108 protein-coding genes (1 of these 108 running past the window's edge) are annotated in these 114,198 nt (G+C 64.2%); 58 read left to right on the top strand and 50 right to left on the bottom strand.

The genetic code is table 11. The features are described from left to right. Positions 1-98 precede the first annotated feature (98 nt). The 4 genes from MB901379_RS20450 to pstS all read right to left on the bottom strand — a co-directional run bounded on the left by MB901379_RS20450 (position 99) and on the right by pstS (position 5,658). Positions 99-914, bottom strand: coding sequence for a hypothetical protein (locus tag MB901379_RS20450; protein WP_197717835.1), 816 nt, complete (start codon positions 912-914; stop codon positions 99-101). After that, positions 892-1,920 (bottom strand): type IV toxin-antitoxin system AbiEi family antitoxin, encoded by a 1,029-nt coding sequence (locus MB901379_RS20445; RefSeq protein ID WP_158018270.1) that lies wholly within the window; start codon positions 1,918-1,920, stop codon positions 892-894. The genes MB901379_RS20450 and MB901379_RS20445 overlap by 23 nt, the downstream gene beginning before the upstream one ends. 395 nt (positions 1,921-2,315) lie before the next feature. Then, on the bottom strand, positions 2,316-4,280 hold the full coding sequence (locus MB901379_RS20440; RefSeq protein WP_158018269.1) for a PE domain-containing protein: 1,965 nt from the start codon (positions 4,278-4,280) through the stop codon (positions 2,316-2,318). A 265-nt stretch (positions 4,281-4,545) separates the two neighbouring features. Beyond that, positions 4,546-5,658 (bottom strand): phosphate ABC transporter substrate-binding protein PstS, encoded by a 1,113-nt coding sequence (gene pstS / locus MB901379_RS20435; RefSeq protein ID WP_158018268.1) that lies wholly within the window; start codon positions 5,656-5,658, stop codon positions 4,546-4,548. Between the two features lie 649 nt (positions 5,659-6,307). On the opposite strand from pstS, the gene MB901379_RS20430 reads away from it, so the two are divergent. Next, the gene (locus MB901379_RS20430; RefSeq protein ID WP_232021919.1) at positions 6,308-6,613 is read left to right on the top strand and encodes a DUF732 domain-containing protein; all 306 of its coding nucleotides are present in this window, start codon (positions 6,308-6,310) and stop codon (positions 6,611-6,613) included. Positions 6,614-6,648: 35 nt separating this feature from the next. On the opposite strand, the gene MB901379_RS20425 is transcribed toward MB901379_RS20430, so the two are convergent. The 4 genes from MB901379_RS20425 to MB901379_RS20410 are packed head-to-tail and all read right to left on the bottom strand — an operon-like array spanning position 6,649 to position 10,948. After that, positions 6,649-7,935 (bottom strand): amidohydrolase family protein, encoded by a 1,287-nt coding sequence (locus MB901379_RS20425; RefSeq protein ID WP_174237051.1) that lies wholly within the window; start codon positions 7,933-7,935, stop codon positions 6,649-6,651. Between the two features lie 11 nt (positions 7,936-7,946). After that, entirely contained in the window at positions 7,947-9,161 is a 1,215-nt protein-coding gene (locus MB901379_RS20420; protein ID WP_158018266.1) for an amidohydrolase family protein, read from the bottom strand. 3 nt (positions 9,162-9,164) lie between these two features. Beyond that, positions 9,165-9,968: an acetoacetate decarboxylase family protein gene (locus MB901379_RS20415; RefSeq protein ID WP_158018265.1), complete on the bottom strand. Its 804-nt coding sequence runs from the start codon at positions 9,966-9,968 to the stop codon at positions 9,165-9,167. Continuing rightward, positions 9,965-10,948 carry an SDR family NAD(P)-dependent oxidoreductase gene (locus MB901379_RS20410; RefSeq protein WP_158018264.1) on the bottom strand — a complete coding sequence of 328 codons (984 nt, stop codon included), beginning with the start codon at positions 10,946-10,948 and terminating at the stop codon, positions 9,965-9,967. The genes MB901379_RS20415 and MB901379_RS20410 overlap by 4 nt, the downstream gene beginning before the upstream one ends. A 340-nt stretch (positions 10,949-11,288) precedes the next feature. Here MB901379_RS20410 and MB901379_RS20405 point away from each other — a divergent pair, with 340 nt between their 5' ends. Next, a complete protein-coding gene (locus MB901379_RS20405) occupies positions 11,289-11,525 on the top strand; it encodes a hypothetical protein (protein ID WP_158018263.1) in 237 nt (78 codons plus the stop codon). A gap of 465 nt (positions 11,526-11,990) precedes the next feature. After that, positions 11,991-13,037, top strand: a complete 1,047-nt coding sequence (gene fni, locus MB901379_RS20400) for a type 2 isopentenyl-diphosphate Delta-isomerase (RefSeq protein WP_158018262.1) — start codon at positions 11,991-11,993, stop codon at positions 13,035-13,037. A gap of 7 nt (positions 13,038-13,044) precedes the next feature. Here the strand turns inward: fni and MB901379_RS20395 are convergent, their stop codons facing one another. Continuing rightward, entirely contained in the window at positions 13,045-13,632 is a 588-nt protein-coding gene (locus MB901379_RS20395; RefSeq protein ID WP_158018261.1) for a MarR family winged helix-turn-helix transcriptional regulator, read from the bottom strand. A 35-nt stretch (positions 13,633-13,667) separates the two neighbouring features. Next, a complete protein-coding gene (locus MB901379_RS24850; RefSeq protein ID WP_232021918.1) occupies positions 13,668-13,844 on the bottom strand; it encodes a hypothetical protein in 177 nt (58 codons plus the stop codon). Positions 13,845-14,021: 177 nt separating this feature from the next. Between MB901379_RS24850 and MB901379_RS20390 the strand changes: the two genes are divergently transcribed. Next, entirely contained in the window at positions 14,022-14,783 is a 762-nt protein-coding gene (locus MB901379_RS20390; protein ID WP_158019343.1) for a maleate cis-trans isomerase family protein, read from the top strand. Positions 14,784-14,831: 48 nt separating this feature from the next. On the opposite strand, the gene MB901379_RS24845 is transcribed toward MB901379_RS20390, so the two are convergent. Then, a complete protein-coding gene (locus tag MB901379_RS24845; RefSeq protein ID WP_232021917.1) occupies positions 14,832-15,863 on the bottom strand; it encodes a GH12 family glycosyl hydrolase domain-containing protein in 1,032 nt (343 codons plus the stop codon). Positions 15,864-16,123: 260 nt separating this feature from the next. Between MB901379_RS24845 and MB901379_RS20380 the strand changes: the two genes are divergently transcribed. The 4 genes from MB901379_RS20380 to MB901379_RS20365 all read left to right on the top strand — a co-directional run bounded on the left by MB901379_RS20380 (position 16,124) and on the right by MB901379_RS20365 (position 20,412). Beyond that, on the top strand, positions 16,124-16,927 hold the full coding sequence (locus MB901379_RS20380; RefSeq protein ID WP_408632309.1) for a M15 family metallopeptidase: 804 nt from the start codon (positions 16,124-16,126) through the stop codon (positions 16,925-16,927). Positions 16,928-17,026: 99 nt separating this feature from the next. Next, complete coding sequence (locus MB901379_RS20375) at positions 17,027-17,191, top strand: hypothetical protein (RefSeq protein ID WP_158018259.1); 165 nt, start codon at positions 17,027-17,029, stop codon at positions 17,189-17,191. Positions 17,192-17,363: 172 nt separating this feature from the next. Then, on the top strand, positions 17,364-19,448 hold the full coding sequence (locus MB901379_RS20370; RefSeq protein ID WP_158018258.1) for a hypothetical protein: 2,085 nt from the start codon (positions 17,364-17,366) through the stop codon (positions 19,446-19,448). Between the two features lie 151 nt (positions 19,449-19,599). After that, positions 19,600-20,412 carry a methyltransferase domain-containing protein gene (locus MB901379_RS20365; protein WP_158018257.1) on the top strand — a complete coding sequence of 271 codons (813 nt, stop codon included), beginning with the start codon at positions 19,600-19,602 and terminating at the stop codon, positions 20,410-20,412. A gap of 13 nt (positions 20,413-20,425) precedes the next feature. Here the strand turns inward: MB901379_RS20365 and MB901379_RS20360 are convergent, their stop codons facing one another. Continuing rightward, on the bottom strand, positions 20,426-21,967 hold the full coding sequence (locus MB901379_RS20360; RefSeq protein WP_158018256.1) for an amidase: 1,542 nt from the start codon (positions 21,965-21,967) through the stop codon (positions 20,426-20,428). A gap of 153 nt (positions 21,968-22,120) precedes the next feature. On the opposite strand from MB901379_RS20360, the gene MB901379_RS20355 reads away from it, so the two are divergent. The 4 genes from MB901379_RS20355 to MB901379_RS20340 are packed head-to-tail and all read left to right on the top strand — an operon-like array spanning position 22,121 to position 26,099. Continuing rightward, a complete protein-coding gene (locus tag MB901379_RS20355; protein ID WP_158018255.1) occupies positions 22,121-23,695 on the top strand; it encodes a methylmalonyl-CoA mutase family protein in 1,575 nt (524 codons plus the stop codon). Next, the gene (locus MB901379_RS20350) at positions 23,696-24,133 is read left to right on the top strand and encodes a cobalamin B12-binding domain-containing protein (protein WP_158018254.1); all 438 of its coding nucleotides are present in this window, start codon (positions 23,696-23,698) and stop codon (positions 24,131-24,133) included. Next, positions 24,118-25,074 carry a TIGR03564 family F420-dependent LLM class oxidoreductase gene (locus MB901379_RS20345; protein WP_158018253.1) on the top strand — a complete coding sequence of 319 codons (957 nt, stop codon included), beginning with the start codon at positions 24,118-24,120 and terminating at the stop codon, positions 25,072-25,074. Before MB901379_RS20350 ends, MB901379_RS20345 begins: the two co-directional genes overlap by 16 nt. Beyond that, positions 25,071-26,099 (top strand): CaiB/BaiF CoA transferase family protein, encoded by a 1,029-nt coding sequence (locus MB901379_RS20340; RefSeq protein ID WP_158018252.1) that lies wholly within the window; start codon positions 25,071-25,073, stop codon positions 26,097-26,099. The genes MB901379_RS20345 and MB901379_RS20340 overlap by 4 nt, the downstream gene beginning before the upstream one ends. A gap of 122 nt (positions 26,100-26,221) precedes the next feature. On the opposite strand, the gene MB901379_RS20335 is transcribed toward MB901379_RS20340, so the two are convergent. Then, positions 26,222-26,503, bottom strand: coding sequence for a 2Fe-2S iron-sulfur cluster-binding protein (locus tag MB901379_RS20335; RefSeq protein WP_158018251.1), 282 nt, complete (start codon positions 26,501-26,503; stop codon positions 26,222-26,224). A 140-nt stretch (positions 26,504-26,643) separates the two neighbouring features. On the opposite strand from MB901379_RS20335, the gene MB901379_RS20330 reads away from it, so the two are divergent. The 4 genes from MB901379_RS20330 to MB901379_RS20315 are packed head-to-tail and all read left to right on the top strand — an operon-like array spanning position 26,644 to position 30,783. After that, positions 26,644-28,047 carry a class I adenylate-forming enzyme family protein gene (locus tag MB901379_RS20330; protein WP_158018250.1) on the top strand — a complete coding sequence of 468 codons (1,404 nt, stop codon included), beginning with the start codon at positions 26,644-26,646 and terminating at the stop codon, positions 28,045-28,047. Beyond that, positions 28,025-28,930 (top strand): acyl-CoA dehydrogenase family protein, encoded by a 906-nt coding sequence (locus MB901379_RS20325; protein ID WP_158018249.1) that lies wholly within the window; start codon positions 28,025-28,027, stop codon positions 28,928-28,930. Before MB901379_RS20330 ends, MB901379_RS20325 begins: the two co-directional genes overlap by 23 nt. After that, positions 28,917-30,014 carry an acyl-CoA dehydrogenase family protein gene (locus tag MB901379_RS20320; protein ID WP_158018248.1) on the top strand — a complete coding sequence of 366 codons (1,098 nt, stop codon included), beginning with the start codon at positions 28,917-28,919 and terminating at the stop codon, positions 30,012-30,014. Before MB901379_RS20325 ends, MB901379_RS20320 begins: the two co-directional genes overlap by 14 nt. A 1-nt stretch (position 30,015) precedes the next feature. Then, positions 30,016-30,783, top strand: a complete 768-nt coding sequence (locus tag MB901379_RS20315) for an enoyl-CoA hydratase/isomerase family protein (protein WP_158018247.1) — start codon at positions 30,016-30,018, stop codon at positions 30,781-30,783. 9 nt (positions 30,784-30,792) lie between these two features. Here MB901379_RS20315 and MB901379_RS20310 read toward each other — a convergent pair whose 3' ends face one another. Then, the gene (locus tag MB901379_RS20310) at positions 30,793-31,647 is read right to left on the bottom strand and encodes a proline iminopeptidase-family hydrolase (protein ID WP_174237121.1); all 855 of its coding nucleotides are present in this window, start codon (positions 31,645-31,647) and stop codon (positions 30,793-30,795) included. 135 nt (positions 31,648-31,782) lie between these two features. Between MB901379_RS20310 and MB901379_RS20305 the strand changes: the two genes are divergently transcribed. The 5 genes from MB901379_RS20305 (at position 31,783) to MB901379_RS20285 (ending at position 37,974) form a co-directional block, all read left to right on the top strand. Further along, positions 31,783-32,934 carry a thiolase family protein gene (locus MB901379_RS20305; protein WP_158018246.1) on the top strand — a complete coding sequence of 384 codons (1,152 nt, stop codon included), beginning with the start codon at positions 31,783-31,785 and terminating at the stop codon, positions 32,932-32,934. A 7-nt stretch (positions 32,935-32,941) separates the two neighbouring features. After that, positions 32,942-33,832 carry an ArgK/MeaB family GTPase gene (locus tag MB901379_RS20300; RefSeq protein WP_158018245.1) on the top strand — a complete coding sequence of 297 codons (891 nt, stop codon included), beginning with the start codon at positions 32,942-32,944 and terminating at the stop codon, positions 33,830-33,832. Between the two features lie 154 nt (positions 33,833-33,986). After that, positions 33,987-35,510, top strand: coding sequence for an MFS transporter (locus MB901379_RS20295; protein ID WP_408632308.1), 1,524 nt, complete (start codon positions 33,987-33,989; stop codon positions 35,508-35,510). 76 nt (positions 35,511-35,586) lie between these two features. After that, positions 35,587-36,585 (top strand): thiamine pyrophosphate-dependent enzyme, encoded by a 999-nt coding sequence (locus MB901379_RS20290; protein WP_158018244.1) that lies wholly within the window; start codon positions 35,587-35,589, stop codon positions 36,583-36,585. Positions 36,586-36,753: 168 nt separating this feature from the next. Next, positions 36,754-37,974, top strand: a complete 1,221-nt coding sequence (locus MB901379_RS20285; RefSeq protein ID WP_158018243.1) for a sensor histidine kinase — start codon at positions 36,754-36,756, stop codon at positions 37,972-37,974. Positions 37,975-38,011: 37 nt separating this feature from the next. On the opposite strand, the gene MB901379_RS20280 is transcribed toward MB901379_RS20285, so the two are convergent. Then, entirely contained in the window at positions 38,012-38,656 is a 645-nt protein-coding gene (locus tag MB901379_RS20280; protein WP_158018242.1) for a response regulator, read from the bottom strand. Positions 38,657-38,864: 208 nt separating this feature from the next. Here MB901379_RS20280 and MB901379_RS20275 point away from each other — a divergent pair, with 208 nt between their 5' ends. Then, positions 38,865-40,085 (top strand): sensor histidine kinase, encoded by a 1,221-nt coding sequence (locus MB901379_RS20275; RefSeq protein ID WP_197717834.1) that lies wholly within the window; start codon positions 38,865-38,867, stop codon positions 40,083-40,085. Between the two features lie 7 nt (positions 40,086-40,092). Here MB901379_RS20275 and MB901379_RS20270 read toward each other — a convergent pair whose 3' ends face one another. After that, positions 40,093-41,718 (bottom strand): FAD-dependent oxidoreductase, encoded by a 1,626-nt coding sequence (locus MB901379_RS20270; protein WP_158018240.1) that lies wholly within the window; start codon positions 41,716-41,718, stop codon positions 40,093-40,095. A gap of 13 nt (positions 41,719-41,731) precedes the next feature. After that, positions 41,732-42,409 carry an IclR family transcriptional regulator gene (locus MB901379_RS20265; RefSeq protein WP_158018239.1) on the bottom strand — a complete coding sequence of 226 codons (678 nt, stop codon included), beginning with the start codon at positions 42,407-42,409 and terminating at the stop codon, positions 41,732-41,734. Between the two features lie 125 nt (positions 42,410-42,534). On the opposite strand from MB901379_RS20265, the gene MB901379_RS20260 reads away from it, so the two are divergent. From MB901379_RS20260 to MB901379_RS20225, 8 genes are read left to right on the top strand one after another with little or no spacing between them, the layout of a single operon-like run. Then, positions 42,535-43,407: an alpha/beta fold hydrolase gene (locus tag MB901379_RS20260; protein ID WP_158018238.1), complete on the top strand. Its 873-nt coding sequence runs from the start codon at positions 42,535-42,537 to the stop codon at positions 43,405-43,407. After that, positions 43,407-45,110: a bifunctional 3-(3-hydroxy-phenyl)propionate/3-hydroxycinnamic acid hydroxylase gene (locus MB901379_RS20255; protein WP_158018237.1), complete on the top strand. Its 1,704-nt coding sequence runs from the start codon at positions 43,407-43,409 to the stop codon at positions 45,108-45,110. The genes MB901379_RS20260 and MB901379_RS20255 overlap by 1 nt, the downstream gene beginning before the upstream one ends. Beyond that, positions 45,058-45,978, top strand: coding sequence for a 3-carboxyethylcatechol 2,3-dioxygenase (locus MB901379_RS20250; RefSeq protein ID WP_232021916.1), 921 nt, complete (start codon positions 45,058-45,060; stop codon positions 45,976-45,978). The genes MB901379_RS20255 and MB901379_RS20250 overlap by 53 nt, the downstream gene beginning before the upstream one ends. Further along, positions 45,975-47,747 (top strand): FAD-binding protein, encoded by a 1,773-nt coding sequence (locus MB901379_RS20245; protein WP_158018235.1) that lies wholly within the window; start codon positions 45,975-45,977, stop codon positions 47,745-47,747. Before MB901379_RS20250 ends, MB901379_RS20245 begins: the two co-directional genes overlap by 4 nt. Before the next feature lie 2 nt (positions 47,748-47,749). Further along, complete coding sequence (locus MB901379_RS20240; protein WP_158018234.1) at positions 47,750-49,051, top strand: LLM class flavin-dependent oxidoreductase; 1,302 nt, start codon at positions 47,750-47,752, stop codon at positions 49,049-49,051. Positions 49,052-49,089: 38 nt separating this feature from the next. Beyond that, positions 49,090-49,911: a coniferyl-alcohol dehydrogenase gene (locus MB901379_RS20235; RefSeq protein WP_158018233.1), complete on the top strand. Its 822-nt coding sequence runs from the start codon at positions 49,090-49,092 to the stop codon at positions 49,909-49,911. Continuing rightward, positions 49,904-50,893, top strand: coding sequence for a cyclase family protein (locus MB901379_RS20230; RefSeq protein WP_158018232.1), 990 nt, complete (start codon positions 49,904-49,906; stop codon positions 50,891-50,893). Before MB901379_RS20235 ends, MB901379_RS20230 begins: the two co-directional genes overlap by 8 nt. 11 nt (positions 50,894-50,904) lie before the next feature. Continuing rightward, positions 50,905-51,723 (top strand): alpha/beta fold hydrolase, encoded by an 819-nt coding sequence (locus MB901379_RS20225; protein ID WP_158018231.1) that lies wholly within the window; start codon positions 50,905-50,907, stop codon positions 51,721-51,723. A gap of 30 nt (positions 51,724-51,753) precedes the next feature. On the opposite strand, the gene MB901379_RS20220 is transcribed toward MB901379_RS20225, so the two are convergent. Further along, positions 51,754-53,409, bottom strand: coding sequence for a multicopper oxidase family protein (locus tag MB901379_RS20220; protein WP_158018230.1), 1,656 nt, complete (start codon positions 53,407-53,409; stop codon positions 51,754-51,756). Positions 53,410-53,530: 121 nt separating this feature from the next. Between MB901379_RS20220 and lpqS the strand changes: the two genes are divergently transcribed. The 4 genes from lpqS (at position 53,531) to MB901379_RS20200 (ending at position 57,607) form a co-directional block, all read left to right on the top strand. Next, a complete protein-coding gene (gene lpqS, locus MB901379_RS20215; protein ID WP_269462770.1) occupies positions 53,531-53,938 on the top strand; it encodes a putative copper homeostasis (lipo)protein LpqS in 408 nt (135 codons plus the stop codon). Between the two features lie 189 nt (positions 53,939-54,127). Next, positions 54,128-55,279, top strand: a complete 1,152-nt coding sequence (locus tag MB901379_RS20210; RefSeq protein ID WP_232022155.1) for a PLP-dependent cysteine synthase family protein — start codon at positions 54,128-54,130, stop codon at positions 55,277-55,279. After that, a complete protein-coding gene (locus MB901379_RS20205) occupies positions 55,279-56,556 on the top strand; it encodes an MDR family MFS transporter (protein WP_158018228.1) in 1,278 nt (425 codons plus the stop codon). Before MB901379_RS20210 ends, MB901379_RS20205 begins: the two co-directional genes overlap by 1 nt. A 157-nt stretch (positions 56,557-56,713) precedes the next feature. After that, positions 56,714-57,607 (top strand): PPE family protein, encoded by an 894-nt coding sequence (locus MB901379_RS20200; protein ID WP_158018227.1) that lies wholly within the window; start codon positions 56,714-56,716, stop codon positions 57,605-57,607. An 8-nt stretch (positions 57,608-57,615) separates the two neighbouring features. Here MB901379_RS20200 and MB901379_RS20195 read toward each other — a convergent pair whose 3' ends face one another. From MB901379_RS20195 to MB901379_RS20185, 3 genes are all read right to left on the bottom strand, one after another. After that, positions 57,616-58,338 carry an SDR family NAD(P)-dependent oxidoreductase gene (locus MB901379_RS20195; protein WP_158018226.1) on the bottom strand — a complete coding sequence of 241 codons (723 nt, stop codon included), beginning with the start codon at positions 58,336-58,338 and terminating at the stop codon, positions 57,616-57,618. A 14-nt stretch (positions 58,339-58,352) separates the two neighbouring features. Further along, positions 58,353-59,123, bottom strand: coding sequence for an SDR family oxidoreductase (locus tag MB901379_RS20190; RefSeq protein WP_158018225.1), 771 nt, complete (start codon positions 59,121-59,123; stop codon positions 58,353-58,355). 98 nt (positions 59,124-59,221) lie between these two features. Continuing rightward, positions 59,222-62,014, bottom strand: coding sequence for an ATP-binding protein (locus MB901379_RS20185; protein ID WP_408632307.1), 2,793 nt, complete (start codon positions 62,012-62,014; stop codon positions 59,222-59,224). A 180-nt stretch (positions 62,015-62,194) separates the two neighbouring features. On the opposite strand from MB901379_RS20185, the gene MB901379_RS20180 reads away from it, so the two are divergent. From MB901379_RS20180 to MB901379_RS20135, 10 genes are all read left to right on the top strand, one after another. Beyond that, the gene (locus tag MB901379_RS20180; RefSeq protein ID WP_158018224.1) at positions 62,195-62,998 is read left to right on the top strand and encodes an SDR family NAD(P)-dependent oxidoreductase; all 804 of its coding nucleotides are present in this window, start codon (positions 62,195-62,197) and stop codon (positions 62,996-62,998) included. A 189-nt stretch (positions 62,999-63,187) separates the two neighbouring features. Then, a complete protein-coding gene (locus MB901379_RS20175) occupies positions 63,188-63,850 on the top strand; it encodes a TetR/AcrR family transcriptional regulator (RefSeq protein WP_158018223.1) in 663 nt (220 codons plus the stop codon). A 13-nt stretch (positions 63,851-63,863) separates the two neighbouring features. Next, positions 63,864-64,058: a ferredoxin gene (locus MB901379_RS20170; protein WP_158018222.1), complete on the top strand. Its 195-nt coding sequence runs from the start codon at positions 63,864-63,866 to the stop codon at positions 64,056-64,058. Beyond that, positions 64,055-65,317, top strand: a complete 1,263-nt coding sequence (locus MB901379_RS20165) for a cytochrome P450 (RefSeq protein ID WP_158018221.1) — start codon at positions 64,055-64,057, stop codon at positions 65,315-65,317. Before MB901379_RS20170 ends, MB901379_RS20165 begins: the two co-directional genes overlap by 4 nt. A 149-nt stretch (positions 65,318-65,466) precedes the next feature. After that, positions 65,467-66,528, top strand: a complete 1,062-nt coding sequence (locus MB901379_RS20160; RefSeq protein ID WP_174237119.1) for an amidohydrolase family protein — start codon at positions 65,467-65,469, stop codon at positions 66,526-66,528. A 9-nt stretch (positions 66,529-66,537) separates the two neighbouring features. Beyond that, positions 66,538-67,773: a M24 family metallopeptidase gene (locus MB901379_RS20155; protein ID WP_158018219.1), complete on the top strand. Its 1,236-nt coding sequence runs from the start codon at positions 66,538-66,540 to the stop codon at positions 67,771-67,773. Then, the gene (locus MB901379_RS20150; protein WP_158018218.1) at positions 67,763-68,890 is read left to right on the top strand and encodes a M24 family metallopeptidase; all 1,128 of its coding nucleotides are present in this window, start codon (positions 67,763-67,765) and stop codon (positions 68,888-68,890) included. Before MB901379_RS20155 ends, MB901379_RS20150 begins: the two co-directional genes overlap by 11 nt. A 2-nt stretch (positions 68,891-68,892) precedes the next feature. Next, positions 68,893-69,879, top strand: a complete 987-nt coding sequence (locus MB901379_RS20145) for an enoyl-CoA hydratase/isomerase family protein (protein ID WP_158018217.1) — start codon at positions 68,893-68,895, stop codon at positions 69,877-69,879. Continuing rightward, positions 69,879-72,311, top strand: coding sequence for a CaiB/BaiF CoA-transferase family protein (locus MB901379_RS20140; RefSeq protein ID WP_232021915.1), 2,433 nt, complete (start codon positions 69,879-69,881; stop codon positions 72,309-72,311). Before MB901379_RS20145 ends, MB901379_RS20140 begins: the two co-directional genes overlap by 1 nt. A gap of 6 nt (positions 72,312-72,317) precedes the next feature. Further along, a complete protein-coding gene (locus tag MB901379_RS20135; RefSeq protein WP_158018216.1) occupies positions 72,318-73,124 on the top strand; it encodes an SDR family NAD(P)-dependent oxidoreductase in 807 nt (268 codons plus the stop codon). On the opposite strand, the gene MB901379_RS20130 is transcribed toward MB901379_RS20135, so the two are convergent. The 4 genes from MB901379_RS20130 to MB901379_RS20115 all read right to left on the bottom strand — a co-directional run bounded on the left by MB901379_RS20130 (position 73,121) and on the right by MB901379_RS20115 (position 76,888). Beyond that, positions 73,121-73,951 (bottom strand): SDR family NAD(P)-dependent oxidoreductase, encoded by an 831-nt coding sequence (locus MB901379_RS20130; protein WP_158018215.1) that lies wholly within the window; start codon positions 73,949-73,951, stop codon positions 73,121-73,123. The genes MB901379_RS20135 and MB901379_RS20130 overlap by 4 nt on opposite strands. 11 nt (positions 73,952-73,962) lie before the next feature. Continuing rightward, positions 73,963-74,802 carry a mycofactocin-coupled SDR family oxidoreductase gene (locus MB901379_RS20125; RefSeq protein WP_158018214.1) on the bottom strand — a complete coding sequence of 280 codons (840 nt, stop codon included), beginning with the start codon at positions 74,800-74,802 and terminating at the stop codon, positions 73,963-73,965. A gap of 23 nt (positions 74,803-74,825) precedes the next feature. After that, entirely contained in the window at positions 74,826-76,025 is a 1,200-nt protein-coding gene (locus MB901379_RS20120) for a cytochrome P450 (protein ID WP_158018213.1), read from the bottom strand. Between the two features lie 209 nt (positions 76,026-76,234). Then, positions 76,235-76,888, bottom strand: a complete 654-nt coding sequence (locus MB901379_RS20115) for a TetR/AcrR family transcriptional regulator (RefSeq protein WP_158018212.1) — start codon at positions 76,886-76,888, stop codon at positions 76,235-76,237. Positions 76,889-77,077: 189 nt separating this feature from the next. Here MB901379_RS20115 and MB901379_RS20110 point away from each other — a divergent pair, with 189 nt between their 5' ends. Then, the gene (locus MB901379_RS20110; protein WP_158018211.1) at positions 77,078-78,265 is read left to right on the top strand and encodes an acyl-CoA dehydrogenase family protein; all 1,188 of its coding nucleotides are present in this window, start codon (positions 77,078-77,080) and stop codon (positions 78,263-78,265) included. Positions 78,266-78,414: 149 nt separating this feature from the next. Here the strand turns inward: MB901379_RS20110 and MB901379_RS20105 are convergent, their stop codons facing one another. Genes MB901379_RS20105 through MB901379_RS20075 form a run of 7 tightly spaced genes read right to left on the bottom strand, consistent with a single transcriptional unit; the run spans position 78,415 to position 84,126 of the window. After that, positions 78,415-79,233, bottom strand: a complete 819-nt coding sequence (locus tag MB901379_RS20105; RefSeq protein WP_158018210.1) for an acyl-CoA dehydrogenase family protein — start codon at positions 79,231-79,233, stop codon at positions 78,415-78,417. Continuing rightward, entirely contained in the window at positions 79,233-80,342 is a 1,110-nt protein-coding gene (locus tag MB901379_RS20100; protein ID WP_158019336.1) for an acyl-CoA dehydrogenase family protein, read from the bottom strand. Before MB901379_RS20100 ends, MB901379_RS20105 begins: the two co-directional genes overlap by 1 nt. A gap of 2 nt (positions 80,343-80,344) precedes the next feature. Continuing rightward, positions 80,345-80,764 (bottom strand): nuclear transport factor 2 family protein, encoded by a 420-nt coding sequence (locus tag MB901379_RS20095; RefSeq protein ID WP_158018209.1) that lies wholly within the window; start codon positions 80,762-80,764, stop codon positions 80,345-80,347. Further along, positions 80,748-81,968: a metal-dependent hydrolase family protein gene (locus MB901379_RS20090; RefSeq protein ID WP_158018208.1), complete on the bottom strand. Its 1,221-nt coding sequence runs from the start codon at positions 81,966-81,968 to the stop codon at positions 80,748-80,750. The genes MB901379_RS20095 and MB901379_RS20090 overlap by 17 nt, the downstream gene beginning before the upstream one ends. A 3-nt stretch (positions 81,969-81,971) precedes the next feature. Further along, complete coding sequence (locus MB901379_RS20085) at positions 81,972-82,307, bottom strand: hypothetical protein (protein ID WP_158018207.1); 336 nt, start codon at positions 82,305-82,307, stop codon at positions 81,972-81,974. Further along, positions 82,291-83,571, bottom strand: coding sequence for an aromatic ring-hydroxylating oxygenase subunit alpha (locus tag MB901379_RS20080; RefSeq protein ID WP_158018206.1), 1,281 nt, complete (start codon positions 83,569-83,571; stop codon positions 82,291-82,293). Before MB901379_RS20080 ends, MB901379_RS20085 begins: the two co-directional genes overlap by 17 nt. 27 nt (positions 83,572-83,598) lie before the next feature. Then, positions 83,599-84,126 carry a carboxymuconolactone decarboxylase family protein gene (locus MB901379_RS20075; RefSeq protein WP_158018205.1) on the bottom strand — a complete coding sequence of 176 codons (528 nt, stop codon included), beginning with the start codon at positions 84,124-84,126 and terminating at the stop codon, positions 83,599-83,601. A 483-nt stretch (positions 84,127-84,609) separates the two neighbouring features. Here MB901379_RS20075 and MB901379_RS20070 point away from each other — a divergent pair, with 483 nt between their 5' ends. The 7 genes from MB901379_RS20070 to MB901379_RS20040 all read left to right on the top strand — a co-directional run bounded on the left by MB901379_RS20070 (position 84,610) and on the right by MB901379_RS20040 (position 91,122). Then, positions 84,610-85,908: an amidohydrolase family protein gene (locus MB901379_RS20070; protein WP_158018204.1), complete on the top strand. Its 1,299-nt coding sequence runs from the start codon at positions 84,610-84,612 to the stop codon at positions 85,906-85,908. A gap of 108 nt (positions 85,909-86,016) precedes the next feature. Further along, positions 86,017-87,183 carry an acyl-CoA dehydrogenase family protein gene (locus MB901379_RS20065; RefSeq protein ID WP_158018203.1) on the top strand — a complete coding sequence of 389 codons (1,167 nt, stop codon included), beginning with the start codon at positions 86,017-86,019 and terminating at the stop codon, positions 87,181-87,183. Between the two features lie 27 nt (positions 87,184-87,210). Then, the gene (locus tag MB901379_RS20060; protein WP_158018202.1) at positions 87,211-88,359 is read left to right on the top strand and encodes a thiolase family protein; all 1,149 of its coding nucleotides are present in this window, start codon (positions 87,211-87,213) and stop codon (positions 88,357-88,359) included. A gap of 92 nt (positions 88,360-88,451) precedes the next feature. Further along, positions 88,452-89,069 carry a TetR/AcrR family transcriptional regulator gene (locus MB901379_RS20055; RefSeq protein ID WP_158018201.1) on the top strand — a complete coding sequence of 206 codons (618 nt, stop codon included), beginning with the start codon at positions 88,452-88,454 and terminating at the stop codon, positions 89,067-89,069. Beyond that, positions 89,066-89,569 carry a hypothetical protein gene (locus MB901379_RS20050; protein ID WP_158018200.1) on the top strand — a complete coding sequence of 168 codons (504 nt, stop codon included), beginning with the start codon at positions 89,066-89,068 and terminating at the stop codon, positions 89,567-89,569. The genes MB901379_RS20055 and MB901379_RS20050 overlap by 4 nt, the downstream gene beginning before the upstream one ends. Before the next feature lie 96 nt (positions 89,570-89,665). Beyond that, positions 89,666-90,937 (top strand): cytochrome P450, encoded by a 1,272-nt coding sequence (locus tag MB901379_RS20045; protein WP_158018199.1) that lies wholly within the window; start codon positions 89,666-89,668, stop codon positions 90,935-90,937. Then, on the top strand, positions 90,934-91,122 hold the full coding sequence (locus MB901379_RS20040; RefSeq protein WP_158018198.1) for a ferredoxin: 189 nt from the start codon (positions 90,934-90,936) through the stop codon (positions 91,120-91,122). Before MB901379_RS20045 ends, MB901379_RS20040 begins: the two co-directional genes overlap by 4 nt. Before the next feature lie 5 nt (positions 91,123-91,127). Here the strand turns inward: MB901379_RS20040 and MB901379_RS20035 are convergent, their stop codons facing one another. The 6 genes from MB901379_RS20035 to MB901379_RS20010 all read right to left on the bottom strand — a co-directional run bounded on the left by MB901379_RS20035 (position 91,128) and on the right by MB901379_RS20010 (position 97,033). After that, positions 91,128-91,319, bottom strand: coding sequence for a ferredoxin (locus tag MB901379_RS20035; protein WP_158018197.1), 192 nt, complete (start codon positions 91,317-91,319; stop codon positions 91,128-91,130). Positions 91,320-91,328: 9 nt separating this feature from the next. Next, positions 91,329-92,531, bottom strand: coding sequence for a cytochrome P450 (locus MB901379_RS20030; RefSeq protein WP_158018196.1), 1,203 nt, complete (start codon positions 92,529-92,531; stop codon positions 91,329-91,331). Between the two features lie 135 nt (positions 92,532-92,666). Next, entirely contained in the window at positions 92,667-93,563 is an 897-nt protein-coding gene (locus tag MB901379_RS20025; protein ID WP_158018195.1) for an alpha/beta hydrolase, read from the bottom strand. Positions 93,564-93,590: 27 nt separating this feature from the next. Continuing rightward, positions 93,591-95,246 (bottom strand): thiolase C-terminal domain-containing protein, encoded by a 1,656-nt coding sequence (locus tag MB901379_RS20020; RefSeq protein ID WP_158018194.1) that lies wholly within the window; start codon positions 95,244-95,246, stop codon positions 93,591-93,593. Positions 95,247-95,429: 183 nt separating this feature from the next. After that, positions 95,430-95,726, bottom strand: coding sequence for a ferredoxin (locus MB901379_RS20015; RefSeq protein ID WP_158018193.1), 297 nt, complete (start codon positions 95,724-95,726; stop codon positions 95,430-95,432). Further along, positions 95,723-97,033, bottom strand: coding sequence for an NADH-ubiquinone oxidoreductase-F iron-sulfur binding region domain-containing protein (locus MB901379_RS20010; protein WP_158018192.1), 1,311 nt, complete (start codon positions 97,031-97,033; stop codon positions 95,723-95,725). Before MB901379_RS20010 ends, MB901379_RS20015 begins: the two co-directional genes overlap by 4 nt. Positions 97,034-97,084: 51 nt before the next feature. On the opposite strand from MB901379_RS20010, the gene MB901379_RS20005 reads away from it, so the two are divergent. Continuing rightward, positions 97,085-97,558 (top strand): hypothetical protein, encoded by a 474-nt coding sequence (locus tag MB901379_RS20005; RefSeq protein WP_158018191.1) that lies wholly within the window; start codon positions 97,085-97,087, stop codon positions 97,556-97,558. 14 nt (positions 97,559-97,572) lie between these two features. Here MB901379_RS20005 and MB901379_RS20000 read toward each other — a convergent pair whose 3' ends face one another. The 6 genes from MB901379_RS20000 to MB901379_RS19975 form a co-directional block, all read right to left on the bottom strand. Next, the gene (locus MB901379_RS20000; protein ID WP_158018190.1) at positions 97,573-98,439 is read right to left on the bottom strand and encodes an alpha/beta fold hydrolase; all 867 of its coding nucleotides are present in this window, start codon (positions 98,437-98,439) and stop codon (positions 97,573-97,575) included. A gap of 17 nt (positions 98,440-98,456) precedes the next feature. Continuing rightward, positions 98,457-98,855 carry a Rieske (2Fe-2S) protein gene (locus tag MB901379_RS19995; RefSeq protein WP_158018189.1) on the bottom strand — a complete coding sequence of 133 codons (399 nt, stop codon included), beginning with the start codon at positions 98,853-98,855 and terminating at the stop codon, positions 98,457-98,459. A 2-nt stretch (positions 98,856-98,857) separates the two neighbouring features. Further along, positions 98,858-100,003 carry an amidohydrolase family protein gene (locus MB901379_RS19990; RefSeq protein WP_158018188.1) on the bottom strand — a complete coding sequence of 382 codons (1,146 nt, stop codon included), beginning with the start codon at positions 100,001-100,003 and terminating at the stop codon, positions 98,858-98,860. A gap of 33 nt (positions 100,004-100,036) precedes the next feature. After that, on the bottom strand, positions 100,037-101,137 hold the full coding sequence (locus MB901379_RS19985) for an amidohydrolase family protein (RefSeq protein ID WP_158018187.1): 1,101 nt from the start codon (positions 101,135-101,137) through the stop codon (positions 100,037-100,039). A gap of 282 nt (positions 101,138-101,419) precedes the next feature. Next, a complete protein-coding gene (locus tag MB901379_RS19980) occupies positions 101,420-101,878 on the bottom strand; it encodes a DUF4189 domain-containing protein (protein ID WP_197717833.1) in 459 nt (152 codons plus the stop codon). Between the two features lie 233 nt (positions 101,879-102,111). Then, positions 102,112-103,665 (bottom strand): phospholipase C, encoded by a 1,554-nt coding sequence (locus tag MB901379_RS19975; RefSeq protein WP_197717904.1) that lies wholly within the window; start codon positions 103,663-103,665, stop codon positions 102,112-102,114. 258 nt (positions 103,666-103,923) lie between these two features. Here MB901379_RS19975 and MB901379_RS19970 point away from each other — a divergent pair, with 258 nt between their 5' ends. Next, positions 103,924-104,568: a nitroreductase family protein gene (locus MB901379_RS19970; RefSeq protein ID WP_232021914.1), complete on the top strand. Its 645-nt coding sequence runs from the start codon at positions 103,924-103,926 to the stop codon at positions 104,566-104,568. Here the strand turns inward: MB901379_RS19970 and MB901379_RS19965 are convergent. Genes MB901379_RS19965 through MB901379_RS19955 form a run of 3 tightly spaced genes read right to left on the bottom strand, consistent with a single transcriptional unit; the run spans position 104,557 to position 107,178 of the window. Continuing rightward, complete coding sequence (locus MB901379_RS19965) at positions 104,557-105,564, bottom strand: NAD-dependent epimerase/dehydratase family protein (protein WP_158018186.1); 1,008 nt, start codon at positions 105,562-105,564, stop codon at positions 104,557-104,559. The two genes, MB901379_RS19970 and MB901379_RS19965, sit on opposite strands and share 12 nt — an antisense overlap. 6 nt (positions 105,565-105,570) lie before the next feature. Then, positions 105,571-106,674, bottom strand: coding sequence for an NAD-dependent epimerase/dehydratase family protein (locus MB901379_RS19960; protein ID WP_158018185.1), 1,104 nt, complete (start codon positions 106,672-106,674; stop codon positions 105,571-105,573). 3 nt (positions 106,675-106,677) lie between these two features. After that, complete coding sequence (locus tag MB901379_RS19955; RefSeq protein ID WP_158018184.1) at positions 106,678-107,178, bottom strand: nuclear transport factor 2 family protein; 501 nt, start codon at positions 107,176-107,178, stop codon at positions 106,678-106,680. Positions 107,179-107,288: 110 nt separating this feature from the next. On the opposite strand from MB901379_RS19955, the gene MB901379_RS19950 reads away from it, so the two are divergent. Together MB901379_RS19950 and MB901379_RS19945 are read left to right on the top strand one after the other, a co-directional pair. After that, the gene (locus MB901379_RS19950) at positions 107,289-108,299 is read left to right on the top strand and encodes an acyl-CoA dehydrogenase family protein (RefSeq protein WP_158018183.1); all 1,011 of its coding nucleotides are present in this window, start codon (positions 107,289-107,291) and stop codon (positions 108,297-108,299) included. Then, a complete protein-coding gene (locus tag MB901379_RS19945) occupies positions 108,283-109,458 on the top strand; it encodes an acyl-CoA dehydrogenase family protein (protein WP_158018182.1) in 1,176 nt (391 codons plus the stop codon). Before MB901379_RS19950 ends, MB901379_RS19945 begins: the two co-directional genes overlap by 17 nt. Positions 109,459-109,504: 46 nt before the next feature. On the opposite strand, the gene MB901379_RS19940 is transcribed toward MB901379_RS19945, so the two are convergent. The 3 genes from MB901379_RS19940 to MB901379_RS19930 all read right to left on the bottom strand — a co-directional run bounded on the left by MB901379_RS19940 (position 109,505) and on the right by MB901379_RS19930 (position 111,853). Beyond that, entirely contained in the window at positions 109,505-110,869 is a 1,365-nt protein-coding gene (locus MB901379_RS19940) for a cytochrome P450 (protein ID WP_158018181.1), read from the bottom strand. A gap of 13 nt (positions 110,870-110,882) precedes the next feature. Next, positions 110,883-111,083: a ferredoxin gene (locus MB901379_RS19935; RefSeq protein WP_158018180.1), complete on the bottom strand. Its 201-nt coding sequence runs from the start codon at positions 111,081-111,083 to the stop codon at positions 110,883-110,885. Between the two features lie 68 nt (positions 111,084-111,151). Continuing rightward, complete coding sequence (locus MB901379_RS19930; RefSeq protein WP_158018179.1) at positions 111,152-111,853, bottom strand: SDR family NAD(P)-dependent oxidoreductase; 702 nt, start codon at positions 111,851-111,853, stop codon at positions 111,152-111,154. A gap of 303 nt (positions 111,854-112,156) precedes the next feature. Here MB901379_RS19930 and MB901379_RS19925 point away from each other — a divergent pair, with 303 nt between their 5' ends. Both MB901379_RS19925 and MB901379_RS19920 read left to right on the top strand, forming a co-directional pair. Then, a complete protein-coding gene (locus MB901379_RS19925) occupies positions 112,157-113,707 on the top strand; it encodes an aldehyde dehydrogenase family protein (RefSeq protein WP_232021913.1) in 1,551 nt (516 codons plus the stop codon). Beyond that, positions 113,704-114,198, top strand: partial view of a CaiB/BaiF CoA transferase family protein gene (locus MB901379_RS19920; protein ID WP_158018178.1) — the 5' portion only. Its footprint extends 711 nt past the window's final position; the window shows 495 of its 1,206 coding nt (coding positions 1-495); its start codon is at positions 113,704-113,706; its stop codon lies beyond the right edge, outside the window. The genes MB901379_RS19925 and MB901379_RS19920 overlap by 4 nt, the downstream gene beginning before the upstream one ends.

Genomic DNA, 114,198 nt, shown 5'->3' with positions numbered 1-114,198 from the left:
GCGGTGACGAAATGCAGCGGTAAGGAACCCTGCCTAACCTAACCAATTATGTATGACGCACCGTTTGAGAACGTACATTGGGTGATTGCGGTTCGCAATCAGGAGACTGGCGTGAGCTGGTCGAGTAGCGCCTCTACCAGCGGACGCCGCGTGGCAGCCGTGGCGGGCCAGCCCAGTTGGCCGACAGCGAAGTGCTCGGCCAGCAGGTCGTGGTCGGCCTGTGTCACGCGCGTCGCCAGCACCGCGGCCTCCGGCGTGCTGACACTGGCGCGCATGTCGTGGCCGAGCAGCGCGGCAGCGGCGGTGCGCAGGTCGAAATCATGGCGGTGCAGGGCCCACTGGTGTGGTTCGGCGTAAAGCCGGTCGAGGTCGCCGGCGTACCAGTGCACCGCCAAGGCCAGATCCGGACCGTCTCTGTAGTCGTGGTCCGCGGAGCGGTCCAGCCATGCGTGCAGTTTGAGTACCGCATAATTCGGTGGTTGGGGGATGCGGACTTTCAGTCCGCCAGGGAGCGAGAGAACATCGGCACGCAGGTAGGCGTCGGTGAACCCGTGGACGTTCATGGACTCGTTGCCCGGGGGATGGCGGGTTGTTCCGGTGGGCGACTCCACCTCTCCGAACGGAATGATGTCGACTGCACGGTCGGCGATCACGAATCGGTGCCCGGCGCTACCCACGGAGGGGAAGGTGGCACGAATTCTCTCGAAGTGGTCCCAACTCTTCAGGGCCACTGCTATGTCGGTGTCGTTGGTGGCCCGCGGTGGCACATCGCGGCAGTAGCGCCAGTGCAGTAGATCGCGGCACTGTGCGCCGACAAGCATCAGTTGTTCGGCCGGTACGACGTGGGCAAGTGCCGCGACGACCGATGTCACCCAGGCCAGCAGAGGCGGGTCATAGTCGGGTGAGTCGCTCATCGTGCCTTCTCAAGTGGTGGGCAACTTCGAGCTGGCGCGGTTCGTGCGAGGCCAGCAGGTCGGCATAGATCAGGGCCGCGGGAGCCAATCCGGGTCGCTGGTCAGGTAGGTGGCGCCAGAACAGTTTTCGGAGCACGATGTGGCCGTGCGGGTCGCGGTGCCAGCGGTTGTGAATAAGCAGGTCGGCGGGCGGCCCGGCGTCTGCGGTGTCGACGTAGAGCACCAGTGATTCGGGATTGCGGATGTCGTCGGGCACGGCCTGTTCTCCGCTGACCGCCACCTCGAGTCCCGCGGGCACAGACCAAGAGCGGATGTCACCGCTCGCGACAAGGAGTCTGTTGGCCCGACCCAGCCCCCCCGGATAGGCAGCCGCCCACAGGTCCAGCAGCTCATCGGCGCGCACCAGGCGGCGGCGGGAGCCGAGGTTTTCGAGAAAGCCTGTAGTGCGCAACGTATCCATCGTCTCCTTGGCCATACCGACCGAGACGCCGGCGCTCTCGGCGATGTCACGCAGCGGCGCGTCGACCAGTTGTGGTGCGTCAAGCAGTACGCAGACAACCTGCGCGCGCTTGGGGGTGAACGGGTTACGCGGTCCATCGCTGTGTAGTCCGTCGCCGAGGGTGTCCGGTTGCGCGGATACGGCTGACCGTCGGCCGCGCACATCGATGAGCAGCCCACCCTGGTGGCGCAAATAGGCGTTCCCGGCCTCATCGATGTACCAAAGTCCGCTGGCCCGCAGCGTTTCAGCGCTCGACGGGTGTAGTCGCGGGCCCACCAGAAGGAGCGGCGAGCCGCCACCGGAGGTATCCGAGGCCTGCAGTGCTGCCGTTGCCGACAGGTGAGGAAGGTAGAGGGCAGTGATCGTGAGGGGGTGACCGTCGATCTCCAGGTCAAGCGGTTCGGGATAATCGGAATTCAATGCCGATAGGCGGCCGAGCACCCGCACACCGTATTCGGTGAGGTGACGCTCAACGGCCTCAGCGAGATCGGCCCCGATCTGGTCCACGTGTTCAGTATAACTGCGTGTTCAGTTTTATTGAACGCGGCGGTTTATTGAACATACAGTTCCACGGAGGAACCAGTGTGACAGCTGACCCTGCCCGATGTGTCACGGCGATGTCACAAGAGCTGCACCCCAACCGATAGTCCGACACACTGAAAGCCCAGGTCAGAGGAGTGAGGCATAGTTCGGCGACCTGGGGAAACATGTCCGCCTGCGAACTGAAAAGCGGAAGGTCGACGGTTCGATCCCGTCCCTGGCCACTCTCTTTGACGCCGACACGGTGACGACGGCGCGGCGATTTGACTGGTCGGATTTGTCCGGTTGCGGTCCGTTCGCGTCGAGTCGCGACGTCGCGGACTCAATACTTGACGACAGCCGTGATGACGGCGGGGCCGGCCCTAGGGCAGGAACGGGTTGAACACCGGTGGGATGATTTGGTTACCGGTCACACCGGTGAGCCGGACCCAGATCTGAGCGGGGATGTTTACCGCCTGGTAGATGCCGGCACCCAGCCATGAGACCGGTACCTGCAAGAAGCTGGGCACCGCGTCGACGATGTTGCTTACCTGCTCGTACACCACGTAGGGAATCGAGGCGACGACCGAGCGCGACACCAGGCTCAGGTTGGTTGCGATATCGGGATAGCCTTGGGCGGCAATATTGGCGCTGAGCACACTGAACAGGTTGGCGCCGGGATCAACATAGGTGCTGTCGAAGACGGGAGCCGTCAGGGGCGCGCCCTCCATATACGGCAGCGGCGGAATGCTGAATTGATCCATAATTGTTGGCGTCACACTGACAATCTGCCACGAGTTATTGATATACCCGTCGCGCATGTCATTGTAGGCCTGATCGAACATGAGGAATGTCGATGTCTCTCGCGGTGATTGGAAGCCGTGTCCGCGACCGAATTCGTCCGGACCTATTTCGCCGTGGTCGGTGACCACGAGCGTGGAGAATTCCTCACCGTGTATTGCTTCCCAGTTGTACACCGCCTCCAATATGCCGCCACCGCCCGCGGTTTGGGAACCGAGGTTATAGTCCATGTTCCGAATCGCCATCTCGTACTGCGGCGAATCGCCGCCGTACATGTGCGCATTTTCATCCACTCCAATAAAGTACGAGAAAATGAAATTGCCTTTGTTTGGATCGGCGGCCATAATCGCGGCCTGAGTCTTTTCTCCCACCAGGTTCTGCGTCAATATCCAGTTCGTGTCGCCCGCAACCTGCGGGACGAATTCGATGTTGTCGGCGGGGTTGGAGCCGGCGCCGGCAATGTCGGTGATGGGGCGCCAATTAGCGATGACGGTGGTTTCGACTTGGGTGTCGTAGGTGTTCTCGAGGAAGTTGTACACGGTTGGCCAGGTGTCATACGTCCAGGGAGTGAACACGTTGTTGCTCACACCGGCCGTCTCGCCCCACACACCGGTCTGCATGGTCGTCCACGAGGGGTTGGAGATGGTCGTATGCCCGACGATGGTCGACGCGGAGGTGATGCTTTGTCCCATGAACGCGTGGAAATTCGGGGTCCCGGTGGGGTCTGCCAGGATCTTGCTCAGATTCGTGCCGTCCGTGCCGATCAACAAGAAATTGGCGTTCGGTGTAGCCATGAGCAGGGCGAGTGCCTCTTGCTGAGACAGGTACAGCATGTTCGAGTGACCACCGGTGGCGCCGAAAGCGCCCGGGCTGCCAAGCCACGAAAGTGCCCGGCCGCCCAACCCGCCGGGCCCGCTGAGGATGGTTCCGGTGCCCACCCCTCCCACGCCGCCGTCCCCGCCATTGCCCAGCAACACCCCGCCCGTGCCGCCGGTCCCGCCGTGCCCGCCTCCGATCCCGCCGGCGCCACCGACTCCACCGGTACCAATCAACCCGGCAGCGCCGCCGGGCCCGCCCATCTGACCCGGCGCACCCGATCCGCCCGCGCCGCCGTTGCCCCACAGAATCCCGCCGGCGCCACCGGCTTGCCCAGTGCCGGGCGCGCCGTCGGTCCCGTTGCCGATCAACGGACGCCCCAACAACAAGTTCGCGGGCGCATTGATCGCAGCCAGCACGTCGTCGGCGAGGACCTGCAGAGAGTTGGCATTGGCCGCCTCCGCGGCCGCATACGTCCTGCTGGCGTTGCTCAATACCTGCACAAACTGCTCATGGAAGGCCGCCGCGTGTTTACCGAGCATCTGGTATTCCTCGGCATGGGCGGAGAACAGCGACGCGATCGCGGTCGATACCTCGTCGGCGGCAGCCGCTAGTAGCCTGCTGGTCGGGGCCAAAGCCGCTAGCCTCGCCGCTTCGATCGAAGAGCCGATACCCGCGGCCTCCGTCGCAACTGTGGCTAACACGTCCGGCGTGGCGACCAGGTACGACATCCTGTTTTCCAATCCGGCCAACCTCTTGGCCATCGGAAGGCGGTGAAATCAAAATATTTCCACGTGCCAACTCTCGTGAGGCCCGGGTGAAGTTATGAATACGACATGAATCACCGACGCGGCTGACACCGCAACGCACACCATGGCGTCGAGGCGATGCAGGCTCCGTCAATCGCGCCGGTCAACGTTTCATCGCGCCGGTACCAGGATCGGTCCACATCGCCGTCCCGGGGGCGCTAAGGCGGCGGATCTCAAAGCAAGCGGATCACGAGATGGCGTTGACGGCGGTGGACAGTCGCGACCTGAACGCGTCCGGAATGGGGATATACCCGTGATCCGCCAAGCCGTCCTGGCCTGCCCCGATGGTGCTCTGCAGGAAGGCCTTCACGGCCGCACCGACCTGGGGGTCGGGATAGTTCGAGCACACAATCTCGTAGGTCGCCAGCACGATCGGGTAGGAGCCGGGCTGGTTCGGCCGGTAGAACGAGATCGTGTCGAGAACGAGGTCGTTGCCTTGGTTGATGATCCCCGCTGAGGCAATCGTCGTGCCCACCGATGCTGCGCTTACCGCTACCGGGTCCGGACCCGCCGACGTGATGATCTTGGCCATGTCCAACTGTTGTGCCTGGGCGAACGACCATTCGTTGTAGGTGATCGCCCCCTCGGTGCGCTTGACGGCCGCGGCGGTGCCGTCGTTGCCCACGGCGCCCTCGCCAACACCGCCGTTGAACGTTTTTCCTGCGCCCTTGCCCCATGCGCCGTCACCGGCGGTATCCAGATATTGCTGAAAGTTGTCCGAGGTCCCGGACAAGTCGCTGCGGAATACCACCCGAATCGGTTTCGCGGGCAAAGAAATCCCCGAATTCAATGCCTGGATCGCAGGGTCATTCCAAGTCGTTATGGCGCCGTTGAAGATCTTGGCGGTCGCCGGACCGTCGAGCGTCAACGAGGGCACATCGGGGACGTTGTAGGTGATCGTGATGGGGCCGAACACCACCGGCAGGTTCCACGCCGGTGAGCCGCAGCGTTGCTGAGCGGCCGCGTATTCCCTGGGGGTCAACGGCGAATCCGAACCACCGAAATCGGTCTTGTTCGCCGTAAAGTCGCTGATCCCGGCACCCGATCCGTTGGCCGTGTAGTTCAGCAGCTGACCCGAACACGCCCGCTCGAACGCACTGACGAACCGGGCCATCGCGTTGGCCTGCGCGGTCGACCCGCTGGCCTGCAGCGTGTTCTTGCCGCCGCAGCTCACATTCGCCGACGGCGCGCCCGTCGATGCGCCTGGTGCACTTGCTTTCTTGTCGCTGCCGCAGCCGGACAGCGTGAGCGCAATGCACGCCAGAACATAGGGAAAGGCACTAAATCGGTTGGGTATCAATTCGTTTCCCTGTGGATTAGTTCCTCTGATCGAGACCGAACCGTCAGCGCTAGTCGGGCAGCCCGCGCCGGGCAAGACGGCCTAGTCGAGATCCGTGATCGGTAGGGTGCAACACTACTGCAACTTCGATGCGCCGAACTTTAACGGACGGCGACATCGCGGCGGCTCCACGGCGAACCGGAGTCGGGAAGCGGCCATGACGCCGAGAAGTCGATCACCGCGATCGCAGCGTATCGCCGATAAGGATATATCGTTGCTCTTCAGGTCATTTGGTGCGTCGTCCCGGGTCGCAACCGGGCGCGTCGTGATGAATGACGCCGAATCGACCAGCACACGAAGTCACTTCCCAACGGGGTCACGGCTTCGGGTCGGTCTCGGGGGCCAGGTTGCTTCGGAGTCGTCGCTGCCATGTTGGACTCCATCACTTTTCGCGAAATGTCGCTAAATGGAAGTTGACCGGCACATGAACAAATCGTGTATGACGATCCATCGACCAGGGGGAGTGGTTGTCGATGCCTGTCGCCCTTGGAACTTCGCGATAAACCGCACAGTCTTGGCGGCATACTTGATACGTGGCGCCCGCGGCTAGGTGGCGTCCGTTACGACCTAAACAATTCAGGGAGCGCGGTAAATGTTCGCTCGCTCGATCGTGGCGATAGCGGTCGCGGGGATTGGTTTGCTGGCACCATTCCCGATTGCTCATGCCGACACTATCGATGACAAATTTTTGGCAGAGCTGAGTTCCGAGGGCATCACCGACCATATTTCTTCCGGACATGCGATTCAGGCCGGTCACACCGTCTGCGTGAAACTCGACAACGGCCTGACGCCCGGAGAAGTCGTGAGCGATGTGCTGCTCAGCAGCAACATGCCCGCCTTTCACTCCGGGTTTTTCGTCGGCGCGAGCATCGATGCGTACTGTCCGCGGCACAAGGCCGAAATTCCCAGGGGCTAGGCAGCTGCGGCGCTCAAGGAGGTTTCGCCCACACCTCAGTTTTGCACCAGGTCGGGCAATGGCTCGGCACCCGTGAGCCAATGGCGCCCAGCCAGCCGGGCCGCCTCCCACTTGGGAACACTGACCGCATCGTCTTGGCCCAGATCAGCCGGGGTAGGGCCGATGCGCTCGCCCAGTGCAGCCAGCGCGACCAGATCGAAGTTGTACACCTCGGCGGCCGCCAAACCCAGGATCTGCCGGGTCTCCTCGGTGGGAATGTCCCAAAACGAGCGTCGCAGCCAGTCGCGAGTGTGCGGCCAGGTCCCCTCCGGATGGGGAAAGTCGTTGCCCCACAACATGTTGGATACACCGATCTCGTAGCGTCGCGCCAGCTCCCGGCGCTCGGTGGTGGTCGCCCCGATAAAGCAGTTGCGATCAAAGTAGGCCGACGGCGGCATCGTTAGATCGCCCTCCATCCGCCGGCTCATCTTCTTGGCCGAGTGCTCACGCAGGTACCTGGTGTCCATTAGCCACAGCAGGTCGTTGGCCCAAAACGCTCCGCACTCGGTGGCGCCCCAGCGCAGCCGCGGGAAGCGCTCGAACACCCCCGACCACAAGGCGAACCACAGGGGCCGGACTCCCCACCAACGCACCTCGGTGACATAGATGCCCAGGTGCTCGCCGTACTCCTCCGACGGTGCGGCCCCGACGTGGGTGTGCACCGGCATCTGGAGGTCCTGGCACGCCGCCCAGACCCGGTCGTAGCGACGGTCGTGGTAGGGCGGGTAGCCGGCCCAAAGCGCCGGGATCATGATCCCGCCGCGCAGCCCGGACTCCGCCGCCCGGGCGATTTCGGCCACCGCCGCATCGATGTCGGCCAGTATCGGCACCACCGCCACCCCGGCTCGACGCTCCGGGCTGTGGCTGCACAGCTCGGCCAACCAGCGGTTATGGGCCCGCGCCCCGGCCATGGCGCGCCGCGGGTCGAGCGCACCCGACTGGGCCAGGCCGGCCCCGAATGGCGCCCCGGCGACCCCGGATACCGCATCGGCGTCGGGGAAGATGACCTCGCCGACCACCCCGTCGCTGTCGAGCTCCTTGTCCCGCAAGCCCACATCCCAGCCTCCGGCGATGCCATCACCATGCTCGGAGAACCACTGCTCGGCAAACTGCTCGTCGATGAACCCGCCGACCTGCGACGCCGCCGCCTTCTCGGCCAGGTAGACCTCGAAGTCCTCCCGGTACTCCGGGTCGACGTACTCGCGATACTGCTCGGTCGGCAGCTCCGCGTGGCAGTCCGCAGAGATGATCACATAATGGGCCAGGGGGGCTTGGGAATGCATGGGAGGTCCTTTCACCAAGCTCGGATGGGGTCGGGCTCGAATGCGGTGCTGCTCGCGTCGGCCGGCACGACCGGCAGCGGCTCGGCAACCTCGGCTACGGTCGGGCCGATCCGATCGGCTAGCGGCGCGAGCGCCCGCAGGCCGAACCCATAGACCGCGGCCGCATTCCCGCCCACCATGGCCGCCACCTCGTCGGCGGGCACATCGCTGAAGGTGTGGCGCAACGCCTCCCGGGTGTAGGGGGTCGTCCCCTCCAAGTGCGGGTAGTCGGCTCCCCACATGATTCGGTCGATGCCGATTCGATGGCGCTGCGCACACTCGACCGGGCGCAGAAAGCTGGCGCCCACATAACACTGGCGAGCCCAATACTGACTGGGCTTTAGCGGCAGCGAGCCGGCAGTGGACCCAGCGAAGCGGGCGATCGCCGAGTTCGGTCGCCCGTAGCGGGCCGTGGCCACGTCGAGCGACTCGAGGGTCGCCGGTATCCACCCGCTGCCTTGCTCGGTGAAGACCAGGGTGAGGTCCGGATGCCGATTGAGTGTGCCGTTCAAGATCAGGTGCCACAGCGCCCGGTGCGCAAACCAGTGCGTCTCGTACACCCACACGGCAAACGAGCTATCCCACCCGTCGGTTGGGCTCGGTCCGGCGTTGCCGCCGTGGTGGTTGACCACCACGCCCGCCTCTTCGCAGGCCACCCACAGCGGCTCCCAGTGTTCGGCGTAGAGCGCGGGGATGCCGGTACCCGGCGCGACCCCGGGCAGCAGCACCCCGCCGCGCAACCTCAGCTTGGCGATCTGCGCCACTTCGGCGACGGCCTGGTCCAGGTCCCCCAGCAGGATCTGACCCACCCCGGCCCGCCGCTCGGGTGACAACGAGCAAAAATCGGCCAGCCAACGATTGTGCGCTCGCAGGCCGGCCCAGCGCAGCTCGAACTCCCCGGCGGTCTGCGGCGGGGGAGCGGCCAGGCTCCCCTGGGGAAAAAACGGCGGCACCGTGTTGGGGAACAGGACTTCCCCGGCGATACCGTCGGAATCCAGCTCGGCATTGCGCCGATCGCTATTCCAGTTGCGCTCGGCCTCGGGCTCGCTAAGGTCGCCGAACGGGTTCACGAACGTCTTTGCCCAGCCGTCGAACTCCCCTCGGTATCGCGGATCGAGGTATTCGCGGTAGTCCAGCAGATCGGCGCCGGCATGGCAGTCGGCCGAGATGACGGTGTACCTGTCCATGCGCTATACCCGAGCCGGCTCGGTGTCCGAGGCCGCAGCTAAAGCCGGATCGTCGTAGCGCTGGTGCACGTAGGGCAGTAGCCACTCCTGGGGCACTCGCGCGGCGATCCGGCCCACCTGGATGGTGCGTCGACGGCACCAGGTGATCGAGCTGATCTCGCGAATCACGATGTCGGCCACCGGGTCAAAGGGTGACTCGCCCAGCTCGAAAGTGCCGTCGATGTTCTCCAGCAGCTCGTAGTGGCGATGGTATTCGCCGTACACCAGGTGGGGGTCGGTTAGGCCGCTGCCGTCGGGGGCGCGCAGGAACTTGAAATAGAACTCGGCGTTCACCTGGTCGGGCGGCAACTCCACCGGGTCGATGACCCTGCCCTCGACGCTCATGAGCTGATAGCCCATCCGGTCCACGGTTGCGCTGACGCTCCCGCCGTCGCGTGCCACTTCGATGTGGGCCAGCTTCTTGGGCTCGCCGAAGGTTTCGCGCCCACCCGTGACCGATTGCTCGGTGGATTGCGGCATGAAGAGCGGATAGTCGCCCTGGCGTTCGCCGTGCTGGGCGGTCACCGAAAACACCGCCGATCCAAACGGCGGCCTGCCGGCTATCCGAACCCGCTGAAGCTGCACCCGTACCAGTGGTTCGTCAGCGGGCTGTAGCGGCTTGGGCAGCACCGCGGCGACGATGTCCGGATCGGTGAGGTAGGCGACGGTCACCGCTTCGGTGGCGATGGGCGCCTTGGTGGCGTCGATCTCATGGTCGACTTGCTCCTCGGGCGGCCGTGGACCATAGCGAACTACGTTGGTACTCAACGCTTTCCTCCTTCGGTTTCCGGCTCCCTCGCGGTGCTCCGGCCGAGGACATCCACCAGGTAGTCGGGGTCGCTGCGAGCGCGAATCGATGCGGCCTTGCGGGTCACGACCTCCTCGGCCGGTGAGGGCGGACCCATCATCCAGAAGCGGTCCGCCTGAATTCCCGCCACGACCTGGTCGGCGACCGTCTCCAGCGGGGTGAACTCGACGCGCCCACCGGCGGCCTCGAAACGACTCAGGACCGCGGCCAGCGTCTGCTCGGGTGTGCGACGTTCCTGGGTCGCGGCGTAGCGCTCGGGCCGATGCCGCCACGACTCCCAGATGCCGGTGTTCAAGAAGCCGCTGGGAAAAAGAACATGCGCGCGCACCCGCGTACCCGTCATCTCCAGGTGGGTGTAGAGACTCTCGGTCAGGCAGAGCACCGCGGCCTTGGTCATTGGGTAGACCGCCATCGCCGGCCCGCCCGTGGCCCCCCGGGCAATCGGTGCGAATCCGCCGTTGCCCGAGCAGGTGTTGACCACGTGTCCTTCGCCCTGTTTGAGCAGGATGGGCACGAATGCCTTGATTCCGTGGACGACGCCCAACACGTTGACGTCGATCCCCCAGCGCCAGTCGGCAAGGTCGTGTTCCCACATGTATCCCTCGGACACCCCGCCCGTGCCGGCGTTGTTGCAAACCACGTGCACCGCACCGAATCGGTGGAGCACCTCTTTGGCCAGCGACTCGACCGAGGAATAGTCCGTCACGTCGGTAACCACGCCGGCGACCTCGATGCCCTCGCCGGCGAGTGCCCGGGTCGCTTGCTGAAGTGGTGCGGCGAGGACATCGGCCAGCACCACCGCCATGCCCTCTTGGCCGAACCGCCGGCCCATGGCCAGGCCGATGCCGCCGGCGCCACCGGTGACGACCGCGGCCTTGCCTCGAAGGTCATACGCCTTGTTCCTAAGGTCGGATGTTTTGTTTCCAAGGTCGGACGCCATATTTTTAAGGTCGGACGCCTTGTTCCTAAGGTCGGACATTGTGGCAATCGTCACACGGTTGCGCAGGCCCTCTCAAGAGGTTGCACTCTTCGATTAACGCAGCTACTCGCGCCGCCGAACCGGCGAAAGGTCGGGTGGGCGCCCAGCGCGCTGCCCCGCCGCCTTCATAGCGTTCTCCAATGTACAAAGACCGAGAACGCTGCGGGTATGGGTTTTCGATGTGTGTTTGCAGTTCGCTTGAGAGGCCGTCTGCCCAAAAATACTGTGGCAATCAGCTCCCCGTTCACGGGGAACGATCGGCTGTGCGATTGGCAAAATATGGATCCGAGGTGCGGGTGCGATGAAGATTGAAACCAAACACGGATGCCGCCGAGTGATCAAAAAGGCATCGGCCAGTGCCGCTATCGCTGTCGGCTGCGTCTTGTGGGCGGCGGCACCGGCCAGCGCCGAACCGAACCCGGTCATCGAGGAGCCGAACCCGTTCGGCGGCTTCAGCTGCAACTGCGGCGAACTAGCGCCCGAGGGTCCCGCGGTGCACGAAGATCTACTTCGGGGAATGCGCAACGGTCTGGCCTGACCGCCGGGACTGCCGGTGCTGACCCGGCATTCTTGACGGCCCCATGAGATTCGATAAGGCTTCGCGACCGCCGCGCACCCGGCGCCGTTGGGTTGAGTAGGCGGTGCGGAACTTGATTGGCGGTGGCCAGCGGCTTTGTCCAGCCGCTGGCCACCTTCGGATTCGGTCGCTGCAATGAGCCTCACCGCCCGTTTGGATGGCAAAATCGACATGTGGCGCCATCTCGAATGGTGATCGGCCTTAACGCATTGCTTACCAGCGGAAACTTCAGTTACTTAACAAGATCATGCGTGTAGCGTAGTGTGCCTAGCAACGTTGGCAATCCCGCAAAGGACTCGTGTTGTCAGGAAACCGAAATTGGTCTCCACGCTGCGCGCTCGCTAAGAGCAATAAGGACGTCACCGCTAGTACTGGGTTCGGCCCAATTGCGGCGACAAGGATCCTGACGACGACGGTTGATGCCTAGTGACAAACGATCCGGCCGAGTTGTCGATTCGCAAGCGCCGCCACATCGATGTCTGTTTGACCGGCGACGTTGACTACGTAGGAGTAACCACCGGGTTGGAGCGATACCGGCTGCCGCTCAACGCGCTGACCCAAACCAGCCTGGCTGACATCGACTTGTCGACGGAATTCTTTGGTGCGCGCCTGCAGGCGCCGATTCTGATCGGTGCGATGACGGGCGGCGCCGAGCTGTCGGCAACGATCAACCGCAATCTGGCGGAAGCGGCCCAGCGGCTCGGTATCGGGATGATGCTTGGCTCGCAGCGGATCATGCTCGACGGCGCTCGAGGTGAGCAGGCCGCGGCAACGTTCGCCGTTCGTGACGTCGCACCCGACGTGTTGTTGATCGGCAACATAGGGATCGCCCAGTTGACTAAGGCCGCCGCACCCGACATCGCCAAAGCATTGGACCGCACCGGCGCAAATGTCCTTGCGGTGCACACCAACTCCTTGCAGGAGGCGATGCAGCACAACGGCGACACCGACTTTTCCGGGTCGTTGAACAGGCTGCAAGAGGCCGCTGATGTGCTGGATTATCCATTGCTACTCAAAGAGGTTGGCCACGGAATCGGCGCGGCAGCGGTCGCGCAACTGCGTCAGTGGCCCGGCGGGCCGCCGGTGGCGGGCATCGACGTGGCCGGTGCGGGGGGCACGTCGTGGTCGAAGGTCGAGCAGTTGGTCCGCTACGGAGAGCTGCGCTACCCGGATCTGGCCAACTGGGGCATACCGACGGCCCAGGCGATTCTCGAGGTGCGCCATGAGCTGCCGACTATCCCGCTGGTCGGCTCTGGAGGTATCCGCACGGGAATGGACGCGGCCAAGGCGCTCGCCATGGGCGCCGACGTGGTCGCGATGGCTCGCCCGCTGCTGGGGCTCGCGATCGACTCCGTCGCCGCCGTCGAGGACTGGCTGCAGCGATTCATCGAGGAGCTGCGCATCTGCCTGCACTGCTGCGGCGCGCCAGACCTGCCGGCGTTGCGCGCGGTCGGCGTGTCCCCGCTCTCGTAACCCAGCGCTAGCCGGTGGTTTTGGCTTTGCCCGCCGGCCTTCGCCGGCGACCGGCGGTGGCCGGCGCTGCATTCTCGGTGGGTGCCGACGCGTCTTCGGGCGGCGCATACAGTTCGTTCTCGAACGTCGACATCGCGGTGATCATCGCGACGAACACCCGGTGAGCGACCAGCAGATCCCGATCGGATATGTCAGCCATGGCCGACTGGATGTGTTGACCCAGCGGCAGGAAGAACTCGTGAGCCAAATCCAGTGTGCTGTTCTCAAAGCAAAGCAGCGACTTTCGGCGATCCGCTGGATCCGGCTCGCGCCGAATGTGTCCGGCCTCGATCATTCGATCGGCGAAATACGTGATCGCCGCCGCGGAGACGTCTAGGCGCTGACTTAGTTGCGCCGGCGTCAACGGTTGGCCCGCGGACTCGGCGATCATGATGTGCAGCAATGCCTGAAAATCCCCGTGGGTCAGATCGTGTTGACGCGCGTAGTGACGGCCCACCCGGTCGGAATGGCCGGTGATCTCCCTCAGATCGGCTGACAATAGCCGTTCCAACTCGGCTCGACTCGGCGGTCGATCAGCGGCGCCGCGCTTCGTCACGTACCTGCATCCTTGTTGGCGATAAGGCGCCTAGCTTATCGCTGTAGCCCGTTGGCTTGATCATTGACGCGTCCATGCACCGTGTATTCGTCGGGACCGCGCCGGCCAGGGCGCCGGCCGCTGGAGTCTGCCAACGCCTTCACCTGCATGAAGGTTGGTGTCAGCGGCGCCCACGCCACCGGCGCGCCGGCGCACGCCCTCGGGTCAATCATGGCGGGCCCGGTTTCGGGGAATTCACCGCAGGCTGGCTCGGATCTGAGTAGATTTGTGCCGGTCGACGCGAGTCGGCTCAGCGTTCGGCTGCGCTCGCCGGTGTCGCGTCGTGCACCAACTGGCTGAAGCCCGCTGCGCGAAGGATTCGGCTAGGACTGTTTCTCAAAGGAGAAATGATGTCGAGCTATCGAGTCGGCCTACTCGTGCCCAGTTCGAACACAACAATGGAATCCGAGGTGCCCGCTGTGCTGCGGGCCAACGGTGCGGCCACCGGCGATCAATTCACCTTCCACGCCAATCGCATGCGAATGAAAAAGGTTGATCCGCAACAACTTGCTGCGATGAATGCCGATGCGGAACGGGCAACGGCCGAGTTGGCCGATGCTGGGGTGGATGTGATGGCCTACGCCTGCTTGGTGGCCGTCATGGCGCAGGGAACGAACGCTCACCACGAAATCGAAGAACGCCTGACCAAGATGGCGTCTCAAGCCGGCGACGCCGTTGCGGTCATCTCCAGCGCCGGTGCCCTCGTCGAAGGCCTCCACCAGCTCGGCGCCAAGAAGATCGCGATGGTAGCCCCCTACATGAAGCCGCTCACGGCACAGGTGGTCGACTACCTCGAAGCCGAAGGTATCGAGGTGAAGGATGCGATCAGCCTCGAGGTGGACGACAACCGCGCGGTGGGTCGCCTCGATCCGAGGCGCCTACCAGACATCGCCCGAGGCCTCGACACGCGAGGTGTCGACACCGTCGTGCTGTCGGCCTGCGTTCAAATGCCCTCGCTGGCGGCTATCCCCGCGGCTGAGGCGGCGCTGGATCTACCGGTGATTTCGGCGGCCACCGCGACGTCGTGGAAGATATTGCAATCCCTGGGTATACCGCGGGTCGCAGCTGAGGCGGGGGCGCTGTTCAGCGAGGCCATCCCTGGTCACGGTTGACCGCGGCGCATCCCGCTCGGATCGCGGACCGTAGCGGCCGGTGGCCTCTCAGTGGGTCACGTTGGCGGAGAAGGAGTTAACCGCCAGGCCCACGCCGCCGCGCCAAGGCTCGAATCCCGCTTGGATGCTGGTGAGGTACCACGCGTCGGTAATCAAGCCCTTCGTGCGCACATCGTTGGTGAAATCCAGCACGCTGAAATCCCACGAGTCCATTGGCGTCGGCGCAACGTATGAGATGACCTTGTTGGCACCATTATTGCCCTGCCACACGTCCCAGTCGCGCCCGCTGATCGTCGCGCTACCGGTCTTGGAGCCGACCGGCTGGATGGGGCCCTGGCGGTTGAACCAGATCATGATTTCCATCTGGTTCACGCCGTCCTTCTTCGGAGTGGGATCGAGCCAGATGTCATAGGCGGCGTCATAGGTGCCATCGGTGTAGCCGTAGCTGATGCTGCTGTTGGCGGCGCGGATCTGATTCAACTGGGTGGGCAGGCTGCTGCCCGGCGAGCAATTGTTGTCGTGGCAGCCAAGATAGATCGACGGATACGACAGTGGCGCGCCATCGGTAGCGACGGAGCCGTCCTGCTTGGCGATCGAAAACCCGCTGCCGGCGACGTCGATGCACTGGGCGGCGTTGCTGCCCCAACGGTTGTTCTGCACAACGTAGCTACCCGCCACGGTGGTGGTGCCAAACTGGTCGCAGATCTGGGTGCCGCTCGAGGCAGTCACCGTGGCTGCGGGCGTTGCGGATTCGCCTTGTGGCACCGACCCATCGGAACAGGGTTCCCCGTTGATCACACAATTGACCGGCGCCGTGTACGCGCCCGTCAGTGCGGCTTGGAAGCCAACGCTGATCGAACCGCCCGGTGCGACGGTGTGGTTGTAGTCCTCCGGCGTCAACACGTAATGCTTTCCGGATTGATCAAGCTCGCCGCCCCACACAGTCGTGACCGACTCGTCCGCGGGCAGATCGAATTCGACCGTCCAGTCGGTCAATTGCGTCGCAGCCGAATTGGTGATCTTGTAGTTGGCGACGAACCCCGTGTTCCATAGCGATGTTACGGTCCATGTCGCGTTCACCGCGGCCGCGTGAGCAACCGGAGGGTAGCTGATGCCCAGGACCGCGACGAATACCGTTGCGATGGCGCTCGCTGGGCGCCGGCGTCGGAGGTAACAATCAGGTCCAGACACCGGCCCAACGCTATAACCCAACCGAGACGATGCATAATGCTGAACTTGCAAATGCCGCTGTATCTTCGCCTAACCGAAACCGCGGCGAAATCTCAATCGTCGCCAACCTCCTCGCGCTGATGTTGGGCGGCCGTCGTAGGCTGGCATTGGTGACAACTCCTGCAGTGCAACGCCGCATCGGTCCGGTGCGCAGACTCGGCGTCGGTGCAGTAGTCATTGCGTGCGCCGCGAGTTGTAGCTATTCCGGTGGGGATCCGACGTCGTCGGCTTCGGACGGCTCGGTTGCCGCGGCCAGTTCGGCGATCCGCCCGGTTGCCACCACCAGTGCACCGGACGACAGCGTGCCGCCGCTGAGCGCCGCGGCCAGCTCGGCCGGATTCGTCGACGTTCGTAGTGTGGTTCGCGACGCCGTGATCGACCTGCGCTACGCGACGACCAACAACTTCACGGGCACGGTGCTGTATCCGTCCGGTGCGCGCTGTCTGGTGCACGAATCACTGGCGGCGGGGCTGTCGGCGGCGGCCGCGGCGTTACGCCCGCAGGGCCAGCTGCTGGTCTTCTGGGACTGTTACCGGCCGCACGATGTACAGATCAGGCTGTTTCAAGTGGTCTCGAACCCGGCATGGGTGGCGCGTCCGGGACAATATTCCCGTAGCCATGAATCGGGGCGATCGGTCGATCTGACATTTGCCGGCGTGCAGCAGCGGTGTCCACCGCAGCGGCAACTGGGCGGATTGTGTCTGGCCGACATGGGCACCGATTTCGACGACTTCTCGGCGCGGGCCACAGCATTCGCCACCCAGGGCGTCAGTGCCGACGCGCAGGCCAACCGTGCCCATCTGCGGGCGGCGATGAACGCCGGCGGGTTGACCGTGTATTCCGGTGAGTGGTGGCATTTCGATGGCCCAGGCGCCGATGTCGACCGTCCGATTCTCAACGTGCCCGTCAACTGACCCGGGCCCGTCTTCCGATGTGATTTGTCGGGACACGATCGAGTCCCGTCGTGGTGCGAGTCATTGGTCGGATCATTGGCTGCGGCTACCAACGAAGGTATGTTGTTTGCCAACAGCTTTGCTCATCGATGGCGCGTATCCGGCACCTACCTGTTCGGCCCCGGTGGGCGCGCTCATCACCTCCCGGAGGCCACGATGACGTCACTCGGCAGCCCAGGCGCAATCGCGTTGAGCGACAACGAGCCGGCGTTTCAGAGCGGCTGACCGATGTCGCGGGCCGCGCAGCGATACCGCTGCCGCACCGATGTCAGCGATTCCAGTTGCGATCCGATGTGCTCCGAGTCGCCGGGCGTCGGTTTGCTCGATGTTGGTGACGACGCCCCGTCCGAGGGGTCGTTGAGCGCGCGCGGTCCTACGCCGAGATAGCGGAGCGCACATGGCAAGCACCACGTCGGATATGCAATCGACCCATCCCGGCTCGACCGGTCCGACATCGGCGGCGACGTGGTTGGCGTTGAGCGGACGCCCAATCGATGACGCACTGCTTGAATGGCCCCCCGATTTGTTTGCTCTTACCGATGTGATCTTGGGCCACACGCAGGTGTATCGGTTCGTCTTCTCCCCGCCCGGCGATGTGACATGGCCGCCCGGTCGCGTCGCCAATTGGGCTGAGGCCGTTGCGCAGGCCGGCCGGGATTGGAGCAGCTGGGTCGGCAGCCGTGGACGGGCAGTTCCCGATTTGGTGGCCCAAGAGTGGGCCGCGTTTCGAGAGCACGCCCAGATGCCGCTCGAGCATCTGGCGGAGGGCCGCAGCTGGCGAATGTGCGAGGCGCTTTTGACCCTTCATGCGATCGCGGACGAAGCGTGCGCGGGCTTGGGTGTTCCCCTCGGTCGATCTAACGAAACGGGGTTTGTGTATCGCGCGCGTGGTCGTGAACTGTTGGCCAGAACCGGATCGCTTGCGCGCATCCACCCGCACCTCGTGCGGGTACTACCGAAGGTCCGTACGTCGCCCAAGGGGACTTCGCTGGGCTCGTTTTCGCGCTACGCCTGCGTGCATCGCCCCGGGGCGGAGGTCCGGTGGTCCAAGATCCCGGCCCGGCACCGGGGTACCAATTTTCAGGCCGACTACGCCAACGTGCTGCTGCTGCCCTGGCCGCTTCGGGTGCGTGAGTCGGACTTTCACCCCGTCGAAGGCTCGGTGTGCCGGCTGGCCACAGAGCCGTTCGGCTACTTCGAGTTCGCACCGGCCGAACGGCTCGACTTGGACCTGGTGGACCGCACGGTGATGGCGGCCCGAGACGAGGTCGGCGGGATTGATGTGGTGGTCTTCCCGGAGAGCGCCGTCGACGAGGGCGATATCGACGATCTCGAGGCCGTGTTGGATCACCACGGGGTGACCATGCTCATGACCGGTGTGCGCCAGCCGATGCCGCAATCGGGTCGACTGCCGGGCAACTGGGTGCACATCGGCGTGAGCCCGGAACTTGAAAAGCGTTCCGTGGCAACTGGTTCGAATCGCCAGAGGTGGTTTCACGTCCGCCAGAACAAACACCATCGATGGTCACTCAACGAATCACAGATCTTCCAGTACCACCTGGGCGGTGCCCTCCACCCGCACATCCTTTGGTGGGAGGCGATGGACGTCGCTCGGCGCACGGTGCAATTCGTGGAACTCGGCGAAGAACTGACCCTGGTCTGCTTGGTTTGTGAAGATCTTGCCCAACGCGACGATGTCGCTGACGTCGTTCGGTCGGTAGGCCCGACGCTGGTCTTCACCCCCTTGCTGGACGGACCGCAGCTGACATCGCGTTGGGCGGCCAGGTATGCCAGTGTGTTGGCCGACGACCCCGGCTCGGCGGTTGCGACGTTGTCTGCTTACGGCATGGTGCAGCGCTGCCGGCCCGCCGGGCAGCCGTCCTCCTCGGTGGTCGGCTTGTGGAAGGACCCCGTCCGGGGGATCCGGGAGGTCCCGCTGGAGGCGGGTGCCCACGGGGTCGTACTGACCATCTGCGGGGACCGCGCGCTGCGTCGTACTGCCGATAGCCGTCCACCCATCGGCGACTCGATTCATTACTTCGACGTCGCCGTACACCAAATCCACGCGGCACCCACATCTTTGGAATCACGGTCGTGGCAGCCCGACGCGCCCCTGCCGCCCGCGCTGGACATCGAGGACCTCACCATCCTCACCGGCTGGGCCCAAGCGGTCGCGGAAGCGCTGGCCTGCGCGCCGGATCAGGTCCTCGTGTTGCTGGCAGAGGCTCGCCCGGACCGAGGTTGGCGCGCCGCGCTGAAGATCGCCGAGCCCTCCGCACACCTCGGCGAGGCGGTCAAGATCATGGACGATGTGGTGCGGAAAAGCATTGCGCCACCGGTCGCACCCACACTCGAGGCGGTGATCGCCGCGATGGCCAAAGACAGTCCAGGCGAAACCATCCTCGCCAGGCTGGTTCGCGGAGTGCTGCGATCAACGCTCGAACAGCGGCGTGCTCGGCAAACCCGAGAATCCGACCGCTGACCCCAGGTCGTGGTGTCGTCGGCTCTCGTATCTGCGGTGTTTGCCACGGACCAATCGGTGTCTCATAATGCGAGACAGAAATATCACTATCTGAACCGATCGGTTAGTGTGGGTTGCACCCGACCACGTTGACCGGCAAGGAGTCGTACTCGTGAACCACCAGCCCCGGGCCGTCTACACCCACGGCCACCACGAATCGGTGCTGCGCTCGCACAGTTGGCGCAGCGCGCAGAATTCCGCGGCCTATCTGTTGGGGCACCTACGTCCAGGCATCGCCGTACTTGACGTCGGTTGTGGACCCGGAACAATCACCGCCGACATCGCCGAGCGAATCGCTCCCGGTCAGGTTACGGCCATCGAACTGAAGCAGGAGATCCTGGACGTGGCTCGTACTGCGGCCAAAGCGCGGAACCTGGCCAACATCACTTTCGTGACGTCCGACGTGAACGCGTTGGACTTCCCCGACGACACCTTCGACGTCGTGCATGCGCATCAGGTGCTGCAGCACGTCGCAGATCCCGTCGGGGCGCTGCGGGAAATGAAGCGGGTCTGTGCACCCGGGGGCATCGTCGCGGCCCGAGACGCCGACTATGCGGGCTTCATCTGGTACCCGCAGCTGCCGGGCTTGGACCGATGGCTGCAGCTCTATCGCCAGGCGGCCCGGCGCAACGGCGGCGAACCGGATGCGGGTCGCCGCCTGCTGTCCTGGGCGCAACGTGCGGGGTTCGATGACATCAGCCCCACCGGGTCCATCTGGTGTTTTGCCACGCCCGAGGATCGCAATTGGTGGGGTCAGACTTGGGCGGAACGCGTCCTTCGGTCGGACCTGGCCCGCCCCTTGGTGGACTCGGGACTTGCCACACCGGTGGAGCTGCAAGACATTTCCGCGACATGGCGGTCCTGGGCGCACGCCCCCGAGGGCTGGATGGCCATTCCGCACGGTGAAATCCTGTGTCGAGTTTAGGGCTGGCCTCGGATCAACTAGTCGGCATCACCGGAGCGCTAGGGAACCCGCCGCAGAGGGATTCGAATGCGTCCGCCAGCTTCAATACTGTTGCGTCGTGGAATCGCTTGCCCATGATCATCATTCCGGCGGGCAGGCCGTCGACAAGGCCGGCCGGAACGGAGATTGCGGGATGCCCGGTGACGTCCATGGGGGAGGTGTTGATGGCCTTGCCGTGCGCATGGGCCAGTAGTGCAAAATCCTGCGGCCCGCCTGTCGGGAGGGCCTCGGCGGTGCCGGGCACGGTCGGCATCACCAGGACGTCGTATTGGTCAAGCGCGTCGTCATAGGCGGCACGCGCGTGCGGCAATAGATTTCGCGCCTTGGCATAAGAGGCGCCGCCGAGGGTTGTCAGGCCGTAGCGGCCACACAGCGCGGTCGCCTTGACGGTGCTGGCGAGTTCGTCGGCATTGATCAGCCGCTGGCGTGCGAAGTGCGCCATGAGTTCGGGATCGTAACTGCCGTCCGCGCCGAGCCCGTACCCGTTGCCGTCGAGCATCTGATACGCGGCGCCGTCAGTAATCACCACGGTAAAGATGTGAAACGCTTTCCGGTGCCAGGGGACGCTGATCTCGCCTACGGTGCAACCTATTTCGCTGAACCGGTGCGCAGCTGATCGGACCAACTCGTCAACGTTCGGGTTGGATTCCTGCTGGCCGAATCCTTCGGTCAGGATGCCCACCCGAAGGCCTTCCACCGCGCCCGTCAGTTCCGCCCGGTAGTTCACGGCGGGCACTTCACCGGGCTGCCGCGGATCCTCGCCGTCGGGTCCGGCGATCACGCTGAGCATGAGCGCGGCATCGGCGACAGTGCGTGTCATGGGGCCGAGGTGATCGATCGTTCGCTCGATCGGGAATGCTCCGGTGTAGGGGACCAACCCGTACGTCGGTTTGAATCCGACGATGCCACACAGCGATGCCGGAATCCGAACCGAGCCGCCCTGGTCGCCACCGAGCGCCAGCTCGACCTCTCCGGCGGCGAGCAGCGCGGCGCTACCGCTGGATGACCCGCCCGCTTCCCGCATCGGATCCCACGGGTTGCGCACCGGGCCCGAAGCTGATGTGAAGCTGGAACCGGAGCAGCACAGATCCTCGCAGACGCTCTTGCCCGAAACGATGGCTCCCGCGTCGAGCAGCCGCCGGACGACCGTCGCATCCCGGCTGGGGATGAGACCCTCCATCGCCCGCGATCCGTTCATCATTGGGACGCCGGCAACGGCGATGTTGTCTTTGATGGCCACCGTCCTGCCCGATAGCGGTCCCTGGGCCCCGGTGCTGATGTCGGTGCTGACGTACCATGCGCCGAGGGGGTTGTCGCCGCGTTCCAGGAATCGGTAGTCGCGTGGGGATACCGGTGGCCGCGCGAGGTCGTCGTAGAGCTCGTCGACCACGTCGTAGGACGCCAACATGGCCAGGACGGCGCCCAGGTAGTCCCGTTCGGAGCCGCCGTCGAAGTGAAAGCCGAAGTGTCGCGCCGCGGCATCGATGTCAGCCGCCGATGGTCTCCTAACGGCCATGTCGACCTCCTCAGCGTGTTTGGCCCTCGCGCTGAGCAGCATAGAGCCCGTCGGCCGGCGCCGGCCGCTGACACGACGATCGCGATCAGGCATTTGGCCTGGTCAGCCGTATGGTATTGGCATTCTCTTTTTTTGCAAGTACGTTATTCATCGATGGATAATGTGCAAACCCCATCCGGCATACCGCTCGAGCCGATGTACGGTCCGCAGGATGGTCGGCCGGACCTTCCGCCGCCGGGCGATTTCCCTTTCACCCGGGGTAACTTCGCCTCCGGGTACCGCGGCAAGCTGTGGACGTTTCGGCAATACTCCGGCTTTGGTACCGCCGAGGAATCCAATCGCCGCTACCGCTACCTGCTCGATCAGGGCGGGACAGGACTGTCGGTGGCGCTCGATCTGCCCACTCAGTGCGGTTACGACTCCGACGATGCGGACTTCGGTGAGGAGGTCGGGCGGGTGGGTGTCGCGGTCGACACCCTGGCTGACGCCGAGATTCTGTTCGACGCCATCCCGCTGGACAAGATCAGCACGAGCATGACCATCAATGGGACCGCGGCAATCCTGCTGGCGTTCTATGTGGCCGCCGCCGAGAAAAAGGGCATCCCGCGGGCAAAACTCACCGGGACGATTCAAAACGACATACTCAAGGAGTACGCCTCGCGTGGGACCTGGATCTGGCCGCCGGAGCCCTCGCTGCGACTCATCGCCGACACCATCGAGTTTTGCGCGGCCGAGGTCCCGAAATTCAACGCGATCTCGGTGGCGGGGGCGCATTTTCGTGATGCCGGGGCCACCGCCGTTCAAGAGATGGCGTTCACCTTGGCTGACGGCGTTACCTACTGCGATACCGTGGTAGCACGTGGCCGAATGTCCATTGACGCGTTCGCGCCGCAGATCTCGTTCTTCTTCTATACCCATGGCGACTTCTTCGAAGAGATCGCCAAATACCGTGCGGGACGGCGTCGTTGGGCGACCATCGTACGTGAACGCTACGGGGCGAAGACGGACAAGGCATCGATGTTCCGCTTTGGCTGCGTGTGTGGCGGCGCGTCGCTGTATGCACCACAGGCGCACAACAACGTCGTCCGCGTCGCCTATGAGGCCATGGCGGCGGTGTTGGGTGGCGTGCAGTCGATGTTCACCGCGGCTTGGGATGAGCCCTTTGCGCTACCGACCGAGGAATCCACCACCCTGGCACTGCGTACCCAGCAGATCCTCGCCTACGAAACCGGCGTGGCCAACGTCGCCGACCCGCTCGGCGGTTCCTATTTTGTCGAGGCGCTCACCGACGCCACCGAAGCCCGCATCATCGAGATCATGTCCGACCTCGAGCGCCACGGCGGCATGGTCAACGCCATCGAGGACGGGTACCTGCAGGGCCTCATCGCCGACGAAGCCTTTCGGATCCACCGGGACGTCGAGGCGGGCACCCGGCCGGTTGTCGGGGTCAACCGGTTCGTTTCGGCGGAGCCTGAGCCAGACGTCGTCACCTATGAGCTCGACGCCGAGGGCCGCGATCTTCAGCTCAAGCGGCTGGCCAAGGTCAAGGCCGAAAGAGACGGCAGCGCAGTGCAATCCAGCCTAGCCTCGTTGTCGCGGGGTGCCGACGGCGGCGATAACTTGATGCACCGGCTGATCGACTGCGCCAACGCCTACTGCACGGTCGGTGAGATGGTCTCGGCGCTCAAGGCGGTATGGGGCGAATTCCAGCAACCGGTGGTGTTCTAGATGGCCGCGCGGATTCTGGTCGCCAAACCCGGTCTGGACGGACACGACCGCGGCGCCAAGATCGTCGCCCGCACCCTGCGTGACGCCGGTTTCGAGGTCATCTACACCGGCATCCGGCAACGCATCGAAGACATCGCGTCAATCGCTGTCCAAGAGGACGTGGCCGTCGTGGGCCTGAGCATCCTGTCCGGTGCCCATCTGGCGCTCACCGCACGCACCATCGAAGCGCTGCGCGCCGCCGATGCCGAAGACATTGCCGTCGTTGTCGGCGGGACGATTCCACATGCCGATGTGCCCAAACTGATGTCCGCCGGTGCGGCGGCGGTATTCCCTACCGGGACACCGCTGGACACACTCGTGCGTGACATCTGTGCGCTGATTGGCACGCCGCAACCTGCCCCGCAACCGGGCTCGGAGGAATCGTGCGTATCGGAGTAATGGTCGGACCCGAGCGCGGGGACTCGGCGCGCAAGGTCTCCCGGATGTTGGCCGATATCGACTGGGCCGAGAGTGCCGGCCTGGACAGTGCCTGGATTCCGCAGATTCCCAACGATTTTGACGCGCTGTTGGCGGTCGCCCTCATGGGGATGCGCACCCATCGGATCGAACTAGGGACAGCGGTTGTTCCGTTACAGGCGCAGCATCCCATCGCGTTGGCCCGCCAAGCACTATCGGTGCACGCGGCAACGGGTGGTCGCCTGGTACTCGGTGTCGGGCCGTCGCATCACTGGATCATCGATGACATGCTCGGGATTGCCTACCGGCGACCAGCGGCCTACACCCGCGACTACCTCGAGGTGCTGGCCGCTGCGTTTGCCAACCCCGGCCCGGTTGATGTGCAGAACGCGACATTTCGGGTGCACAACCCGTTGGACCTGGGACCGGTGGCACCCTTGCCGGTGCTGATCGCAGCACTCGGGCCGGTAATGCTGACCATTGCGGGCGAGCGGGCCGACGGTACCGTGCTGTGGATGGCCGACGAACGCGCGGTGGCCGAACATGTCCGGCCGCGGATCATCAAGGCCGCCGACAACGCCGGACGCCCCGCTCCGCGCATCGTTGCCGGAATTCCCGTATGCCTGTGCGCGGCAGGCGAGGTCGACGCTGCACGAGAGCGCGCCAACCGCATTTTGGGTGAAGCCGAGGTTTCACCGAACTACCAGCGGCTGCTCGGATATGGGGACGCCAATGACGTCGGCGACATCTGCGCGGCCGGCGACGAGGACGCAATCTTGGCTCGATTCCGGCGATTCGCGGATGCCGGCGTCACGGATTTGTCGGTGCGGCTACTGCCGATCGGTGACGACCGGGAGGAGCTGGTGGCCTCCAAACGCCGCACCCGCGAGCTGATCGCCGAGCTGGCAACGGAGTTACGGTGAAGCCCACCGGCCCGTTGGCGGGAATACGCATCCTCGAGGTCGGAACGATGTTGGCCGGTCCGTACGCCGCCATGCTGTTGGCCGATTTCGGCGCCGACGTCGTCAAGATCGAACCTCCTGGGGGCGAGATCTCGCGCGCGGTCGGCGACAGCTACTTCGCCAGCCTCAACCGCAACAAGTCGAGCATCTGTCTTGATCTGAATTCTGAAGCGGGACAGCGCCGATTGGGTGAGTTGGCGGCCGAGTCACACGCGCTGCTGGTGAATCTGAAACCCTCGGCAATCCGCCGGTTGGGGTTGACCTATGAGGCGCTGCGGCGGTGGAACGAACGGATCGTTTGCGTGGCGATTACCGGCTTCGGATTGTGCGGCGGTGATGATCCGGCGTTCGACTACGTGATTCAGGCGGCCAGCGGTACCGCGGCGCTCACCGGCGAACCGGACGGTCCGCCCATCTTGCCGGGCTACTCGTCAGCCGACAATTCCACCGGAATGTGTGCGGCGCTGGGACTGCTAGCGGCCATCATCTCGGGTCGTGGCGGACAGGTGGATGTGCCCCTGTTCGACGTCATGCTCTCGCAGCTGAACTACCACGCGGCCGCCTACCTGAACGACGGTGCCGAGCCGCAGCGCCGACCGCACGGCGCGCACTCGTACTACGTCCCGGCCCAGCTATTCCCCACTGCCGAAGGTTATCTGGCGTTATTCGTCACCCACGACGGATTCTGGAAGTCTTTTGCCGACGAGGCCGGCATCAATGGCTTCGTGACCATGGCCGAGCGGGCATCCCGGCGCGATGAGGTGATCGCCACGGTGACGTCAGTGTTGGCAGCCGACACCGCAACCGGGTGGGAGCGCCGACTACGTCCGCTGGGGGTGCCGGCGGCGGCCGTTCGTACCTTGTCGCAGGCGTTGAGGGAAAATCCCGAATCGATCATTCGTGCAGGTGATTTCCGTCTGGTCGGTAACCCGGTCCAGCTGTCGGGCTATCGGCCGCAGTACCGCCCGGCGCCACAGCTCCGGTAGGGCTGTCGGACGGTCGACTCTCCCGGTGTGCCAGGTGTTGTACTGCTGCTCGCGGTCGGGCGAACTGGGTCGACTCTCGACATGAATGATGCCGCTGGCCACGGTCGATGGCTCCCGGCCGGCTACTCGTAGCGCACAGTGATCGACGGAGTGTCCGGAATGCCCTGGCAGGTCAGAATGTACCCGTCGGCCACCTCGCTGTCGTCGAGCGCGTCATTGATCCGCATGGTCGCGCCGCCCTCGGTGAGCCGGGCCATGCAGGTGCCGCAGTTGCCGGCCTCGCAGTTGAACGGTGGGTCCAGACCGGCCCTTCGCGCGCACTCCAAAAGGGTCTCGCCGGGGACCAGCGGTACGGACACCATCTTGCGGTCGAGGTGGATCGTCACCATGCCTGGTTGCGCCATGACCGCCTTCTTGCGTTGCTCCGGGATCAAACCGGACTAACCGGGAACGATAGTCACTTGCGTTCTTCAGAATAGAGAATATTATTCTCCCCAAACGATAGTACCTTCTCAAGGTGGTCTGGAGTGTCGGAAGGACGAGAGTGACCGAGCCGGCCGCGCTCGCGTTCGAGGATCGGCGATATAGCCTGCCCGACCTGGACGCATCGGCCGGTGCTCTGGCCGCAGCTCTGCGCAAAGCGGGTGTCATCGCCGGCGAACGGGTTGCGCTCATGGCGTCCAACCGGCCGGAGTTCGTCGCCGCATTGCTCGGGATCTGGCGGCTTGGAGCGACCGCGCTCCTGATCAGTCCCGCCTGGAAGCGTGACGAGGTCGACCACGCCCTCGCGCTGACCGAGCCGGCCCATGCCATGGGCGACCAGCCGGTGCTTGCCGACCTGATGCCGATGCTGCACCTCGACGAACCGATCACCGCCGGTGCATCGGTGGTTGGACCGTCGGCGTCGGAGGGCGACGCGGTGCTGGTGTTCAGTTCCGGAACCACGGGGCTGCCAAAGGCGGTCCGGCACACCCATGCATCGCTGGCCGCCTCCGTTCGCCATTGGCGGGACGCGTTGCAGCTCACCGCACGCGACCGCATCCAGATCGCGACACCGCCTTCGCACATCCTCGGCCTGCTCAACATCCTGACCGCGTTGCGGACCGGCGCTTGGCTGCGCCTGCATCGGCGCTTCGACGTGGACCGGATGTTGCAGCACATCGAAACCGACCGCATCACAGTCGAAATGGCGGTGGCTCCCATTGCGCTGGCAATCGCCGCGCATCCGCGGCTGGAGTCCTACGACTTGTCGTCACTGCGGTTCATCATGTGGGGTGCCACGCCGATCAGCGCGAGCGTCGCCGAGACGGTGACGACGCGTACCGGCGTCGGATGGGTGCCCGCCTACGGCACCACGGAGCTGCCGGTGATCGCGTGCAGTCCACTCGATGATGCGCGGCTAGACACTGTCGGGCGCGCGGTACCGGGAGTGCAACTGCGGGTCGTCTCGCTGGACACGGGTCAGCCCGTGGATTCGGGCGCGGCGGGTGAGATTCAGGCGCGGTCGGCTTCCCTGATGGCGGGCTATTTGCCGGCAGCAGCGACCGCCGAGGTCCGGTGCGGCGGCTGGTATCGGACCGGTGACGTCGGCTGGCTGGACGACGACGGCTGGCTGCGAATTACCGACCGACTCAAAGAGATGATCAAGGTGCGCGGATTCCAAGTCGCGCCCGCTGAAATCGAGAAGGTCTTGCATGGCCATCCTGCGGTTAGGGATTGCGGGGTATTCGGCGTCCCCGACGGTCCCGACGGCGAGGCCGTTGTCGCCGCGGTCGCCACCCAGGCACCGGTCGACGCCGCCGAACTCATCGCCCGGGTGGAGGCCAAGCTCGCGTCCTACAAGCGACTAAAGCGAGTGGTGTTCGTAGCCGAGATCCCTCGTCTGCCCTCTGGCAAGGTGTTGCGCCGGGTGCTCAAGGAGCATTATGGACGTACGTTTGACAGCTGAGCAGCAGCAGCTGCGTGACGCCGCAGCGAAAATGGCGGATGAGCTTGGTCCCGGATCGGTGCAAGACCTGGCCGACAAGAATCGACGTGCGCTTCTGGACAGACAGATTGACCTGGCGGGCTGGCGTTCGCTGCGCTCCGATGGAGCGTCCGGCGTTGAGGTCGCGGTCGTCGCCGAGGAATTCGGGCGCCGGCTGGTGGACGCCGCGTTTCTTGGCCCGGTGCTGGCCGACGACCTAGCCCGCCACCTCGACGTCGACGTGCCCGGCGTAACCATCGGCGTCGGCGCTCATGCCTTCGATACCCGCGGATATCGGCGTGCACTACTGCTCGCCGGTTCTCGTGTCGTGGCCGCCGATCTGGATTCCGGCACTACCGCAGCGGATTTGACCAGACTCGCGGCCGAGATCGTCGGATCACCGGTGGTTCTCGGCGAGATCGCCGCCGATGCCGCCCAACGATGGCACGCGCTGGCGCAGGTCGCCACGGCGGCGGACTTGGTAGGCGGTGCGCGCGGCGTGCACGCCGTCGCATGCGACTACGCAAAGCTTCGGGAACAATACGGCAAACCGATCGGTTCCTATCAGGCTGTTGCCCACCTACTGGCGGAAAGTCTCGCCCTGATCGAAGGTTCGGTCAGTGTGTTGCGGCATGCCGCATGGGCGGTGGACGAACTCACGCCGGGTGAAGCCGTGCACGCGGCCCGCGTCGCGAAAGTGTATTGCGCGCGTGCAACTCGAACCGTGTGCGAGACCGCGGTACAGGTACATGGTGGCATTGGTAACACCTGGGACTGCCTGGTGCACGTGTACCTGCGTCGCGCGCTGACATCGACCGAGCTGTGGCCGGCGAGCTTGAAGGAGGTCGGTCTTGGATTTTCGTGATTCACCACAGGAGGCCGCTTTCCGGGACCGCTTAAGAAGCTGGCTTTCGCTGCACACCAAGGAGTATCACGGTTCCGGTGACGAATACTGGGCGCGGCAGGCCGATTGGCATCGAGCCCTCTACCAAGCAGGATTCTTCGGGCTGTCCTGGCCGCGTGAATATGGTGGCTTGGAACTATCCCCGGTCTACGACGTGATCGTCGACGAAGAGTTGGCGCGTGCGGGTGCTCCGCCGAGACCTAGCGTGGGTTACCTGGTCTTCGGGATCGGCCGGCACGGCAGCGACGCACTGCGACAACGCTTTCTGCCGGGCATCATCGACGGCACCGAGCGCTGGTGCCAAGGATTCAGCGAGCCCGGCGCCGGCTCGGATCTGGCATCGTTGACCACCACCGCCACCAGAGCGGGCGACAACAGCGACAACTACGTGGTCCACGGGCACAAGATCTGGACCAGCTACTCGGATGTGGCTGACTGGTGTCTGCTGCTGGCCAGAACCGAGCACGGCGCAAACCGTCATCGCGGCCTCTCGGCATTCGTTGTAGCGATGAAACAGCCTGGTGTACAGCAACACCCGTTGCGAATGATGAGCGGAGTCAGCAATGAGTTCGGGCAGGTCTTCTTCGACGGCGCAATAGTCCCGGCGGACCGGATGGTTGGTGAGCCCGGCGATGGCTGGGCGGTCGCGATGACCGTAGTCGGGCACGAGCGGGAACCTTCTACGCTGGGCTATGCGGCCCGCTACAACAAGTTGGTCGCAGATCTTTTGGCGCGCAACGATGGACCGGTAGGTGATGAGCTCGCCTGGGCGGCCGTCCAGGCGGAGATGCTGACGCACCACGTTCGGCGACGGCTGTCCGAACAGCTCGACGGCGTATCACACGGACCGGAAGGATCGCTGGACAAGCTGTTGATGACCTGGGTGGAACAGTCCGTCGGGCACGCTGCGTTGGGCATTGGTGGTACCCGTGATCCGGACCTCTTCGGCGCGTATCTATACAGCCGCGCGCAAAGCGTGATGGGCGGCACCTCGCAGATACAGAAGAACATCATCGCTTCGCGAATCTTGGGACTGGGGGTCTGACATGTATGACATGCCAACCGAAATCGACGTCCGTGCGGAAGGGGCGTTGCGGATTATCACGTTGAACCGCCCGGATGATCTCAATGCGGTCAACGACAATCTGCATGTTGGACTTGCGCGGCTGTGGCAGCGACTAACCGACGATTCCGCCGCCCGCGTTGCGGTGCTGACCGGCAGCGGTAAGGCGTTTTCGGCAGGCGGGGACTTCTCGTACCTCGCCGAGCTTGCCGAGGATGCGGCCCTACGCGCTAAGACCATTCGAGATGGGCGGGAGATCGTGCTGGGCATGGCGCGCTGCCGCGTTCCGGTGATAGCGGCGGTCAATGGCCCCGCCGTGGGACTTGGCTGCAGCCTGGTCGCACTCAGCGACATCGTCTACATCGCCCGGGACGCGTTTCTCGCCGACCCGCATGTTCAGGTGGGGCTGGTGGCCGCGGACGGCGGGCCGCTGACCTGGCCGTTGCAAATCAGCCTGTTGCTGGCCAAGGAATATGCGCTGACCGGCGCGCGAATTCGCGCCGAGCGGGCTGTCCAGCTCGGGCTGGCCAACCATGTCGCGGACGACCCGGTCACCGAGGCCACCGCCTGCGCTCAGCGCATTATGGAGCTGCCCCAGCAAGCGGTCGAGAGCACCAAACGAGTCCTCAACATTCATCTCGAACGTGCTGTCCTGGCGAGTCTGGACTACGCACTCTCGGCCGAACATCAGTCATTCACCACCGAGGACTTCCGCTCGCTCGTGGGCAGGCTGGCGGCGGGCAAGGGCTGAAGATCTCAATCATTCATGTTGGCTGAGGAATTCACGCATCACGCGGTCAAACCTGGTGGGCTCCTCGATAAAGGGCAGGTGCGCGGTCGATTCGAAGAACTCGTAACGCGAACCGGAAATTCGTCGATGCATCTCCCGCATGTGCTCCGGTGAACATTCGTCGAACTTGCCCGCCAGCAGCAGCGTGGGCAGCGTTATTGCGGTCAGTCGATCGACCACATCCCAGTTTCGGATGGTGCCGACAATGCGAAAGTCGCTCGGCCCGAACATCGTCTGGAAGATCTCATTGCCCATGTTCTGGAATGCTTCATAGAGCTCGCTCGGCCAGGGACGAACGCGGCACAGGTACGTCTCGTTCCACGTGGTGATCGCGGCCTGGTATTCGGCCGAATCCGTGGTGCCGGCGGCTTCGTGATGGTCAATGGCAGATTGGGTGGCCGGGTCCAGCTCGGACTTCAACCGGCTCACGTAGTCGGCAAATGCCGGGATGGACGCAGTGCTGTTCGAGATGGTCAAGCTAGCCGCGCCGCAGGCCGCGTCGAGCACATACTGCTGGGCGAGCATACCGCCCCATGAATTGCCAAAAATGTGGCAGGAATTGAGATCCAGGGCGTGTACCACGGCGTCCATCTCGGCCACCGATCGCTCCATGGTCCAAAGGTCCACGTTTGAAGGGCATTCGGAATTTCCACAGCCAAGTTGATCCCAGAAAATGACCTCGCGCTCGTCGGCCAAGCGCTCCAGGGACCTCAAGTAGTCGTGCGGCAGGCCGGGCCCACCATGCACCACGAGCAAGGGGAGCCCGGGCCCGCCGCCCACGCGCTTGAACCAGACTTTGCCACCGGGAACCGCGATTGTCGCCACCGACTGAGCCACAGCAGCAGTGTAGAGAAGCGCCGGCAACCGGCCTTCTTGCAACTCATACTCTCGTAATGCGAGAATAGTGTTCTCGCGCGTGGGTGGCGTACGCTCCCGCGCCACCGCAATTGGAGAGAACCTGTGCCCGAAGCCGTGATCGTGTCCGCCCTGCGTACTCCCATCGGAACAGCGCGGAAAGGAACATTGCGTGACACCTCCGCGTTCGACCTGGCGCACCACGTGGTCAGCGAAGCCGCGGCGAATCTGGACTCTGGGCAGGTCGACGATGTGATCCTGGGCGAGGGTCTGTATGGCGGCGGCGTGGTCGCCCGCCATGCGGCCATCACGGCCGGTCTTGGCCAGGTGCCCGGCCTGGCTCAGAACCGGCACTGCGCTGCCGGACAAGCGGCCGTGCAGAGTGCCGCGGCAAGCGTGCGCGCCGGGATGGACCGGCTCATCATCGCCGGTGGGGTGAATTCGGCCTCTACCTCGCCGCGGTGTCGGATGCACATCGATGGCGAATGGGTCGACTGGTATCCGCCGACCCACCCCGACCAGCCGGACGCACCCAACATGGACATGTCGATCACCGTCGGCTGGAACGCGGCCGTGGCCGCCGGGGTGAGCCGTGAGGAGATGGACGCCTGGGCGCTGCGCTCACATCGCAATGCGATCGCCGCCATCGACGAAGGACGGTTCAAGGAAGAGATTGTTCCGATCCAGACGCCGCACGGTGTCTTTGCGGTCGACGAACATCCGCGCCGCGACACGACCATGGCGAAGCTGGCCGCGCTCAAGCCCCTGCATCCTGAAATCGAAGGATTCTCGATCACGGCGGGCAATGCCTGCGGTGTCAACGACGGTGCCGCGGTGTTGGCCATCGCGACCGGCGAGCTCAGTGACCGGCTCGGACTGCCGCCACTGGCGCGGGTCATGTCCTGGGCGTCCGTGGGCGTGGACCCTGCGGCCACCGGCCTGGCGCCGGTCGAGGCCATACCGAAAGCCCTTGCCCGTGGCCAGCTTTCGATCTCTGACGTGGACCTGTTCGAAGTCAACGAGGCATTCGCGTCGATGTGCGTGGCGACGGTCAAGATGCTCGATCTCGACCCGGACCGAGTCAACGTCAGCGGCAGCGGGTGCTCACTGGGACACCCAGTGGCAGCGACTGGCGCCCGAATGCTGGTGACGCTGGTGCACGAATTGCGCCGCCGCGGCGGCGGCATCGGAGTCGCGGCGATGTGCGCGGGCGGCGGCATGGGCTCGGCGACGGTGATCGAGGTCGGGGCGCCATAATGCGTGAATGGACATAGCCGATCTGATTGCCGCTGCGCGCAAAGGATCTCAGCGCGCCGCGGGTCGGCTACTCAGTCTCGTCGAGGGAGAGCGCCGAGACGAGGTACTGGCGGACGTTCGGGCTGTGCCGGGGCACCCGGTGCGAGTCATCGGCATCACTGGCCCTCCGGGCGCGGGCAAGTCAACAACGATCGCAGCCCTAGTCGCTGCCTACCGAGAGCGCGAGTGCCGGGTTGCGGTGCTGGCGGTGGACCCGTCCTCGCCGTTCAGCGGCGGCGCATTGCTTGGCGATCGCATCCGAATGGCTGCTCATATCAACGACTCGGATGTGTTGATCCGCTCGATGGCCAGTCGCGGTCATCTCGGCGGTCTGGCCGTCGCAGTTCCCGCGGCAATTGGGCTGTTGGGAGCCATCAGCTACGACACCGTCTTGCTCGAGACGGTCGGCGTCGGCCAGTCGGAGATCGAGATCGCGGCCCTCGCCGACCCGACCGTGGTGATCCTCAACCCGGGGGCGGGCGACGCCGTACAGGTCGCCAAAGCCGGGTTGCTGGAGGTCGCTGACATTGTCGTGGTCAACAAGGCCGACCGCGACGGGGCTGCGCAAACCGTGCGGGACTTGCGCGCCGAACTGAGTCCGCTCGGGGCTCCGATCGTCAGCCTGGTGGCCGCGCGCGGTGACGTCGGGCAGCTGGTCGCGGCGATTGATGCCCATCACCGCAGCGACAGCCACGCCCGCCGGTTGTCACGCGCCCGAGCGCAGATCCTATCGTTGGCGCAGACCAGGCTGCGTAGCCGAGCAGACCTTGATCGACTCGCAGCGGAGGTGGTCGCGGGTCGCGATGATCCCTATTCGGCCGCCGAACAGTTGCTATGCCCGCCGTCCCAGAAGCCGTGAAGGGCTCATCGCCCGACGGTGTAGGGGTGCCCATTTAGCCCGGTTTGCCAGCGCGCCAGCCGCCCATGTCCCCCGATCAGGGGACCGGTCGCCGACCGCTTTTTCGTCCGATCGGTGGAGTTAGCTGGAGGGGATAGTGCCTACCGTTCCTTTGGTGACGACAACGGCAGGCATCGCCGTCGGCAAGTCGATGGCGAGTACCGACTCACAAAGCGATGCCCACAGCGCCGTTGTGCGCGTGCAAACCGTTGTCGCCGTTCCTCCGGGCGTATACGTCGGCGGTGGCTTGGGCGGCGCCAAAGCAAGATTCTTCCGGACGCCAAGAGCGGCCTGTCTTAGCGTTGCATCGACGGGCCCTCGGGGCGCCCGCGCTCTGCGAGAGCGGGCCGCTCGTCCGGGCAGCCCAGCCGACCACGGCTATCCGAACGTCATCTGGCTGCTGCTGAGCGGGAACCTGGTTGTGCGTGCGGCCGGGTTCGCCTACCCGTTCATGGCGTTTCACGTGGCCGGGCGGGGCTACACCGCGGGAGCAGTTGGCGTGGTCCTGGCCGCTTTCGGGCTGGGTTGGGCCACGGGGCAGCTGACCTGCGGTTGGCTGGTGGACCGCATCGGACCTCGGGCGACGTTGTCGTCCACCATGCTGCTGGCGGCCGCCGTGCTGGCGCTGATGGCCGAGGCCCACACCGTGCCGGCGCTGGTGGTGGGAGCCATGGTCACCGGTGTGGTCTACGACGCGCCGCGCCCGGTGCTGGGCGCCGCGATCGCCGAATTGGTCCCCGACCCTCGGCGACGAGCAAAGATCGACGCCTGGCGGTTCGGCTGGATCGTCAGCATCGGCCGCGCCATCACCGGTGGCATCGGTGGGCTGCTCGCCGGCTGGTCGGGCGTGCCGTTGTTGTTCTGGGTCAACGCGGCGGCGTGCGCGATGCTTGCGCTGGTAGCGGCGTGCTGCATCCCGGCACCGACCCGAGTCGCGACTGGGCGGACCGCGACACGGAGGCACCGTCGTCACCCGGTGGTGACGCGGTCGGTGGCCGATCACACCAGTTGCCGCCGCGCGTTTTCCGACGGCCGGCTGGTGCTGCTGTTCCTATCCAGCCTTGCGACGCTGACGGCCGTGCGAGGTTTGTATGCCGCGGTGCCGATGCTGATGGCCGACAGGGGGTTAGGCGCGACGGAATTCGGTTGGGCACAGCTGGCGAATGCCGTTGCGGGCAGCGGGCTGACTCCGCTGATCACTCCCTGGTTGGGCCGCAAGGTCGTGGCCCGCATTCAGCCGCGACTGGACATCCTGGCCGTCGCTGGCGGCTGGACGGCGATGAGCATGGCGGGTGCCGCGCTCGCCCACACCACCCTGGGATTTGCCGTGGCGACCGCGGCATGTACTCCGGGCGAGATCGCGTGGTTCGTCATCGCTGCCGGGGTCGTGCACCGGATCGCACCACCGGCGAGTGGCGGGCGCTATCACGGAATCTGGTCGATGACGCTGGCAATTGCTTCGGTGATCGCGCCAATTATGGCTTCGTACAGCCTGACTCACGGTGGCCATCGGGCTGTCGCGCTGGTGACGGTCACCGTCGGCATGATCGGTGCCGCGCTGTGCCTACCGCTGGGCCGGACATTGCGCGGGTCCACCACGGTCCCAGCTTTGAGCGGGTGTCGCTCTGCAAGATCGTGATTCCACCGCGAGAGCGCCCAAGAGCACCTAAAGCGCCTAAGAGCACAAAAGAGGAAGAAGAGGAAGGAGGCGACATATGACTGGGAGTGGTGCGCGGTCGGCTGAACGGTTGGTCGATCGCCTCGAGCTGTATCGCCGGATGTGGGTGCTGCGGCTGCTCGACATGGCGCTGGAACAGTTGCGTGCCGAAGGTTTGATTTCCCGGCCGGTGGAGTCGGCCCTCGGCCGTGAGGCCGTGGGCATCGGTGCGACGGCGGCATTGCGGGCGGGGGATATCGTTATCAGCGCCCGTCGCGCGCATGTCTCGCACGTCGGCGTTGGCCGTCCACTTGGCTCGATGATCGCTGAGTTGATGGCCGGTCCCGCAACCAAGTCCGGCGCCGATGACGACGACCGGCGGCCCGACACGCCCGCCGAAGGGAGGTTGACCGCCCCACGGGTGGGGGAGCACTCGCCGTTGTTGGCGATCGGTCACGCGTACACCCAGTGGCTGGATGCCAGCGGTCGGGTCACCCTGTGTGTTGCCGAGGACGTCGATCTAAATTCCGGAGCAATCAATGAGGCCGCGAACATGGCCATGTTGTGGCAGCTTCCGGTGGTGATTCTGGTCGAGAGCGTCCGCCGTGCGACGACCGTCGGTGCGGACGGCCAGGAATGTGATGCCCGGTTGTATCCGACCGCTGTCTGCAAAGGCCTGCCCAGTGAGACCGTCGACGGCGACGACGTCGAAGCGGTTCGAGACTGTGTCGCCAGGGCGGTCGAGCGGGCTCGCGCAGGAGGCGGGCCGAAGCTTGTGCGAGCCAGCATCGCTCGGAATGCCGAATTCGTGATGACCGACCGTGGTGATATTGGCGAACACCCGGCCACCGAGGGGTTCCCGGATCCGTTGATTTCCGCCAGCCGGCGGCTCATTGCCGATGGCGTCGACCGCGAGCAGCTCGACAATGTTGAGCAAACAGCGCGCCAACTCATCGCTGACGCCGTTGCTTTGGCCAGGAGCGGGCCACGGCCCGCCGATGGCGGGTTCGGCCATACCGTGACCAAAGCGGACGGGCAAACCGGGAGCCGTCGATGAAGCCGCACGAAGTTGCCTGCGGGCATCGTCGGTGCGCCGTGGAAGGGAGTTGAGGTGTTGGCCATCCCGTCCACCGCGCGCGGCGTCCGCAGGGCGAGTGGTTGCGCCGACCGAACGGGGTCCATCGACTCCAGGCTCGACAGCTCGCCATCGGAGTACGGTGTTCCGGTGGCGGTGACCAGCGACGTGGAACTGGAGCGGGTGCGCAAGCTACATCAGTTGCGCTCGTACCGGATCGTTGCGGTGCTCCGCATCGGCGTCGTGGCTTTCGTGGTCGCGGCGATGATCGTCGACACCCCACAGAAGGAATGGTCCCGGCAGATTTTGCTGGTCACGCTGTATGCCGTCGCGGCGGTTTTCGCCCTGGTGCTGGCGTTTTCGCCGGAGCGGCAGCGGATCGGTGTGCGCCGACGCGCCGGCGTGAGCAAGTGGGAACCGCTCGCCTTCACCGGCGTCGACATCGTGGCGCTGACCGGCTTTCAGCTACTGTCCGAAGAGGGCATCTATCCGCTGGTAATGATGACCTTGCTGCCGGTCTTGGTGGGCGTCGACATTTCGTCGCGGCGGGCGGTGTTGTTGTTGACGCTGACACTGGTTGGTTTTGCTCTCGCCGGGGTGCACGACAATGTGCTGCTCGGTGACGCGGGGTTGCCGGATACCGTGTTTCTCTTCTCGCTGTATGCGTTTTTGTGCGCCACAGCATTTTTGGTGGTTCGCACCGAGGAACGACATGTTCGCTCGGTCGCCGGTTTGAGCGCGCTGCGCGAGGCACTACTAGCCCAGACGATGACCGCCTCGGAGGTGCTGCAGCGCCGAATTTCGGAGTCCATTCACGACGGGCCATTACAAGATGTGCTGGTGGCGCGTCAGGAACTCATCGAGTTGCAGGCCGTGTGGCCGGACGATGAGCGAGTCAACCGTGCCCTGGCCGGTCTGCAGAGCGCATCAGAGCGACTGCGGCAGGCCACCTTCGAGCTGCACCCGGCCGTCCTCGAGCAGGTTGGGTTGGGTGCGGCGGTGGAACAATTGGCAGCGTTCACGGCGCGCCGATCGGGCATCAAGGTCACCACCAACATCGACTACCCAATCCGCAGTGAGGTCGACCCGATCGTGTTCGGGGTGGCCCGGGAGTTGTTGTCCAACGTGGTGCAACATTCGCGGGCCAAACGCGTGTCGGTCACCCTCGGGATCGTCGACCACATGTGCGTGTTGAACGTGGCCGATGACGGTGCGGGCATCAATGGTGAAACCATGGCGCGACGCCTGGGTGAGGGACACATCGGCCTGGCCTCGCATCGAGCGCGCGTCGATGCCGCGGGCGGCACGTTCGTCTTCCTGAATGCTCCTGCCGGCACCCATGTTTGCGTCCAACTACCGCTGAAGTCGTGAGCGAACCGTGGTGCAGTCCGAGCATCCGAGCGCACGGTTAGTCGAGCAGCCCCTGCCGCATGGCTTCGGCAACCGCGGCTGCGCGGTCACTGACGCCAAGCTTTTCGTAGAGCCGTTGCACGTGGGTCTTGACCGTCGATGGCGCCACATACAGTTCGCCCGCGATCGCGGGGATGCTTTGCCCGCGGGCAATGCGATTGAGCACCTCGCGTTCACGAGCGCTCAACACTGGAGCCATCGGGGCAGCGCGCTGGCGAATTTCACCGGCAAGGCCCCCCACCAGAGAGGGTGCCACCACATCGCGACCCTTGGCGCAGTCGAGCACCGCCGCCACGATCTCGGTGCGCGTCGAATCCTTCAACAAGAATCCGGCCGCTCCCTGCTGCAGTGCCTGGTACACGATCGCTGACTCGTCGTGGGCCGAAATGAGCAGCACCCGGGTCGGCAGATCGTTGCTTCGCACCGCCGCCGCCACCTGTGCCCCATCCATGCCCGGCATCCGGTAGTCGAGCAACGCCACGTCGGGCTGGTGAGTTTTGATCAGCTCCAGCGCCGTTGCACCGTCGTCAGCTTCGCCGACAACGTTCACCGAACCGCTCAACGCAAGGGCGCGCACGACACCCTCGCGAAACAACGGGTGATCATCGCCGACCACCACACGCACTTTCTCGGGCTTAGTCATATCCCGCGCCGACCATGGGCTGAGTTTAGCTGGTGGTTCACTAGGATCTATTCGCATTTGCCAGACAACGTTGAGCGCATGTCGCAGCGACGGCTGGTCCGCGGCCAGCGCTGCCGTCGCGGTTGTGCCGACCGACCGTTCGGATACAGACATGCGAGCCCGGAAATCTGGCGGTCCGCCCGTGCGTACGTATGAGTACGGTGGTCCTGTGGTCGTGACCAGAGACGCAGAACTGGCGCGGGTGCGCCGGATGCACCAGCTGCGCTCCTACCGAATCGGCTCGGTGCTGCGGATCGGAGTGGTGGCGTTCATGGTCACGGCCATGCTGGTCGGCACGCCCCGCTCGGAATGGGGACCGCAAGCCGTCCTGATCGGCGTGTACACGTTTGCTGCATTGTGGGCCCTGGGATTGGCGTATGCGCCGTCGCGGCGCCATGTTGCGTTGCGCCGATTCGCCAATATCGGCAAATTCGAGCCCGTTGGCTTTACCGCCGTCGACGTGTTGGCGTTGACCGGTTTTCAGCTCGTGTCCACCGATTCGATCTATTCGCTACTGATCATGACGTTGTTACCGGTGCTGGTTGCCCTCGACGTGTCGTCGCGACGAGCCGCGGTGGTTTTGACGTTCTCACTGCTGGGCTTCGCGCTCGCGCTGGCTCAAGACCCGTCGATAGTCCGCGAAAACGGGTGGCCCGAGGCGGTCTTTCGATTCGTGCTCTATGCGTTTTTGTGCGGCACCGCCTTGGTGGTGGTCCGAATCGAGGAACGGCATGCCCGCTCGGTGGCAAGTCTGAGCGCATTGCGCGAGGAGTTGCTCGCTCAGACAATGACGGCCTCGGAAGTGCTTCAGCGACGCATTTCGGAATCCATTCACGATGGTCCCCTGCAAGACGTGCTGGCCGCGCGCCAGGAACTCATCGAGCTGAAGAGCGTGGCGCCCGATGATCACCGGGTAACCACCGCGCTGGCGGGCTTGCAGAGCGCATCCGAACTGCTGCGCCAGGCCACCTTCGAACTGCATCCGGCAGTCCTCGAGCAGGTCGGGTTGGGCGCGGCGGTGGAACAGCTAGCCGCGTTCCATTCGCAGCGTTCGGGAATCAAGATCAGTACCGACATCGACTACCCGGTCCGCAATGACATCGACCCCGTCGTGTTCGGTGTGGCCCGCGAGTTGTTGTCCAACGTGGTGCAGCATTCGCAGGCCCAACATGCGTCAGTCAGACTTGGCATCGCCGACGGGGTTTGCGTGTTGGGTGTGGCCGACGACGGCGTCGGGATCAGTGGCGAGAAGATCGCGCGTCGGCTCGGCCAGGGACACATCGGACTGGCATCACATCGTGCCCGGGTCGACGCTGCCGGCGGATCGTTCGTCTTCTTGGATACGCCGACCGGCACCGACGTTTGCGTCGAAGTTCCGCTCAAACAGTAGACGATCGCTACTGCAGGTCGACTGACTTGCCGGTGGCCGCGGCGTAGCCCGCGCGATAGCCGAAAACCATTGCCGGGCCAATAGTTCCGCCTGCGCCGCCATATGCGCGGCCGGTCGCACCCGCCATCGCATTGCCCGCGGCGAACAACCCCGCGATGGGATCGCCACTGACATGCAGAACACGTGCATCCCGGTCGGTGCGTGGTCCGCCCTTGGTGCCCATCGCACCGATGACAACGGGCACCGCGTAGTAGGGCGGGGTGTCGATGGGGCCGAGCGTTTTTCCGGCAAGGGTGGTGGCCCGGTCGTCACCCCAATAACCGTCGTAAGCGCTGGAACCTCGTCCGAAATCCGGATCGGCACCGGTCGCGACATTGTGGTTCCATTGCTCGATCGTGCGGGCCAACCCACCGGCATCGATTCCGGTTTTGATGGACAGTTCGGCCAGATCCCGCGATTCGCAATACCAGTCCGGCACCGGCTGGCCGGGTTCGATGCCCAGGAAACCGTAGCGCTGAAGGTGCATTGAGTCGACGACGATCCACCCGCGATCGTTGATGTACCCGCCCCTGGGGTCAAGGTAATGGAAGGCGCCGGCCATCGAGTTGTAGTCGCATGCCTCGTTGACAAATCGCCGCCCGGCTTGGTTGACGATGATGCTGCGCGGCCGGGTGCGCTCCAGCCGCACGCTGCGACTGCGTTGCTTGCCATCGATGGTGTCGTTTGGGATCCGTACGATCGGCACCCACCACGCCTCGGCCATGTTGGCCAGCTCGGCGCCGTGAGCCATCGCCATGCGCAGTCCATCGCCGGTGTTGTTTGGAGGCGAGACCGCCCCATGCATCGGGCCGCGCAGGAACGCTTGCACCAGAACCGGATCCCATTCGAATCCACCGGTTCCCAGGATCACCCCGCGCCGGGCGCGCACGTTGAAGCTTTCCGGGGGCGGGCCGATTCGCACCCCGGTGACTTCGCCGCCCTCGACGATCAGGTCCTGGGCCGGTGCGTTCGTATGGATCGCTACCTCGGTATCGAGTAGACCCCGCAACAGCCCAGCGATCAGTGCGGCGCCGGCCACGCACAGGTTGCCCGACCGGGGATCTGCGGTGTCGATGTCGGAATGCAGCCGTGCCCTGGTCTCGGCGTCGAATCCGACGTTGGACCAATCTTCGGGAAAGCGGGTGATCCGGTGGGCCCAGTCGCCCACCTGGCCAAGGTCGAACGGAACCGCGCTGAGCGAGCGACCGCCGGCCGGCTGTCCCCCGGGCAGCTCGGGCTGGTAATCGGGAAAGCCGGCGGCGATCTCGAAACGCAGGCCGCTGTGCTTCTCGACGAAGTCGAGCATGGTCGGGCCGGTGCGCACGAACGTTTCCACCAGCGCGTCATCCATCGAACCGAAAGACTGTGCGCGCAGGTATCGCAACGCATCGGCCACCGTTAGCTCTCGGTCGGGGCACCGCTGGTGGGCGGGAACCCAGGCGATCCCGCCCGAGACGGCCGTTGTGCCACCGATCGTGGGCGCCTTTTCGAACACCGCCACCGAAGCGCCGGCGACAGCAGCCGTCAGAGCGCTGGTGAGCCCGGCGGCGCCGCTGCCGAGCACGACGACGTCGAATTCTTGATGCCAACACATGCTCGGTGTCCCTTCAGCTCAGCAGCGCGGCGAGCTGCTCGGCGGCCCGGATGACAGCGCTCTGGCTGCGCATCACGACGTCTTCCCGGTGCGAGATGAGGTTGATGCAGGTGGGTGGGAACGGCGCCGAACGCCGGACGGGCACCGCAAACCCATACGTGTTGGGTTCGATCTCTCCGAAGGTCGTCACCCAGCCGCGCTCCCGGGTCACGGCGACCAAGTCTCGTTCGCCTGGCCTCGGCGGCATGCTCGCCAGCAACGCGATTCCAGCGGCGCCGCGGTCCAAGGGATATCTACTGCCCTCATGGAAAGCGAGCTGGTAGGCGACCTGGGTTGGCACGATCACCGCGATTGCCACCTGCTCGTCTCCCTCGGCCATCAGCAAGGAGACGGTTGTGCCCAAGTCGTTGGCCAACGCACGTAGCGTGGGCAAACTCAACTGGCGCACGTTGTGGTCGAAGGATGCGCCGAGCACGGCTAGGCGGGCTGCGGGTCGGTAGCGCCCGTCCTCGCCCTTGGAGACCAGTCGGAACTGGGTCAATGTCGATAGCAGGCGGTAGGCGATGGTGCGGTGGACACCGACCTGATCGGCAACCTCTTGCAGGGTCAAACCCGTGGTCGACGCCGCTACCAACTGCAGGGCGGTCAGACCCCTGGCCAGGGTTTGCGATCCGGTCCCGGAACCCGTCACAGCCTTGACAGACCAACATCCGAGAGCGAAGCTCTATATATATCGCACATCAATGTGCGATATTAGCACATAAGATAGCGCGAAACCGAGAATCTGATTTCCGAATGCGAGGCCAGCGAGGAACCGTGGCGGAGTTCGAAAGCGTGTGGAGCGATCTGCAGGGCGTCGCGTTCGAGCAGGGCTACCTCAAGACCGCAGGCGAGGCCGGAATCCGAACTCGCTACCTGCGGGCCGGCGATCCGGACAAACCGGTGCTGATGCTGTTGCACGGCTCCGGTGGTCACGCCGAGGCCTACGTTCGCAATCTAGCCGCGCACGCCGAATACTTCTGGACCTGGTCGATCGACATGCTGGGCCACGGTTACACGGATAAGCCCGGGCATCCACTCGAGATCCCGCACTACGTCGAGCATCTGATGGCTGTGCTGGAAACGATTGGCGCCCGGCGCGTATCCATCAGCGGTGAGTCGCTGGGCGGCTGGGTGGCCGCGCGGGCCGCGGTCGATCATCCCGAGGTGGTCGAACGGCTCGTGCTGAACACAGCGGGCGGTTCACAGGCCGACCCGAAAGTGATGCGGCGGATCATCGCGTTGTCCATGGCAGCCGCCCAGGACCCGACCTGGGACACCGTGCAGGCGCGTATCAAGTGGCTTATGGCTGACGAGTCGAAGAACTACGACGATCTGGTCGCCTGTCGGCAACGCATCTATCGCCAACCGGGCTTTGTGGCGGCGATGCGCGACATTATGGCGTTGCAGGATCCACAGATTCGGGCCCGAAACCTGCTGGGGCCGCACGAATACGGAGCCATAACCGCGCCCACGCTGGTACTGTGGACCAGTCACGACCCGACGGCCGGCGTGCCGGAGGGGCGCCGGATTGCCGCGATGATTCCAGGAGCCCGTTTCGAGCTGATGTCGGGTTGTGGCCACTGGCCGCAATACGAGGACGCCAAGACCTTCAACCGCCTACACCTCGACTTCCTTTTGGGGCGCTGATGGCTGGATCTGGGCGACACACGCAGTTCGATGTGCTGGTGGTTGGTGCTGGTCCGGTTGGCCTGACTCTCGCGAATATCCTTGGTCTGCAAGGTGTCCGAACGCTCGTTGTTGAGGAGCGGGCGACGTTGATCGATTATCCGCGCGGTGTCGGGCTGGACGACGAGGCGCTGCGTACCTTTCAGGCGATCGGCTTGGTGGATCGAGTTCTACCGCACACCGTGCCCAATCAGATTCTCCGGTTCTTCGACGCCAAGCGCCGCATGCTCGCCGAAATAGCGCCGCCTGATGCATGTTTCGGTTGGCCCAAGCGCAACGGCTTCGTTCAGCCGCTGGTCGATGCCGAACTGCTGTGTGGCTTAGGCAGATTCGAGCATGTCGAAGTGTGGTGGCACCGTACGGTGACCTCATGCGCGCAAACCGAGGACGCGGTAGTCGTCGACTGTGGCGGTGACGGCGGCAGGTCGACTGTGCGTACCAGCTACGTCGTCGGTTGTGATGGAGGCCGCAGCATCACCCGCCGGATGATGGGCGTGTCCTTTGACGGCACCACCTCGCCCACCCGCTGGCTGGTCGTCGACATCGCCAATGATCCGCTCGGGCATCCCAACAGCGAAGTCGGTGCCGATCCGGCACGTCCGTACGCATCGATATCCATCGCCCACGGGATCCGCCGGTTCGAGTTCATGATCCATGCCGACGAGTCCGATGAACAGGCCGAGGATCCGGCGTTCTTGAACCGAATGCTGGCACGAGTGGTGCCGCACCCGGACCGGGTCGATGTGATCCGGCGCCGCGTCTACACCCACCACTCGCGAATCGCTGGCTCCTTCCGCAGCGGCCGCCTGCTACTGGCCGGGGACGCTGCCCATCTCATGCCGGTGTGGCAAGGACAGGGATACAACAGCGGTATCCGGGATGCCGCCAATTTGGGCTGGAAGCTGGCGGCGGTGGTCGCGGGGCAGGCGGGTGCTGCCTTGCTGGATACCTACGACATGGAACGGCGCAAACACGCTCGAGCGATGATCGACCTGTCCACCATGGTGGGACGGGTGATCTCGCCGACCGATCGCAGGCTCGCGACCGCGCGGGATCTGGTCGTACGCGCCGCATCGGTGGTGCCTTCCCTCAAGCGTTATGTGCTCGAGATGCGGTTCAAGCCGATGCCGCGTTACCAGCGCGGCGCCGTGGTACATACCCGACCCGGCGAGCGCGGTTCCCCGGTTGGCACGCTGTTCATCCAACCGCGGGTCGATGTCCGCGCCCAGCAGAACGTCCTATTGGACGACGTGTTGGGTGCCTGGTTCGCCGTGCTGTGCTGGAACAACAACCCGCGCGAGATTCTCGGTGCCGAGGCGTTTGCTACCTGGAAGACTTTGGGCGCCCGATTTATCGCGATCCGACCGCAGGTGCAGCTGCACTGGACCGGCCAGGACGACCCTGACGTGGTGATCGTTGGGGATCGCAGCGGTGAACTCAAGGCGTGGTTCGACGGGCACACCGAATCGGTGCTATTCCTGCGCCCCGATCGGTGTATTGCGGGCGCGTGTATCGCTCAACTCGCTGCAGAAATGACCACATCGCTGGTCGACGCGCTCACGCTGACTCCGAGAGGCGGTGATTTCCAAAGTGCCACTGGCTCTGTGCTGTATGTCCCACAGCCCGCTGCTGAATCTACCGGGGCCGCCACGGGACCTGCTTGACGATGTCAATGCCGCGATCGCCGAAGCAAGAAGATTCGTCCGGGATTACGATCCCGAACTCGTCGTGATCTTCACGCCGGATCACTACAACGGGTTCTTCTACAAGGTGATGCCTCCGTTTTGTATCGGGATGCGTGCCAACGGAGTCGGAGATTATGGGACCTACAGCGGTCCGCTTGATGTGCCGCACGGCACGGCGGAGGAGTGCGCCAAAGCCGTGCTTGGCGCGGGCGTCGACATTGCGGTCTCGGAGAGCATGGACGTCGACCACGGAACTGTGCAGCCGCTGGAAAAGCTCTTCGGGAGCGCGACCGCACACCCGGTAATACCGATCTTCATCAACGCGATCGCCGCCCCGCTCGGACCGCTGAGCCGGTGCCGGGCGTTGGGCACCGCGGTGGGCGGCTTTCTTGCCGCTCTGGATAAGAGAGTGCTGGTGATCGGATCCGGTGGGCTCTCGCACAGCCCGCCGGTACCAACGTTGGCCGGTGCGAACCCGGCCATCCGGGCGCGGATCGTGCACGGTCAGCCGTTGACCGCCGAGGAACGTCAGGCTCGACAGACGGCGGTGATAGACGCGGCCAAGAGCTTCGCGGCCGGACGTGCCGAGCTGCAACCGCTGAACGCGGCCTGGGATCACCGCCTGCTGGAGGTAATTGACGGCGGCCACCTGCCCGATCTCGATCGTTGGTCGAACTCGTTCGTCACTCACGAAGGTGGCAGCTCCGCACATGAAATCCGCACGTGGATCGCGGCGTTCGCGGCGCTGGCAACGGTGGGTCCCTACCGGACCGACGTGCGCTACTACCGGCAGGCCGCCGATCTCATCGCCGGGTTCGCCATCAGAACGGCGGTTCCCGTCACATGACTGCCGAGCCATTGGGCATCTCGGTGGAGCCCGGCGAGTTCGATCAGGTTGTGGACGTGCTGGTGGTTGGGTCCGGTGGCGGTGGCATGACGGCCGCGTTGAGCGCTGATGCCGCCGGCTTGCAAACCTTGGTCGTGGAAAAGTCGCGCTACTTTGGTGGTTCCACCGCGCTATCGGGGGGCGGCATCTGGGTGCCGGGGGCTCCTGCGCAGCGCCGGGAGGGCTATAGCCCTCCTTCGGAGGGGGTGGTTGAGTACTTGCGGCAGATCACCGGCGGGCTGGTCGATGAGGCCCGGATTCGTCAGTATGTCCACTCCGCCCCCCAAATGCTGGAGTTTTTGGAAGCGCTGTCGCCGTGGCTGCAGTTCGTGTGGAAGCCTGGCTATGCCGACTACTACCCGGAATTGCCCGGAGGGTCCGAACTCGGCAGTACCATCAACGTGCCAGCCATCGACCTGCGTGCACTCGGTCCTGACGAGCAAAATCTGCTCAAGCCACTGGCCTTGGCTCCCAAAGGGATATGGCTGGGTCCCAAGGAACTACGCTCGTTTTATCTGATCAGACAGTCGTGGAGTGGCAAAGGCGTCCTCCTGAAGCTGACTTCGCGGATGATCAGGGCGAGGGTTCTTGGCGAGCGAATGGCGGCAATCGGGCAGTCGCTGGCAGCTCGGCTGCGGCTGGCAATGCGGGAGCGCGAGATTCCGCTCTGGCTGGGCTCGCCAATGACCGAACTGCTCACCGGCGCAAGCGGATCGGTAGTCGGTGCGCTGGTACAAAGAGGTGTCGCCCTGCAGCGGATCGGCGCACGCCGCGGGGTGATCCTGGCAAGCGGGGGTTTCGATCACGATCTGGTCCGACGCAAAGAACATCAGCCCGTCGTCGACCAGGATTGGAGTTTCGGAAACCCGGCGGCCATGGGCGACGGCATCCGAGCCGGCGAAAAAGTCGGTGCCGCAACCGAGCTGTTGGACGAGGCCTGGTGGTTCCCGGCCATCCAATGGCCGGACGGTCGAATGCAATTCATGCTCAACGAACGCATGATGCCGGCGCAGTTCATCGTCAACGGTGCCGGCAAGCGGTTCATCAACGAGGCGGCGCCCTACATGGATTTCGGTCACGCGATGATCGAGGGCCAGAAGTCCGGTGTCACACACATCCCATGCTGGCTGATCACCGATCATCGCTCGTTCAATCGCTATGTCGTCGGCGGGCATTTGCCGATACCGAAGATTCCTTGGGCGCCGGTTCCCACCGGCCGCAAACCGCCCCCGGCGTGGTTGGAATCGGGTGTCGTCATGGCCGCATCGAACTGGGATGAGCTCGCCACCAAGATCGGCGTTCCAACAGCCCAACTGCGGGCTACCGCCACCCGTTTCAACGAACTCGCCCGCAAGGGGCACGACGATGATTTCAACCGAGGCGACAGCGTCTACGACAACTACTACGGCGATCCGACCCTGCCCAATCCAAATCTTTCTCCGCTCGGCGGCCCGCCCTTCTATGCCTTTCGCATTGTGCTGGGCGACTTGGGCACTTCAGGGGGTCTACGCACCGATGAATACGCACGGGTATTGCGGCCCGACCACACCGTGGTGGGCGGCCTGTACGCGGTGGGCAACACTTCGGCTCCGGTGATGGGCCGTAGCTATGCCGGCGCCGGTGCAACCATCGGGCCGGCGATGACTTTCGGCTTCGTCGCGGCGAAACACGCTGCTGCACAACAGGGCACATTCCGGCCGACCCGGACCAGAAATACTCATGGGAGGTAACGATGAAAATCTCGTTGTTTTACGAATTCGCTCTACCGCGGCCCTGGGCGCCCGACGACGAGCGCATCCTGCTGCAGGATTGTCTCGATGAGGTTGAAGCCGCGGACAAGGCCGGGTTCGCCACCGTCTGGCTCACCGAGCACCATTTTTTGGAGGAATATTGTCATTCCACCGCGCCGGAAATCTTCTTGGCGGCGGCCAGCCAGCGCACCAAGAACATCCGGCTCGGGTTCGGCATCATGCATCTCCCACCCGCAGTCAACCACCCCGCCCGGGTCGCCGAACGGATTGCCACCCTCGATCTGTTGTCCAACGGGCGAGTGGAGTTCGGCACGGGGGAATCCTCGTCGGTCGGTGAACTCGGCGGGTTCAACATCGACCCGGCCGATAAGCGGGCGCAATGGGAGGAGGCGCTCGAAGTGGCGGTTCGCTGCATGATCGAGGAGCCCTTCGCCGGATTCCATGGCCAGCACATCCAAATGCCGGCCCGCAATGTCATTCCCAAGCCCATGCAGAGGCCTCATCCGCCGGTGTGGGTCGCCTGCACTCGCCCGGCCACCGTGCAGATGGCGGCTCAAAAATGCATCGGTGCCCTCAGTTTCGCCTACACCGGTCCCGGTCCGCTCACCGCGCGGGTCAACGGGTATTACAAGGAACTGGAAGAGAACGGCACCCCGGTGACGCCGCAGATCAACCCGAACATTCTGGCCATCGGCGGCGACTTGTCGATGATGGTCGCGCGCACCGACGAAGCCGCGCTGCAGCGACTGGCCCAGGGCGGCGGGTTCTTCTCGTTCGGGATAATGCACTACTACATGACCGGCGTGCACACCCCCGGGAGAACCGGTGTCTGGGAGCGCTATCTCGATGAGATCGCGAAGGACCCGACACTGGCATACGGGCCCGGACGCGGCGCGATCGGTTCTCCGGCAACCGTGCGCGAGTTCCTGCGTGGCTATGAGGACAGCGGGGTCGACGAAATCATTCTGCTGCTCAACCCCCGTAGTCACGAGGGCACCATGGAGTCCATCGAAATCATGGGCAAGGAGGTGCTGCCGGAGTTTATTGAGCGCGACGAAAGGGCGTTGGCGGACAAGGCCACCAGGTTGGCACCCGTCATCGACAAGATCGAAGCGCGCCGGATGCGATCGACCGCACCCGATTTCGACGAAGGCTACTCGTTCGGTGGCCTGCCCACCGGACGTGGCGGTCAGTTCACCGCCAGCGAGATTCCCGAGGCTATGGCCGAGATCAATGAGGGCCGGGTACAGGCGGCGCAGCGGGCCAAGGACCAGCATCGGTGACTACGAAAGCACTGCTGAACTAGGACTGGGAAAGACAGTTGGGCCGAATCGACGACCTGTGGCGCTATGACGGCCGCCGTGCGGTGGTGACCGGATGCGCCTCGGGGATAGGTGCGCAGGTTATGGCGCAGCTGTCCGCGCTCGGGGCGCGCGTGGTCGGACTGGACCAGCGGCCACCCGCGGCTCGAATTTCCGACTTTCGGCACATCGACCTCGCCGATCGGGCATCGATTGAGCGAGCCGCCGCGGCAATCGGCGGTCCCGTTGATGCGTTGTTCAACGTCGCCGGTGTTTCTTCCGGAATTGGAGATCCGCTGCGGGTGGTCACGATCAACTTTCTGGGATTGCGACATCTCACCGAAGCGCTCATCCCGATGATGCTGCCAGGATCGTCGATTGTCAGCGTGTCGTCGCTGGCCGCTGCCAGTTACCGGGAACATCAGCAAGAGGTCGCGCCGCTACTGCGGACTGCGACGATGCATGAGGGCATCGACTGGTGTCGATGCCACCCGCAGGTGCTGGGGACGGGCTATCGACTGTCCAAGGAAGCCGTCATTCTCTACACCATGCGTTGTACGGCCGGCCTCGGCGCCCGGGGCATTCGGATCAACTGCACCGGGCCCGGGGTAACCGAGACGCCGATCCTCGACCAGCTCAGAACCTCCTACGGCCCGCAATACCTGGACGGCATTGCGAAGCCGCTCGGTCGGGTCTGCGATCCTGGCGAACAGGCGGCAGTGCTGTTGTTCTTGAATAGCGCAGCGGCCAGCTATATTTCGGGGCAGGTACTGTGGGTAGACGGCGGAAATGTGGGTGTGACGATCGCTGGTGAACTCGAGGAAGGACCAGCCAATGGCTGACATGGCCGAATTCCGGCGAGTTGCACGCGATCTCAGTAATTGGGGACGATGGGGTGACGGCGACGAGCTCGGCACCCTGAACTTCATTACCGCCGAGAAGGTGCGGCGGGCGGCAAGTCTCGTCCGGCACGGCAAGGTGTTCGCACTCGGTGTTGATTTCGGGTCTTCGGGACCGCAGGGTGCGTTCGGATTCCGGCACAATCCCATACATCTCATGACCGTCGACGGCGGGGACGCCGAGACGTTGGCCCGGTACGGACCCGAGTGGAACCAAAACCCGACCGCTAAGCAGATGGGCGAGTACCTGGTCGACAACCCGTTCCGCTTCAACGACGACATGATCATCATGCCGCTGCAGGCGGCCACCCAGTGGGATGCGCTATCCCACGTGTACTACGACGACCAGCTCTACAACGGTTTTCCGGCGGGCTCGGTCACCAGCCTGGGCGCCTTTCACTGTGGCATCGACAAGGTTGACATCAAGGGGATTACCTCGAGAGGCGTGCTGCTGGATCTGGTGCGTCATCGCGGCGCTGAGGTTTTCCTCGAACACGGAAATCCGATCACCCCGGAGGAACTCGATGACGTGGTGCGCTCGCAGCGTGTCTCCATCGAGCCTGGGGATATCGTCCTCATTCGGACCGGCTGGTGGGCACGGTTTCTCATGACGGGTAACAAGACAGAGTCATACTCCGGCCTGGGCTGGCGGTGCGCCCAGTGGCTGCATGATCACGAGATTGCCGCTGTCGCGGCTGACAACCTCCAGGTCGAAGACCCGGTATCCGGAGTGGAAGGGCTGTTCTTGCCGTTCCACCTGCTGTGCCTGCGCGATATGGGCCTGATGCTCGGTGAGTACTGGGACCTCACCGCGCTGGCCGCCGACTGCGCCGCCGACGGTGTCTACGAATTCCAACTTGTCGCCCCGCCGCTGAGATTTACTGGCGCAGTGGGCTCTCCGGTCAATCCCATCGCAATCAAGTAGCGCAGACAGCGATGGAGATCCATCGACGAACCATCGCGGTCGACGGCCTCACCACCAGCTATCTGGAAGCCGGCGAAGGTGACCCGGTGGTATTGCTGCACGGTGGTGAGTTCGGTGCTAGTGCCGAGATAGGTTGGGAGCACAATATTTCCGTGCTGGCCGCACGACATTGGGTGCTCGCGCCGGACATTCTGGGATTTGGTGAGTCGGCGAAAGTTGTCGATTTCGTCGATGGTCGTGGGCTGCGGATACGGCACCTCGCCAGGTTTTGTGCCCTACTTGGCGTCGACGGCGCACACTTCGCCGGCAATTCGATGGGTGCCATCATGCTGCTCACCGACGCGACGTCGACTGCCCCACTGCTCCCGGTCCGGACCATGGCGATCATCTGCGGCGGTGGAGAGATTCAGCAGAATCACCACTTCGACGCGCTCCAGCGATACGATGCCACGCTGCCGGCGATGCGGCGCATCGTCGAGGCGCTGTTCCACGACGGCCGCTATCCGGCAGACGTGGACTATGTGCGGCGCCGCTACGAGTTGAGCATCGCTCCTGGAGCCTGGGAAGCAGTGGCCGCAGCGCGTTTTCGCCGTCCCGGTGGCGCGCCCGGATCGACCCCGTCCAGCACGCGTCCGTATGAACGGATCACGGTACCGACCCTTGTGGTCGAAGGTGGTGAGGACAAGCTACTTCCCGCCGGCTGGGCGATGCGGATCGCCGAGCAGATCCGGGGCGGGCAATTCGTGGTGGTCGATGAGGCGGGCCATTGCCCGCAAATCGAACAGTCGACTACCGTCAACGAGCTGCTGCTGGACTTCTTCGGCCGCTGAGTTCACCGGTCGGCGCTGCTCGCAGGAATGTCAGAAAACGTAGTTCAGTAGCGTCATCATCCCGGCTTCGCGGTGGTAACTGTTGTGGCAGTGCAAAGCCCACCAGCCGGGGTTGTCGGCGACCAGGATCGCCCGGAGTTGTTGCTTGGGGAGCACGATGACGGTGTCCTTGCGGGCGCCGGGCGTGCCGTCGGCCTTGATTATCTGGAAGGTGTGACCGTGCAGATGGATTGGGTGATACATCATTGTGGTGTTGTCGAACATCAGGGTCGGTCGTTCACCCATCCGGACATGAAGCGGATCAGTCTTGCGATACGGCTCTCCGTTGATTGTCCAGTCGTATTTCGCCATCGTGCCACCGAGGGTGATTGGCAGGCTGAGACCAAATTCGGGTCTACCCAGATTGACAGCTGTTGTGGCGGTGAACATCTCAACGATTCCCACTCGCTTGTTCAGTTCGGCGGGACGAAACTGCGGATCGGGTGTGCTGCCAGCACCGGTGGACAGGATCGCGCGCGCCAGCGCGTCTTTGCCTTCGGCGGATGCCACCAACGGAAACACGCCGCTGCCCGCGGTCACGATGACGTCGTACCGTTCGGCCATGCCGATCAAAAGCGCATCGACCTGGGTGGGAATCACCGGATAACCATCGGTGTGAGTAACCGTCATCGTATGTCCGGCCAACGCGACGCGGAAGGTCGTGTCGGAGCCGGCATTGATGATCCTGATCCGAATTCGCTGGCCTGGCTTGGCCTTGAAGGACGTGGGGGCATCTGGAATTCGGCCGTTGATCAGATAGTAGGGGTAGGCGATGTCGCCGGCGTCTCCGCCGAGCAGGGCGCTGGCACCCACGCCACCGCCCGGGGCGGGCGTCGTCCCCGTCGTCGGGGATGTCGACGTGGTCCCGGTGGTGGGAGTGCTCTTGTCGGTCGTTGTTGGGGTAGTAGTAGTCGGCGTGGTTTTCGTCGTTGTCGGGGTGCGGCTCGGCGAAGAAGCCGTAGTACTAGGCTGCGGCAGCTGTTGCACCGGCGACTTGTTCGGGTCAACCAGGGCGTCGTAGAGCTCTTGTGGACTCTTGCCCACGCCGTCGGTCCAGTCGTCAAGGACAACGATCCATTCGGCGTCGTAGCGGCCCGCTTCGGTCGGGTCGTCGACGATGAATGGCAGGTATAGGCCGTGGTCGTCCTCAAGGTCGACGTGGGGATGAGCCCAGTAGGTGCCGGCATCAGGTACCGAGAACCGATAGGTGAAGTCCTCGCCGGCGGCGATGTTCGGGGTCGCGGGCTCGACACCGTCCATGTCGTTGCGCAACGTGATGCCGTGCCAATGCACCGACGTCGCACGGTCAAGCTGGTTGCTCACCGCGATGACCAGTTCATCGCCGATGTTGGCGCGGATGATCGGCCCCGGGATCGTGTTGCCGTAGGCCAAGGTACGCACGAGTGGTCCGCCGAGGTCGATGTCTACCGGCTGGGGTGTCAAGGTGGCGGTGACGGTTCGCCCGGTGTGGGGCCGCGCCCGCTCGGCCGCGGCGATTGCATCGGCCATGGCCGCGTCGCCCTGTGGCTGGGTGGTCGGGTGGCCGCAACCGGCCAGCGCCAGCCCGCCGGCGATGCCGGCGCTAAAAAGGCCGCGTCTGCTAAGCCGCATTGCCCCGAAGGGGTGACCGCCTGGCAGCACCGCCATTTGCCGCTCCTTCGTCCAAGTCAATTCCGCCCCGCCTGATTCAGCCTGCTAGGACATCGAACATCGCGCAACCCAGGACCTCGCCTTTACACCATACCCGCATGGGGTATATGGTGCAGGCATGACAGACCGCCGCGTGGTGTGGACGCGATTCGCGTTCGTCGCGTTGGCGTTGGCGTTGACCGCCGTCGTGCTGGCGGCTCAATGCTGGCTTCCGCAGGTCAGCCGCCAAGTGGCGCATCCGGACCACCCGTTGGTGACATCGCTTGGGGGTGAGTTCGTGGTTAGCGTCGACCACGCCCACCTATTCGACCACTCCTCGCCGCCGTGCCCGGAGCAGTTCGCAACCGCGATATTGCCACGGTCGGCGATCCCATCGTTCGCATCGGTGGCGGTGGTGACGGTCGCGCCCGCTGTGGGGCTGTTCGCCCATGTCGTGGTGGCGGCCGGGCGGGGGCCACCAACCGCACCCGTACATGTTCCCACCGGTCAAGAACTACTGACCCGGTTCTGTCTAGCACGTCGCTGATCGGCAGGCGTCAGGCCGCGGTGGCTATGCCCCATGGCCGGTGACCGCTGACCGACATCACATTTTGCCGCGGACCTGCGGCCCGATGAGAAGCGACGACAAATGAATGCCAACGTGCCCCTGTCGAATCCGGCAGGTCTAGTAGTTCCAGCCAGCAGCAACCCCAGCAACCCCGGCCACCCGCGGAAAATCGCAGCGAACCGGTCTCACCTCGCTTCGGTACGCCCGCGAACCGCCCGCGATCGCTACCGGCCCGTTCCCGAGGGCTCGCACCCCACCCCCGGGCGCAATCGTCACCCGGGCACCATGGTCGGCGACACTCCCGTCCTCTGGATATCCGGCGACGCCGGCCCGGTCGGTAGCGCTGATCGCGGATTCTGGGCCAAGCTGGAAGGCTTCAACCCTGGTGGCATGAAAGATCGACCCGCCATGCACATGGTGGAACGGGCCCGAGCTCGGGGCGACCTAACCCCCGGTGGTGCGATCATCGAATCAACCAGCGGCACATTGGGGCTGGGTCTGGCGTTGGCCGGCAACGTCTACGGACACCCGGTCACCCTGGTCACCGATCCGGGTTTGGAACCGATTATCGCGCGGATGCTGACCGCCTATGGAGCCCGCGTTGACATGGTCACCGAACCGCACCCGGTCGGCGGTTGGCAACAGGCTCGCAAGGACCGTGTTGCCCAATTGCTGGCCGCCGACCCCGCTGCCTGGAATCCCAACCAGTACAACAACCCCGACAATGTCGACGCCTACCGGCCGCTAGCGCTGGAGATGATCGCCCAGCTGGGTCGAGTCGACGTGCTGGTGTGCTCGGTTGGAACCGGCGGACATTCGGCCGGGGTGGCAAGGGTGCTGCGCGAATTCAATCCGGCGATGCGGTTGATCGGCGTGGACACCATCGGGTCCACCATTTTCGGCCAGCCCGCGACGAGCAGGCTGATGCGCGGGCTGGGCTCGAGCATCTACCCTGGCAACGTCGACTACGGCGCCTTCGACGAGGTGCACTGGGTTGGCCCCGCGGAGGCCGTTTGGGCCTGCCGCAACCTGGCAGCCAACCACTACGCCAGCGGCGGATGGAGCGTGGGGGCGGTCGCACTGGTCGCCGGATGGGCCGCGCGCAACCTGCCGTCCGACGCCACCATCGCCGCGGTCTTTCCCGACGGTCCGCAGCGCTACTTCGACACGGTCTACAACGACGACTACTGCAACAAACACCAGCTGCTGACCGGCCGACCCGCGCCCGACCCGGACGAGATCGCCTCGCCATCGGACGCGGTCGTCACCCGCTGGACGCGCAGCACCACGGTGATCAATCCGGCCCAGGTGGCCGCGTAATGGGACCGCTGGCGCAGTTTCGCAGCTTCAACCGGCCCAGCCGGGTGCTGATGATCAACCAGTTCGGCATCAACGTCGGCTTCTACATGTTGATGCCCTACCTGGCCGCCTACCTGGCTGGTCCGCTTGGTCTGGCCGCGTGGGCGGTAGGGCTGGTGATGGGCGTGCGCAACTTCTCCCAGCAGGGCATGTTCTTCGTGGGCGGCACACTGGCCGATCGGTTTGGCTACAAACCGCTGATTGTGGCCGGCTGTCTGTTGCGCACCGGCGGGTTCGTGTTGTTGATCGTTGCGCAGTCCCTACCGAGCGTGTTGATTGCCTCGGCCGCAACTGGTTTCGCCGGGGCGCTGTTCAACCCCGCGGTGCGGGCCTATGTCGCGGCTGACGCCGGTGATCGGAAGATCGAAGCGTTCGCCATGTTCAACATCTTCTATCAGGCCGGGATTCTGCTGGGCCCACTGGTGGGACTGGCATTGTTGACTCTGGACTTTCGGACGACCGTGTTGGGTGCGTCGGCGGTGTTTGCGGTACTGACCGTTGCGCAGCTGTTGGCTTTGCCTCAGCACTCCGCCGACCCTGCAATTGAACGGACCTCCGTTCTGCACGACTGGCGCACCGTGGTTTCCAACCGGCGGTTCCTGGGTTTCGCGGTGGCGATGACCGGAGCATATGTGCTGTCCTTCCAGATCTATCTCGCACTGCCGATGCAGGCCTCGGCGCTGGTCCCGCACAAGCAATCGGTGGTCGTGGCGGCAATGTTCGCGCTGTCCGGGCTGATAGCGATCGCCGGCCAACTGCGTATCACCCGCTGGTTTGCGGCGCGGTGGGGACTCGCCCGCAGCCTGGTGGTCGGCGCCACGATCCTGGCAGCCTCCTTCGTCCCGCTGGCGGTGGTGCCGAACGGCGAACGATTCGGCACCGTGGCCGGTATCACCGCGTTGTTGCTGTCGGCAAGCCTGCTCGCAGTCGCCTCAGCGGCGTTATTTCCGTTCGAAATGCGAACCGTGGTAGCGCTTTCCGGTGACCGGTTGGTGGCGACCCACTACGGCTTCTACAGCACGATCGTGGGCGTGGGAATCCTCGTCGGAAATCTTGGCGTCGGGTGGCTCATGACCATGGCGCACCGGTTGAATGCCGACGAACTCGTATGGAGCGGCCTAGTTCTAGTGGGTCTAGCCGCGGTGGCCGGTCTGGTTCGGCTCGACCGGCACGGGGTGCGCTCGAGGCCAGCGAGCCGAAGTTCCGCGGCGCCGCAGCTGTGCCGCCAGGGCGTTTGATCACGATCCCAGATAGATCAGATAACGACTTCGGTCGAACCGCGCCGACGACCAATGGCCGACTGGATTTCCGGTAGATGCTAAGTGTATCAACGCAATTCAGATAATGAGCGAGCCCGTCGCCGAAGTCAATCAGTCCGCTTGGAGGTAACAAAAGATGGATTTCGGTGCGCTTCCTCCTGAGATCAATTCGGCGAGAATGTATTTTGGAGCCCAGTCGGAACCCTTGTTGGTGGCCGCCGCGGCATGGGACCGTTTGGCCGACGACCTGTATTGCACGGCGGGCAGCTACCAGGAGGTGCTCTCGACCCTGGCCGGCGATGGCTGGCGGGGATCGGCCTCGGAGACCATGGCAAACGCCGTCGCCCCCTATCTGAGCTGGTTGACCGGCACCGCGGCGCAGGCCGAACTCGTCGCCAACCAGGCCCGGGCGGCCGCCAGCGCCTATGAGAACGCCTTCGCCGCGAGTGTCCCCCCGGATCGAGTCGAGGCCAACCGCGCCCGGCTGACCTCGCTGATCGCGGGAAACGTGATCAGTCAAGACACCCCGGCGATTACGGCCCTGGAGGCCGACTACAACGAAATGTGGGCGCAGGACGCCGCCGCGATGTATCGGTATGCGGCCGCTTCGGCGGCAGCGGCGACCCTCTCGCCGTTGCCAGTGCCGACCCTGGGCAACCATCGCGCCGATGTGATGAGTGTTGGTGCCCAAGCCTTCGCGCCCGTGCTGCTGGCCGAGGCGATGTCCGCGGTGCCCGAGGCGTTGCGCAGCCTTGCCCGGCCGTTGTCGCCGGCGCGGACCCTGACCAAGGCGATGGCCAGTCTGGTGCGACCAGGCTGGATGTCCTCACCGGTCAGTGGCTTCGCGGCGGCGATCAGTTCGCCGCTGGGCATGACCGAATCGGGGCCGCCGGGAAGGACCGCAGACTCGTCGCAGCGGACCTACCCACCCGTTGCGCTGGCGGTCGGACAGGGCGGATCGCTGGGCGTGCTGTCGGTACCGCGCAGCTGGGGATTGGCGGCGTTCGGTCCCGTGAGATCGATCGCTTGAGCCCAATCTCAGATCGCTGCGCCGCCGCCGTCGACGTGCAACGTGGACCCGGTGATGAAGCTGGACCGGGGAGAGCTGAGGAACAGTACGGCTTCCGCGATTTCGGCGGGGAAGGCGGTGCGGCCCAACGGCAGCGCCTTACCGAGCTCTTCGTTGGTCTCGCCCCATTCCACAGCAACGCCGGGTGTGCGGGTGGGACCCGGCGCCACGCTGTTCACCCGCACGCCGCTCGAACCGAACTCGGCCGCCCAGGTACGGGTGAGAGATTCCACGGCGGCCTTGGAGGCGCTGTAGCCCGATGTACCGGGGATCCCCTTGAAGGCGGCCATGCTGGTGATGTTGACGATGCTGCCGCGACGCCGCGTCAGCATGGCTGGAACCAGGCCGGCGACCAGGAAATAGGCGCCGCGAACGTTGGTGGCAAACAGTGATTCGAAGGCGCCCACGTCCTGGTCGATGGTCAACGCCGCGGGAAAGCTGGCGGCGTTGTTGATGATGATGTCGACGTTGCCGCACTGCTGCACCAGCGAACGCACTGACTCGGCGTCTGCCATGTTGGTTTGAATGAACCGCGCATTGGTTCCGATGGCCGCAACCGCTTGCACACCCTTGGTTCGGTCGCGGCCCGCGATGATGACGGTGGCGCCTTCGCTTGCCAGTAGCCGCGCCGACTCCAGGCCGATGCCTGCCGTCCCACCGGTGATGATCGCGGTGTGGTCCAGCAGTTCCATCCGACCCCCCATGCCTAACGGGCGCCGCTGGGCGCGTGAGCGGCCAGCCAGTCGCTGAAGCGGGTGGGGTAAATGGTTGCGTGCTCATCGTTGCCCGGAACGATGCTGTGCCCGTCGAGCACCGCGCCGAAGTAGGCAGCCGTAGGATCCGTGGCCACCTCACGCGGATCGCCGTAGGCGGCAAGGCCGATGCGGACGAAGTCATCCATGCCGAACTTTTCCGGGCCGGCGATATTGGTGATTGCATTGCCCGGATCGCTGATCGCGGCTTGAGTGACGGCAGCGGCGACATCCTTGGCGGCGATGGGCTGGATGGCCGCGTCGTGTGACAGGCGCACGGTCTGGCCGTCGGTGGCCGAATCGGCGATGCCGAGCACGAACTCGAAGAATTGGGTCGCCCGCACGACCGAATAGGGCATACCGGACTCGGTGATCAATTTCTCCTGGGCCGCCTTGGCCCGCAGGTACCCGCTTTGCGGTACCCGGTCAGTGCCCACGATCGAAAGCGCCACGTGGTGCCGCACGCCGGCGGCTCGCTCGGCTGCTAGCAGGTTGCTCGTCGAGGTAGTAAAGAAGTTCATTACGTCGTCGTCGGCGAAGGACGGCGAGTTGGAGACGTCTACCACCGTTGCGACACCGTCGACGGCCCGGGCAACGCCCTCGCCGGTGAGGGTGTTCACGCCCGAGCCTGGGGAGGCGGGCACGGCTTCATGCCGCAGCTCGGTCAACATGGCGACGACTTGGGATCCGATGAGCCCGCTGCCGCCGATCACCAGAATTTTCATGTTTACGCCCTTCCGAATCCGTGCAGATGAAATCGTGAGTCCATCGTCCACCTTTGCTCCGGTCGTCCGAACCCTGGAAAGTCCGTAGTCCCGGGACATCACTGCCCGGTCGATCCGCGCAGTTGTCGGCGCGAAGTGATGCCGAGCTTTGCGAAGACCTTTCGCAGGTGCCACTCGACCGTGTGGGTGCTGATGAACAGCTGCGCCGCTATCTCGGGGTTGGTCAGTCCGGCACCGGCCAGCTTGGCGATCTGAGCCTCCTGAGCCGTCAGCCCACCGGCCGATGCAGCCACGCGTTTGCTCGCCTTCTCTCCGGTGACCAGCAGCTCGCGCCGGGCCCGCTCGGCGAAGCCGTTAGCGCCCATGGCGACAAACATTTCGTGGGCGGTACGCAATTGCGTGCGCGCGTCGACGCGGCGGTTGCAACGGCGCAACCACTCCCCGTACAGCAGATGGCTGCGAGCCAGGTGAACGCGGATCCGGGTGCGCTCGAGCGTGTGGATTGCCTCCTGGTAGCCGGCTTCGGCCATCCGGTCATCGGCCAATAGCGCTCGTGATCGCGCCAAAACGCCCCGCGCCCAGTTGGTTTCGCTGCTCACCACGCGTTCTTCGAGTTGTCGCAGTGCGTCCAGCGCGACCGCCCGATTGCCGCTTCTGGCTCCCGCTTCGATAAGTTCGATCAGGCACCAGCCGAACAAGCCCAGATCCTCGTGTTCGCATGCCTCCCCGGCCGCGGCGAGGGCGTCGTCGTAGCGACCCAGGCCGTTGTACAGCAGGGCAGTCGCGTAGCCGGCCAGGCCGATGGCGCGCCCTTCACCTCTGGCGACTCCGTCTGCTTTGGCCGCCTTGATCAGCCCGGTCGCGTCTTTCTCGTCGCCGCACCAGGCGGCTAGCAGCACCGAGTGATACTTCACCGGTGCGTAACCGGTTGCCGCAGAGATAGCGTTGGATTCTTCGATGAGCGACGACGCCGCCGCGAATTCGCCGGCCTGCACATGCACGCCGGCGCGGTAGACCAACGCCAGGGGTAGCACGGCAAGTGCACCCGCTTCGCGGGCGAGCCGTACGGCGTGGGTGGCCAGCTGATGCCACACGCCGTCGTCCCACAATTCGTGGGCGGCGGATTCCTGCACGATGGGGAAGGCCCGCCAGAACCACCGAGCGTCGCGGTCGCCGTGCTGCGACTCCGCGCCGAACCGGGTCAGCGCGTCCTTCAGCACCGGCACACTGGCGGCGTGGCCGTCGGTGGCGCGGATGGCGATGCCGTCAAGGAGCAGATCGACCGGTCGTGCCGGTTCCGGTCCGGGCGGGGCCGCACGGGCTGCCGCGGCCGTCATCTGGATACCACCCTGCGGGCATAACCGGCCGCCGAACAGCGCCGCGCCCACAGCGTCCAGGTATGCCTCTCGGGACTGGCCGGTGTCCAGGGTTTCCAGTTGCTTGGCGGCCTCCAGCAGGCCGACGGCGGCTTCGGAGACCGTGGGCGCGTCCGCGTCACCGCTGCGGCCGCGGGCGAAGGCGATCTCAGCGCGAAGCCGCATCAGTCGAGCTCGCCTCAGCCCGTCCAGCGCCGACGCCTCGGCGATTCTCAGGAGCTCTTCCGCGGCGTCGAAGGCGGCCACGTCGCGTTTGGCCTGGGCCGCGGCCAGAGCCCGGATGCCGCGACCGACCGGATCGGAAGTCAGCTGGGTTGCCCGTTCCAAGAAGGCGGCCGCCGCGGCCACACCTCCTCTGGCTTGTGCACGCTCGGCGGAGCGTTCGAGTTGAACCGCCACAGTTTCGTCGGGGCCGGCCGCTGCGAGGGCCAGGTGCCACGCGCGGCGGTCCGGATCGGAATGCCTGTCGGTTGCCTCGGCCAACGCGCGATGAATGTGTCTGCGGTCCGTCAGATCCGCGGCCCGGTATGCGGCCGAACGCACCAAAGGATGACGGAACCGCACTCGGGTCCCGACGTCGACCAGCCCCTCTGCCTCGGCTCCGGTGGCGGCGTCCGGTGGCAGGCCAAGGCGTTCGGTGGCGCGTGACACCAGCGCCACGTCTCCGGTCGGTTCGGCCGCGGCGGTGAGCAAGAATTGCTGGGCCTGACCCGACAGCGACCGGATCCGGCGTAGAAAGGTCCGCTCGATCTGCCCCGCCAAGTGACGCACGTCGGGCCGGCCGAAACCCCCCGCCAACTCCTCGGCCGTCCAACCTTTGGGGAGTTCCTGTAGAGCCAGCGGGTTGCCGCGGGCTTCGGCGACGATGCGGTCGAGCACCTCGTCGTCCATCCGGCCCAGAATGGCGGAATCCAACACCGCCCGGGCATCGCCGGTGCTCAGCCCGCGGACCGGTAGTTCCGGCAGCCCGGTCAATTCGTTGGCCGGGGCTGTTGAACCGTCGCGAACCGCAAAGATCATCGCGACGGGTTCAGCGACCAGCCGGCGTGCCACAAACGCCAAGATTTGGGCCGACACATGGTCGATCCAGTGCGCGTCGTCGACAAGAAAGACCCAGGGCCGGTTCTGTGTCGCTGCGCCGATCAAGCTCAGTACCGCCAACCCGACCAGAAACCGGTCGGGCGCCAACCCGGCGCTGAGGCCGAACGCGATATCCAGTGCCTCGCGCTGCGGAGCCGGCAACCGATCGCGGCCGGCCAGCATTGGCGCGCAAAGTTGTTGCAGGGCGGCGAACGCAAGCTCCATTTCGGACTCGACGCCCGATGTCCGCGCCACCCCGAAGCCCGGCGCGCGGTGCGCCACGAAATCAAGCAATGCCGTCTTGCCAATACCCGCTTCGCCGCGCAGCACAAGGACCTGGCTTTGGCCGGAACGGGCAAGGGATGTCAAACGATTGAGGGTGGCGCATTCATCGCGCCGACCCCGCAAACCAACTACCCGACCAGTGTCGGTCACGCAACACCGCCCGTATCGAAGGATTGTCGTTGACCTTACCGACTGTGGGCCTGAACTGGGACTTACTCGCAGTGTAGGCAGGCGACGGGTGCGGTGTCGCAAGCTTGTCGGTGGCTACCAACGCCCAAACGCTAAATCAACTGCTTGACTTAATGCTGATGACGCCGATTAACTCTTCTGGTGGCCAACGAACTGGTGGGCAAGGTGGCCGTCGTCACCGGCGGGGCTTCCGGCATCGGTCGGGCCACGGTGCAGCGGTTTGTGGCCGAGGGTGCGCGGGTTGTCCTCGCCGATACCGACACCGATCGGGGTGCGGAGTTGGCGGCGACGCTTGGCCCCGAGGCGTGCTTCCGGCGCACCGACGTCGCCGACCCCCAACAGATTGCCGCACTCGTGGCCTCAGCCGTCGAGCGATTCGGCGGCCTGCATGTCATGGTGAACAATGCCGGCGTTTCCGGCACCATGCATCGTCGCTTCCTCGACGACGATCTGGCCGACTTTCACCGCATCATGGGGGTCAACGTGTTGGGCGTGATGGCGGGCACCCGCGATGCCGCTCGGCACATGGCCGACCACGGCGGGGGATCGATCGTCAACCTCACCTCGATCGGCGGAATCCAAGCCGGTGGCGGCGTCATGTCCTACCGCGCGTCTAAGGCGGCCGTCATCCAGTTCACCAAATCTGCCGCAATTGAGCTGGCGCATTATGAGATTCGGGTCAACGCCATCGCACCGGGCAACATTCCGACGCCCCTGTTGGCGTCCTCGGCGCCGGGTATGAATCACGAGGAAGTCGAGCGTTACGAGGCCGCGATTCGCCAGACTATGCGCGATGATCGGCCACTGAAACGCGAGGGGACACCCGAAGACATTGCCGAGGCCGTCCTGTATTTCGCCAGCGAGCGATCCCGCTATGTCACCGGGACCGTTTTGCCGGTGGACGGAGGGACCGTGGCCGGCAAGGTGATTCGTCGGCGCACATAGATTGCGCGCATAGATTGCGCCGAGCGTGAACTCACTGTCATTTTTGGGCGCGTTTTTCGCAGCCAGTTCACGTTCGGTGGTGTGTCGCTTCCCGCGGTTTGGGTCGCCCGGGCGCGCGGAGGGGGAACCACCAATCTATTTAAATCAATCGCTTGACTTAATGCCTCTGGTCGCGGTTGACTGGGTCACATGACCACCGTCGGCAGGGCTGTTCGCGGCGAGCGTGCCAGCTCCACCCAGGAGGCGATCCTGAATGCGGCCGAACGGTTGTTCGCCGAGCATGGCGTGTTCGCGGTGTCCAACCGGCAAGTTAGCGAGGCCGCCGGACAAGGCAACAACGCCGCGGTCGGCTACCACTTCGGCACCAAGACGGACTTGGTCCGCGCCATCGAGCAGAAGCATCGTGGACCGGTGGAATTGCTTCGCCAACAAATGGTGGCCGAGGTACAAGAGAAGCGCGACGCCGCCATGCGCGATTGGGTGGCATGCCTGGTGCGCCCGCTCACCGAACACCTCGAGGACCTCGGCAACCCCACCTGGTATGCGCGGTTTGCGGCGCAGGCAATGACCGATCCTGCGTACCACAACATTGTGGTCAAGGATGCGCTCAGTTCGCCGTCGCTGGTTCAGGTGATCGACGGCATTAACGGCTGCCTGCCCGACCTGCCCGTGGATGTGCGCTTCGAACGCAACCTGATGGCTCGAAACCTCCTGATGCACACCTGTGCTGATCTGGAACGCGCCCTGGCTGCGGGCACGTCGGTACCCCGGCCCTCCTGGCGCGCCGCGGCCACCGGTCTCATCGACGCGATCGTGGGCCTGTGGCTAGCACCCGTGACGCCAGACCAGTGAACGGCATCTGACCATGAAAGTAATTGTTGACCAAGGCATCTGCGCATCCTCGGGAAACTGCGTGATGAACGCTCCCGAGGTGTTCGATCAGCGTGCGGAGGACGGCGTTGTCGTGCTGCTCAGTGAAAACCCGCCGGCAGAGCATGCGGAGGGCGCCCGCAAAGCCGCCACCCTCTGCCCGGCGATGGCGATTCGGATCGAGGAATGAACGTGTCTGACACAGTCGCCAGCACTACCGCCGAGGCCGCCCCCGGGACCCCCGACTATCCGATGGAGCGCTCGCCCGGTTGCCCGTTTGCTCCACCGCCAGACGTCATGGAGCTGGCAAGAGCGAAAACATTGTCCAGGGTTCGCATCTGGGACGGCAGTACACCATGGCTCATTACCGGCTATGAGCAAGTGCGCGAACTGTTTTCCGATTCGCGAGTTAGCGTCGACGATCGCGTGCCGGGCTTCCCGCATTGGAACGCGGGCATGTTGTCGACAGTCCACAAGCGCCCCAGGTCGGTGTTCACCGCCGACGGCGAGGAGCACACTCGATTCAGGCGAATGCTGTCGAAGCCGTTCACCTTCAAACGGGTGGAGGCCTTGCGCCCAACCATTCAGCGGATCACCGATGACCACATCGATGCGATGTTGGCCGGGCCCAAGCCGGCCGATCTGGTCACGGCGCTGGCTCTGCCGGTGCCCTCGCTGGTGATCAGCCAACTGTTGGGCGTCCCCTACGAGGATGCCGAGATGATTCAGCACCATGCGAATGTCGGCCTGGCCCGCTACGCGACCGGTGAGGACACCGTTAAAGGTGCGATGAGCCTGCACAAGTACCTAGCTGAGCTGGTCGAGGCCAAAATGGACAACCCGGCCCCCAATTCCGCGCCAGATGCGGTTTCGGATCTGGCCGAACGGGTAAGTGCCGGAGAGCTCAGTGTGAAAGAGGCCGCCCAGTTGGGCACCGGGTTGCTGATCGCCGGGCATGAAACGACCGCGAACATGATCGGCCTGGGTGCGCTCGCGCTAATGGAATACCCGGACCAGGCCGCCGTCCTTCGTGACGCCGAAGATCCCAAGGTGGTTGCGAATGCGGTCGAAGAACTGCTGCGCTACCTCAGCATCATTCAGAACGGCCAGCGCCGGGTAGCCCTCGAAGACATCCAGATTGCCGGAGAAACGATCCGCGCCGGCGACGGCATCATCATCGACCTGGCGCCGGCCAACTGGGATCCAAACGCATTCGCCGAACCCGATCGGCTGTATCTGCACCGCGCCGGCGCCGACCGCAACGTTGCCTTCGGCTACGGCAGACATCAGTGCGTGGGACAACAGCTCGCCCGTGCGGAGCTGCAGATTGTGTTTCGCACCTTGTTGCGCCGCATTCCCACCCTGGCCGTGGCGATCCCGATCGAAGACGTCGCATTCAAAGACGACCGGCTCGCCTACGGCGTATACGAACTACCGGTGACCTGGTGACCAACCACGCAATGCCGATCCGAATGGAGGGTCAATCAATGTCGACTCGGTCCAGCACCATTTCGCTGTATCCTCCGGAAGGGCTTGGTGCCCCGAAGAATCGACGCGGGCACGCCTCCGGAACCAACGTGGGTTTGCCGGCGGGAACGGTGGTTTTTTCGGCGGACAATCACATTTCGCTGGCCGCCGACATCTTCTACGAGCGGTTCCCGGAAGAGCTCAAGGACAAGGCACCGCGTATCTGGTACGAGGATGGCGCGTATCAAGTCGGTCGCAAGGGCCAGTCCTTCCTGCCGGGCGACTTCAGCGCGGTGCTCATGCAGTACGACGACCTGCCCGGGGCGGCCAGCACCAACATCGAGGCCAGGATCCAGGAGTTGCATGACGACGGCGTCGATAAGGAGCTGGCGTTTCCCAACGCAGTCCTGGCGTTGTTCCACTACCCGGACAAGAACCTTCGCGAGCTTGCGTTCCGCATCTACAACGAGTACATCGCGGAGCTCCAAGAACGCTCCGGTGGCCGATTCTACGGTGCCGGCCTGATTAATTGGTGGGATCCGGAAGGCACCCGGCGCACGCTGGCGGAGCTGAAATCATTGGGGCTCAAGACCTTTTTGATGCCGCTCAACCCGGGCAAGGACGATGACGGCAACCCGATCGACTACTCGAGTACCATGATGCGCCCGGTGTGGGACGAAATCGAGGCGTCCGGAATACCGGTTACTCACCACATCGGTGAGACGCCGCCGAAAAGCCCTTGCGAATTCAACAGTGTCGTCGTCGGGATGATGATCAATATTGACGGATTCCGGGAGACGTTTTCCAAGTACATCTTCGGCGGCATCCTCGACCAGCATCCAAGCTTGCGGATTGGGTGGTTCGAGGGCGGCATCGCTTGGATTCCCTGGGCGCTGCAAGACGCCGAGCACCTGGTGGCGTCCTATCAGCACATGTTCAACCGGCCGCTCGAGCACGACGTCCGCTACTACTGGAACACCCACATGAGCGCGTCGTTCATGGTTGACCCGCTGGGCCTGGAGTTGATCGACCGGATAGGTGTCGACAAAGTCATGTGGTCGTCGGACTATCCGCACAATGAGAGCACCTACGGTTACTCCGAAAAGTCACTGGCGGCGGTCGTGGACGCCGTTGGGCCCGCAGACGCGGCCCGGATCGTCAGCGGCAACGTCTCCGAATTCCTTGGCCTGTAGGGCACCTCAATGACGACATTCGTGCAGCCACCGTCCGCTGCGAGCCAAATTCCGGACGCGCCGGATCTGGCTCGTATGCGCCGAGAGACCGGCGCTCGGCTGCGGGCGGCTATGGCCGAGCGTGCCGTCGACGCGATGGTTCTGCTGGGCAACAGCGCCGTGGTTTACGCCACCGGAACCAGCTGGCCCCTCGGGGACGCTGGACTGTCCTACGTGGAGCGGCCGGTGGCGGTGGTGCTGGCCCAGGATGAATGGCCCCATCTGTATCTCCCGTTCCGTGAGGGTGTGGCACTGGAAACCGAACTGCCCGTCGATCACTTGCATGGGCCCGTCTATCTTGAATTCGACGAAGGGGTAGAGAATTTCGCCCGCCTATTGGTTGATCTGGTTCCGGCCGGGGCGAACCTTGCGGTCGATGAGCTTACCGGCGCCATGGTGCGCGCGCAGAAGCTGCTGTTCCCCAACGGTGCTCCCGAGGATGCCACCGCCGTGGTCGGTGCCGCCAAGGTGGTCAAGACCCGTGACGAGCTGGCGTGTATTCGCACCGCGGTGCGGATCACCGATGAGGCGATGGTTGAAGTGCACCAGGCGCTGGCGCCCGGTATCCGCCAGATCGACTTGTCGGCACGATTTTTACGCAGGGCATTCGAGCTGGGCGCCACCGCCAGCATGCTCGAACCGATCTGGCAGGTGATGCCACATAGCAGGGCGGAGGGGGTGTGGACCACCCATGGCGATCTGGCGCTGCCGCTGTTGACTACCGAGCGCGAGTTGAACGACGGCGATGTGCTGTGGACCGACGTGAGCATCACCTACCGGGGGTACTGTTCCGACTTTGGACGGACGTGGATCGTTGGGCGCGGACCGACGCCGCGACAGCAGGCTCAGTTCGACCAATGGGGCGAAATCATGAGGGCCGTGCTGGGCGTGGCCCGCGCCGGGGCTACCGCCGCCGACCTGGGCAGGGCGGCGACGGCCGCCAACGGCGGCACTCGGCCCTGGCTACCGCACTTCTACCTGGGCCACGGCATCGGGGTGAATGCCGCTGAAATGCCCATGATTGGAACCGATCTCGGCGAGGAGTTCGACGAGAGCTTCGTGCTGCAGCCGGGAATGGTGTTGGTTCTCGAGCCGGTGGTGTGGGAGGACGGCACCGGCGGCTACCGCAGCGAAGAGGTGCTAGTGATTACCGAGGAAGGCTCGACGCGATTGACCGACTACCCCTATCACCCGTATGCCGACTGAAGTCCTGCCCGACGATCGGACGCTGCGCTCGGGGCGACGGCAGCGGGCCCTGGACCAAATGGCAGCACACGACCTCGACGTCCTGGTACTCGGTCGGCAGGCCAATGTCCGCTATGTCTCCGGTACTCCACAACTGTGGGTCGCGGGAACCCGGCCTTTCGGTCCAACCTGTGTGCTGATCCGCGCGACCGGTGCCGTTCATCTGCTCAGCACGTGGGACGAAGGCGTTCCCGAGGATATCCCGCACGAGAACCTGTACGGCATCTCGTGGAATCCGATCAACGCCATCTCGGTATTGCGGCGCATCGATGGTGCGGATACCGCTCGACGCGTTGGAACAGACGCACTATCACCGGCTTTCGCGCAGCTACTACCGACGGCATTTCCCAGTGCCGAGTTGGTCGACGGGGAACTGGCCATGCGGGCGGCCCGGCGGGTCAAGACGGACGAGGAAGTGGTCGCGCTGAGGAATTCCGTCGCGGTAGCCGAATCGGGCTTGGCTGCGGCCGTGGCCGAGCTGCGGCCCGGGGTGAGCGAACAAATCCTGGCCGGGGTGCTATTGGAAGCCATGGCGGCCGGCGGGGTCAGCACCCCGTCGAATCAAGACCTGGCTTGGGTGACTTCTCGCGAACACCGTTGGCGGCGGGCGAATGGCAGCGGATTGGTCCGCGCCGGAGACCTGGTTGCCTTCGCTGCCGGGGTGTTGGCCGGCGGATACATGGGTGAGGTGGGTCGAACCTGGCCCGCCGATCGGGGGCAAGCTCTGGCCGGTGCGGCGCCGCTCTACCAACGCTGGGAGCGGTTGTGGGACAAGTTGATTACGGCATGCCGACCAGATGCCAAAACCTGTGAGCTACTGGCAGCATATGACGCGGCAGGGGAACCGGCGCCGCCGATGCCGGTGGCACGTGGCCTGGGTATGGGCTTTGACCCGCCGGTCATCTCGCCTCTTCTTCCGCAAACAGCTGCCGATGATCGATTGGAGCCGGGAATGGTGCTTGCCGTAACGGGTTACGTCTGGGAATCGGGGATTGGCGCTGTGTTCGGGCGGGAAGCGGTGCTCATCACCGCCGATGAACCTCAAGTACTGACGTCGAGCCCGGGTTGGCGGGCATAGCCATGCCGAAGTCGGATCCACCGGCGGAGAAGGTCATCCGGTATGAGAAGAGCGCCGATACGCGCGTCGCGACCATTACGTTCGACCGTCCGGGCCAGCTGAACGCGCCGACCATCGCCGCCCGGTTGCGCTATGCGGACTTGCTGCATCGGGCGAGTCTCGACGACGAAGTCAAGGTATTGGTAGTTCGTGGTGCTGGTGAGGATCTCGGCTCAGGCGCCGATCTCGAGGAATTCATGGCGGTCATGAATTCGGAAGATCAGGGACCGCGGCTTGCCGAATTTCGGATTGGTGCCGACGAAGTCAAGTATCCGCCGTTGGGTTCGTTCCGCCACGGCGCGTCGGTCAGCCAATGGTATGCGAATCCGAACGCCGGGATTCGGGGACTGCAGGACTTCAAGAAGATCAGCATCCTGGAGGTGAAGGGTTACTGCTACGGCTGGCACTTCTATCAGGCGGCCGACGCTGATTTGGTGATCTCCAGCGACGACGCGCTCTTCGGGCACCCGTCCTTCCGGTATTACGGCTGGGGTCCGCGGATGTGGTGGTGGGCGCAGACGATGGGCATACGGAAGTTCCAGGAGATGGTATTCACCGGACGGGCGTTCACCGCAGCGGAGATGCGGGAGTGCAATTTTCTCAACAGCGTGGTACCCCGCGACCAGCTCGAGGCAGAGGTTGAGAAGTACGCGCTGGCGTGCGCACGCAATCGGCCCAACGACACGGTCTTCATGCAGAAGGTCTTCTTCGAGATCATGAAGCAATTCCAGGGCGAGTACATGGGCAGCCTGCTCAGCGGGTTTTTCGAATCGATGGGCAGCGGTGTACGAGCCGATGCCGACGACCTGATGCTCGACGACGCGATTGAGCAGGGGCTGGGCGATGCGGTGAAAGACTACGACAGCCGGTTGCCGCCCGAATGGCGCCTGAGCAAGAAGGCGCGCAAGAACGAACGGACCGGCAAAGGTAATCGGAAGAAGAAGGGGTAGTGGCCAACCCGACGGTCGAACCGCCTCTGGCCGGCTATCAGGTGGTGGACCTCTCCACCGGTATTGCGGGCGCATACTGCACCAAGCTGCTGGTCGAAGGCGGTGCCGACGTCATCAAAGTGGAACCACCCGAGGGTGATTCGCTGCGACACTGGTCGGCCTCAGGTGCGCCGAGCGCTGCGCGCGCCGATGGTGCGCTATTCAGCTTTCTGGCAGCTTCCAAGCACAGCGTCGTGGTTGATCCTGTCGATGCGGCCGACATCGACTTGGTCAACCGACTGCTGGCCGGTGCTGACGCGGCGGTGTGGTCCTCGGGCTCCAGAATCGCGGAACACCAGGACTTTAGGCCAGAAGCGCTGCATTGCCGGCATGCCCACCTGGTCGTCACTTCGATCACCCCGTTCGGCTTGAGCGGCCCCTGGCGAGATCGCGCCGCGACCGAATTCACCCTGCAGGCGTGGTCGGGTGGAATAGTCGGCTTGGGACGCGGGGTCCAGGACAGGGCGCCGGTGTTTGTTGGTGGGCAGGTCGGCGAATACCTTGCCGGTGCGTACGCCAGCGCCGCCACTCTTGCCTGCCGATACCGGCAGATCCGTTGTGGCGCTGGAGAACTGATAGATCTATCGATGCTGGAGACCCAGATCCTGGGTCTCACCTACTATCCGGTGACCTTCTTCGAGATGCTTGGCCGGCCGTGGCGCGACGCGCGGCGCCTGACCGTGCCCGGGGTGGCCCGCGCCCAAGACGGTTTGGTGGACCTTGGTTGTGGAACCGCTCAACAGTGGTTCGACCTGTGTGCAATGGTTGGCCACCCGGAATGGATCGACGAGGAGTCCCCGCTATCCATCACCGAACTGGCCAACGTTCATGCCGACGAGATCTATGCGTGGGTGGGCAGTCACTCGGTCGACGAGATCCGCGAACTTGCCACCGCATTCCGCATACCCAACGCACCGGTGGCCAACGGGGCCAATATCGGGTCGCTGGATCACTTCCAGGCGAGGGGGTCCCTGGTGCGCAACCCCCGCGACGGATTCCAGCAGCCAGGCACCCCCTACAGGTTGTGGCCCGCACGGCTGCGCCGGCCGGGCCCGCCGCCGCGGTTGGGCGAACATACCGACCGCTACCGTCGCGCCAGTCTTTCTCCCAAGCCGGCGTTGCCATCCGAACCAGTACAACAACTACCGCTTAGCGGGCTTCGAGTGCTCGACATGACGACGTTTTGGGCGGGCCCGTCCTGCACACACTTCCTGGCGATGCTCGGCGCCGAGGTGATCCATGTCGAGTCCAGCCGCCGCCTGGACGGCACCCGGTTGATTGCCGGCGTCCCGGTCACCGAAGATCAATGGTGGGAAAGGTCGCCGATTTTCGCGGCACTGAACACCAACAAGAAGGGTTTGACGGTCGACCTGCGTGCTGCCCGGGGGCGCGAGCTACTGCATCGTCTCATCGCCACCTGCGACGTCATCGCGGAGAACTTCACACCACGCGTGCTGGACCACATCGGGCTGGACTTCGCAGCGGTCCAATCGATTCGACCCGATGCGATCATGCTGCGGATGCCGGGTTTCGGGCTCGACGGGCCCTGGCGCGATAATCCGGCCTTCGCCTACGTCATCGAAGCCGCGTCAGGCATCAGCTGGTTGACCGGCTATCCGGACAGCGCCCCCTACGAGCCATATTCGGTGGGTGACCCCAATGCCGGCGTTCATGCGATCAATGCGCTGCTGCTCGCGCTCGAACACCGCCGCCGTACCGGCGAGGGCGTATTAGTGGAAGCGGCAATGGTCGATGCCGCCTTGAACATCGCCGCCGAGCAGGTCGTCGAATTCTCCGCCTATGGCGCATTGCTAGAGCGTGCGGGCAACCGGGGCCCCACCGCCGTGCCGCAAAACCTCTACCGAACCGCCGACACCGACGAGTTTGGCCGACCCGACTGCTGGGTCGCGATCGCGGTGGCGACCGACGAGCACTGGCGTCAGTTGGCTTTCACGCTCGGATCACCCTCCTGGGCGGCGGATCCCATATTGGCCACCGCCGCCGGTCGGCGCGCGCACCAAGACGACATCGACGACCACTTGGCGGCATGGTGTGGGCGCCAATGCAGCGACGAAGTCGTCGCAACATTGTGGGAGGCGGGTGTACCGACGGCAAAGGTGATCCAGCCGCACCGGCAGTCCGAGTTGGCGCAGCTGGACGCTCGCGGCTTCTTCGAGGTGGTTGATCATCCGGTGAACGGCCCAGCTAGGCTCAGCACCGTGCCGATGCGGCTGGTCGGCGGACCTCGTCGTTTCCACACGCAACCAGCGCCTCTGCTGGGGCAACACAATCACGAGTTGCTGTGCGAGCTGGGCCTGACCGCCGCCGAAATCTCCGAGTTGGAAGCCGAGGGTGTCATCGGCACGACCCCCGCCCGGTACTCGACGACCTGAGACGCCATGGCCATCGACCCGTCGAACATTCTGCTCAATGGCCGCGTGGCGGTGGTCACCGGCGGCGGATCGGGGATCGGGCGCGGTATCGCGGCCGGACTGGCGGCCTTCGGCGCATCGGTGTCCGTCTGGGAGCGTGATTCAAGAGCATGTGCTCGAGCGGCTAATGATATTGGTGCGCTGGGGGTCACTACCGATGTCCGGGACAGCGGCCAAGTCGATGCGGCGCTGCAGCGCACCGAGGCCGAACTGGGCCAGGTGACCATCTTGGTCAACAATGTGGGCGGGGTATTTTTCTCGCCGCTACTGGAGACCACCGAAAACGGTTGGGACGCCCTCTACCGCGCGAACCTGCGCCACGTGCTGCTCTGCACCCAGCGCGTCGCAGGGCATTTGGTGAAAGCCGGGGTGCCGGGCAGCATCATCGCGGTCACTTCGATTGAAGGTGTGCGTGCCGCACCCGGATACGCGATGTACGCCGCCGCCAAAGCCGGTGTCATCAACTACACGAAGACGGCGGCCCTGGAATTGGCGACCCATGGCATCCGGGTAAACGCGATAGCGCCGGATATCACACTGACCGAGGGCCTTTCCCAACTTAGCGGGGCGGCGGCTCCTGCGGGCATTGGCAACATGGTGCCGTTGGGGCGCCTCGGTCGAGTCGATGAGATCGCGAGTGCAGCAGTATTTCTCGCCTCCGACATGGCGGGTTACATCACCGGTCAAACGTTGCACGTCGACGGCGGAACGCATGCCGCGGGCGGCTGGTACCGCGATCCGCAGACCGGCGACTACCGGCTGGGGCCCGGTTAGTGGCGCCACCCCTCGGCGGCCTGCTGGTCGAAGCTGCGATCAATGCGTTCGAACCTACGGCGGATGGAGGTCCGGGCGGCCTCGTGTGGAAGGACGTAGAGGCGGTTTGCCAGAATCGCGTCGGCCGTCAGACGCGCGATATCGGCAACGCCTAGCGTGTCATCCTGCGCCGGGAGCGGCCCGAGGTCCCCGGTGACTTCGGGGGTTGATGAAGGTTCGTAGTCCGCGCTGCGGATTCGCTCCGAGTTCGAAACCAGCTTGGTGTCAACGACCATGGGGCACAGAACCGAAACTCCGACTCCACGATCCCGGACCTCACGGGCGAGGGTTTCCGCGAGGCCGACGACGCCGTACTTGGCAACGCCGTATGCGCCTAGCCCGGCGTTGGGTACCAGTCCGGCAAAGGATGCGGTGAACGCGATGTGGCCGCCCCGGTCCAGCAGCATTGGCAAGAACGCTTCGACGGCATGAATCGAGCCCCACAGGTCGATATCGATCACCCATCGCCAGTCGGTGTGGGTCATATCCGCGATCGGTCCCGCAACGACAATGCCCGCATTGCTGAACACGATGTCGATCTTTCCGAGCAGGCGGTCGGCTTCGACAGCAAGATGCGTCATCTCGTCCAGGTGCCGGACGTCGCACATCACGCTGTGCGCGTCGAACCCGCCCGCTCGCAGCTCCGCGACGGCCTGTTCCAGCCCGGTCCGGTCGATGTCGGCCAGCACCACATTGGCTCCGCGACGGGCAAACTCGGTGGCGGTGGCCAAGCCGATGCCGCTGGCGCCGCCAGTAACGACCGCACCGCGGCCGCGAAATCCGTCCATAGGACGGAACCCTATTTCAGGCAGCCTCCGGCGTCGACGGGCAGGGTGACTCCGGTGATGTAGCGGGATTCGTCGGAGGCGAAGAACAACACCGCGTTACTGATGTCCTCGGCCTCAACCCACGGAATCGGCAGCGTGTGGAACATCTGGCAGATCGGAGCCATGTCCTCGGGGCCCGGATTCTCCAGGTCGGGGCGGAACATCTTGAACGTTCCGTCGTTGTGCAGCATGGGTGTTCGCACGTGGGTCGGGTGTACCGAGTTGACGCGAATCATCTGCTGGCCCAACTCGACTGCGAATGATCGCATCAGTCCTACCACTCCGTGCTTGGCCGCGACATAGCTACCGCAGTGCGGGTAGGCCTTCAGCCCCCCGACGGAACTGGTCAGGACGATCGAGCCGCCCGCACCGCCGGCAATGATGTGTGGCAAGCCGGCCTTCACCGACTTCCAGACACCCGACAAGTTCACGTCGATCATTTCCTGCCAGTCGTATTCGGTGGTTTTGTCCAATGTGTCTCCGCCGTTGCCAATGCCCGCATTGGCCACGATGATGTCCAGTCGGCCCAGCTGCTCCACGCCGGCATCGACCACGGCCTTTAGCGCTGCATAGTCACGCACGTCCACTTCGGCCGTGAAGATTCTGCGGTTGTGGCCCTTGACAAGGTCGGCGGTCTCGGCCAAATCCTCCGGTGTCGACGCCGGGATCGTGGTGTTTTGCACGATCGGCCGGCAAACGTCGACGGCGATGATGTCAGCGCCCTCCTGCGCCAATCGCACTGCGTGGCTGCGGCCCTGGCCGCGCGCGGCCCCGGTGATGAAGGCGACTTTTCCCGCGACGCGTCCCGTCATGATTACCTCATTCCGTAGGTGGCTCAGCTGATAACGGCCGGCATGGCCTCCCAGCCCCGCACGGTGGAAGTGGGGGACAGCTTGGCGCGGGTCAGGTCGACATCCCACTCGGGGAATCGCTTCAAGATCTCCTCCAGCGCGATTCGCCCCTCCAATCGGGCCAGCGCCGAGCCCAGGCAGTAGTGAGTGCCGACACTGAATGTCAAATGCTGGCGAGGCTCGCGGTGGATATCGAAAACATCTCCGTCCGGCGGGAATTGGCGGTGATCGCGGTTTGCCGCTCCGATGAGCATCATCATGATGCTGCCTGCGGGCACCCGTCCGCCGTAGTATTCGACGTCCCGGGTCACGTATCGGGCCACGTGCGGAGCCGGGGCCTCGTACCGCAGCAGCTCCTCGACGGCCTGTGGAATCAATGACGGGTTCTCCACCAGGGCGCGCCGCTGATCTGGATGCTCGGCTAATACCTTGCCGGCCCAGCCGATAAGCCGGGTGGTGGTTTCGTTACCCGCTCCCGAGACGACGCTGACATAGGTGAGCAGTTCGTCGCGTCTGAGCTGGCGGATATTTCCGGCCTCGTCCTCGAACTCCGCGTTGAGCAGTTCGGTCATGATGTCGTTGGAGGGATGTTCTGCCCGCCAATCGAGGTAGCGGGCGAAGAAGTCGGCGCTACCTATGCCGTCGTCCAGCTTCATCGGCTTGCCGGCCTCGGTTCGCAGCTGGGCGTTGGCGAAATCGCGTGCTGCTTGTTGATCTTCTTCGGGGACGCCCAGCAGCATGCCGATCACCCGCATCGGCATTTGCGCCCCAAGGTCGGCGACGAAGTCGAACCGGTCGGTGCCGACCAGCGGATCTAAACTGCGCGCGCAGAATTCGCGGATCTTGGGCTCCAGCGCGCCGATCTTGCGTGGAGTGAACATGCGGGCCAGCAGCTTGCGGTGGATGTCGTGGATCGGCGGATCTTCGAAAATGAGCACGCCCGGCGGCATTTCGATATTTGCCCGGATGAGTTCGAGGATCGCGCCCCGGGCCGAGCTGAAGGTCTGGTAGTCGACGATGGCGCTATCGACATCGGTGAATCTGCTCAGTGCGTAGAAATCGTGTTGCTCGTTGAAGTAGAGCGGCGCCTCTTCGCGGAGTCGTCGGAACACTGGGTAGGGGTCGGCGTTGAGCTCGACATCGTAGGGGTCGAAGTAGACGTCGCTGGCTGCGGTGATTGTCACGGGTTATCGCCTCTCGCCGGAACGCGCTCGCCCCTCCCCGCGGGAGCGCGACTCGTGCTGCATCTGAACTCTGTCATCACCCACCAACGAGTGTCAACGCAAGATCCATTTCAGCCATTTATAGTTCTCATCTTATGAGAAGTATGTTCTCATAAGATGCGCAGGATCCTGCGTTGGGGCGATGCATCGGTACGCGGGGGTGACGTGGTCTAAGGGCCGGCGAATCCGCGCGAACAGAAGTCCCATACCTCGTCGGCGGTAATGGGATGCGCGGTCGCCTCGTCGGCTCCGCCGCTGGACTGCGCGATGAACATGACCGTCTGCATGGTCATGGCGGCCATCCGCTTGGCGTTGACGCCGGAGCGCAGCTCGCCGGCCTCGGCCGCGGCCTCCATGAGTTCGGCGAGCAATGCCATCAATGGTGCGTGGGCGACCTTGACCTCGGCCGGATGGGTGACTAGCAGCCGCGGCGCAAAGTCGGTGAATAGGGGTCGTTTGGCGGTCGGATCGGGGCGGGAAGCGTCGTATAACAGCTCAATGGCGACCTTGAGCCGCTCGAGTGGGTCGGTGTGGTTTTCCGTGGCGGCACGGATCTGGTCGGCCGACCGGCTCAGTGCGTCCTCGAACAGCGCCAGCAAAAGCTCGTGTTTGCCGTCGAACTGTAGATAGAAACTGCGCAACGATTGGCGCGACCGGTCCACCACTTCCTGGACGGTAAAGTCCGTGCTGCCCTTTTCGATAATGATGGCCTGTGCGGCATCCAGAAATCGCTGAACGCGCTGTGCTGCCCGCAATTTCGCGGTCTTGATGGACCGCTCGACGGCGCGCTGCTTCCAGGCGGGCTCTTCGCTCGGATTGGTCACGGGCGGCTCGGTTGACGGCCTCGAGGGGAGAACATGGTTGGACTGTACCGGAGAACGTCGTGCCATCGCTGCGCTCGACCTCCTCATGGACGATGTCTTGGAGATTGTAACTTCCTCATGGCGAGAATACTATTCTCTTTGCCGTATGTTTGGGAAGCAAAGTCAAATGAGTGGGCGCCGAGGAGTGCCGTGCAGCTGACCTTTGATGCCGATGTTGAGGCATTCCGCGAAGAATTCATTGCTTTTCTCGATGAGCATTTGCCTGGCGAGGCGGTTGGGATGGAGCGGCCGCGTTCGTGCTCGCACGTGCCGCAGTGGGCCCGCCGGTGGCAACGGCTGATGTTTGACCGCGGTTGGCTGCTTCCCGGTAATCCGCCGGAGTTCGGCGGCCGCAACGCCTCGTTGTTGCAGCAGTACGTGCACGCCGAAGAGCTGGCCCGCAGACGGATCTATCGCAGCTTCAACCCGCAGGGTGTCGGCATCATCGCGGCATCGTTACTGTCATTTGGCACCCCGGAGCAGAAGCGACGGTGGGCCGTGCCCATCCTGCGGGCCGAGATCACCGCCTCGCTGGGGATGAGTGAACCGGGTGCGGGCTCCGATCTGGCCGCACTGAAAACGCGGGCGGTGCTCGACTCGGATTCGGACGGCGACCACTTCGTGGTCAACGGTCAAAAGGTCTGGACGTCGGGTGCCCATGACGCGGACGTGTTGCTGACGTTCGTCCGCACCGACCCCCATGCTCCAAAACACAAGGGCATCAGTGTATTGCTGATCCCCACCGACACCCGGGGGGTTGTTCGGCGACCGTTCGCGTCGGTGTGCGATCGTGGCGATGTTGAATTCAACGAGGTCTTCTTCACCGACGTGCGTGTTCCGGCTGCGAATCTGGTGGGTGAACTCAACCGGGGCTGGCGGGTGGCGACCGGCTCCCTGGGGCATGAACGCACCATGTTGTGGCTGGACTACGCCAACCTGTTAGACGAGCTGACAACCGATTTCACGCCGACGGGACCGCTCCAACGGGATCGCTACGCCACACTGGTAATGGACGCCCAGGCGATGCGACTGTTGGGGTCGGCGGCTCTGGCGCGGGCCGCGCGCGGACACGAGGACGTACCCGGACAGTCGGTGCTCAAGCTGCTGGGCTCGGAGGCGTTGCAACGCGCCTCCGAAGACGCGCTTAGTGCCGCGGGCACCGGCGGGCTGGTGCATCCGGCGATGACCGCGAAGGTCGCTCCGCTGAGCCTCGACGACTATTACGGCAGCTGGTTCGATCGCTATGCGCGCAGTTTTGCCGGCACCATCGCGGGCGGTACGTCAGAAATTCAGCGGAACATCATCGCCGAGCGGATCCTCGGGCTGCCGCGCAATTGATGCACACTTCAGGCAGTCGCAGCTGCCACTTTGCGCGTCGCCTCGTGAACAAATCCGTTGCCGACCCTGGTTGTCGCTAGGAGGCGGGCAAACGGGATACCGGCGCCGCCGGAGACGGGTGGGGCAGCGGTGGTTGCCGCGGTTCGGCGCTACAGATCCGCTAGCCGGGGTGCAAATCCGCTGGCGTGCAATACCGCTCCCGCCTCCCGGGTGAGTTCGCGCGAACTGCCGAGCAGCCCATCTAGCAGCAGTGACCGTTTGATGTGGCGGTGCAGCTGGTGTTCTTCGGTAAAGCCGATGCCGGCAAGCACCTGCTGACAATGGCGGGCGGTGGTCAATGCCGCCTGTCCGGCCGCGGCCTTAGCCAACAGGCACGCCAACTGGTCGGTCTGGTTCGTGGTGGCTCGCAGGGTCGCCTCGGCACCTTCGATGGCGACAAACGCCTCGGCGAGCCGGTGCCGGACGGCCTGAAAAGCGGCGATCGGCCGGCCGAACTGGACCCGATCCAGTGCGTGCTGACGTGCCAGTGCCATCATCGCGCGACTGGTTCCAACCAACCACCATCCCAGCGCTCGCCGCCCCGCGGCCAAACCCACACCAGGCAACGGATCGGCTGGTGCCACCCGGTGTATCGGAAGCTCGCCATCCACCGCCGAGGTGTCCTGATCGCTACGCGCCCAGATCACCCAGGCATTGCCGGCGAACGGCAGCGGCACGGTATGTCCGCTGGGACGCCCAGCGGCACGCAGCACCACATCGTTGAGCACCGGTGCGTGCGCTCCGGTCTCGCCAAGTAGACCGAAGACCAAAGGTATTGCGAGTTGCGGAATTTCGTCGAGCATATCGCGCCATCCCAAGTTGGCCAACGCCGCGTCGAGCTTGGCGCTGCCGGCTGCCGAGGATTCCGTCATCGCTGTCCGCACCGAGTTGGTCAACAGACGCAATGACTCGGGATCGGTTGAATCCATCAACCCTCCTTCCCGAGGTTGAGCAGCCGACGAGCGATGATGTTGCGCTGAACTTCGGCGGTACCGCCGTAGATGGTTGCCGCGCGCGAATACAGGTATTCGGATCGCCAGGGTGTGTCCTCGAGTTCGAGCGCTCCCGGCAGCAGGTCGCGCACGGTGTCGTAAAGTCGTTGCTCGGCGGATGCCAATAGCACCTTGTCGATCGAGGTTTCCGGTCCCAGTCGTGCGCCGTCGGCCAACCGATGCAGGGTTTGCCAGGAACGACTGCGCAATGTGTGCAGCGCTAGATAGGCAGAGCCGAGGTCGAACTCGTCGAGTTCGGAGCTTGCCGAGCTGCCGGTGCGGTCTGCAATGAGTTGATCGAACCTGGAATACAGATAGGCGATGCGTTGCCAAAAACACGTTGAGCGCTCGTAGGGCAGCAGGTCCATCGCCAGCCGCCAGCCGTCACCCGGCTGGCCGAGCATCCGATCCGACGGGATCACCACCTCGTCGTAGTACACCTCGCAGAATTCGTCGACCCCGTGCATGGTGCGCAGCGGCCGGATGCTGATTCCCGGCGTCTCGAGATCGACGAGAAATGCGGTGATTCCGTCATGCCCCGGCGCTGTCCGGGTAAGCAGGACACACCTGGTGGAGAACTGCGCGAAGCTGGTCCAGACCTTTTGTCCGTTGACGATCCAGCTGTCCCCGCGCCGGGTGGCGCGGGTGGACAACGACGCCAAGTCACTTCCCGATCCGGGTTCGGAAAAGCCTTGACACCACTGCTCGCGACCGCTGAGTAGACGCGGCACCATTTCGGCCGCGAGTTGCGCCGGCGCGTAATCGATCATCGTGGGAGCCAGTACCTCGGCCATCGAGTACGGGCCGGGTTCGGCGAGTCGTCGGCCGACCACTTCCTCGCCGACGATCGCGCGCAGGAGCGCGGGTCCGCCCAATCCACCGACTTCGACGGGCCAGCCGTAGCGCATCCAACCCGCTTCGTACAGAGCGGCGTGCACGCGGGCTAGTTGGCGCAGCTGACCCTGCAGCGAGTGATCGGGCCCAGGTGTCAGGTCATTGTCGTCGAGCCACGCCCGCAAGTCCGCCCGGAATTGCGCGACATCGATAGTCACGGTTGGGGGCGGCCTATCGCGTGCGGACGACCCGAGTCGTGTACGCCGCTGCGCCGTATAAACGTCATCGCCCGGGTTTTCAGACGCCAGCCGTCGGCGGTGCGCGAATACGTGTCGCGGTAGTAGCCGATTCGCATGTCATGGGTGGCGTGTTCGATGAAGCACAGCGGCTGGGTGCCGCTGGCCGAATCGCCGTCCAACTCCACCACAGCGGTTCCGGTGAGGAACAGGCCTTTCGGTGCGGCGGCCACCAGGTCGGGAAATCGGTCCAAGGTGTAGGTGTCGCCGAACGCGCTGTAGGTCCCGTCGGTCGTGAACACGCTGACCAGACCGTCGATGTCCTCCTGGGTGATGGTGACTGCATACCGAGCGAGCAGTTGCTGGATCTCGACCAGGTCCTCAGTTCGGCCGGACATGAATCTTGCCGCCTTTCATGACAAAGCCGACGTTGCGGGTAACGGTGATGTCCGCCAACGGGTCTCCTGGCACTGCGATGATGTCGGCGAGCTGGTCCTCGACGAGCCTGCCGCGATCGGTGACGTTGATCAGCTCGGCCGCGGTCACCGTCGCCGCCCGCAGCACCGCCAGCGGTGGCAAGCCCCAATCGACAAGGGTGACCAGCTCGTCGGCGTTGCGGCCGTGCGGTATCGCCGGAGCATCGGTCCCGACCGCGATCCTGACTCCAGCGTCGTGCGCGGCCAGTATCGATGTGCGCGAGCGGGGGAACATCTCGGCGGCCTTGGCCTGTAGCTCGGGCGGAGTGTGGGAGATATCCATCGCATTGGCGTCGGCTAGGCGGCGGGTGCTCACCAGAAAGGTCCCGTGCTCGACCATCATCGCGATCGCCTCGTCGTCGATCAGAAAGCCGTGCTCGATGCAGTCGATGCCGGCGGCCACCGCATGTTTGACGGCTTCGGCGCCATGGGTGTGCGCGGCGACGCGCAACCCACGTCGGTGGGCCTCATCGACGATCGCGCGCAGCTCGTCATCGGAATAGTGCTGTGCACCAGGCGGTCCCGTCAATGACATCACCCCGCCCGAACAGCACACCTTGATCAGCTGAGCCCCGTGCTTGATCTGGTAGCGCACCGCCCTGCGGATCTCATCAACGCCGTTGGCGATGCCTTCCTCGACGGTCAGTTCCAGCACATGCGGTGCAAACGCGGCGAACATGGTGGGGTCCAGATGCCCGCCGGTGGGGGTAATGGCATGTCCGGCCGGCACAATCCGTGGGCCATCGATCCAGCCCGCGTCGACGGCATTGCTCAACGCGACGTCGAGTAGGTATCCGCCGGTCTTAACGAACAGACCGAGGTTGCGCACGGTGGTAAAACCGGCACGTAGCGTGCGACGGGCATTGCCGATGGCGCGCAAAACCCTGGTCGGCGGGTCGTCTTGGACCTGCGATAGCCCGGGCTTCTCGCCGCGCCCGCCCATCAGCAGGTTGACCTCCATGTCCATCAGCCCAGGCAGCAGGACCTGGTCGCCAAGGTCGATCACGTCGCCTTCGGGTTCCCCGCCGACGCCGGTGATCCGGTCGCCGTCGATGCGGACCACACCCGGCCGCATGATCTCGCCGGCGTCGACGTCCAGCAGTCCGGCGGCCCTAAGCGTTAGCACCGGTCAGATCACCGGCTCCCGGATCAGCTCCACCCACGCGGCGCCGCTGTCGGGGACCCGGGGCTGTTTCCACGCTTCCACCGGAAACGACACCATGACTAGCGACTGCATCATGTGCATCAAAGTCTTTGCGTCCTCGGGCAAATCGTCCAGCGGGTACTCGTCACAGTAGGCGATTACGTCCTCCAGACGTGGGAACGCGGCGTCGTAGAAGGCTTGCATCTCTGACATGGACGAGGACAGCCGCTTGGCGTAGCGCTCGGGCTCGGTGGCCAGGTCCCAACCGAGGTGGGGTTCCAGGTCGGCGAATTGGGCGGGCAGGCTACTTGGGGTGGCCATTGTTGCGGTACTCCTTTACGTAGTCCGCGGTCATCTTGTGCAGATGGCGGAGCAGGATTTCCTGGTCGCACAACGGAAAATCCTTGACGACCCCGGTACCGATCATGGTTTGGGTGGCTTCCAAAGTGTTCGCGTCCTGCAGCGCATACTCCTTGAACGTCACGGCCGCCAGCTCCTGGGCCAACCGCTCGCGCGCATTTCTGGGGGGCACGAAATACAGCGTGGTTTCGAAGATGTGCTTATCAACTGTGGTTGGCCAGTAGTGGTAGGTCAGGTACCAGCCCGGCGCCCAGATCAGCAGCATGAAGTTCGGGAAGAAGAGAAACGAGTCGATGCCCCACTGCCTGGCCTTGGTCGGGTTGACACCGGGCGGTAGCTCGTTGAGCTGATTGATCACGTCGGGGCGGTCCCAGGGGCCGAACAGCCCGCTGCGCAACACGCGGTCCATGGGCTTCACCATGTTTAGGTCTGCCGGTGGTGATTGCCCGCCCCAGACGGAGATCATCGAGTGTTGACCGGCCAACTCGTAGTGCAGCGCTTCGAAGCCGTACTTGATGATCTTGGCAGCTTCTTCCTTGGTGTATTGGCCTTGGTGTAGCACCGGCGCGTGATAGAACTCGGCGAACGCGTCAATGAACAGCTTCCAGTTGCTGCCGACCTCGGCCTTGTAGGAGTAGACCTCGGTCATCTCGCCAAAGGGATAGCCCTCAATGCCTTTGGCCATTGAGCCCAGATATTCGGTGAGGGGTCCGGCATTCGCGTCCAGGTTGACAAAGATGAAGCCTTCCCACACCTCGCAGCGCACCGGCTTGAGACCGTAATGGCTCTTGTCGACGTCGAAGAACTCGCCCTCCTGCTGAATGAAGGTCAATTCGCCGTCCAGGCTGTAACGCCACGCGTGATATTTACAGGTGAACTGCCGGCAGATACCCGCGGTCTCCTCGTGCGGAAAGTCGTTCCACACCAGCTTGTTACCGCGGTGCCGACAGATGTTGTGGAAGGCCCTGATCACGCCGTCCTTGCCCTTGACGACGATCACTGACATCCCGGCGCTGGCCGACGGCAGTTCCTTTGTGAAGTAGCTGCCGATTCGGGGCAGACGTTCGATGCGCCCGACATTGAGCCAGGTTCGCCAAAAGATCGCCTGCTGTTCGTCGGCGAAGTAGCGGGGGTCGATCGAATCGGTGTAGTCGACCGGCGCGGTGCCGAGGTCCGGATAGTTTTCGGTCCAGCTTCCGGCGGCTGGTTTAGTGAAGTGGGGCAAGGTGTTTCTACCTCTCTTTACGTCTGGTCAGTCGCGTTCGAGCTGCACGCCAAAAGTGTTGAAGGCCATGGCCAGTAGCGCATAGCAGCCGACCGTGAAGACGTAGTCCATGCGCTGCCGGTCGTCTAGGCGTTCGCCGAGCGCGGCCCAGGTTTCGTCGGACAGCTCCGACTTCGCATCGAGTTCGTCGACGCCGGCAAGCACCGCTCGTTCGAAGTCGTCGGCAGCATCGCCGCGGCGAAGCGCGGCGATCTCGTCGTCGCTAACCCCCGCTCGTTGCGCCAGCAAGACGTGGTGGTTCCACTCGTAGCCGCAGGCGCGACGATGGGCGACCCGCAAGATGGCGAGTTCGCGAACGCGAGGCGGCAGCGTGGATGCGAACAGCAGGTGGGTATTGAACCTCAGGAACGCCTTGGCCAGGGCGGGATGATTGGCAAATGTCGACAGTGCGTTGCCCGCGTCGCGCGGATTGCACCGTTCTGGGGGCAGCATGCCGGACAGCGCGCGTTGGACAGCCTCATCCCATCGGTCGGCGGGCAGCGGCGGCAGGCGCATCCAGCCGTCTCCTCTCGATGTCCTTTCCGGGCCTTCTCGGTGTATGAGAATGATATTCTCATTTATTACTAATAGACTTGCACGATTCGATCGCCTGGTCAATGCTGGCCCAGACGTTCGACGCGGTAGGTCCGTCCGGCGCCGTGGCCGGCTCGGTCGGCGCTGCACCCGTCCGGCGTCGGGCGACCGATTCCCGGCTTTGCTACTTGGACCGGCGCTGCCGGTACTTCCGCTACCGGGTCGTGGCCCAGGGGCGGAAATCCGGGTGTGTTTGCCCGGCTGGGTCGTCCTGGTGGGCCCGCTCCGAAGCATTTGAATGTTGATTCTCGCTATGCGAGAAGATAGTTTTCACAGAGAGCTGGTCGGCGAGCGGCGGCTTGCCGGTGCCCGCTCGGTGGCGCCGCGTTTTGCCATCCGATGGACACTAAAAGATCCAGGGAGATTCAGCAGAGTTTCAGAGAGGTACTCGAAAGAGGTACGGCGATGAACAAAGACGACATGGTCCTGATCAGCGTGGATGACCACACGGTTGAGCCCCCGGACATGTTCAAGGACCACTTGCCGGCCAAGTACCTGGATGACGCGCCGCGGCTGGTGCACAACCCCGACGGTTCGGATATGTGGAAGTTTCGCGACACGGTGATACCCAATGTGGCGCTCAACGCGGTGGCCGGCCGGCCCAAGGAGGAGTACGGCCTCGAGCCGCAAGGTCTCGACGAGATTCGCCCAGGTTGCTACAACGTCGATGAGCGCATTAAAGACATGAACGCCGGGGGCATACTCGCCTCGATCTGCTTTCCGTCCTTTCCGGGCTTTGCCGGACGCCTGTTCGCCACCGAAGATCTGGATTTCTCGGTGGCCCTGGTGCAGGCCTACAACGATTGGCACATCGACGAGTGGTGCGGCGCGTATCCGGCGCGCTTCATCCCGATGGCGTTGCCGGTGATCTGGGATGCCGAGGCGTGCGCCGCGGAGGTGCGCCGTGTTGCCAAGAAGGGTGTACACGCGCTGACCTTCACCGAAAACCCGGCGGCGATGGGCTACCCGAGCTTTCACGACGCGCATTGGAATCCGTTGTGGAAGGCGTTGTGCGACACCAACACCGTAATGAACGTGCACATCGGATCCTCGGGCAGATTGGCGATCACCGCGCCGGATGCGCCGATGGACGTGATGATCACGTTGCAGCCGATGAACATCGTGCAGGCCGCGGCCGATCTACTGTGGTCGCGGCCGATCAAAGAGTTCCCGGAGCTGAAGGTCGCCCTCTCCGAGGGCGGCACCGGCTGGATCCCCTACTTCCTGGAGCGTGCCGACCGCACCTTCGAGATGCACTCGACGTGGACCCACCAGAACTTTGGCGGCAAGCTGCCTAGCGAGGTCTTCCGCGAGCACTTCTTGACCTGTTTCATCAGCGACAAGGTGGGTGTGCAGCTGCGCAACATGATCGGCATCGACAACATCTGCTGGGAGGCCGACTACCCGCACAGCGACTCGATGTGGCCCGGCGCGCCAGAGGAGCTTTGGGATGTCCTGTCGCGCAATGAAGTGCCCGACGATGAGATCAACAAGATGACGCATGAAAACGCCATGCGTTGGTACTCGTTCGACCCCTTCACCCACATCGCCCGCGAGCAGGCGACGGTTGGAGCGCTGCGGAAGGCCGCAGAGGGCCACGACGTATCCATTCGGGCGCTCAGTCATCACAAGCAGGCCAGGGCGGGTTCGTCGGTCGCAGACTTTACGGCCAATGCGAAAGCGCTTACCGGTAACAAGGACTGAGGCGCCATCCGAATGCAACCTGGGTCCGGCGAGCAGACACAGAATCGCATCGTTTGGACCGAAATTGTGCGATTCTGTGTCTGCTCGCGCTGAAAGAGGGTGTGCGGAATGGAGTTCGAGCTGACCGACGATCAGGAATTGATGCGCCGGTCGGTCGCTGAGCTGTCGCGCAAGTTCGACGACCACTACTGGATGGAAAAAGACCAGGCCCATGAGTTCCCCACCGAGTTCTATCGGGCCATAGCTGAGGGCGGCTGGCTGGGCATGACCATCCCAACCCAGTACGGCGGCCATGGGCTGGGGATCACCGAAGCCACATTGTTGTTGGAGGAGGTCGCCAAATCCGGTGGCGGCATGAACGCGGCCAGCGCAATTCACTTGTCGATCTTCGGTATGCAACCCGTAGTGGTGCACGGCTCCGAAGAACTCAAGGCGAGAACGTTGCCGCCGGTCGCGACGGGTGAGGTGCACGTCTGCTTCGGGGTCACCGAACCGGGCGCGGGGCTGGACACGTCACGCATCACCACGTTCGCGAAACGCGACGGGGATCGCTACATCGTCAACGGCCGCAAGGTGTGGATCTCCAAAGCCCTGGAATCCGAGAAAATTCTGCTGCTAACCCGCACCCAAAGCCACGACGAGGTCACGAAGAAAACCGACGGCATGACGCTATTCCTCACCGATCTCGACCGCAGCCGCGTCGATGTCCGCCCGATCCGCAAGATGGGTCGCAATGCCGTCAGCTCCAACGAGTTGTTCATCGACAACCTCGAAGTTCCCGTCGAAGACCGAGTCGGCGACGAAGGCAGGGGATTCCAATACATCTTGGACGGCTTGAACCCCGAGCGGATGCTGATCGCAGCCGAGGCGCTCGGCATCGGCCGGGTGGCGCTGGACAAGGCGGTCAAATACGCCATCGACCGCGAGGTCTTCGGCCGGCCCATCGGCATGAACCAGGGCATTCAATTTCCGCTGGCCGACTCGCTGGCCCGGCTGGATGCCGCCGAGCTGATATTGCGGAAAGCCACCTGGCTCTACGACAACGGCAAACCCTGTGGGCGCGAAGCGAACACCGCCAAGTACCTCTGCGCCGATGCCGGGTTTGCCGCCGCGGACCGAGCGCTGCAAACTCACGGCGGCATGGGCTACGCGGAGGAGTATCACGTCGCACGCTACTTCCGCGAGGCGCGGCTGATGAAAATCGCGCCGATCAGCCAGGAGATGATCCTCAACTTCCTGGGCACGCACGCGTTGAAATTGCCACGGAGTTACTGATGGCCAACCCGATGTACGGAGCAGACCATGCGTGACGCCGTCGTCGTCGAGGCCGCTCGCACCGCGGTCGGGAAGCGTAACGGGGCATTGGCCGGCATCCACCCCGCCGACCTCTCCGCGCTCGTGCTCAATGAGCTGCTGGAGCGTGCCGGAATCAGTCCGGAGCTCATTGACGACGTCGTTTGGGGTTGTGTTTCCCAGGTTGGCGATCAGTCCAGCAACATCGGGCGCTACGCGGTCCTGGCCGCGGGCTGGCCGGAGAGGATCCCGGGTACCACCGTCAACCGCGCGTGTGGATCCAGTCAGCAGGCCCTCGATTTCGCGGCGCAGGCGGTGATGTCGGGCCAGCAGGACGTCGTGGTGGCCGGTGGGGTCGAGGTCATGAGCCGCGTTCCGCTGGGAGCGGCCAGGGCATCGGGCATGCCCTACGGCCCGAACGTGCTTGCCCGTTATGAAAATTTCTCGTTCAACCAGGGTCTGTCGGCCGAGATGATCGCCAAGAAATGGGGGTTTTCGCGCAGTCGACTCGACGAATACTCTGCGCTCTCCCATGAGCGGGCCGGCGCGGCCCAGGACGCCGGTGCCTTCGTCAACCAGATCGTTCCGGTCTTCGTCGACGAAGGCACGATGGTCAGCGCCGATGAGGGGGTCCGGCGTGGTACCAGCGTCGAGAAACTGGCCACACTCAAGCCGGCGTTCATCGAGGACGGGGTAATCCACGCGGGCAACTCATCGCAGATCTCCGACGGTGCGGCCGCGCTGCTGGTGACCACGTCGCAGCTGGCGCTGGAGCTGGGCTTGACGCCGATCGTGCGTTATCGCGCCGGCGTGGTCACCGGCGCCGATCCGGTGCTCATGCTGACCGGCCCGATCCCGGCCACCGAGCAGGTGCTGAGCAAGTCCGGCGTTTCGCTGCACGACGTTGGGGTGTTCGAGGTGAACGAGGCGTTCGCCCCTGTGCCGCTGGCCTGGCTGGTGGAAACCGGCGCGGACCCGCGCCTGCTGAATCCGCTCGGTGGTGCCATCGCGCTCGGGCACCCGCTGGGTGCCTCCGGCGCGGTGCTGATGACCAGGATGGTGCATCACATGCGAGACAACGGAATTCGCTACGGCCTGCAGACGATGTGTGAGGGCGGAGGAACCGCCAACGCCACTCTGGTTGAACTCGCACGTTAGCGCTGCGCTCACGACCCCTTGTCGCGGCGGGCAAACCAACCTACTGTGTATTTACTAGGTTGGTTAGCTCAGTCCGCGCAGAAGGAACCCGGTTGCCTGACGTACGGCCCTACGACGCGCTGTTGGCCAAGGGTGAAGACCGCAAACAGCGAATCCTGGCGGTCGCACAGCGGCTGCTTTCGCGCAACGGCTGGCGCAACACCACCCTGGCCCAAATTGCTGGTGAAGCCGGGGTGACGCCGGCGGGCCTGCTGCACCACTTTGCGTCCAAGGAACAGCTGCTGCACGCGGTACTGGATGCTCGTGACCTCGACGACGACGCTCATGCCGACCGTGCCGGCGACCTGATCGGCGAAATCGCCCAGGTCGCCGATCGCTTCACCCGGGCGCCCGAATTGGTTGGCACATTCACCGTGCTGCTGGTGGAAAATATCGACCCGGAGGCGCCGCTGCATGACCGCCTGGTCGCCCGGCAGCGCGACGCGACCGAAATCGTCGCTGGAGCCATCCGCCGTGGTCAAGCGGCTGGCCGGTATCGCACCGACATCGACCCCACCGTTAAGGCAACAGAAATCCTCGCCTTCATCCACGGAATGGAAATGACATGGTTGCTCGATCCGTCGATACCGATAACCGAGGTATTCAAGGAGTACGCGGAGGCGCTGGCGCGCGACTTTTCCCCGCCCGAAACGACGTTGACCACGACATGAGATACCGGCTCGACGTCGTCGCCGCGACGGTGATCGATGTGGTGCGCTGCGCCGGCGGTTGGCTCTTTGACCGGGCGATGGCCGGGTGGGATGTGACCGTGCTGGTCGCCGATACCTCGAACGAGCGTCCACTGCACATTCTCGGTGTCCAGACACTCGACCTGGAGGAAGCCCTGGCCGCGGTTCGGACTCGTCCCCGTCCGCAGGCGCTGGCGGCCGCGGCGAATCTGTTCGGGTGCGATCGGCGGGTTCGGCGGGGTGTGCTGCGGGCCCTCGATCATGGCGTCACCGAGGTCACTTTGTGGGGGGAGGGGTGGCCCGCCGAGCTGGATGCCAGCGTTGGCCGGGTGCAGCATCGGTTGAGCATGGCGGCGCAGACGTTCAAGGCTCAGGCGTTGACGGCCGCCGCGTCACCAATGAGCTCGATCGGCACCACCGAGATTTTTCGCAGCGGGTTGATGTCGTGCCAGTCGGTTGCGGCCGATCTGCTTCCCGCCTGAAGTCAACTTGCCGGTCGGCCGGACTCAGTGCTGACGCGTTGACGTTGGGCGCCCGCGCATGGAAATGTCATACTCATCTTTGAGAGGATAGTTCTCATGAGCGATGCCACCGAACTGGACTTCTTCCGCGATGAGCGGCTCGTCGAGAACCCCTACCCCTACTACGAGGCGCTTCGCCGGCGCTGTCCGGTGACCTCGGAGGGCCACCACGGGGTCATCATGGTCACGGGCTGGGATGAGGCGGTCGGGGTCTTGAACGACGCCGAAACCTTCTCCTCGTGCATCTCGGTGACCGGCCCTTTTCCGGGCTTCCCGGTCCCACTCGACGGTGATGACGTCACAGAATTGATCGAGCGGTACCGAGATGAGCTGCCGTTCAGTGACCAATTGCCGACGTTGGATCCACCGACCCATACCAACCATCGCGCGCTGCTGATGCGGCTGATCACCCCGAAGCGGCTCAAGGAAAACGAAGACGCCATGTGGGTGCTTGCCGACCGTGTGCTGGATACGTTCTTGGCGCCGGGTGAGGGCGAGTTCATCAAGGGCTTCGCGGGACCCTTCACGCTGCTGGTCATTGCCGACCTGTTGGGCGTGCCGGAGGGGGATCGCGAGCACTTCGTCAGCAACATTCGCAAGCACTCGGGTGGCGGCGTCGGCGGCACCGGCAAGGAATCGCTGGCCCATAGTCCGCTCGAATTCCTCTACGGAACCTTCTCCGACTACGTCCGCGACCGTCGTCGCGAACCCCGCGACGATGTGCTGACCGGCCTTGCGACTGCCACATTTCCCGACGGCACCGTTCCCGATGTGGAGGACGTTGCTCGCGTTGCAAGCAACGTGTTTTCGGCGGGCCAGGAAACCACGGTTCGGCTGCTCGGTGCCGCGCTGCAGACAATCGGCGGGCGCCCCGACATCCAGGCGCAGCTACGCAAGGAGCGCAGCCTGATCCCCAACTTCATCGAAGAGGTGTTGCGCATCGAGAGCCCGGTCAAGGGAGACTTCCGGATGAATCGGGTGCCCGTCAATGTGGGCGGGGTCGACCTTCCCGCGGGCACCACCGTGATGGTTGTGCAGGCGGCGGCTAACCGGGATCCACGCCGGTTCGAGGACCCGACCACATTCGATCCGGCCCGCAAGAATGCTCGCCAGCACATCTCGTTTGGGCGGGGAATCCACAGCTGCCCCGGCGCGCCACTGGCACGGGCCGAAACCAGGGTGGCCATCGAGCGGCTGCTCGACCGAACATCGGACATCAGGATCAGCGAGCGGGTGCATGGCCCGGTGAATGGCCGTCGCTACCAATACGTTCCGACCTATATTCTGCGCGGCCTTGTTGAGTTGCAGCTGGAGTTCACGTCGGTATGAAAGTCCATGTTGACGATCAGTGCTGTCGTGGCCACGGCATGTGCCTAACGCTGTGCCCGGAGGTGTTCAGTCTGACCGACGACGGCTACTCGGTGGCGATAACATCCGATGTTCCAACGGAATTGGAAGAGGTGGCTCGCGAGGCTATCGAATGCTGCCCGGAACAGGCGATTAGGGAGAATTGACCGGGCTACTCCGTGATCGAGATGGCCTGTCGAGGGCATTGCCGTACCGCCTCACGCACCAGTTCCTCGCTTTCGGAAGCGACTTCTGGCTGCAGGATGGTCAGCATGTCGTCATCGCCAAGTTGGAAAACCTCCGAGACGATGCCCATACACACCCCGTTGCTTTCGCACAGCTCCCAATCGACGTCGACTCTCATAGCGCACCCCTATCGCAACACCCGTACTGGCACGTTCTGCCAGCCGGCGACGTTTTGCATGTGGACCCGCCGACAGCCGGCCCAATCCACTTCGAATCGAGGCATGAAGTCAAGCAACTTCTCCAGCGCAATCGCGCTTTCCATCCGGGCCAGCGCCGCGCCCAGGCAGCTGTGAATCCCGTAGCCGAAACCGAGATTGGTGGCCTCGTGCGGGTCGCGATCGATGTTGAACTCGTCCGGATCGGTCCATGCCCGCGGATCGCGATTGGCCGCGCCATTGATGAGGAACACCGGTTTCCCGGCGGGAATCCTGACGCCGTGCAATTCAACATCGCTCATCGAACGGCGGACCTGATATTGGGAGGGTGCCTCGTAGCGCAGTAGTTCCTCCACCGCCGCGGGGATCTTACTGCGGTCGTCGAGCAGCTTCTGCCACTGCTCGGGATTCTGGGCGAACACCACCGGCGCGTTGCCGACCAGCTTCGTCACGGTCTCGGCGCCAGCGCCGCCCAATAGTGTTGCAAAGCCTGCGATTTCCAGGTCGTCGAGCTTAGTCTTGTGCCCGTCTTCACGCTCGATCTCCGCGTTGATCAGCCTGGTGAACAGGTCATCGCGCGGGTCGTCGCGGCGTTGCTTGACCAGATCGTAGTAGAGCATGGCGGTGTTGATATTGGCTTGCATGCCGACGTCACCGACTTCGACTTGTCCTGGCTCGCGGGTCAGTGACTCATCGATCCAGTAGCGCACCTGCTGCGCGTGCCGCTCGGGGACCCCCAGCATGGTGGTAATCACTTCCACCGGGAAGGGGCCGGAAAACTCCTGTACGGCATCGAAGCCGTCGGGATCGAGAGCGCCCAGATACTTGTCGATCTTGTCGATGACCGTTTGTCTCTGGGACTGAATGGCGCGCGGGGTGAAGACCTTGTTGAGCAGGCTGCGCATGTGCCGATGATCCGGAGGGTCCATGAAGATGATCGACTGCGGCGGCTTTTGACCGGACCGCACCATCGATAAGTCGATGCCGTAGGCAGAGGAATAGGCCTCGAAGTTCTTCAGGCCTGCGGCCACGTCCGCGTGGCGTGTCAACGCGTAGAAGTCGTACTCCTCGCTGTAGTAGACCGGCGCCTCCTCCTGCATACGCCGGTATGTCTGCCATGGCCCGTTGAAAAACTCCTCGGAGAACGGATCGAAGACGACCTTCGATGTGGTCATTGCGTACTCCTCGGCGGCCAGTTACGGGCTAGAAGCGTTACTCCAGAACGCTCGACTGTAACGCTAACGGTAGCTCTTTCGTGGTGGGCCGAAAAGGACCGGAACGCTCGTTGAGACCGATTCGCATCAACCCGCCTACGCATTGACATCGTCATCTGGGGGCGTATCTGAGGGGCGCGCGGCCACGCATTCGGTGACGAAGGTCAACACCTTGCGGTGGTATTCGGCGGCGGTGTGTCCGAGGCTGAGATTGTGCCCCGCATCCCGGTGCAGGTCAGCGACGAAAGATGGTGTGGCCGAGAACATATTGCTGATCTCGGCCAGCGCGGTCGGGTCGGCTCGAAACACATTGTCGTGCTCGCCGATACTGAACCGCACCGGCGCTCGTACCCTCGGTGCCAGCGCCGGAAAATCCTGATGTGGCCAGTTGAGCGCCATGGCGCGCTCGTAGTGCGGAGCCGCCGAGGGGTTTGCGATTCCGCGCAATATATCGTCCGGGTAAAGCCGCATCGGCTCCCATAACAGCTCGCGCACGCCGGGCGGGCGATCCTGCAGGGCCGCCACCCGCATGACTTCCTTCGCGGCCGGGCGGTAGCGCCTACCGGTACCACCGAGTTCGACTCCGAGCAGATCGGCGCCGCGCGTGCTGGTGGCCATGCGCAACACCAACTCGCAGCCACCGGAATGGCCCATTAGGAATAGCCCCGACCCGCGCGGCTTCTGGTCGAGGATGCGATCAACGGCGCCGAAGGTGAGGTCGACGCGTTGCTCGGGGCGTGCCATTGCCTCGGGGTAGGACGCCGAGCTGCCGTGGCCGGGACGATCGAGGGCGATGGTGGTGAAGCCGACAGCCGCGCCTAGTCGTAGCAGCGACAACTGCGGATGCCCAGGGCAGTCGAAGTACCGCGAGGTGGTGCCGCCGCCATGGAGGGCCACGACGACCGCCACGGGTTCAGGAGCCTCGGCGACGAGCCCCGACATCGGGACACCGTCGACGATCACCACCCGGGGGCGAACAGCGAGTTGGCCCATCGGCGCCGCTCCTTCCCATCGCTTGGGCTATGTGTCCGCTCGCAGCAGGAGCGCACCGCTGGGAGTTAGCCCCCCGCTGCTGACCACGCCGACCCGGGCATCGGTGACCTGGCGTGCGCCCGCTTCGCCGCGTAATTGGATGATGGCCTCGTGTAGCAGACCCATGCCGTGCGTACGGCCGTGCGACAGTTGGCCACCATGGGTGTTGAGCGGTATCAGACCATCGCGGGCGATGTTCTTGCCGCCGTCCAGGAATTCCTTCGCCTCACCGATCGCGCAGAACCCAAGCGCCTCAATCCAGGACAGACAGTTCATCGTGAAGCCGTCATAGAGTTCGGCGACGTCGATGTCGACGGGTCGAAGCGAGGTGCGTGTCCACATGTGCGCGGCCTGGCCCAACACCTGCGGTTCATGGGTGAGAGTGCTTTGGTCCCAATCGATGCGCTCGACGATCTGGGTTCCCACCGCCTCCACCAGGATTGGCGGTTTGACGAGGTCGCGGGCGACATCTGCGGCGGAGACGATGACGGCTATCGCGGCGTCGCAGGGCACGTCGCAGTCGTAGAGACCGAACGGGGTGGTGATGGGTCGAGCGTTCAGGTAGTCATCCATCGTCATCGGTGACCGATAGACCGCGGTGGGGTTGAGTTCGGCGTTGGCGCGCTGGTTCAACGCGATCCAGCCCAGGGTTTCTTTGGTTGTCCCATAACGGTGGAAGTGGCGCTGCGCGTTGATTGCCAGGGTGTGTGCGGCCGAGGTGGCGCCGAACGGGTATTGCCAGCTGGCGGTCCGGCCGGCGGGTCGGGCGATCTTGCCCTGGTTCAGCAGCTCGTTGAAGGTGGCCTCCCACAGCGTGCGGAAGCACAGCACGTGGCGGGCCAGACCGCCGGCGACGGCGAGCATGGCCGCGATCACCGAGCCACCCGGTCCGAAGGTCTCGACACCGCCGTTGTGCCAGGTAGGCCGGATGCCCAGCGCGGCTTCCAGTGAGGTGATGCCGCCTTCGCCGAACCCGCCGAGATTGCCGCCGCCGGGGTAGGTCGACAGGCCGTCAATATCGGCGTACGTCAGCCCGGCGTCGGCAATTGCCGCCTCGCAGGCGTCCACCGTCAGCGACAGCGGCGGGACCATTAACCGGCGGCCGATCTTCGACATGCCGATCCCGGTGAGCGCCACCTTGTCCTCGAATTTCTCCGCAGTCAGCATCGGACGGACGTGTTCGGCGAAGCGTTCTGGCGCGATCTCATCGACCGGCAGCGGGCTCGGCCCGGCTTGGGGGATCGGGCGGAACAGTGGCAGCCACACGTCCTCGAGGTGCTCGAACACGACTTCGACCGGCTGGCCCAGTTCGAGCGTCTCGGGGTCGCAGTCGACGAGGTTGGTGGTCAGCCGGACCCGGGGATCCTCCGCTATTGCCACCTGCGCTATCACGTACGGGGCCGGCATTCCGGGCAGGCTGAATCGGTGGTTCACCGTGAATCCGGCCAGTGCCCCGCTACCGGAGACGGTCCGCACATCCAGATCTCGGGAGCGGCAATATCGGCACACCGGAGCGGGCGGGTGGATTAACGAGGCGCAGGCGTTGCAGTGCTGAAATCGCAGCCTTCCGTCCGCGCCCGACGTCCAGAAAAACTCGTTCTCCTCGGTGATGAGGGGCAGCGGGCGTCCCGATGCTGCTGACACGTCACCTCCGCGGATTAGCGGCCCACAGCGCAACTTGGTAAACGCATTATGCGAATACGAGAATAACGTTATCATCTGGCTGTCCGCACGCCGCGCCCAGCGAGCGATCGTGTGGGCAAGGGCCGATCCGTGCCCCGGGCCCGACGCCACGACCGCTGCCGGCGAGCCCGCCGCCGGGTCAGGTCAGCGAGTAAATCCCCACTGCGCTTCGTTCGACTCGGTCTTGAGATTCCGGGCCGGATCCTCCGCGCTCGCGCAGTAGGTGTGACCAACCTGGGGTGTACGTTCGCCGAGTTCGGTAATGGCGTGCACCGGGCAGTCCATCAACGCCCGCATCACCGCATCGTGGTCTTTCTCGGCCACGGTGCCGTCCCCGATCAGGCAGGCGTATCCCCAGTCGTCGAGTGAGAAGTAACCGGGGGCCTGCTTGGCGCACAAGCCGAAGCCATCGCACACCGTGCGATCAAGACGAATTTTCATATCGAGCTCACCGCCGAGATTGCCTGGTAGGGACGGTCGGCGCGAAAGGCGCCACCGGGTCTGTTTCGGCAATCGTGGCACGTACCGTTGAGATGACGGGCCACCTCGTCGGGGAACTGATCGAGCAGGGAGGCGGCCACATTGGTGGCGGCGTCCAGCGTTGCGCACGCGCCGCGCCCGCGCAACACCACCGACCAGCGTCGTAACCGAGCCAGATCCTCCGGTGTCCCCACGAAGTCCCGCAATGCTCCGGCAACGGCCGCCATCGCCGCGGTGCCATTGAAACAGGACCCGCACTGCCCGGCATTCTCACGATCGAAATACGCCAGCACCGATGCCGCGACCGCGAGCGGGCAGTCATCGGTGATCACCGAGATCGCACCGCAGCCTAGGCCGCTGCCCACCCGTCGCATCGTTTCGTGGTCCAATGTGGTGTCCAGCACGCGGCGGTTGAGCATCCCGGCGAAGTACCCGCCCATCAGGACTCCGCGCACATGCTCAGATGAGACTCCATGCAGTGCAAGCAAATCGGTGAACCGCAAGCCGTGCGGGAGTTCATACAGCGCCGACGGTCGGCTGGCGCCGGTGACGGTGGCTAGGAACGTCCCCGGCGACAACCGCGTTCCCTGCGAGCGAAAAGCCGCCGAACCATGGCGCTGCAGCTGCGGCAGGTTGGCCAGCGTCTCCACATTGCTCACCAGCGTGGGCAAGCCGGCGACACCGACTTCGAAGGGGCGTGGCGGTTTATCGGTCGGCTTTGCCGGGCCCCCATTGATCGCGCGGACCGCGGCGGTTTCCTCGCCGGCGACGTACCCCGGTTGCACGGTGCACATGCTGATCCGGACGTTGCCGAGAACATCGGAGTCCACTTCGCCGAGCGCGCTCTTGACACCCAGCGCCGAGTCGAGATCGGATGCATAGACGTAGGCCCGCTCGGCGCCGACGATCGCTGCCGCCAAACGAAGCCCGTCCAAGACCAGATGCGGACGGGTGCGCAGCAGCCAGCGGTCCTTGATCGAAGCCGGCTCTCCCTCCTCGCCATTCGCGATCACCACGGCGCCGCCGGCGACACGCCCGTTGTCGCGTACCGCCTGCAATTTCACCGCGAGCGGGAACGCGGCGCCGCCGCGACCAAGCAGTCCACCGCGCTCGATCTCGTGCAGCAATTCACCGGCGTCGCCGAGAGGTTGGTATCCACCTTGACCTCGATATATGGCGACGTCTTCGGCTTCGTCGCCCTTCCTCAGCAGCCGAGGTGGGCAGCCGTTCCAGGTGGCCGTCATGATCGCGGTGGAGGTGGCTTCCATCAATTCGCCCGCCGTCGTTGCTCGGTGCGATCGCGGGTTAGGGTAGCCCGCATGCGTACCGCGGTGGTGCGGGTCAATGTGGACCCGACGGGTGTTCTCGCTGCTGCCCAGCTACGCCAGGGCATGGCCGCACTCCGCGAACTGATTGAACCGATCGGTGTCGGGTTGGTCGAAAGCGACCTTGAGGCCCGGCCGGCCGGCCGACGGGAAGTGGAACTGCTCATCGCCGGCGATGAAGTCGATGTGGCCAGTCGGTCCGCGTTTAGGTTGTGTGCCAATGCTTTCAACACCAACCCGATGATCGGCGTGGTCACTTTCGTCAGCAGGGGAACCGACGATGACGCGCATGGAGTTCTGGCCGCGTTCGGGCTGACGGGTGAGATTGTCCGCGAACCCGGTGCTGAGGGATTCGATATCGTTCACGTGACGCTGCGCGCAGATGACCTGGATCGCGTGCCGGAAAGCCGGATCCATACAGCGCTCGAGGCGTCGCTCAATTGCGAGGTCCGCATCCATACCGAGTAACGCTATTTGCGACATCACGAGGCCAAGAATTCCAAGATTGCCGGCGCGGCCTGCACCCAGGTGTCGAACATGTTGAACTGCTTGACCCTTCCGGCCGCGCGGTCTTCGGCGGCACGCTCCCAGGCGTCCTCCGGCCAGGGTGGATCGATCAGCTTTGCGCCTTTGATCAAGCAGCTGACCTCCAGCGAAGTCCGCTTGGGGTGGTCCCAATCATTCTCGCCGCCGCGGATGATCAACGTGGGAACCGTTATACGGTCAAACATTTCGTCCTCAACACCGGGAATTGTCTGGCCCGGCTTGGACACGAAGGCATTGAGCCAGCGCAGCATCACCTTGAGAAACTCGTCCCGGTCGAAGTCGAGGAAACGTTGCTTGTTCGCCGGGTTTTCTTCGATGCGCTCTCGCCACTCGGCCAGTTTGATGACGCCGTCCATTCCGGTCCCGCGGGCGGCGAGGATGCTGGGCACCACGTAGTAGGAACCCAGCACGAATGTGCCGTAGACCCCGCCCACGATGTTCCACACCACCAGCTTCTTGGCCAGCTCGGGATAGAGCATGGTGGCGAGCATCGAATCCCGTGCCCCGCCAGAGCCGCCCGCGATGATGCATTGTTCAACGCCAAGCGCGCCCAATAGGCCGCGTAGGGTCTCGGCGCGCATGTGCGACTCACTTTGTCCGTAGAACTGGACATCGGAGGCACCGCAATTCGGCCGGTCCCACAACAGCACCCGATAGCCGCCCTCGACTAGGGCTTCGGCCAGCGGGCGCAGTCCCGGGATCTCTTTGCCGTACCGGCCACCGGGTGTCAGAACAACGAGATCGCCAGACTCACCCAGGATTTCGTAGACGACGTTGCCGCCGTTCACCTCGACCACAGCCATTCGATTCGCCGGTAATGTCACGCCATCACCAGCACGTCGTTGCCGATCACCCGAACTGGGTAGGTGCGAATGCTCCACTCCGGCTTGACCGCGGTGGTGCCGGTGGCAAGCTCGAAACCCCATTGGTGCCATGGGCAGAAGACGAACTCCAGGTCGCGTACCATAACCGCGTCACCAGGCGCGCTTTCATCTACGATGGTGCGGCCCCGGGCACGACCCGAACACAGCGGACCGCCTTGGTGGGGGCAGTAATTCGCGATGGCGTAGAACGCTCCGTTGACGTTGTAGACGCCCACGCCGTGGCGTCCGATCGGCACGAGCTTGTGCGCGCCGGGCGGAATCTCGTCTACTGTGGCGACCACGTGCTCGCGGCCCTGGGCGAGGCGTGGCTGGGGCCGCTTGGTGTCTTCGGTCAATTTCAGAACACCCGCGTCTGACCCTCGAGCACCGGCACCGTCTCTGGGAGGCGATAGGTCGCGATACCGTTCTTGTACATCACCGCGTCCCGGGCCGCCTTGGGCAGGTGTTTGACCAACCAGCGCGGGTCGTCGAACGTCCAGTGCGGGTAGTCCGAGGAATAGAGCAGGATCTTGTCACCCTCCATCCACTCGATCGCCCGAGTCAGTTCCGTCTTGTCTTCGGGGTAGTCCAGCGGCTGGGTGGTGAATTTGATGTGGTCCTTGACGTACTCGGAGGGCTTGCGCTTGATGTCCATCCGAGACTTGCGGGCCTCGTAGACGGCGTCCATGCGCCACATCAGCGGCAAGATCCAGGTGAATGCGTGCTCGACAAAAACGATCCGCAGCGTCGGAAAGCGGTCGAAGACGCCGTCGAAGATCAGGCTCATCACCTGGTTGGCGGCCAGCAACGAGTAGGTGACCATGAAGTCGTGGTTGTAGCTCGGGAAGCCCACCGGCGGTGTCGGCAGCATCTCATAATTGCTTCGCGACAGGTGACAGCTCACGGTGATGTCGTGCTTGGTCGCCGCCGCCCAAATGGGGTCGTACACGGGGTGACCCCATGACGGCCGTGGCTCGGCTTTGATCAGCACCTGCGCCATGTAGGGGTGCCCGGCCCACTCCTCGATCTCGCGGGCCGCTCCCACGGGGTCCTCAACAGCGGCACACACCGAACCGCGCCAGCGTTGGTGCCAATTGTTGTGGCTGTCGAGCCAGTGATTGGCTTGCCAACGATTGAGCGCGGTTGAGTACGCCTGGTGCGCCTCGGGCAAGCGTGGCGTGCGACCACCGGGCTCCAGAATCGCGATGTCGGAGCCGGCCTCCATGATCAGCTGGCGAAACGCCATGTCCGGGTCGCTGCCGGGAAACTCGCCGTCGGGCGGGAAGGTATCGACCCGCATCGCGAAGCTGTGGGCGTAGTCAGGAGCGTCGTAGTAGATCAGCTCGCCAACCTTGTGGTCTAAGAAGAACTTGCTGCGCCACGGCTCGGGGATGTACGGGGTGATCTCGCCGCGTTTGGGCACCGGATGTACATCGGAGTCGACGCAGCGCACGGCGATACGTTCGGTGGCGGGCATCCGTTCCTGCATAGAAGTCAGCGTCATGTCTCTTCGGCCTCCCTCACTTCCATTCTGCGACTAGCTCGTGGCGAGGTCGACCGAAATATCGATCCCGTAGAGGTTGGCCGCGTTACGCCAGCACAACTTTTCGCGCTGCTCGATGGACAGCGCTTTGGGCAGCTTGTGGAGGTCTCGGATGTCATAGCACTGCCAATGCGGATAGCTGGAACCGAACATCACCATGTTTTCCTTGCCGGTGAAGGCGAACCATTCATCGGCGAATTCCGCGTCGCCGGGACCGTCCAGGCCGCCCTGCACGAAATAGACGTGGCCAGGCAGGTAGTCACTGGGTATCCGCGGTGCCCAGGGTGTCTGCTCGAGGTGTGGCCGGCCGAAGGTGTCCATCCGCCAGATGAACGGCGTCACGAAATCCGCTGCGCCGTCGGCCCAGACGAACTTCAGATCTGAAAAGCGCTCGAAGACACCCTCGGCGATCATGTTCATCAGGTGGTACAGGTAGTTGAGCGCCATGAAGCTGACGTACTGCTCGTAGGTGCGGGTGTGACCGGACGGGGTGGGCGGAAATCCAATGCCTTCGCCGGACTCGATATGGACCGCGACCGGGAGGTTAGCGTGGGCCGCGGCTTCCCAAAGTGGCCAGAACTGTGGTTTGCCGTAGAGCTCCCGGGACTGTAGCGGAACGCCGATCTGAATTACCTGCGGGTGGGCGCGCCACCGTTCGATCTCGCGGAGGGCGCCGGCGATGTCATCGGGGTTGACGCGGATGGTGCCGCGGAAGCGGCCGCCGAACTCATCGTGTTCCAGCCAGCGAGACACCATCATCTCGTTGTGCGCGGCGTGCAGTGCGCTACCGAGGTGCCGGTCGGGCATGATGCCGCGCCCCATTGGGTGCAGGATCGCGACGTCTACACCACGCTTGGAAAACAACTCATGGGCAACGAGTTCCGGGTCCGAGCCCGGGTAGCGGCGGTTGGGCCCTTCGGTGGTGGGGGCGTATTCGCTGCCGGGTGCTCCGTACCAGTCCATCTCGTAGTCGGGAAAGCCACGGCTCTTGAAGGGCTCACGCAGGAAGCTGCGGAGGTCTTTGTTGGACGGAAAGAAGATATGCACGCTGGCATCGATGACAGGCGTGCGCGTTCCGTCGGCATGCTCGATCACGAAAGCCACCCTCCGGCTCGGGCATATGATAGACAACCTAACATTTTTCCTGGCCACCGATCAACGGAATTCCGGTAAGCGCTTCGATTAGTCATTTGTGCTGTTGGACATCGTCTTTTCAGCGCTGATGCAAGTCTTGTTCTTCGAGAATGATAATATCATTCTCCCAATTGGGGTGGGGTGCATTGCGCTTCCTGAGGTGACATCAGCAGCAGTCGGGCGGCCGGCTACCGCCGAATGTTCGGCTGGTGAGTGATGATCACGCCCCGAGCGCGGGCGAATTCAATTGCAGGCCGATGTCACGATCCAGCCGCCGCCGAGTCGCGTCCTGGCATCGTGTTCGGCTACTTGGCGCGAGTGGCCGATCCCACCGTGGAACCTTTCGCCGTCGTGCGCGATGGCGCCGCACCGGGTGAAGACGCTCAGCACTTGGCAGCTGGGGTGAGCGCACATTCGCATCGCGTCCCGCTCCGCCTGTGAACGGCTTCGGTGTCCCCATGTCTTGCCCGCTGCGCCGTTGTCGGCCACGGCGATTGCCCCATAAAGCGGCCTAATCGGGGGGATGGGCGGCATGGCAACGTGGGAACCCGGGTCGCTACGTGCGACCGCCTTGTGCGGATGTGGGCCAAATGGATGCGCCAGCGTGGCGATCAGTGCGACCACAACAACCACGCCGGCGGCGCCAAGGCCGATCCAACGGCGCCGCTTCGTCCACCTCTTCTGACCACTTTGCGCTTCCACGATCTCCTCCCGGTCAAGCTGCGCCCCGCAGGGTGCGGGACGGCGCGGCAAATGATCCAATATTTACAGCGACGTAACATTTGTCCCCTAATATACCGGCGTAGGCCGCCCCGTCGAGCCGCGCTAATGTCGCGCAAATGTCGTGCTGGCCGGCCGAAGGTCGATCGTGCTCGGCACGCCCGCTGCCGCCGAAGTGGAGTGGTAGCACACCGCGTTGCTCACCTTGCGCAGCGCTAGCAGGGACCGCTGGGGATCCCTCTGCTGGGCGTGGCTTCCTGGGTCGGCATTGCCTGTGGATACGGCACCCGATAGGGCGGGTTCAATGCGAATATGCCCGTCACCGCCGCGACTCCGAGTCCGCACTGCGCCAGTTGGGGCAGAACCCGCTTTGATTGGTTCACGTTGGGTTGCGAAGGATTGGGCGCGGCGACGAAGTTGAACGTTGACGTCATGTCGCCAGTAGTGCTTCTTCGCCAGGCGGACAAATTGGGTACCGGAACACCGAAGCGTGTCTCGATCAATCGCAGCTGAGAGGTGTGATCGAACACGTCATGGACCATCAGCCCGCCGCGGCTATACGGCGAAATAACCAGGCAGGGAACGCGATAACCTAACCCTATCGGCCCGCGGATGCCGCCCGAACCGCGCACCTGGTCGATATCGGAGACCGTAAGGTATTCGCCTGCCGTCCCCGCCGGTGCAGTCGGCGGCACCACGTGGTCAAAGAAGCCGCCGTTTTCGTCGTAGCTAACGATCAGCGCGGTCTTTTCCCACACCGCCGGATTGGACAGCAGAATCCGCAGCGCGTCCAAGAACGCGATCGCGCCGCCCGCGTTCGGCATTGAGGGATGTTCGGACTCGAGAATGTTCGGAATCAGCCAGGAAACCTGTGGCAATTTGTTGGCTTTGACGTCGGCCGCGAAGTCCCGAGGGTAGCGGGGTGTAACACCGAACCGAGCCAGGTCCGACCTCGGGTCTTGAGCTTCCTGAAACCAGTGCACGATTCCGCCGTAGCCGACGTAGGCGTTGACCGCGGGTCCTAATCTCTTGTCGTAGTACACCTTCCAGCTGACTCCCGCATCGCTGAGGTTCTGCGGCATCGTGCGCCAGCTAAACCGTGCCGTCGGCGGCGTAGGGGTGGTCGCTAGCAATGGGCCGCCATTGGCGCCGGCGGGATCCAGCCAGGCGCTCAGCCAATACAGTCGGTTGGGAAAGGTGGGTCCCAACACCGAGCAAAAATAGCGGTCGCAGACGGTAAAGGTGTCGGCCAACAGGAAATGAATCGGGATGTCATCTCGTGTGTGGTAACCCATCGTGAGTGGGACGTTGGGCGCCGAGCGGGTCCGCGCCTGCGCCGGCAGCCAATTGTCGTTGGCGCCGCCATTCCATGACTGGTGCAAGGTGATCCAATCATGGTCCGGGTCGTTGGCGCATGCGCCGTTGACCAAGGGGGGTCTGGTGGTGTCCAGCCGGAACGGGGCCGTGATGCCGCCCGGGTCCAGCGTCTGCGTCCGGGGGTTCCAGCCTCGTTGCTGAAACAGTGGCGTGGCGGTGTTGAACCCGTCAGTGTCCGAGAGCGTGCCGAAGTAGTGGTCAAACGACCTATTTTCCTGCATCAACAACACGATGTGCTCGATGTCGGTCAAGTGACCCGCGCACGGCCCGGCCCCGTACGCCTTTTCGATCACCGGCCCGGCCAACGACATGAGTGCCCCGGTGGTGGCGGCCGCGGTGATATTAGCCAAAAACTCCCGACGGGACATCGGGTCAACCGAGCCATTGCCCATCATCGCGCGTCCTTCTGCACTGTTGGGCAACTGTATCTTTACGACACCGACCGAACTCGCCACGCAGCGGGTGTGTCGTAAGCGAACTTTGCTGTTGCGGTACTAATTTGGCACACGCGTGGGAACCGGATCGTGCGGCGCAAACCGACACGTCGCGGATTGGGCGGTGGCCGCAATTGCGCGAGAACGCGGCCGGTTTCGGGTGCAGCGCTGATATGAAGCTGATATGAACGAGGCCTACCCGCCGGAGGGAAACCCATGAATGCAGCATGCGGTGACATCTGGGAGGTGATGTCGACCGCCCGCACGATTCGCCGCTTCACCGACCAACCGGTCGATAACACCACCCTGCGTCGGTGTCTGGAAGCCGCCACGTGGGCACCCTCGGGCGCCAACGCGCAAGGTTGGCGCTTCGTTGTGCTGCGATCGGCTGCGCAACGGGCGGTGGTAGCCGAGGCGGCGGTTCGCGCGTTAGCGGTAATCGAACCGGTCTATGGCATGAGCCGGCCCGCGACACACGACAACAGCCGGCGGGCCCGCACCTACCGTGCCACCTACGAGCTACACGATCGGGCAGGCGAATTCACGTCGGTGTTGTTCGCCCAGCAGCACTACCCGACCGCTTCCGAACTCTTGCTCGGGGGATCGATCTACCCCGCCATGCAGAACTTCCTCCTCGCCGCCCGCGCCCAGGGCCTCGGTGCCTGCATGACCAGCTGGGCTTCCTACGGAGGCGAACGGCTATTACGCCAAGCCGTCGGCGTACCCGAAGACTGGATGCTGGCTGGTCACATCGTGGTCGGATGGCCAAAAGGTCACCACGGGCCCGTACGCCGACGTCCGCTTGCCGAGGCGGCCTATCTCGACCATTGGGACCGGCCGGCCGGCGCACTATTTGGTTGAGCGCGATGCAAAGAATCGGGCGGCCTTGCGGATCGATTCTTCGACCGGCTCGGGTTTCCAGCCGAGTTCACGTTCGGCCTTGCTGTGGTCCAGCGGTGACATCAGTTCGGCCATCCGCGCTCCGACGTAGGCGAATGGCAAGTCGCGGCGTAGCAGCCGGGCCGCAAAATCGTTCAGACGCGCTGCGGCGCGCATTGCCGGCATCGGGATGGGTATATGTGGTGGGCGCTTGCCTACGGCGCGAGCCGCGATGTCGTGCACCTCCCGGCTGCTCAGGTAGCGATCGGAGACGATGTAGCGCTCGCCGACTCGACCATGTTCCGCCGCAAGAAGCATTGCACGGGCGGCATCTTCGATTCCGACCACCTCGGAAGAGAAGCCGAGATAGAACGGAAATCGTCCGTTGGCGACGCTGGCGATAAGCGAGCCATGCGGTGTTGGCGCCCAGTCGCCAGGGCCGTAGGTGGTCGAGATGCACATTGCCACCGCCGGAAAGCCCCTTTCCCGGGCGTATTTCATGACCAGATCCTCTGCGGCGACCCGGGATTGAATATAGGCGCCGCCGTCATCCCAGTTGTGCACGTCCTCTTCGGTGACGGGTCGGCGGTCATCGATAGCTAATGTTCCTGTGCTACTGGTAAATACGAATTTGCGCAGCTGCGTGGCGAGGGCGGCGTCGAGCACATGCCGCAGGCCTTCGACATTGGTGCGGAACAACGGCGTGGGGTCGCGTAACCACATCCGGGCGTCGACCACGCAGTAGTAGACGACATCGCACCCAGTCATGGCCCAACGCAACGCGGCATCGTCGAAGACATCGCCGTAACGGAGCTCAACAATGTCGGCCTGGACAAGGTCATCGATTCCTCTGGTGATGCTGGTGCGCCGCACCATGACTCGCACATCTGCGCCGGCCGCTACCAGTTGGCGCGTGACATGTGAGCCCAGGAAGCCGCTGCCGCCGATGACCAACTTCTTGGTTGGTGTCGTGGTCATCAGTGCTCAGCAGGTGGTGGCCACGAGCGCATCGGGGCCGTACTTCTGCTCGATGAGGGCCCACGGGTCGGCATACGGGCCGCGGCGCTCGAGTCGACGCTGCAGGGCCAATGCCAGCCGCATTGTCGGACGGACTACCGGGCCGAGTGCGCGCAGCAGAATGCGGCGCCGGCCCACGGCGTTCCCAAGCCAAACCAGCGTGTCAGCCCAGTCGTGCTGTTGATAGTCGAGCAAGGATTGGGATTCGGTGGTGTCGAACCATCCGGTAAATGCCCAACCGTGGTCATCCTCGGGATCGCCGGGCAGTCCGGCCGACGGGCCGAGTCGGCCGAGGCCGACGGTGGCCATGACGTCGTCCTGCAGTTCGCTCATCAGATGCAGGTAGGTGTCATTGCCGGCGATCACCAGCACCTTGCCGGCAACGGACGCTCTGCGGTCTACGGCGTTGGCGAAGGCCAGTGCGACGTCGCGGGCGTCGACCGAATGCATCCGGTTGTCGGCCGGGGTGGCCCGCATGAGCAGCAAGTAATCGGCGTCGAGTCGGGCCGACGTGTCGGGCGAGATCACCCCACCCAGTCGCAGAATGGCGTATGGCATGCTACTGGCTGAGATCACGGCTTCGGCTAAGACCTTGTCCTGGCCATACCGGTCGACCGGGTTCACCGGCGTGTGGCCGGTGATGAGATCCGGCCGCCGGTACGGGTTGCGGGAACCGTAGACGGCCGCGCTGGAAGCGAACACGAACATCGGCGGGTCGGCCAAGGACTGCGCGGCACGCACGAGGTTGTTGGTGCCGTCCACGTTTACCTTGCGGGCCAGCCGAGGATTGTGGTAGCAGGGTGGGGAAACGATTGCCGCTAGGTGCACGATCGCGCTGGGGCGGTGCCGGGTTAGCACGGCACCGACCGCCTCGGCATCGGTGAGATCGGCGAACTCCACCATCAGCGAGCCCGCGCAACAGATCTCGGCCAAGTTCGTAGCGGTGTTTGCTGAAGTGTCGTTGCGGAGGTCCATGGCGACCACGGTGTAGCCACGGTGTAAAAGGATTTCGGCGCAACGCTTACCGACCTGGCCGAAAGCACCAGAGACAAGCACGGTGGCAGAGCCCATCGATTACCGCCCCAACCCGCGAGCCAGAAAGGCCCCGGTGTTGCGCAGCCGGGGTGAAATACGCACCGAGAAGAACGGATTGAACAGATCCTCCCGGAGTCGGGTCAAGGTCGAGGATTCGATTAGCCACCCGCCGTCAAGCTTCGCGTAGGTTTCGTGATAGTGACCATGCCCGTTGAGGTTGACGCCGGGGCCCAAACGTACGACATCCGCGAGCGCCCAGATGCCGGTCGCGGTGGTCGCCGACGTCAGCGTGATCTCGGGGGTATGCACTTGGTGCACCGTGGGCTGTGACGGCTTGCCCAACGTGTTGCGCACATAGGCCACGAACTCGTCGGCGCCCGAGATCAGCCGTCCACCCGCCTGCGAGGTATCGCTGACGAAGCCGTCGGTGAACAGTTGTCGCCAGTCGTCCCACCGCTTGGTATCCAGGTAGCGGCAGTACCGGGCCTTCAGTTGTTTGATCGCCTCGATCTCCCACAGTTTCGTTGCAGTGTCCGGCATTACGGTCCCTTCGCCGCTGCATCAGCATCGCGTAGCTCTTTTGCGAGATTACTACTTCCGCATCTGAGAATGCTATTCTCGGTGGATAGCCACGACGGGAGGCGGCCCGCATGCTTTTGGAGTTCGATGCTGATCAGCGCCTGTGGCAGGACACAGTGCGCGACGTCGTCACCAAGCAGTGCCCGCCCGCACTGGTTCGGGCAGTCGCCGAGGACGGCGCCGACCCGGGGCCATTGTGGGAGCCCCTTTGGAAGGCGTATGTCGACCTCGGCTGGACCGAGCTCAATGAACCGGCCGGCGCGGTGGAGTTGGCGATCGTCCTCGAGGAGTTGGGTCATGCCACCGATCCCACCCCCTTTCTGGCGACCATGAGCCAGTTTGCGCCGCTGGCCGCCGATCGGTTCGACCCGCACCAGTCGGGCACCGCCGTCTACAGCGGGGTCACCGCGCGCCGGGGCGGCGACGCCTGGCTGCTGGACGGCACGGCACGCCATGTTCTCGACGGCGATCGGGTCGACCGTTTGGCGGTGGTGACCGACGCCGGGGTATTCGTCGTCGACGCCAGCCGGGTCTCGGCGCGCCGCGAGTCCGTCTTCGACCCAGTCCTGCACGTCGCGGACTTGTCCTTTTGTGACGTACGGCTACCCGACCGTGCCCGGGTAGCTGTTGACCGCGAGCGCGCTCGCCATGTCGCCCTGACCGGCATGGCGATCACCATGGTTGGCGCCTGTCAGCGGATCCTCGATCTGGTGCTCGACCATGTTCGCAGTCGTCATCAGTTCGGAGTGCCGATTGGCTCCTTTCAGGCCGTGCAGCACAAGGCCGCGGACATGCACGTTGCGGTGCAACGCGCCCGGGCACTGGCTTACTTTGCCGCGCTGACGATCTCCGCGGATGATCCCCGCCGGCGGCTGGCCGCCGCGATGGCAAAAGCAGCGGCGGGGGAGTGTCAGTCCCTGGTGTTTCGGCACGGGTTACAGCTATTCGGCGCAATGGGATTCACGTGGGAGAACGACCTGCAGTTCGCGCTCAAGCGGGCCAAGGCGGGTGAGCTGATGCTGGGCGGCGCCGCCGAGCATCGAGCCCAGATCGCCGAGGAGTACCGTGCAGCTGACTTTTGACCCCGAGGTCGAGGCGTTCCGTGCGGAGTTCGCGGCCTTTCTTGATGAAAACCTACCGCCCGCAAGCGAAACCGTGGAGAGACCGCGGTCAGTTTCGCACATGCCCCCCTGGGCGCGCCGCTGGCAGCGGCGGCTGTTCGACAACGGCTGGCTGTTGCCCGGCCAACCACCCGAGTTCGGCGGGCGCAACGCGACAGTGGTTCAGCAGTTTGTCCACCTTGAGGAACTGTGCCGCCGGCGGATCTACCACAGTCTGAACCCGCAAGGTGTCAACATCGTTGCGGCGTCGTTGCTGTCGTTCGGAAGTGACGAGCAGAAGCATCGTTGGGCGGTGCCGATTCTGCGCGCGGAGATTACCGCTTCGCTCGGCATGAGTGAGCCTAGCGCCGGATCCGATCTAGCGTCGTTACGTACCCGAGCGGTGCTCGACGGCGATCACTTCGTTGTCAACGGGCAAAAGGTATGGACCTCTGGCGCCCACGACGCCGACGTGCTGTTGACCTTCGTGCGCACCGATCCCGGGGCGCCAAAGCACAAGGGCATCAGCGCCTTACTGATCCCTACCGATATCGCTGGCGTGGTGCGCAGGCCCTTCCCGTCCATTTGCTCGGCCGAGGACCTGGATTTCAACGAGGTGTTCTTCACCGACGTGCGGGTGCCGGCGGAGAATCTTGTCGGTCCACTCAACCAGGGGTGGCGAGTGGCCAACGGGTCACTCGGGCATGAGCGCACCATGATGTGGCTGGGCTTTGCCGATCGTTTGGACAACCTGGTCGCCGATTTTGATCCCGTGACCGCGCTGGACCGAGATCGCTACGCCACTATGGTTTTGGACAAACAAGCGCTACGCCTGTTGGGTTCGGTGGCCCTGGCTCGCGCTGCCCGCGGCGAGGACGACACCGCCGCGATTTCGGTGCTCAAGCTGCTGGGTTCCGAGGCGGAACTGCATGCTAGCGAGCATGCCTTATCCTCGGCCGGACCCGACGGGCTCGTTCATCCCGCCTTGACTGGACCGTACGCGCCGATGAATCTGGATCACTACTTCGCCAGCTGGTTCGAACGTTATGCCCGCAGCTTTTCCGGCACCATTGCCGGCGGAACATCCGAGATTCAGCGCAACATCATTGCGCAGCGTGTGCTCGGGTTACCCCGCGGCTGAGCCCAGCTGTGATTCGTGCTCGGTTCCGCCGACGGCGTCGCAGTTCTCAATCGATGACCGCAGCGTCTTTGCGTTCGGTGACGGGTCGGGCGAGTTCTTGCTCATCGCAAATGCGTTGCAGCCTGTCGAGGGTTTCGTCGAGGCCGGCGCCAACCTTGGGACCTGGGCTGAAGGTTGCCGGTAACTTGCGCATACCCTGAATGACACCGATCGTTTCGTAGTGGACGGCGCCGTCGCGGTCGCAACGGTAGTCGGGCATCCGGTCGAGTACCGCAGCCAGCATGGATTTGAACACGGTGCGCGCCACGTTTGATCCGATGCACCGGTGTATGCCGATGCCAAAGCTAAAGTGCCGGTTACCTTTACGATCGAGGACTAGCTTCTCCGGATCGTGGAACAACGCCGGGTCGCGGTTCGCCATGGCCCACGATATCCACAGGCGCTCGCCTTCTTTGAAATGCGTTCCGTCGAGCTCGACATCGTCGGAGAAGGTCCGGCCGTCTCCGGGCGCGGGAGTAAAGTAGCGGAGAAATTCCTCGGTCGCCGGATCGAGCATGGTGTCCAGGTGCTCTCGAAGGCGTGTCCGCTGGTGGGGATTCTCCGAAAGCCATTCCAGTGCATGGGCGGTCAGTGCCGTCGTGGTGTCGAAGCCACCACCAATGACCAATCCAAGATTGCCCAGAATTTCCAAGTCGGGGGCCGGTTCGCCGTCGACTCGCATCTCGACTAGAGCATTAACCACACCGGGTCGCGGGTTGTTCCGAATCTCGATCATATTGTTGACCAGGTCCAGCCCCATTTGCCGGTGCATTTCGGTAACGCGCTGGATGTCCGGCGAATGCTCGGGAGTGTACACCGCGGCATGGGTGGGTTCGCTGTACATCTGCCAGTTCTTTAGCGGGATACCCAGGATTGCCAGCGTCAGCACTGCCGGGACGATGTTGGCCAGATCGTCGACAAAGTCGATGCTGCCCGCTTCGATCTTTTCGTCAAGGCAGGCGCGCGTTACGTCGTCAATGAAAGGCGCCCAACGTCTGACCGCGGCCGGAGACAGATAGGGGTTGAGCACCGTGCGATAGATGCGGTGTTCGGGGTCGTCCATCTCCAGGATGCCGCCCCGCACGCCGTTGATGCGGCTAGCCGTTGGGATTGAGATCCCTTTGTAGCCACGACGCTTGTTGTTGACGTCGTGATCGTTGGAGACCGCGGGGCAGCGGGCAAGCTCGAATACCTCGTGGCTACCGGCGGCTACCCAGTGCCCGCCGTAGGTGTCGCTCCACGCCACCGGACACTTGGTGTGCATCTCCGTGGTGATCGTCTCGAATTGCGACCGGTACTGCGCCGAGTGCCGGTCGAAGTGGTACCGGGTCTTCTTACGACCGCTATCGTCAACGGCGCCATCCACGCTCAAGATGCTGTCCCCTTCATGTTTCGTCGGTAATGACGATCGCCTGTTCGGGACAGGATTGAGCGGCTTCGCGAACCCGGTCCTGCCGATCAGCCGGAACGACGTCGCTCGTCGCCGACGAGCTGCCGTCGATGTCGCTTAACTGGAAAGAATGCGGAGCGATCATCGAGCACAGGGTGTGTCCCTGGCAGCGTTCGGGATCAACCCAGACCTTCACGCTGCCTCCTGGCTAGCGAGGGCGACGTGGCCTGGCGCGGGTTCTCGCACGGTTCTTTCCTCCTAGGTTCAGGTGTTTCGACCGCCGTTGACACCCAGAATTTGGCCGGTGATGTAGCCGGCTTCCTCGGACACCAGAAACGCGCATGCCGCCGCGATGTCTTCCGGCTTGCCCATCCGGCGCACCGGAGTACTAGCAATGCTCTGCTCGATGTCGCCGAGAAATCCCTGCTCGGCGGCGTGGCGCAGCATCGGGGTGTCAATGAACCCGGGAGGTACCGCGTTGACGGTGATCCCGCTGGGCCCGTACTCGAGCGCCAGCGTCTTGGTGAGTCCGTTCACCGCGGATTTTGCCGCCACATAGTGGGCCATATAGGGAGTGCCGGAATGTGTGCTTGACGATGAAATGTTCACGATCCGGCCCCAGCCGGCCGCCACCATGTCGGGCAGCACGGCTTGGGTCGTATGGAAGACCCCGTTGAGGTTGACGTCGATGACCCGGTGCCAGTCGTCGACCGTGATGTTGCTGAACCGCTTGAATCCGTCCAGGCCCGCGGCGTTGATCAAGATCGTGATTGGTCCCAGTCGGTCGCGGATTGCCGACAGTGCGGCATCAACCTGAGAACGGTCCGTCACGTCCGCGGTGTAGGCGAATTCGTTGTCGGACGGTTTGCGGTCGAGGGTGGCGACGTTGAAGCCGTCGGCCCGGAGGCGGTGCGCAACGGCAAGTCCGATGCCCGATCCACCACCGGTGACGACCGCAGTCTTCATCTCCGTAACATCCAAGCCTTCGGTCGACGGGAATCGATCCACGGGAATCGATCTCAATCATAAAGAATCGCCCTTACAATAATGAGAACCTTACTCTCGCGGTCGAGCGGCTCGCAAGCTCGCGACGAAACCGCCCAGGGCCTGGGCCAACGGACGTGTTCAGGTCGGCGCTGAGCGATTGCTTAGCTGATCAGCGAGCCAATTCGGTACATTGACTGCCTTGAACTCTCAGTGCTCGAATGTAAGATTCGCCAGAGATGAGAATGAAATTTTCGTGACTGTCGCCACAGCAGGGGGCCTGGAATGCCATCGCAGCACACCACGAACGCCGGCGCCACCGTCGTGGATGTGCGATCGGCAACTGACGATGGCGGGATCGCAATCGATTCGCACGACCACCATCGACTCTTGATCGACGGCCGGCTCGTCACCGCCGATGCTGCCTTTCCATCCATCAACCCAGCCACCGGCGCGATTCTGGGACACGCTCCCGATGCCAGCGTTGCAGACACCCAGGCCGCGGTCGCGGCGGCGAGGCGCGCCTTCGACACGGGGGAATGGTCGACTGACGTCGCGCTGCGGATCCGGTGTTTGAATCAGTTGCATCAGGCGCTGGTCGATCACGCCGAGGAATTTCGCGAGCTAACGATTGCCGAAGTGGGCGCGACTCGCGCGCTGACACAGGGCGCTCAACTCGACGAACCGATTGGCATCGTGCGCTTTTACGCCGAGTTGCTGTCCGGTTACGACTTCTCCGAAGACCTCGGCGAAAAGGAATCGCGAGGAATGCTGCATCACCGCTGGGTGGAGAAGGAAGCCGCGGGCGTGGTGGCTGCCATCATCGCCTATAACTATCCGAACCAGCTTGCGCTGGCCAAGCTGGCCCCGGCACTGGCCGCCGGCTGCACCCTCGTACTAAAGGCCGCGCCGGATACTCCCCTGGTCACGTTGGCCTTGGGTGAGCTGATCGCCAACCACACCGATATCCCGGCCGGCGTGGTCAACGTGCTCAGTTCATCGGGGCCTGCCGTGGGAGAGGCGCTGACCACCAGCCCCGATGTCGATGTCGTGACCTTCACCGGATCCACCGCGACCGGCCGGCGAATCATGGCCGCGGCAAGCGCGACGGTCAAGCGGGTGTTCTTGGAACTGGGTGGCAAGTCGGCGGTGATCATGCTCGACGACGCCGACTTTGCCGGCGCCGCCATGTTCGCCGCATTCAGCATGGTCACCCACGCAGGCCAGGGCTGTGCGCTCACGTCGCGGCTGCTGGTGCCCCGGTCGCACCACGACGAGATCGTGGAGTTGATCGCGCAGAATTTCGCCGAGGTGCGCCATGGGGACCCGGCGGACCCGAAGACCTATATGGGTCCGCTGATTAACGAACGCCAGCGTGACAAGGTCGACGGCATGGTGCAGCGGGCCGTCGCGGCCGGGGCGATTCTGGTTACCGGTGGCATGCGAATGGACCCCGGCTTTTTCTATGCGCCCACATTGCTCACCAACGTCGACCCGGACAGCGAGATCGCCCAAGACGAAGTGTTTGGGCCGGTGCTCGTGGTGATCGCGTTCGACGACGATGACGACGCCGTGCGCATCGCCAACAACTCGATCTACGGACTGGCCGGCGCCGTGTTCAGCCGTGACCAGGACCGGGCGCTGGCGGTGGCGCGGCGCATCCGCACCGGATCGTTCTCTATCAATGGCGGCAACTATTTCGGCGCCGACAGCCCGTTCGGCGGTTTCAAGCAGTCGGGTGTCGGTCGTGAGATGGGTGTCGCCGGACTGGAAGAGTTTCTGGAACGCAAGACGTTCGCCGTGCCGGCGGTCCCCGCCGAGGAGGCCCGCCCATGAAGCCCCTGGAAGGCATCCGCGTGCTGGAAGTCGCCATGTATGGGTTCGTCCCCTCGGCGGGCGCCGTATTGGTCGAGTGGGGCGCCGACGTGGTCAAGGTTGAGCACGCGGTGAACGGCGATCCCCAGCGTGGCCTCCGGCAGACCGGCATGTTGCGGGTGGAAGGGGACCCAAACCCCAACATCGAACACGCCAATCGCGGCAAGCGCAGTCTCGGGCTGGACATGTCGGTACCCGAGGGCAAAGACGTGCTGCACGAGTTGGCCCGCCGGTCCGATGTCTTTTTGACCAGTTTCCTGCCCGATGCGCGGCAAAAGTTCGGCATCGACGTCGACGACATTCGGTCGGTGAACCCGTCGATCATTTACGCCCGCGGCAGCGCGCTGGGGCCGCGTGGTGAGGAAGCGACCAAGGGCGGATACGACATGACCGCGTTCTGGTGCCGGGCAGGCACCGCCGCCACCATCACGCCGATGGGCTACTCGGGAATG

Origin of the sequence: Mycobacterium basiliense, from assembly GCF_900292015.1 — a bacterium.
Taxonomy (GTDB): Bacteria; Actinomycetota; Actinomycetes; order Mycobacteriales; family Mycobacteriaceae; genus Mycobacterium; species Mycobacterium basiliense.
Note: the sequence above shows the minus strand (reverse complement) of the source record. Positions and strands in the feature narration are given on the sequence as shown.

What these genes read in the sequence shown, in the direction of transcription:
- MB901379_RS20040 (WP_158018198.1), top strand. Translation starts at nt 90,934, where the DNA reads ATGAAAGTCCATGTTGACGATCAGTGCTGTCGTGGCCACGGCATGTGC.
- MB901379_RS20325 (WP_158018249.1), top strand. Translation starts at nt 28,025, where the DNA reads ATGGACGTACGTTTGACAGCTGAGCAGCAGCAGCTGCGTGACGCCGCA.
- MB901379_RS20150 (WP_158018218.1), top strand. Translation starts at nt 67,763, where the DNA reads ATGCCGACTGAAGTCCTGCCCGACGATCGGACGCTGCGCTCGGGGCGA.
- MB901379_RS20035 (WP_158018197.1), bottom strand. Translation starts at nt 91,319, where the DNA reads ATGAGAGTCGACGTCGATTGGGAGCTGTGCGAAAGCAACGGGGTGTGT.
- MB901379_RS20065 (WP_158018203.1), top strand. Translation starts at nt 86,017, where the DNA reads ATGGAGTTCGAGCTGACCGACGATCAGGAATTGATGCGCCGGTCGGTC.
- MB901379_RS20155 (WP_158018219.1), top strand. Translation starts at nt 66,538, where the DNA reads ATGACGACATTCGTGCAGCCACCGTCCGCTGCGAGCCAAATTCCGGAC.
- MB901379_RS20440 (WP_158018269.1), bottom strand. Translation starts at nt 4,280, where the DNA reads ATGTCGTACCTGGTCGCCACGCCGGACGTGTTAGCCACAGTTGCGACG.
- MB901379_RS19990 (WP_158018188.1), bottom strand. Translation starts at nt 100,003, where the DNA reads ATGACGCTGACTTCTATGCAGGAACGGATGCCCGCCACCGAACGTATC.
- MB901379_RS20410 (WP_158018264.1), bottom strand. Translation starts at nt 10,948, where the DNA reads ATGGCGTCCGACCTTGGAAACAAAACATCCGACCTTAGGAACAAGGCG.
- MB901379_RS20015 (WP_158018193.1), bottom strand. Translation starts at nt 95,726, where the DNA reads ATGAAAATTCGTCTTGATCGCACGGTGTGCGATGGCTTCGGCTTGTGC.
- MB901379_RS20170 (WP_158018222.1), top strand. Translation starts at nt 63,864, where the DNA reads ATGAAAGTAATTGTTGACCAAGGCATCTGCGCATCCTCGGGAAACTGC.
- MB901379_RS20280 (WP_158018242.1), bottom strand. Translation starts at nt 38,656, where the DNA reads ATGACTAAGCCCGAGAAAGTGCGTGTGGTGGTCGGCGATGATCACCCG.
- MB901379_RS19960 (WP_158018185.1), bottom strand. Translation starts at nt 106,674, where the DNA reads ATGGGCTCTGCCACCGTGCTTGTCTCTGGTGCTTTCGGCCAGGTCGGT.
- MB901379_RS20360 (WP_158018256.1), bottom strand. Translation starts at nt 21,967, where the DNA reads ATGGCCGTTAGGAGACCATCGGCGGCTGACATCGATGCCGCGGCGCGA.
- MB901379_RS20130 (WP_158018215.1), bottom strand. Translation starts at nt 73,951, where the DNA reads ATGGACGGATTTCGCGGCCGCGGTGCGGTCGTTACTGGCGGCGCCAGC.
- MB901379_RS19970 (WP_232021914.1), top strand. Translation starts at nt 103,924, where the DNA reads ATGAATGCAGCATGCGGTGACATCTGGGAGGTGATGTCGACCGCCCGC.
- MB901379_RS20125 (WP_158018214.1), bottom strand. Translation starts at nt 74,802, where the DNA reads ATGACGGGACGCGTCGCGGGAAAAGTCGCCTTCATCACCGGGGCCGCG.
- lpqS (WP_269462770.1), top strand. Translation starts at nt 53,531, where the DNA reads ATGACAGACCGCCGCGTGGTGTGGACGCGATTCGCGTTCGTCGCGTTG.
- MB901379_RS24850 (WP_232021918.1), bottom strand. Translation starts at nt 13,844, where the DNA reads ATGATTGACCCGAGGGCGTGCGCCGGCGCGCCGGTGGCGTGGGCGCCG.
- MB901379_RS20205 (WP_158018228.1), top strand. Translation starts at nt 55,279, where the DNA reads ATGGGACCGCTGGCGCAGTTTCGCAGCTTCAACCGGCCCAGCCGGGTG.
- MB901379_RS20355 (WP_158018255.1), top strand. Translation starts at nt 22,121, where the DNA reads ATGGATAATGTGCAAACCCCATCCGGCATACCGCTCGAGCCGATGTAC.
- MB901379_RS19930 (WP_158018179.1), bottom strand. Translation starts at nt 111,853, where the DNA reads ATGAAGACTGCGGTCGTCACCGGTGGTGGATCGGGCATCGGACTTGCC.
- MB901379_RS19955 (WP_158018184.1), bottom strand. Translation starts at nt 107,178, where the DNA reads ATGCCGGACACTGCAACGAAACTGTGGGAGATCGAGGCGATCAAACAA.
- MB901379_RS20255 (WP_158018237.1), top strand. Translation starts at nt 43,407, where the DNA reads ATGGCTGGATCTGGGCGACACACGCAGTTCGATGTGCTGGTGGTTGGT.
- MB901379_RS20190 (WP_158018225.1), bottom strand. Translation starts at nt 59,123, where the DNA reads ATGAAAATTCTGGTGATCGGCGGCAGCGGGCTCATCGGATCCCAAGTC.
- MB901379_RS20300 (WP_158018245.1), top strand. Translation starts at nt 32,942, where the DNA reads ATGGACATAGCCGATCTGATTGCCGCTGCGCGCAAAGGATCTCAGCGC.
- MB901379_RS20375 (WP_158018259.1), top strand. Translation starts at nt 17,027, where the DNA reads ATGTTGTTTGCCAACAGCTTTGCTCATCGATGGCGCGTATCCGGCACC.
- MB901379_RS20230 (WP_158018232.1), top strand. Translation starts at nt 49,904, where the DNA reads ATGGCTGACATGGCCGAATTCCGGCGAGTTGCACGCGATCTCAGTAAT.
- MB901379_RS20005 (WP_158018191.1), top strand. Translation starts at nt 97,085, where the DNA reads ATGCGTACCGCGGTGGTGCGGGTCAATGTGGACCCGACGGGTGTTCTC.
- MB901379_RS20010 (WP_158018192.1), bottom strand. Translation starts at nt 97,033, where the DNA reads ATGGAAGCCACCTCCACCGCGATCATGACGGCCACCTGGAACGGCTGC.
- MB901379_RS20425 (WP_174237051.1), bottom strand. Translation starts at nt 7,935, where the DNA reads ATGCATTCCCAAGCCCCCCTGGCCCATTATGTGATCATCTCTGCGGAC.
- MB901379_RS20105 (WP_158018210.1), bottom strand. Translation starts at nt 79,233, where the DNA reads ATGGATTCAACCGATCCCGAGTCATTGCGTCTGTTGACCAACTCGGTG.
- MB901379_RS20350 (WP_158018254.1), top strand. Translation starts at nt 23,696, where the DNA reads ATGGCCGCGCGGATTCTGGTCGCCAAACCCGGTCTGGACGGACACGAC.
- MB901379_RS20450 (WP_197717835.1), bottom strand. Translation starts at nt 914, where the DNA reads ATGAGCGACTCACCCGACTATGACCCGCCTCTGCTGGCCTGGGTGACA.
- MB901379_RS20025 (WP_158018195.1), bottom strand. Translation starts at nt 93,563, where the DNA reads ATGGGCCAACTCGCTGTTCGCCCCCGGGTGGTGATCGTCGACGGTGTC.
- MB901379_RS20245 (WP_158018235.1), top strand. Translation starts at nt 45,975, where the DNA reads ATGACTGCCGAGCCATTGGGCATCTCGGTGGAGCCCGGCGAGTTCGAT.
- MB901379_RS20045 (WP_158018199.1), top strand. Translation starts at nt 89,666, where the DNA reads ATGAGCGATGCCACCGAACTGGACTTCTTCCGCGATGAGCGGCTCGTC.
- MB901379_RS20240 (WP_158018234.1), top strand. Translation starts at nt 47,750, where the DNA reads ATGAAAATCTCGTTGTTTTACGAATTCGCTCTACCGCGGCCCTGGGCG.
- MB901379_RS19950 (WP_158018183.1), top strand. Translation starts at nt 107,289, where the DNA reads ATGCTTTTGGAGTTCGATGCTGATCAGCGCCTGTGGCAGGACACAGTG.
- MB901379_RS20145 (WP_158018217.1), top strand. Translation starts at nt 68,893, where the DNA reads ATGCCGAAGTCGGATCCACCGGCGGAGAAGGTCATCCGGTATGAGAAG.
- MB901379_RS20060 (WP_158018202.1), top strand. Translation starts at nt 87,211, where the DNA reads ATGCGTGACGCCGTCGTCGTCGAGGCCGCTCGCACCGCGGTCGGGAAG.
- MB901379_RS20315 (WP_158018247.1), top strand. Translation starts at nt 30,016, where the DNA reads ATGTATGACATGCCAACCGAAATCGACGTCCGTGCGGAAGGGGCGTTG.
- MB901379_RS20050 (WP_158018200.1), top strand. Translation starts at nt 89,066, where the DNA reads ATGAGATACCGGCTCGACGTCGTCGCCGCGACGGTGATCGATGTGGTG.
- MB901379_RS20290 (WP_158018244.1), top strand. Translation starts at nt 35,587, where the DNA reads ATGACTGGGAGTGGTGCGCGGTCGGCTGAACGGTTGGTCGATCGCCTC.
- MB901379_RS20200 (WP_158018227.1), top strand. Translation starts at nt 56,714, where the DNA reads ATGGATTTCGGTGCGCTTCCTCCTGAGATCAATTCGGCGAGAATGTAT.
- MB901379_RS20370 (WP_158018258.1), top strand. Translation starts at nt 17,364, where the DNA reads ATGGCAAGCACCACGTCGGATATGCAATCGACCCATCCCGGCTCGACC.
- MB901379_RS20195 (WP_158018226.1), bottom strand. Translation starts at nt 58,338, where the DNA reads ATGGAACTGCTGGACCACACCGCGATCATCACCGGTGGGACGGCAGGC.
- MB901379_RS20075 (WP_158018205.1), bottom strand. Translation starts at nt 84,126, where the DNA reads ATGCGCCTGCCGCCGCTGCCCGCCGACCGATGGGATGAGGCTGTCCAA.
- MB901379_RS20030 (WP_158018196.1), bottom strand. Translation starts at nt 92,531, where the DNA reads ATGACCACATCGAAGGTCGTCTTCGATCCGTTCTCCGAGGAGTTTTTC.
- MB901379_RS20095 (WP_158018209.1), bottom strand. Translation starts at nt 80,764, where the DNA reads ATGTCCGGCCGAACTGAGGACCTGGTCGAGATCCAGCAACTGCTCGCT.
- MB901379_RS20165 (WP_158018221.1), top strand. Translation starts at nt 64,055, where the DNA reads ATGAACGTGTCTGACACAGTCGCCAGCACTACCGCCGAGGCCGCCCCC.
- MB901379_RS20225 (WP_158018231.1), top strand. Translation starts at nt 50,905, where the DNA reads ATGGAGATCCATCGACGAACCATCGCGGTCGACGGCCTCACCACCAGC.
- MB901379_RS20135 (WP_158018216.1), top strand. Translation starts at nt 72,318, where the DNA reads ATGGCCATCGACCCGTCGAACATTCTGCTCAATGGCCGCGTGGCGGTG.
- MB901379_RS19975 (WP_197717904.1), bottom strand. Translation starts at nt 103,665, where the DNA reads ATGGGCAATGGCTCGGTTGACCCGATGTCCCGTCGGGAGTTTTTGGCT.
- MB901379_RS20270 (WP_158018240.1), bottom strand. Translation starts at nt 41,718, where the DNA reads ATGTGTTGGCATCAAGAATTCGACGTCGTCGTGCTCGGCAGCGGCGCC.
- MB901379_RS20335 (WP_158018251.1), bottom strand. Translation starts at nt 26,503, where the DNA reads ATGGCGCAACCAGGCATGGTGACGATCCACCTCGACCGCAAGATGGTG.
- MB901379_RS20220 (WP_158018230.1), bottom strand. Translation starts at nt 53,409, where the DNA reads ATGGCGGTGCTGCCAGGCGGTCACCCCTTCGGGGCAATGCGGCTTAGC.
- MB901379_RS20070 (WP_158018204.1), top strand. Translation starts at nt 84,610, where the DNA reads ATGAACAAAGACGACATGGTCCTGATCAGCGTGGATGACCACACGGTT.
- MB901379_RS20000 (WP_158018190.1), bottom strand. Translation starts at nt 98,439, where the DNA reads ATGGCTGTGGTCGAGGTGAACGGCGGCAACGTCGTCTACGAAATCCTG.
- MB901379_RS20405 (WP_158018263.1), top strand. Translation starts at nt 11,289, where the DNA reads ATGAAGATTGAAACCAAACACGGATGCCGCCGAGTGATCAAAAAGGCA.
- MB901379_RS19925 (WP_232021913.1), top strand. Translation starts at nt 112,157, where the DNA reads ATGCCATCGCAGCACACCACGAACGCCGGCGCCACCGTCGTGGATGTG.
- MB901379_RS20390 (WP_158019343.1), top strand. Translation starts at nt 14,022, where the DNA reads ATGTCGAGCTATCGAGTCGGCCTACTCGTGCCCAGTTCGAACACAACA.
- MB901379_RS20175 (WP_158018223.1), top strand. Translation starts at nt 63,188, where the DNA reads ATGACCACCGTCGGCAGGGCTGTTCGCGGCGAGCGTGCCAGCTCCACC.
- MB901379_RS20420 (WP_158018266.1), bottom strand. Translation starts at nt 9,161, where the DNA reads ATGGACAGGTACACCGTCATCTCGGCCGACTGCCATGCCGGCGCCGAT.
- MB901379_RS19965 (WP_158018186.1), bottom strand. Translation starts at nt 105,564, where the DNA reads ATGACCACGACACCAACCAAGAAGTTGGTCATCGGCGGCAGCGGCTTC.
- MB901379_RS20085 (WP_158018207.1), bottom strand. Translation starts at nt 82,307, where the DNA reads ATGGCCACCCCAAGTAGCCTGCCCGCCCAATTCGCCGACCTGGAACCC.
- MB901379_RS20250 (WP_232021916.1), top strand. Translation starts at nt 45,058, where the DNA reads ATGTCCCACAGCCCGCTGCTGAATCTACCGGGGCCGCCACGGGACCTG.